Genomic DNA, 115,343 nt, shown 5'->3' on the forward strand with positions numbered 1-115,343 from the left:
CACAAGATGTATTGGGATATTGTCTACCGATTTCTGGCGTGGCTGGAGACCAACAAGCGGCGCTTATTGGTCAATCTTGCTTTTGCGCAGGCGACCTAAAAAGTACTTATGGGACAGGATGTTTTGCTTTGCTTAATACAGGCTCACAAGCAGTAGATTCTCAGCATAAATTGTTAACAACCGTCGCATACCGCTTGAATGGGCAAACAACATATGCTTTGGAGGGAGCTATTTTTACTGCTGGTGCAAATATTCAATGGCTTCGAGATGGTATTGGCGTGCTTGAGCACGCTAAACAAAGTCAAGTCCTAGCGCAGTCTCTTGATTATGATCACGGCGTATTTTTAGTACCAGGATTTGCAGGCTTAGGCGCGCCTCACTGGAACCCCAACGCCCGAGCCAGTTTATTTGGTATGACACGTGGTACAGGCCCTGCTCATTTTGCACGTGCAGCGCTAGAGGCCGTTTGCTATCAAACACATGAACTATTAAATGCGATGAAAAATGATGGTATGCCATCAACTAATGTATGGGTAGATGGCGGAATGGTCGCTAACGATTGGTTGTGCCAATTTTTAGCTGATATTTTACAAGTGGATGTACAACGCCCAAAAATGATGGAATCAACCGCTCAAGGAGCCGCTTTTTTAGCAGGGCTTCAACTAGGACTATACAGTTCTCTAGAGGATATTAAAGCTTTGAAGCAAAAAGACCGGGTGTTTACGCCCGAATTATCAAATAAGACAAGGCAACGATTGCTAGATAAGTGGGCAATGGCAGTGCAAGCTACCTTAGCATTTGCTAAACCTTAAGGCTTTTTGGAAAACAAAACATAAATAAAAAATGGTGCCCCTAAGCTTGCAGTGAGCATAGAAAGGGGCACTTGCGTAGTAAAAAACCATTCGTTAATAATTGCGCATGCCAATATTATACAGGCGCCTAGTAAAGCGGATAAGGCGATAACTTGCTTGTTATCGTATCCGTGTAATTTACGTACTGCGTGAGGCACTAATAGACCAAGAAAGGCAATTGACCCTGCAATCGATACACTCGCCCCGACGACCAAGGCAACTAGCCAAAATATGTGTTTTTGTACTAGTTTGGCATCGACACCTGCTGCAAATGCGGCTTTTTCACCCAAATATAATTTATTCAAAGTGTCTGATTGGCGGTATAAATAATATAGTCCGATAATTATTATTAGCCCGCTAACACTCAAGCTAGCATAGTCTGTATAGCGTAAACTCCCCATCAACCAAAAGGTAAGGCTTTGCAGTGCTTGCGCTGGAGCAAGCAGATATAGCCAGCCAATCATTGCGCTAAATACCGTAGAGATAGCAATGCCTGCAAGAATAAAACTTGAAACACTAGGGCCAATTCGTTTAGCAACGATATAGATAAGAAAGCCACTCAAACTTGCGCCAACAAAACACATCAATGGCAAAAAATAAATACTATAGCGATATAACTGTTCAGTTGGGAAAAACCCCAAACTGCTAAAAACGATTAAAAAAATAGCGGCACATAAACTTGCGCCACTTGATACCCCAATAATCCCAGGGTCTGCGAGCGGATTTCGAAGACAAACTTGTAAAGCAGCCGATGCGCTGGCAATGCCACTGCCCACTATAATCGCAGTTAGCGCAATAGGTAGCTTTATTGTCACTAAAATATGCCATTCTTGAGCAAAGTTACCCGTATATAAATTCGGTAACAAGTACAATATCAATAGCGTAATTAACAGCCCAAAATAACTAGACATAACGCGCTTTTAGGCCTTGATAAAAGGATGGCTGGTTTCGATTTTTTTATTAAGCCGTCACTTGCTTGTTCTATTAAATTTAATACTAATTCAAAGCCTTTATTTCCACCGTAATAGGGGTCAGGAACTTCAGTGTATTTAGTATTAGCATATGACATAAACAAGGATATTTTATGTTGATACTGACTTGGGCATTCAGCAATTAAATCTTCTAGATTGCTTTTATCCATGGCTATGATGTAGTCAAAATCGCTAAAATCACGCACTGATACTTTTCGGCACTTTAGTTTAGACATATCATAACCATGTGCATCAGCGACTTTTGAAGAGCGCTTGTCGGGAGCTGATCCAATATGAAAACCCGCGGTTCCTGCTGAATCAATTGTTAGTGTGAGCCCTTTGCTAATCGATTTAGTTTTAAATACCGCTTCGGCGGTAGGTGAGCGACATATATTGCCTAAACAAACAAATAAAACAGATAACGAAGACTGCATGATGGTGCGTCCCTTGCAAATACAGCGATAATGAGGTCGTTAGTATAAGAGAATCTTACATGTAATGCATTATTTGCTACCTTTTAAGTGCATGTTTTTGCGCTTAAGATCATCTTCTCGCTTTACCAATACAAAGGTTAAAAACATCTTAGTGGGCAAAGACATTATCATACCAATGGCAACACAGCAGGCACTTATTATCATACCTTTTACACCCATCTGTCCGATTGTTTGACTATATAAATGAAAATATATCCCCAACAATATTAGGCAAAAACCTGCTATCATTACTATCTTTAGTAACAAAATAAGTGCTTTATCAGACATAAGTAACCCCAAACTTCAACATTGAAAACGAAAACGATAATGTCGGTTTATTCTATATTCATGGCTGAGCAATGAGCTTGATTTACATCATTATTTAAAAGGAAACTTATGAAAGTATTAATGTTAAGTAGTTCTAAATACACGAACCACGGATACTTAGAATACGCATTGAGCTGGATTGATGACATCCTCGCGCAAACAAAAGATATCTTATTTATACCTTATGCAGGGGTTACCATTAGTTGGGATGCGTACACCCAAAATGTTCAAAACGCCTTACCCCATTTATCGATTACAGGTATTCACCAACATCACAGCCCAATTGAAGCGATAAACAATGCCAAAGCTATTATGGTCGGGGGAGGAAATACGTTTCATTTGCTTCACCATATCTATCAATACAATTTAGTCGATGTCATTGTAAATCGAGTCAATCAAGAAGTGCCTTATATAGGATGGAGCGCTGGCTCAAACATATGCGGCGCCAGCATTAAAACCACTAATGATATGCCCATCATTGATGTGCCTTCATTTACTGCTTTTGGGTTTATTAGCGCGCAAATCAACCCTCATTATACCGATGAAAAAATTGAAGGTTTTCATGGTGAAACAAGAGACCAACGTATCGCAGAGTTTTGCATGATTAACCCGATAACCCCCGTTATTGGTATACGGGAGGGGACCGGGTTATTATTACAAGATAACAAACTTAAGTTAATGGGCGAACTTGATGGCGTTATTTTTGAAAGTGATAAAAAGCTGTTAATTACTCAACAACATGATTTAACTGAATATATCTAAAAATTCTGCACTAATCTTAAGCTCGGCATTGGCTGGTGATATTCTATTTGGAAAGTATGGTACATCAGCTAACAACGGTGCATTTATTAATGACTGCAATGCTATTTTGTTTTCTGTGTAATTCATCATATGTTCATCAACATGATTGGCAATCCATCCCACACATTCAAGTCCATCATTTGTAATTGCTTCATAACTTAGTAAGGCATGATTTAAACAACCTAACCTCATCCCTACTACTAAAATAACCTTCATCTTATGTTGCTTTACATAATCCGAGAAAAACAAACCGTCATTATTGAGCGGTAACCGCCACCCACCTGCTCCCTCAACTAACATGCAACTAGGAGAAAATTGCTGGGCTTTTTGTAAATCTTGGGCCAAGGCTTCAAGGGTGATTTGTTGACCGGTTGATTGCGCTGCAATATGAGGCGCAATGGGCGGTTCAAAAGCTATCGGGTTAGTAATTTCATATGGAACACTGATAGAACTTGCAGCTTGCAAGACCAATGCATCATCATTTCTTAATCCATGCTGTGTATTCTGGCATCCTGCCGAGATGGGTTTAAGCCCTAAATTATCGATACCCAGTTGTCCTAATTTTTGCAAAATTAATTCACTCACCAAGGTTTTACCGACATCGGTATCAGTTCCAGTAATAAAAAATGTCTTCATAAAATACTTAACTCGCCATTCATTGAGGGTTTTGATATTGATAGGAAAAGAACGTGGTAATCAAGTTCAAATATTTCACCTTGATTCTTAATATCGCTTCTGTCTTGAGTCAAGGCTAGTTCGATAGTCTTTAGCTCTTGCTTTGAAATTGATGGCTTGTATTTATTGTCCAGCTTAACGTTAGCACCGACATTTTTGACTGAGCGTAAAAGACTCAACAAATTTTTGTGCTGCGTACAAAATACCTTTTGTTGATAAGACACTTCAGCAGGCAACTGCGCGGCACAACTAATCCACTGTTGTGAGGAAATAAAATAGTTTAAGCGGCTTTTGTAGCCTGAAGATGCATATGCGTTGTGCACCTTAGAAAATGAATCACCAGACAAGAGCGCGAGCATTGCATAACCATTAGGTTTAAGTACTCGATATACTTCATTAATCACCGCTTCAGGTGACTCACACCATTGCAGGGCCATTGAAGAATAAATCGCATCAATACTACTAGTTGCAAATGGTAAATGCTCTGCATCACCTTGGCAAAAATACGATTTTTGCATTCTTTTTTCGGCTGTGTTTTGGGCGTTTAATTTAGCTTGGTCAAGCATCGCTTTTGATAAATCAAGTCCAACAAGCGTAGAAAACTCTTGTCCTAATTGATGAAAACTATGTCCTGTACCGCATCCAATATCAAGAAAGCTATGCTTGTTTGAAGCATTAGCACTTTGCAGTTCAGTAAATATGATTTGCCCAAAATCAGCAATTTGCTTTTGAACAAATGAATGCTCATCGTATTGCTGTGCTGCCTTGCCAAAGCTATCTCCAAGAATTTGTTTATAGTTTTTTTGCAAACTTTGCGATGCAATATCATCATCTTTGTTAGTGCTTGCATCCATCTATGATTTACCCATTGAGCTAAGCTTGAGCCCAAACTGTTTCTCAATGCTAGGCAAAGTAATACTGATCCCTTCAACTAAGGCATGTATGTCTTGTTCTGCATGTAAAGATGATAAGGTAACTCGCAATCTATCGGTATTAGCAGGTACAGTAGGTGTGCGAATAGCAGGCACCCAAAGTCCTAATTGTGCTAATGCTTGGCTAAATGCAACGCATGCTTGCGGGTGTCCAATAATGACGGGCTGTATAGCCGAAAGTGACGGCATTATGGGTAAACCATTTTGCTTAGCTAAGCGGGTAAATAACGCAATGTTATTAAGCAGTTTATGCCGTTTGTCGGATTGCCCAACAAGTGCTAAAGAAACTCTTGTTGCCCGAGCTTGAGCAGCACTAAATGCGGTGCTATAAACATAGTGGCGACTAAAATTAATCATATATTCTATCAACATCTCAGAACCAGCAACGAACGCGCCACCAGTGCCTAAAGCCTTGCCAAATGTACCCATTAAAATATCAACATTTGGTTTTTTTGCTTCGCCAGTATCAAGGGTGCCATAGCCATCTTTTCCAATAACGCCGATAGCATGTGCATCATCAACAAGCAACAAAGGCTTTGAAGAAGTACTTGGGTATTGCTGGTCAAGCATATCGCTTATGGCGCTTATATTGCCCTTGTCACCATCCATGCTAAATATGCCTTCTGTCGCAACAAGCGTATGGTGAGATTTGGGGTCCAATTTTTGCTGCGCGTGTGCAATATCATTATGTTTATATCGTACAAAATTTGCCTGAGTGCCAAGCGCGCCTTCAACAAAAGAAGCATGCATAAACTTATCTGCTACGATTTGCATACGTTCATCACTATCAGCTTTCTTTGACAAGCCAGAACCGGCAAACAAAGCATGACAAATAGCCTGATTAGCAGCAAAACCGCTAGTAAACAAAATAGTCCTAGGCATGTTATACAGCTCACACAAATCATCTTCTAATAAACGGTGTTCACGACTATAACCGGTTACCACAGACGATGCCGTGCTACCACTACCATACAGACTCAAGCCTTCAGTAAATGCTTGTAAAACTTGTTCATCTTGACTTAGGCCCAAATAATCATTACTGGCAAAATTTAAATAATGCTTACCTGATAGCTCAATGAGGCCCTGATAGTTCCTATCAATAGGCACTTGCTTGCGATATAAACCCTGCGAACGTCTGTTTTTAAGCGCCTGCGCTAAATACTCAAACGCCATCTGTGACTAACTTTTTGCCATTTGTTTATTAAGCGATGTTTGAGTCGCGTCAATAAACAATGAGCCATTGGCCTTTTCAGCATTTGCTTGTTCAATTTCATCGTGCAATACAGCCGAATACGCCTCGTCAGAATATGTGCGTGTTTTTTGTGAGTTAATACCTAATTTATTAAACAATTGTACATCTTCGTGTGTTTCAGGATTAGAAGTGGTGAGTAGCTTGCATCCATAGAATATTGAGTTTGCACCTGCCAAGAAACAAAGAGCTTGTATCTGCTCATTCATTGATTCTCTTCCTGCAGAGAGCCTAACATATGATGCAGGCATCATAATTCTGGCAATCGCGATGGTGCGGATGAACTCAAATGGCTCCAAGTCATCTACACTGTCTAGTGGTGTACCCTTCACTTTCACTAGCATGTTAATTGGTACACTTTCTGGGTGGCGGGGCAAATTTGCCAACTGAATCAATAAACCAGAACGGTCATCTGCATTTTCGCCCATGCCTACGATTCCGCCCGAGCATACATGCATGCCAGCTTTGCGAACATTATCTAAGGTGTCGAGTCTATCTTGGTATGTACGCGTAGTAATAATGTCGCCATAGTACTCTGGTGAGGTATCGAGGTTATGATTATAATAATCAAGCCCCGCTTGTTTTAACGAAAGCGCTTGCTCAGTACTTAACATACCTAGGGTCATACATGTCTCAAGGCCAAGCTTTTTAACCTCTTTAACCATGTCCTTTACATAAGGCATATCGCGGTCTTTTGGGTTACGCCATGCAGCTCCCATACAAAACCTAGTCGAGCCTGCTGCTTTGGCTTCTTTTGCACGCTCGATAACTTTTTTAATCTCTAGAAGGCGCTCTTTTTCAAGCCCTGTGTCATAACGTGCGCTTTGTGGACAATATTTACAGTCCTCAGGACAAGCCCCAGTTTTAATTGACAGTAGCGTGCTTACTTGAACATGATTTGGGTCAAAATGTGCACGATGCACCGTTTGGGCCATAAACATTAAATCATTGAAAGGCATTGCATACATTGCATTAACTTCTTCTAGCGTCCAATCATGGCGAATATTTGTTTTTTGATGACCCAGTGGGTCAGACTCAAGATTGCGCTTAGGGGTAGCTGTGTTCATATATAAACTCACAAAACTGTTTACTCTTAGAGGGTTACGCTCTAGTCTATGTGGCATCCCCTTTTTGTCAATCTAATTTAATTAGTAAACTTTACTTTAGGTTAAATTTTGAACAGTAGAAGCACGACTTTATCCAACGTAGAATTCGATAAACGCCATATCTGGCACCCTTATACTTCATCTGTAGACCCTTTACCTTGCTACGAAGTGGTAGGAGCACATGATGTCTATTTTTCACTCTCAAGTGGTGAACAAATAGTCGATGGGATGTCGTCTTGGTGGGCAGCAATACATGGCTATAATCACCCTGAGTTAAACCAAGCCGCACATTCTCAGATTGATAGTTTTTCACATGTCATGTTTGGTGGTATTACCCATCAACCAGCAATCGATTTATGTAGAAAACTCATTGATATCAGTCCCGATGGATTAGAAAGAGTCTTCTTGGCAGATTCTGGCTCAGTGTCGGTGGAAGTCGCGATAAAAATGGCAATGCAATATTGGGCTTGCCAAGGTCGAACCGATAAAAACAAGCTGCTTGCCCCACGTAGCGGATACCATGGCGATACTTTTGCTGCTATGGCAGTATGTGATCCAATTAACGGAATGCACTCTTTATTCAAAAAATCACTAATAGAACATTTTTTTGCTCCGGCCCCACAAACACGCTTTGATCAAACATGGAATCCGGATGATATTGCACCAATGAAAGACATATTGGAAAAAGAGCATCAACATATCGCTGCGCTTATTCTAGAGCCTGTTGTCCAAGGTGCTGGTGGGATGAGAATATATCATCCCGAATACCTTCGTGAATGCAGGCAACTGTGCGACCAATACGATGTGTTGTTAATTTGTGATGAAATCGCAACAGGATTTGGACGCACGGGCGAGCTGTTTGCTTGCGACCATGTAAATGTGAGCCCAGATATTATGTGCTTGGGCAAGGCATTAACTGGGGGATATATGACGATGGCTGCCACTTTATGCACTCAACAAGTTGCGCAAGGCGTATGTGAGGGCTCGCCTTAGTGTATTTATGCACGGTCCAACATTTATGGGCAACCCTCTAGCGTGTGCAGTAGCCAATGCTAGTATCGACTTATTGCTAAGCTATGACTGGCAAAATAAAGTAAAGCAGATTGAGCAACAGCTAATACAAGAGCTAACATGTTTATCTGGCCACGACGCAGTGGCAGATGTAAGGGTGCTAGGCGCCATCGGTGTAGTTGAGATGAAGCAGGCGGTTAACGTTGCCAACATACAAAAAGTATTTATCCAAAATGGGGCCTGGATCAGGCCCTTTGGTAAACTTGTGTATGTCATGCCACCTTTCATCTGCACACCACAGCACATTAAAACCTTGTGTGATGCAATCAAAGCCGGTGTTCAATCAGTGGCCTAATCAAAGGCCATGCTAAGCCGTAAATGGTGACAAACCTTTATTTATGTGGGTTTTCACCATTTCTAAATTCTGCCGCCATCAGCCCATGTTTTTTCATTAATTTATGCATGTCGGTACGATTACGACCTGCTAAATCTGAGGCTCTTGTCACATTGCCTTGTGTCATTTGAAGCAACTTACACAAATATTCATACTCAAAAGTGTCTCTAGCTTCAGTCAAGGTTGGCCAATGTTGACTCTCTTGCGAGAGCGCTTGTTCTACCAACGACGCGGGGATAGTAGCGCTTTGGGTAAGTGCAACACAACGTTCTACCACGTTGACTAGTTGACGAACATTACCAGGCCAATCAAACTTACTCATTAGACTAATTGCATCATCCGTAAACTTTGTCACCGAAATACCATGTTTTTCTGCACTTTGTCTCAACAGATGCTGCGCCAATATTGGGATATCTTCAAAACGTTCTTTTAGCGTAGGTATTTCTAAATTGACCACATTTAATCTGTAAAATAAATCTTCTCTAAACTCGCTTTCCTTCATCGCTTGTTCGAGGTCTCGATGTGTTGCTGAAATAATACGAACATCGACATTAATAGATTGAGTCGCACCTACTGGACGCACACTTCTTTCTTGCAAAACACGTAGGAGTTTGACTTGCAAAGCAACAGGCATATCGCCAATTTCGTCCAAAAACAGCGTACCACCATCAGCGTCCCTAAAGAGTCCTTGGGTATTTTGATGCGCGCCAGTATATGCGCCTTTCACATGGCCAAATAATTCAGACTCAAGTAGATTTTCAGGCAAGGCGCCGCAGTTAATCGCTACAAAAGGCTTTTCACTGCGATTACTCGCCTTATGAATGGCTTGTGCGAGTAATTCTTTACCTGTACCACTTGCCCCCGATAACAATACACTGACGTTTTTGTCAGCCACCTGCTCTGCTTGTTTGAGCAATCTAATCATCATAGGAGACTGCGTGACAATTTCTTCGCTCCACTCCCCCATTTCATGATTTTTGTTTTGACTGACCGCTCTGGTTAAGACCTTTTTAAGCTCAGTATGGTCAACAGGCTTGGTTAAAAAGCTATATACGCCTCGTTGTGTCGCTTCTACAGCTTCCTTAACACTGCCATGTGCCGTCATAATAATCACAGGTAAGTTTGGATGTTTTTGTAAAATTTCATCAAACAAACTCATGCCATCCATGCCTGGCATACGCAAATCACTAAGCACTACGTCATATACATTGTTATAAGTTAAACGTAATGCATGAGTGGCATTATTTACACTGGTTACTTCAAAGCCTTCGTTTTCTAGCCTAATTGACATTAACCTAAGTAAGGTCTCATCATCATCAACTAACAGTAATTTTGATTTTGCTTGCACAACGTCGTCGGTATTCAATGCCTGTTCCTATTCTTATTTTTTTCTAATAAATCCGTTTCGATTTTTAGTAACTGGTCTACTTGAGCTCTTTGTTTTTCTAAGGCTTCTTCGCTACCTTTTAACTCTTCTTGTATTGCTTTTAACTCGCCTTCTTGGCGCGCATTAACACTGCTTAATATCGTGATTGCTGACTCCAGCTCTAACATTTGCTTACTATTAGGGTAAATAAGATTTGTAAGTATGTTGGCAATGTCAGGCGCAAGACTATCACTTATCTGTGTAATTTGATTTTGCGCTCTCAAACGATAGCGATATGGTGTATCAGCAGGCTGACTTAACAGTATTTTTTGAATCACATGATAAGGCAGTACGTCATCAAGTTCAGCCATTGCTTCTTGACGAACAAGCCAATCAGTCTGGTTAGCTTGATAAGTAAAATCTAGCCAACTTTCAAGATCGCAAAACATCCCCATTTTGATTTTATCAATTTCAGTTTCACATAAATTTTTATCGACTTTTGGCGTCGTTACTACTGGCACATTTTCGGGCTTTGGTGACAAATCACACGCCCCTAAAAATAGCAGACTACTTATTACTGCTAAACACTTTTTCATTCTATTTGCCTCTTGCCATCATGGCATGATTCGATGCATATCTAGGCAATGTCACCCTAAAACATACATCAGCTTCCAGTACGTCGACAATTGCCACCTCACCTTTCAATAAGCGAGCGCAGTCATTTACTATAGATAGGCCTAAACCTGCGCCTACTACTTTATCATTTCTTGCATCTTGACCTCGTTTAAAAGGTTCAAAAATCTCTTTTCTTTGCTCAATCGTTATCTTCTTACCTTTATTAGTGACGTCAATAATAACGATGTCTTTATCTACTTCAACACGCACACCAATTGCAGAATGAACACTACCATGAGCAATCGCATTTGAAATTAAATTATCCATTGCTCGGCGTAATAACTCATGATCGGTTTCAAAATGAGTATCACTGGCCACTTCTAAGCGTAATTGTTGATCGTTCTGTGATAGAAGTAATGCATAATCTTGTTGGCACTCTTGCAGCATCTCATTCACGTTAACGCGTTCAAAGCTTGGTTCGGCTTGTTGCAATAAGGCGTTATAATCAAGCAATTTGACGATCAATAAATTTAGCCTATCGGTGGAAGAAATAAGTAAATTCACAATTTCTTGCTGTGTCGCACTTAATGAGCCCACCATACCTTTGTCTAGGATATCACATCCCTCTTTTATACTTGCCATCGGGGTTTTAAGTTCGTGAGAAGCATGTCGTAATAATGCTGTCCTGACTTTTTCAAGTTGCATCAATCGGTCGTTTAACCAATATAAATCTCGTTCAACTTCAATAAGTTCTTTAGGACCGGTATTAGCTTGGACAATAGGCAATTCAAGCTCATTGTTTGCAATGGCTTTAATGATGTGTTTTAGTTTATCAACGGGTTTTGTGATAAGTCGCGTTGCAAATAAAATGAGTATTAGCGACACAATCACAAGCGCAAAGGTAGAGTACCCTTGCCTGCTTCTCACCTCGCTTAATAACATTTCTTGATTATTAATGACTTTCGTAATGGCTGTTTGCACTTCAGTTCGAAGGGCTATTTCAGCTTGAGCCAGGCTTGCTAAATGAGCATCAAGTAACAATTCATCGTTAAAATTTCGATAATTACTTACTTGGGAGATTGCTTTTTGTAAACTTTCGCACGCTCGATTGCTGCCTAATCGGTCACATAAAATAGTGCGATATTCAGCATATGTCGCCAAGGCGTTCTCAGCCAAAACCTGAACTTGTGCTTCAGGCAAAATTTGATACGAGCGAATAAGCCTCTCTACATCACTACTTTGTCCTTCTAGTTTTCTAAGTTCACTTGTCATGAACATAAAAAACTCAGTGTTAGTTTCGGTGGTTTGTTCTAGCGATTCGAAGTCTTGCTGTGATTGCCATAACAAAACAATCAATGGAACCAGAGCAACAAAGAAGCTACCCAAAATCAACTGCTTTAACGAACGGATTTGCACACGAATATCCAACCTTCCTTTGAAAGGCTGTAGCATTGCAAATAAATGAAGAGGGTTCAAGCGCTTAATTAAAGCGCTTGGATACCGAGTTTGTATAGTTTTTATGATATCCAAGCTAAGGGGTCTTTAGTTAACCTTTTGTTAATTCACTTGCACTTAGCTCATCAAGACTAATAAAGCCGTCTTCGTTAAGGTCAATCTGATTAAACATTTCTAATAATTTACTATGCCCCGCTGCTTCTTTAAGAGAAATCAAACCATCTTGATCCTTATCTAAAGTCGCCATTAAACTTTCTTGAGCACTTGCTTGATTAAGCGCTGAGATTGCCTGAATAGCAACAACACTTGCGCCTATGATAATCAATTTTTTAGTGATGCTTGAGTTTGAGTCATTCATTGTTTTATTCCTTTTTAAGTCCCAGTAATAAAGTAATAACATGGGTTGCCTATTTATGTTGTGTAAGCAACGATAAGGATAATTACAAGTAACGTGCCAATAAGTTTTTATTATTATTTTTCAATACTTTACATATGATTACTGTTAATGAAAAATCTCAAAGTGTCGCGTATTAAAGACAGTAAATTAATAGGATATACGCTGTTTTCATAGAAAGAGTGCCAAGGCCTTTAAAAATGGGGATTTAAGAATGTAGCTTATCTGCAACCGTATTAACGACGCAATTGGTAGTATTTACATATTTACATATATAACAAGTAAACTAATTATTGAAATAGCGAATAAAATCATGAGATTAACTCCAAATCTGTCAGACTTCCTTCGATTTCTTGTTCGTCGTAAAAGCATAGTAAGGCCAGATAAAACTAAGCTGGCTTGTAAGAGCAACAACAAGTCATCTAAGTGTTCATTTGACCAAAAGTCGCGCCCCTCAATACCCCAATAATTTTGCACGCCAGTAATAAAATCAGGTCGAGCATAATGAAATGTCACCAGCGCCATCACTATAATAAACCAAGGCGACAATATTTAGGATGACAACACATTGATACAATACATCTTGTTTTCTAGACTGCTTACGTCGTTCAACATGACGTTTTGGAGGTTTTAACTGACTCTCATCAAAGCGAACATCGTCACTATTGGTTGATTTTTGATGCATTGGAGCATCTTTTTTGTCAACATTCGCTTTTATCGGAGTTTTATTGGACATATTGCTGTCTGAGTAGTGCCTTCGTTTAATGACTACAGTATACTACTATGATGCTTGTTGATAAGAAGTTTCTTTTTTACGTTAAAGCCTAATCGCTTAAATGACAAAACATTAATAGAAGCTGAGTCAAGGCATAAAGAAAATCACTTACACACTATAATTATTCAAAATTCATGGAGATTAACTATGACGATTGCCCCAGTCGCCGAGATCTTGGCTGGTAAACACTCCCAAGGAACTGTGGTAACGGTTCAAGGTTGGGTGCGCACAAAACGTGATTCAAAAGCAGGACTTTCTTTTATTGCATTACATGATGGAAGCTGTTTCGACCCTTTACAAGTCGTAGCCTTGAACTCATTGAATAATTACGAAGAGATAACGAAACTAACAACAGGTTGTTCTGTTGAGGTTACTGGTGCGTTAAAGAAGTCAGAAGGCAAAGGTCAAGCCTTAGAAATTGAAGCTGACACTGTAAGTATTGTTGGATGGGTGGAAAACCCTGACACCTACCCGATGGCCGCAAAACGTCATAGCATAGAGTATCTGCGTGAACATGCTCATTTACGCCCCAGAACAAATATTATCGGAGCAGTTACGCGGGTTAGAAACTGCTTATCTCAAGCCGTTCACCGCTTTTTTCATGAACGTGGATATTGCTGGATCAGCACGCCAATTTTAACCGCATCTGACACTGAAGGCGCAGGAGAAATGTTTAGAGTATCCACCTTGGATATGAACAACCTGCCACGCACCGATAAAGGCGATGTAGATTACAATCAAGACTTTTTTGGGAAGGAAACATTTTTAACTGTTTCTGGACAATTAAATGTAGAAACGTATTGCTCAGCAATGTCCAAGGTCTATACCTTTGGTCCAACATTTAGAGCTGAAAACTCAAATACTAGCCGACATTTGGCAGAGTTTTGGATGATTGAGCCAGAAGTTGCATTTGCAGATTTGGCGACTATTGCACAACTTTCTGAAGACTTACTTAAATACGTATTTGATGCGGTACTAAACGAACGCCCTGACGATATGGCGTTTTTTGAACAACGCGTAAACAAAGACGTTATAACGCGTATGCAATCGGTAATTGATTCTGAGTTTGTTAGAATGGATTACACAGATGCTATTGATATATTGCAAAAAAGTGGAAAGAGCTTTGAATTCCCTGTTCAATGGGGTGTTGATTTATCATCAGAACACGAACGTTATCTTGCTGAAGAACATGTTGGTGCACCAATCATTATGCAAAATTATCCAAAAGACATTAAAGCATTTTATATGCGCATCAATGATGATGGTAAAACTGTAGCTGCTATGGATGTCCTTGCACCTGGCATCGGTGAAATCATTGGGGGTTCCCAACGCGAAGAACGCTTGGATGTATTTGACGCAAGACTGAAAGAAATGAACTTGGACCCTCAGGACTATGCTTGGTATCGTGATTTGCGTCGCTATGGCACTGTGCCACACTCCGGTTTTGGACTTGGTTTTGAGCGCTTAGTTGCTTATGTGACTGGTGTACAAAATGTAAGAGACGTTATCCCTTTCCCTCGTACTCCCGGTAACGCACAATACTAGTGGTCTATGCAGTGGTGAGATCAGCCACTATGTAGTCAGATACACTAATAAAAACGCAGGTAAAATTACCTGCGTTTTTTATTTTTGATTAATATCATCTATCGATTTTTTATTAGTGACCTCCTAAGTCCCTATAAACAAGGGGTTTAGGATATTGCTAATAGTCACAAATATATTTAGTTACATTTGGCACATTCTTTGTAAACACTTAGTCATTACACTTAGCGTTAAATAATTTGCACTCCACTTTGCGATGGCTCATTAAAGGAATGAAAAAATGAAATCGATATTACTTAAGCTAGCTTCAATACTTGGCATAATTGCCGTAACTATTTTGCTAATGACTGGTATCAATGCTACAGCCGATGATAATAATGAAGAGCAAGCAGAAGATACAAGGCCATCGGTTTCAATCGAAACCCTTGTTCCAATTAATCATCAAGTCACTATTACCGGTTTTGGTGAAGTACAGCCTCTTGAAAGTACAAGCTTAGCAGCGCAAGTAAATGGTGAAGTGTTAAGTTGGAATCCGTCTTTTGTTGAAGGAGGCATCGTCAAACGAGGTGAAACCTTATTTACTATCGAAGCCGATGCTTATGAAGCAGCAGTGTTATTAGCACAAGCAGATATCTCGATGGCACAAGCGACTCTCACCGAAGAGCTCGCGCGGCAAAAAGTAGCCAAACGCGAGGCAAAATCGTTACCCACGGCACAAGTTAGTGACCTTTATTTAAGAAAGCCGCAAGTATTAAGCGCTCAAGCCCGTCTAAAATCTTCACAAGCAGCCTTGCGAATAGCACAACGAAATTTAGAAAAAACAATTGTAAAAGCCCCTTATGATGCCCTTGTTGTCTCTCGTGACATTGGAACTGGTCAATTTGTTAGCGCAGGAATGCGAGTCGCACAACTTAACAATATCGAAACTGCAGAAATAAAAGTACCAATTGCTGGGTTTGATAGCCCTTTCTTAGATTATCAAACTCAAAATGCTGAAGCCTTTGTTAGAGCGCAAGGTAATAGCAGTAATGAGCGTATTGCTTATGTAAATAGAAATCTTGGTTTAATTGACCAAGGCACGAGAATGCAACATTTAGTCATTAGAATAGATGACCCGTACGGTGTAAAAACGGCAAATACCGCCATTAAATTTGGTAGTTATGTAGAAGTTTCATTTGCAGGTATTGAGCTTCAAAATGTATATAAAGTGCCTCAGTCTTTGGTAAATAACAGACGCTTATGGGTAGTGGATGATGAAAATAGACTTCAAGCTCATGACGTAGAAGTTATTAGGGAAGAAGGAACGTATTTTTACATTAGCAGTGGTATTCAAGCGCAAGAAAAATTAGCGACTAACTTACCAGAATATCCGCAAAATGGTATGGAAGTAAAAGTACTTGAAGTACCAAGCTCTTCAAATACAGCAACAACTGTATTCTCAGCAAACGTCGGTAATTAGGGAATAGAACCATGACAGACTCAACTCAGGTGACATCCTCACAAAGTGAAACCGGTTTGATTGCATATTTTGCAAAGAACCCTGTTGCAGCTAATCTACTGATGATATTTATTATCATTATTGGGATAGCTAGTTACTTTTCTATCCAAAAGCAAATGTTTCCTAATGTAGAACGTAATTATATAAATGCTTACATTAATTACTCTGAGCGCATCTCCTAAAGAAATAGAAGAAAACATTACTAAAAAAATCGAAGAAGCCATTAAAGATCTGCCTGAAGTCAAAAAGAATATTGGCCGCTCATGGCGTGGAGGCGGTCGAGTCACCATGGAAATTCATCTTGATGAACACTTACCCGATGTACTTGATAAAGTAAAAGCGAGAATAGACGGCGTTGCTACTTTTCCAGCGGGTATGGAACCTATTACCGTTGCACAACAAGAGTGGAATCAAGAAGTAATGGAGCTATCTTTGGTAGGCGATTTAAGCCTGAATGAGCTCAAACCAATTGGTAAACAAATTGAAAACGAATTACTGGCTCTTGAAAATGTACAATTAGCGAACGCAAATGCGCCAGAAGACGAAATTTCAATTGAAATACAACCAGAAATGCTGCGTAAATATGATCTAACCATCAGCGATATCTCTCAAGCAATTTCTCGTTATTCTGCAAACTATTCAGCAGGTCAAATACGCACTGATGCCGGTACAATTGCAGTAAGGGTAGAAAATCAATTATATAATGGAGAAGAGTTTGCAGCGATTCCTATTAAGCTTGGGACAGCTGGCGCCAAAGTACTATTGCGTGATGTAGCGTACATAAGAGATGGATTTACACAAGGCGAGCGTTATTTTAAATATAACGGTGAAAACGCCTTGTTTTTAAGCGTGTCAGCCACCAAAACGCAGGATATTGTGCCAGTTGCAAATTCGGTCAAAGCATATATTGAACAAAAGAACAAAAACCTACCTGATGGCCTAGAACTTAAAGTCCTTGTTGATATGACCTACTATCTCAATGGCCGTTTAGATATGATGCTGAGCAATCTCGCGCAAGGTGCTGTTTTAGTATTTTTAATGCTAGCTCTGTTTTTACGATTCAAACTCGCGTTTTGGGTAATGATAGGTTTACCGGTTTGTTTTTTGGGCGCCTTAATGATGATGCCGGTTTTTGGCATAACTATTAATATTCTCTCATTGTTTGCCTTTATTATGGTACTTGGTATCGTCGTTGATGACGCCATAGTGATTGGAGAATCAGCCTATAGCGAGATTGAAAAACACGGTAATTCAGTAAATAATGTGGTCAAGGGCGCAAAGCGCGTCGCAACGCCTGCAACCTTTGGCGTGTTGACCACAATGGCAGTATTTGCGCCTGTACTGTTTAGTTCAGGCCCTGATGCCGATCAATTTATCAACATATCTGCTGTTGTTATTTTGTGCTTAGCGTTTTCACTTATCGAATCAAAGCTTATTTTACCTTCACACATTGCCGCGTCTAGCTTTAAACCTTTGCCTCAAAATAGCTGGCGCAACAAATTTAATGAAAAATTCTTTGGCTTTGTTTACGGTCCATATAAGCGTTTTGTAACGTTTTGTACTACCTATCGCTGGCAGACCTTGACTTTTTTCATTGGGATGTTGATGGTTAGCATCGCACTTATACAAGCAAATCATGTTCGCATGGTACCCAATCCAAAGGTGCCACATGATTTCCCGAGTATTAATATAGAAATGAGTGAAACCGTTTCAGACGAAACGACGGTAAATGCACTTAAAACAATCGAAGCTTTAGTTATTGAGATTGAAAAAGAAACCGAAGCTGAGTTCGGGCAAGGCATGATTAGAGATTTACTTGTCTTTAATCAAGGACGTAATCGAGGTGAGATATTAACCCCCCTTGTAGATGAGGAATTACGTCCATTTAGTACCTTTGAATTATCTAGAAGATGGCGCGAAAGAATGCCCGATATCCCATGACCTAAAGTCAATCACTATACGTGATGATGTAAATGGCGGAGGTGGTAATGGTGAATTCGGCTATATGATATTTGGCTCTGATATCGCCACCCTAAATCAAGCTGGTCGATATTTAATTGAGCTTCTTCAAGGCCAAGAAGGCGCATTTGATATAAGTTCAACAATTGACCCTGATAGTAAAGAAGTGCAAATGTCCTTAAAACCCGTTGCCTTTGATTTAGGTTTAGATTTAAGCACTATTGCCTCACAAGTTGGCGCAAGTTTTTATGGTGGAGAGGCGCAGCGTATATTAAGAAATGGTGAAGAAGTACGTGTTATGGTGCGTTACCCAGAACTTACGCGTGAGCGCTTTGCAGACCTTAAACATACTGTTATATCCACGCCTAGTGGCTCTGAAGTTATGCTTGGCGATGTGGTAGAACTAATTGAATCGCCAGGGATCAGTTATATCCGTCGTGAAGGTGGATACAGAAGCGTCTATGTGTGGGGCTCTATTGATGAAGAACGCATCGAACCTAATGAGCTCACAAACAACATTACAGAAAACCTTATCCCGCAAATGAAAGAGCGTTTCCCCAGTGTTAAAACGCAGTTAGGCGGCGATATACAAGAGCAACAAAGCCAACAAGCTGAACAGCTTCGCTTCCTTGCGATTGCCTTGATTGTTATTTATGTTTTATTAGCGATTCCATTGAAAAGCTATGCGCAACCTTTAATCATCATGTCAATTATTCCCTTTAGTTTCACAGGGGCCGTATGGGGACACTTTGCGTTTGGCTTAGATATTAGTCTGTTTTCATTCTTTGGATTAATTGCTGCAGCCGGCGTTGTAGTCAATGACTCACTGGTGATGACTGATTTTGTCAACACTCGTCGCAAAGAAGGGTATTCAATAAAAGACGCTGTACTAGAGGCAGGTTGCGCACGCTTTAGGGCAATAACATTGACTTCAATCACGACCTTTATGGGCGTTTTACCTATAATGTTCGAAAGCAGTCTACAAGCTAGTTTTGTTATTCCCATGGCCGTTGCACTTGGGTTTGCGGTACTTTATGCAACCTTAGTAACCCTGTTATTGGTGCCATGTCTTTACTTAATTTTGGAAGACTTAGGCGCGGCCTTCCGCTGGATATTCAACGCCTTTTCGAAGCTGTCTAGCCGATTATTTGGGAAAACAAAAACGGCTTAATGATTGATGTAAAATATAACATCCGCTTATCACTAAAACCGAAGCTTTTGCTTCGGTTTTTTTGTGAATGAAGGCTTCAAGTTTGTATCGACAAAGTCGATATATTACTACTAGATAGTCATATATAGGTTTATAGGTCGATACAACATGCAAGCTTCCATACAGGTTCCTAATGCATGAGTAAAATACTCATCGTAGATGACTCTGCGCTAACAAGGCGTTTATTAAAAAACTTACTTGAAAGTGCAGGCTTTGAAACAGAAACGGCACAAGATGGTGCGCAGTGTCTGCTTGCCATCAAACGTTTTAATCCAGACCTAATCACGCTAGACATTGAAATGCCGGTCATGGACGGGATTACCTGTTTAAAAGAAATTATGAGTACTTGCCCAAGACCCGTAATTATGGTCTCGTCATTAACGGAAAAAGGCGCAAGCGCGACGTTTGATGCTTTAGAAAACGGTGCTGTTGATTATATTGATAAACCAAGCGTTATGGCACATTCAAAGGAAACTAGTAATAAAAACCCGCTCATTTTTAAAATAAAATCAGTATTATATTCAAAACGACGGCATGTAAATTCAAACGATACTGCTAACAAAAAAGTAACACCGGGTCTTACTCGGCCAATGTTTATTCCCTCAAAGCAGCAAAGAAGTAATATTGAATTGATTGTCATTGGTGTGTCCACGGGAGGCCCTAATTGTCTACAAACTATTTTAAAACAATTGCCGGCCTCGTTTACCACACCTATTGTCGTTGCTCAGCATATGCCTGCGCGGTTTACAAAGGTCTTTTCACAAAGACTCAATTCATTATGTCAACTAGAAGTGGTAGAGCTTGATAAGAATTACCCTTTAAAAAGCGGGCATATTTATATAGCGCAGGGTGATGGTGATGTCATTATCAAACGACAGGGAAACATACTTAACGCTGGCCCTAGCAAAATAAACACGCAGTACATATGGCACCCAAGTGTTGATTATCTGGTTACAACAGCGCTTGAAGCTGTCCCGGCAAAGCGCTTAATGTGCATTCAGTTAACCGGGATGGGAGATGATGGAGCAAATAGTATGAAAAAAGCCCACGAAAAAGGCGCCTTTACCATCGCTGAATCAGAAGCAACCGCTGTTGTTTATGGCATGCCTCGCGCGCTAGTTAAGCTTGGAGGCGCAAGCTAGGAACTTCCCAATAATGCCATTGCTAAAGAGATAATAAAATTAAACAAATAATATTGAATGATAATGATTGTTATTTGCAATAAATTGTTTATACTAGCCTTACATTGATTTATTGGTCTTTATCAATGTATGTAAAACTATGTGTGTAAACAAAGGGTAAGCAGTGTTGCTTACCCTTTTTAATTTGCTAATTACTTTTTATCGCCACGCCCTTTTGAGGCTTCAATTACTTTATGCGCCACCTCTACTAATGATAGACCTTGATTCATTGCCGCTTTTTGCAATCGTTGATGCGCTTTTGCTTCACTTAATGAAAACTCTTGCATAATGTAGAGCTTCGCCCTGTTTATTTTCTTTTGTTCATGCAAACTTTGCTTTGCGCTGGATAACTCATCACTCATCTGCTGAATGCGCGATGACTGGCTTTTTAAAAGCTCATATACAGAACGATTTATCCTAAATGGATAAGGCTCAAGCGATATATCGTCTAAAGAATGAAAACTTGACTGAGCTGTGCATGTATCTGCAACAAATGATGCGATATCAATACTGTCAGCATCTAGTAATTCTTGTGAGCTTGGTTGTCGAATATTATGTTCTTTTAGCGCGCTTAGTGCTTTGTTAGCATCACAAACCCGTTGTTTAGATGTGTCGAGTAATTCCTTGGTTAAGACTTGCTCTATTTCATACATTTTATCGATACGTTGGGTATAGACTTCATACCAAGTTGTGCTCAAGTGAGGGTACACATTATCAGTATCACATAGCATTTGGATTAGCTTTTGTAGCTTTTTAACCTCATGTGTAATTTCATGCTCTTCTAAGGCCGCCCACAATTTTAATGAGGATGGTATTGAATACTCACAAAAAATATCAAAACACATAGTTTGTTGTTCTTGTAACTGTAATAAACGCTCACAAATTTCGTCGTTAAATTGTGAATTAGCGAATCCAACAGCTCCCCATGCACGCTCTTGTCCGGCATATTCTTTACCTTGAATAAAATTAAACAGCGCAACTAACGCTGATGTGACGGCTGAATCATTAGCAATGTCAGCAGCCTCAAAGATAATACTCAACAAATTTGAGATAAGAAATGTATATGCGCGCGTTGATGCTATTGGAGGAATTTGGTGGCACTCTACCGACAACCTTAACTCGTCAACAACATCGATACTTTGAAGTGCAATCGCTATGCTTGATAACAGACGATAACTATCTGATTTTTGATATTTCTCCAAATATGTTCGATCAAATAGTCCAACAACAGCATCTTGTACTATTTGAGTCTTTTCTATTTGTCGTTTTCTTCGCTGTATGTAGTGCTCTCCCTTACTTGCCAAGTAAACATTTGAAATGCCTCGTTCTTGCTGAAAATAATGGATCAACTCACAAACAAGCGTTACTAAATGGCAATTATCTGATAATCGTTCGAGAGTTTTTAGTTCGGCTTGCTTTGCCGCATACAGAAAACGCAGAGTATTGTTCGAACCCACAAATACCTCCACTTCCTTTGATAGTATTGTTGTAAGAGGTTTTACACAATAGACAGAAGCAAAGGTTATTCCAAATTGCTAGAATTAAGATGTTTTGAATTTTATTTGCATCTGGGTTTCTTTAAGGCTTTGTTTTCAATGTTTTATTTTTTAGTATTTTAACATTCCAGAAAACCAAGCTTATGACCAAATACACTACATTATCGATAAAGATGTCTTATTTAAGTGCATCTTATACAAATGATTGCACCAAAATTTACGCGGTTTGTGAGTAGTCTCGCCATTGCTTTGGCGTATTTATATTTAGTTCTATACCCGGCATTAAAGTAGGCTTGTAGTCTAACTTTTGCGCGTCAAATTGACTCAGTAGAAAACGCAGCGACATATTTTCGCCCTGCGCCAATTTAGCATACATTTGCTGGTTAACACCTTGGTTAACACAAATGACACAGGGTAAATAATGCGCCGCGATATATGTAGTGCGTTGAGCTATTTTTGCATTGTGTAACAATAGCGGTAGCACTTGCTTGCCTATAGCTGGCATGTCTACTGGCATGACAACTAGCATATCACCATCACGCAATGCTAGTTGATTGATGCTAGATACAATAGCGGCAGCTGGCCCTGCTTTTGTAAATTGGTCTTTTAAGCCACCATGGTGCGCCCCACTTATGTAACAAGCACCCAATGACAAAGCTTGTAACTTGCTATAGGCGGTATTGAGCATATTTTCATTACCTAGTCTTAGCAATGCCTTGTCAGTGCCCATTCGGGACGATTGTCCACCAGCAAGCAGTAATCCAATTGTTTGCATGCTTAAAACTTCGTATTTATCCAAACCCAAAAGCGATCTGTGTCGGGTCTACCACTATCACCTGAATAACTGGCATACTTTATACCAAGGCCATAATGCTTAGCTAACTTAGTCGTATATTGAAGATTAATTTCTGACCCTAAATCATCAACAAGCTCGGTTGCATGATCTGCTTCATACGAATGATATGCTAGCAACCACTTGCCTCCCAATTTAGCTGTAGCCACGCTAATTTGCATATCAACCAAACCTTGTGCAGGTGTATTTATAAACAAATCGGCCCAACCATTGAATTTATGTAAGGTTGCCAAAGGCGTAGCAAAACCTACCTGACCATCATCTGAACCTAATACTTCGTATGCTGCATTCACAGTATAACCCTTAGTTGCAAATCCTCCTTTGGCCAATAAATAACTAGTATCAAAATCTCCGCCTGCTGTTTCATTGGTTTGTGTCGCATATTCCGCATGGTAAAGCCATGTAAAATCTTTATCTCCTTGTTTTCCTTGAAAACTAACACCAAAGGTATCTAAACCATTGGTTACATCATTATCAACTTCAAGCACATAAGAATATGCGACTAGCTTTCCAACGCTTGTGTTGTATACAACATTTAGTAGGTGGTCTTTTGAATCCAGATCGGCTTCCTCGGCAAAAATTCTATTACGTTTATTAACGTAGCTATATTGAGCCTTAAAGTCCTTGTTTGCTTGATATGTAAAAGTAGCAGCATCAAAGGTTTGTCTGTCTTGACGCCACCCTACGTGCCCTACAAAGCGTTGGCCATCTAAGGCAATGACTTGTCGACCCAATTTGAATGTGAATTTATCATTTTTGTATTGCACGAAACCTTGATCAATTTCGGTCACTTCCGGGTCAGCAATAACAGAGTAAATGCCCGGATTATAGCCTGTTGGTCCTACGGTAAAGTCACCTTGACCCAAAACGATTCGACTATCTTCGGCTTCAACCTTAAACGACCATCCATTGAAGCTTTTTGAAGTATATCCAAAACGAGTACGTAATGTTAAAGCACTAGCATCTCGAGCGGCGTTATCTTGAGAAACATCTTCATACCTTAAGTTAATATCTACATTAGCTTTCCCTGTGCTCATCGCTTCATAGAAGCCATCTGTCGCAAAGGCAAAGCTGCTTAAACAAAAGTAAGCGGACATAAGTATCGATAAACTTAAACTTTTTGGGTAACAATAGTTAGGCATATTAATCATTCCTGCGTGTGTTTAGTGTTCAAAAATTAAAAAAGTGCTAGCAGTACAAATTTAAGCAGCATCATGACTACTGGCTGATGTGTCGCTGATATCTGCTGCACAACCGTTCTTGTTAACAGTTTCGACCTTCTTTTGCTTCTCGTATAAGAAGCGCAAAACATCATGTCTATAGTTGTTGTATAAGGGGTTATCGGCCAGTTTGATTCTATTTCGAGGCCTATCTAATTCGATTGATAAAATTTCTCCAATTGTTGCTTTAGGGCCGTTTGTCATCATGACTATACGGTCAGATAACAACACGGCTTCATCTACATCATGGGTAATCATAATGACCGTATTTTTTAGCTTGGCGTGGATCTCCATTACCGAATCTTGCAGATGCGCTCGGGTAAGTGCATCAAGTGCACCAAAGGGCTCATCCATTAATAATACTTTAGGCTGCATCGATAACGCTCGGGCAATGCCAACTCGCTGCTTCATACCACCTGATATTTCAGATGGTAGTTTATGCGCTGCATGGGTCATTTGGACTAAATCCAAATTGTGTTCAACCCATTGTTTAATCTCTTTTTTTGACCGATTGTTATGAGTTTGTTTTACCGCTAGTTCAACATTTTTATATACTGACAACCACGGTAGCAACGAGTGATTTTGAAATACCACGGCTCTTTCGGGCCCGGGTTCATTTACTTCTGCATTATTAAGTAACACGCCACCCATCGTTGCTTGATATAATCCAGCGACAATATTGAGTACCGTAGATTTGCCACAACCTGAGTGCCCAATAAGCGAAATAAACTCGCCTTCAGCAATTTTTAAATTGACGTTTTCTAATGCGACAAATGCACCTTTGGGTGTTGGAAATTCCATACCGACCTGCGTTAACTCTAAATGCGTTAAATGTGTCATTTTAGGCTCCTAGTTATATACCTAATTTGCGTTTAATTAGCGTAAGGTCGCTGATTTATCCCAGCTCACTGATTTTTGTAGCACTAACATTAATCGGTCCAAAATAAAGCCAATAATGCCAATAGTGAGTACAGCTACCATGATTCTTGATAATGATTCTGAACTGCCGTTTTGAAATTCATCCCAAACAAATTTTCCTAAACCAGGATTTTGTGCAAGCATTTCAGCGGCAATAAGCACCATCCAGCCAATGCCCAAACTCAAACGTAAACCTGTGAAAATCATAGGAATTGAAGATGGCAATACAATTTTTATGACATGTTGAATTGGGTTTAAACGCAGCACTTTGCTCACATTTATAAGGTCGCTATCAATATTGGACACGCCAACAGATGTGTTGATTAACGTAGGCCAAATGCAGCACAACGATACTGTCACAGCAGAGGTGATAAATGATTTGGAAAACATTGGGTCTGAACTAACATATACCGCGCTTACTACCATCGTCACAAGCGGTAGCCATGCCAAAGGTGAAACTGGTTTAAATAATTGAATAATGGGATTAAGCGCAGCGTAGGTCGATTTGCTTAAACCGCTTATAATTCCAACTGGTACCGCGATGATTGAAGCAATAAAAAAACCAAACATGACAGTATAAAGACTGGTCCATATTTGATTAAAAAAAGAAGGAGCTCCGGTATATGGTCTAATTTTTGGCACATAATCAGGATCTTTTTCTAGGCGTTTTGCGTTTCGTTCTTCTTGACGCTCAAAAAATGCATCTGCCTTTTCCTGCCTGTCTTTGTGCTCTTGAAATAAAACAGACGCCTGAGTAAATACATCTTTAGGATCAGGGAATGAGCCTAAAGATGTATCAATACTGCTTGCCGCCATTGACCAAAATCCAAGAAATACCAAAATACCGATACATGGCAATAAAAGTTTATTAATTTGCGCACTGAATAATTCAAATACATTGGTTGACGTTATGTTGTTAAACGCTGCTGGCGTAATGACTTTATTTAACATGGTAGATCCCTACTATTTAAATTTATTGGATTTTGGTCAATGGCGGCAAGTAGCATCAAGCTCTACTCGTTCCCTACCTCAGTAGGCGTTGACTCAAGATCAACAATACCACTGGAATTACCTTGAAGGCCTATTGTGAACTGACTCAAATATTCATTTGGCTTTGTACCGTCATAAGGCACCTATAGTCAATAAACTCATCATGCTTTGGCTTAAATCCAGTTTCGTTAGCAAAATCCGGAAAATCAGTCGCATTCGCTTTACCTTCCGCAATCAATAATTTTGCTGCTTGAGCATATACCTCAGGCTTGTATACATCTTTGGCGGTATTCACATACCATTGATCGGACTTTGGTTCTGAAATTTGTCCCCAACGACGCATTTGGGTTAAATACCAAATTGCATCACTGTAATACGGGTAAGTAGCATTATGTCGAAAGAAAACATTGAAATCAGGAATGTCTCTTTTGTCTCCTTTTTCAAATTCAAAGGTGCCCGTCATACTATTTGCGATGACCTCTGCATCTGCTCCTACATAGTTAGCCTGTGCAAGTATCTTTACTGCTTCTGGTCGGTTAGCGTTATTATTTTCATCTAGCCACATTGCAGCGCGTAACATTGCTTTTACAACCAGAATATGAGTGTTTGGGTTTTCTTGTGCCCATTGATTACTAACGCCATATACTTTTTCAGGGTTATTTTTCCAAATTTGGTAGTCGGTAATGACTGGGACACCTATGTTTTTAAATACCGCTTGCTGATTCCACGGTTCTCCAACACAATACCCATGAATCGTCCCCGCTTCCATCGTTGCAGGCATCTGTGGAGGAGGTGTAACTGATAACAAGGCTTGAGCTTTTATTTGTCCACTATTATCACCTTTGTCAGGCGCATAGTATCCAGGATGAATACCGCCGGCTGCTAGCCAATATCGTAGCTCATAATTATGGGTCGATACCGGAAACACCATGCCCATTTTGAATGCTTTACCCTGTGAGGCTAGCTCTTCGACCACTGGTACTAATGTGTCTGCTTTGATGGGATGAACGGGCAAGCCATTTTCATGCGGGATATTAGGTTTCATCATTGCCCATACATCGTTAGAAACGGTTATGCCGTTACCATTTAAATCCATACTAAATGCGGTCACGATATGAGCTTTTGTTCCATATCCAATGGTAGCACCTAAAGGCTGTCCCGCTAGCATATGAGCGCCATCTAATTGACCATCAATTACTCTGTCTAATAATACCTTCCAGTTGGCTTGTGCCTCTAAAGTGACATATAAACCTTCATCTTCAAAGAACCCTTTTTCGTAGGCAACCGCAAGTGGTGCCATGTCGGTTAGTTTTATAAAACCAATTTTTAGTTCTTCTTTTTCAGGATAAATTTCTTCGGCATATATCGACGTGGTAAACAAACTTAACAAGCAAACGACTGAGGCAAGCTTACCAAGCGATTTTTTCAATATTAGTGTTTCCATGTGTATTCCCTCTTACAGTTTTTTAAACGCTTTCTTAAATGCAAAAAGCCCGTACTAAAAATTGAAAAATCAACTTCTAGTGCGGGCTTCTTTGCCAAAACACAAGATATAAACCTTGTATTAACTAAATTGTGTCTTACTGAACGAATTTTTCGCTTACTTTACTGGGCTATATATCTATCATTCGCTATATGATTTTATTATTTCCTCGGCAATGCCTATTGCATCTATAGCATCAATAATGTCTTTGCATCAATAGTGCCAATTATTTAATTCTTAGTAATCATAGACTTAACATAAAATATACAAACTAAAAATGCTTAACTTGTCTCACTTTTGTGCATACCTGCACAATCACTGTGCCTTTCATATCTATCTTTACCTGTAGTTTTATTGGTAACTGACAAGCAAATAGTCTCGAAGTGTCTCGCTTATTCCACCAACTCATTGCCATCTCAATGGCTTCGCTTTTTGATACTTTGCATTTTCCTATGATCATTGCGCTAGTGGTCAAGATAATCGTATTGTAAGCATATTGATTAGTCGACAAGCCTTGCCATACGCGAAGAATTTCACCGTAGTCAAACAATTTCGGTTTAATTTGCCAGGCTTGTTGTGCTTCAAATGTCCATGTCTGTATGGCTGTATCATTGTCTGCTTTGGAACTATCAAACTTCAAAATATTAGTATCTTTTGCAGGATTAATTTCTGGCTCTCCCGATTCCCCTCTAAAACAAATTACATTTTGATTATTCAGATGAGCAGCAATATTAATATGCTTAACGTCAATATGTTCATGATGCACACCCTGTACCGATAGGCTTGCATTGAGTGGATTGAGCAGTCTAGCTAAGGTATTGGCACATGAACGAAGGCCAAACTTTTCGCGCAACTGTATTAATTCATAAAGTGCCGGATGGATACTACATAAATCCATATAGGCAAAACCTGACTTTTCGATCTTTGATTTCGCGTTTATTAATGTACTTGCCGATACTTTTTCTAATAAATCTAAATTAGCCAGTACATCTTTTATATACATGCGCGTAGTATGAGGCTCGCTTGTACCATGCATTATTAAGCTATAGGACTGCTGATGCATCAATGCACACGATAACAGGTACCAAGGAAGTTGACGTCTTTTTCCAGCATAGCAAGCAATATCAAGGTCTACCTCAAGATCTACTTTCGGTATAGGTACAATCAAGGTTTCTCTGCACGCTTCAACAAAACCACACAACTCTTCTATCGATTCTTCTTTAACACGAAGAAGCATCAAAAAAGCGCCTTTTTGCTCTAAGCTGATTTTATTTTGTAGTAGTAAGGTAAATGCCCGGTATGCTTGCGCTCTAGTTAAGTCTCGGCCTGCTCTTTTGCCAGCGCCAATGATTTTGATATATGTGGCGAATTCTTGCATTGGCATATTACCCATTAGCTTTTAACGCTGTTCGTAGATACGCATTAATTCGAGTAGTTTGGATATCTATCGCATCACATGGGTCACTAGTATCTTTTAAGTAATAAACGTTTTGCTGATAATTAACCACCTCACCACAAACAATAATCGCCGGACCTCTCAAGCGTAAATCCTTGGCTATTTTTGTAATGTTAATTAAGGTACTTTTTATGGTTGTTTGTTCATCAGAACATGCCTTATCAATTATCGCGATCGGAAAATCAGGGGCAAGACCATGTTCTATTAATCGTTTAGCGATAGTACCCAAGCGGCCCAAGCCCATATAAAAGACTAAGGTTTGTTGATGGCTTTTATCAACCAAAGAAGCCCAGTCAGGCTCATTTTCGGGATGTTTTAAGCTTGCGGTGGTAAGCGTTACAGACTGCGCACAATCGCGCTGAGTAAGGGGGATACCTGAATATGCCGATGCACCCGATGCAGCGGTAATCCCCGGAATGATATTATAGTCAATATTGTTTTTACTCAGCGCATGCGTCTCTTCATATGTTCGAGCAAAGATAGCTGGATCTCCCCCTTTTAAACGCAATACTTTTTTACCTCGCATAGCATGATAGACAATACGCTGACATATATCGCCTTGTTGCATACTATGCTGACCACACCGTTTTCCTACATACTCGGTCAAAGTGTTAGTAGGGATAAGATCTATGATAGTTTGATCGACCAAATTGTCATAAAGTACTACATCGGCAACAAATATAGCTTTGTAGGCTTTTATGGTCAGTAAATCAACATTCCCAGTACCCGCGCCGGCAAGCCATACAAAGCCTTTTCGAGATTTAGTTTGTGAAACCTCTTTGCTGGATAAACTGATTAATTTACTCATACATTAATTACCTCAATACGATTTGATTCTTCACTTATGGCCTGCGTAGGTGACTTTTCATTTATGTTGATACTCGCCAATACTTGTCCATTCGTATCTGATTGTGTATCGCTGTCCATCACACTTATAATATGGGCCAATTCGCTTTTACATGAGCCACAATTAGTGCCGCACTGTAGCGCATTACCTAGGCCAACTACCGTTTTTGTGCCATCAAGAACAGCCTGCTCAATGGTTTTTTGCCTAACCTGATGACAGGTACATATCACAGGCCCTTCTAGAAACTCTGATGTGGGCGAGAGTCGCAACAAATGAGCAAAATCCTCATTTGAACAAGACTCATCATTGAAAAGCGAATCAAGCCATTGATTTATTTGTGCCTGTGACGATTCAAACACATCATTTGTTGTGATGACCATCGCCTTAGGTATATCGCCCTGAGAACCGAGCCATACTGATTTACTATTAGATGAATAGGTCCTTGAGCTCGTAATATCATTATTGTGGCTTGTGGCTGTAGAGTGGTTTTGTTGTATAGTTTTGATGATTTCAATACTTATGCTATGACACCACGTGGTATTTTCAGCATGCATGGAAATATCAACGTTTGAGTGAGATTCAGTAAACAAGGCCATGTAATATAAGGTTGTGTTTGCTTGTTTAACCGCATACCAATAGTCACACAAACGGTTTACATGACTCATGTTCAAAGGTCGTTTAGTTAAAACATAGGCTTGCTTGCTTACATTGAGCTTTGAGGTTGCAATTGCGGCGTGCTTTAGCTCTGGCTGTCCGGATATAGGATCGTTTGCATCACTGAACATATAGGCAACACTTGCATGTGATGCCCAAGTATTTGACCAATGTATAGGAGCAAAAAGATTTCCATTTGCTAAGCCATTATCGATTTTTAATGGCAAAATTACAGCTTTCCCAAGGGTCTTGCTTGCTTTGGACGACAAGTTTAACAAATCACCTGATTCATATTTCAAGGCCCTTGCATCATGTTCATTCATGGCGATGAATCCATGCTGGGTATGCTGGTGTAGTGTTGGTGAATTTCCGGTACGCGTCATAGTATGCCAATGGTCACGTAAACGGCCGGTATTAAGCACAAATGGGTATTTAGAGCAAGTCAACTGTTTGGGAAGCCTTGGGGTAATAGGGATAAAGTGAGCTTTGCCTGACGCTCTGGCAAAGATCTTGTCGCTAAATAGTCGTTTCGTCCCAACTAACCTTTTATTTATAATTGAAACCGGCCATTGTATTGGTAACAAGTTATCATAATCATTTTGGCTTATTTGGCTAAACGGTCCAATATTAAATGCACGAAACTCACCGGTTTGTTGACAGTTCTTATAGGCACTAAGCGCGGCGTGCTCTGCAAATATTTGAAAAGGAGACTCAAAATTGAATGCATGCTTGAAACCAAGTTTCGATGCTACTTCACATAAAATCTGCCAATCATGACGAGCATTACCCATCGGAGGAACAATGGCTTTTTGCCTTGATATACACCGTTCTGAATTAGTCACGGTGCCATCTTTCTCAGCCCATGGCGTTGCGGGAAGTTTGACGTGTGCATATGCCAAGGTATCGTTACTTGTCACCACATCCGATACTACGATCGTTTCGCACTTTGCCATGGCTTGTTCAATTTTGCTTCGGTTTGGCATGCTGACAAGTGGATTGGTGCCCATTATCCACAAAAACTTTACTTTCCCTTTGTCTATTGCATCAAACAAATCAACTGCCTTTAAACCAGGCTTAGTTGCAACCCTATCAGACTGCCAAAACTCACTGACAATCTGTTGATGTGATGGGTTATCAATATCCATGTGCGCCGCCAGCATATTGGATAAGCCGCCAACCTCTCGACCTCCCATAGCATTAGGCTGACCGGTAATAGAAAACGGACCACATCCACGCTGGCCGATTTTACCGCTTGCTAAATGACAATTTATTATTGCATTAGCTTTATCTACTCCCGAACTAGATTGATTAATTCCCATAGAGTAAAAACTAATTGCTGTTGGCGAGCAAACAAATAAGTCATAAAACCGCACTAGCTCTTTTTCACTGATGCCGCAGTCTTGTGCAACCTTCTCAATAGAGTATAAAGAAGCTTGGGTGATAGCATCATCATATCCTTGAGTATGCAATTCGATAAAAAGTGTATCGAGTCCTTGTTCACTTATATATTTGAGTAATCCATTGAACAAAACTGCGTCGCTACCCGCTTTAATAGCCAAATGTATATCAGCTAGTTGATTAGTAGCTGATTGGCGTGGGTCTATTAATACTACTTTCATTGAAGGATTGAGCTCTTTTGCTCGTTGCATACGTTGGAACAACACAGGATGAGTCCATGCAGCATTAGAGCCTATCAAGACCAATAAGTCAGTGTGTTCAAGGTCTTGATAACACGTGGGTACAAGATCTTCGCCAAATGCGCGTTTATAGGCCGCAACGGCTGAAGACATGCATAGTCGTGAATTAGTATCAATATTGGCTGAACCAATGAAGCCTTTCATCAGTTTATTGGCAATGTAATAGTCTTCAGTCAAAAGTTGCCCAGATACATAAAATGCAAGCGAATCTTTGCCATACTGGTCAATACATGACTGCATTTTTTGTGCGATAACGTCAGTTGCACGATCCCAACTTACCTTGCTGCCATTGATTTGCGGCTCAAGCAATCTTCCTTGATGATTAAAGGTGTCGAGTAAGTTACTTCCTTTTATACATAGCTGACCAAAATTAGCCGGATGCTGTGGATTACCTGCAATTTCGGCATTTTCAAGTGCTTGCTGAGCTTCAAGACTGTTATCAAGCTTAAGCTCTACACCACAACCTACTCCGCAATATGGGCAAGTAGTTGTGCAGCGTTTGGCTATATTGGGCTTATTGTTCATCAGACTTCATGCGCTATGCTATTTGCTCATCAAATTTTTGCTCATCAAATCTGTCAAATCCATTCAAATTCAACACAACTTGCTCTTTTTCAATGCGCGCGTCATAAACGGACAAGCTAAACTCATCATCTTCTATGCATTTGCCTGTCACCAAGGAATAATGCTGCTTGTATAATGGGCTACTGATAACAGGCTCTTCACATATAGAGCCTATAATGCCTCTGTACATAACGTTAGCGCGACCAATGGGATCCCAATTTGAAACAGCATAGACTTTATTGAGTCGAGCTATATAAAATATTGCTAGTTGTCGTCGCTTTGTATCATCCTGTTTCGTCAAATTGGGCAATAAAGCACACACACCCGAGTTGTCTTGCAAATCGCTCTTTGGGCAAATAACAAACCATTTTGATATGTGTTCACTGTGAGTCACTGTTGATTCATTTGATATAACTTGAGACATACGCCGTTCCTTATACAAGTTCGATAATATCGATATCATTGGATGTATCCCAAGCAGGCTTGAGTGCTTTTTCTGTATCAGTAGCCGGTCTTATTTGTCCTCTTTGTTCAACAAACTGGATATTTTCATCGCGTCCCTCACTATTAACAAACTGCCTAAATCGCTTCAGTGAGTCTTGATTTGAGATGGTTGTTTTCCACTCGCATTGATAGCTATCAATCACCCTTAGCATCTGTTTTTCAAGCTCATCACACAGTTGCAGCGAATCATCAATGATGACCTCTTGTAAAAACGAAAGACCACCGTCCAAATTATCCATCCAAGTCGCAGTTCTTTGCAGTCTATCTGCTGTCTTGACGTAAAAAGACAAAATTCTATCAATGTATTTAATGAGTAACTCACTTGATAAATCGGTCGCAAATAAATCGCCATGTCGAGGTTTCATGCCACCATTACCACATACATAAAGATTCCAACCCTTCTCAGTGGCGATAACACCAATATCTTTGCTTTGTGCTTCAGCACACTCTCGAGTACAGCCAGACACAGCAAACTTGATTTTGTGGGGCGCCCTTAGACCCTTGTATCTATTTTCTAACTCAATGGCTAAGCTGACAGAGTCTTGCACACCATAACGACACCAAGTATCTCCTACGCAAGATTTCACGGTGCGCAAGGCTTTTGCATAGGCATGACCAGTCTCAAAGCCTCCTTCAACTAGCGCCTGCCAAATATCGGGGAGTTGCTCGACACGCGCTCCGAACAAATCAATTCTTTGGCCACCAGTGATTTTGGTATACAAAGAATATTGCTTGGCTACTTGTCCTAACAAAATGAGTTTATCGGGGCTTATTTCGCCACCTGCTACACGAGGGACAACGGAATATGTACCATCTTTTTGCATATTGCCAAGATACACATCATTTGTATCCTGCAAGCCAATATGTTTAGGATCTAAAATGAACTCGTTGTGAACAGAGGCTAAAATAGAGGCAACAGCCGGTTTACATATTTCGCAACCTAAGCCATTGCCATGTGAAGCTAGCAAGGTTTCAAAGTCTTTTATCTGAGTAACCTGTACAATGTTAAATAAGGCTTGTCGAGAATAAGCGAAATGTTCGCAAATATCTTTTTTAACCTCTACTCCTCGTTTTTCAAGCTCACTATCCACTACATTTTTTAATAATGCGGCGCATCCTCCACACCCGCTACTTGCTTTTGTACACGATTTTATCGCGCCTAATGAACTCTCTCCTGCATCAATTGCTTCAATAATATCGCTTTTAGATACGTTGTGACATGAGCATACCGTCGCACTCATTGGCAATGCATCAGCCCCCAAAGCGGGTGCTGAGTCATTATTAGTGGGAAGTATTAGAGTTTCAGGAAATTCAGGAAGCTCGATAACATTGAGTGAATATTGAAGCAAAGTGTCATAGTCAGATGTGTCGCCCACCAACACTGCACCTAGCAGTCTTTGATTATCTTTATCAACCACAATTTTTTTATAAACACCATCAGGTTGATTTTCATAGGTATAGCTTTGAGCAAACTTAGTGCGCCCATGAGCATCACCGATGGACCCGACCTCAACACCCATCAGTTTTAATTTAGTGCTCATATCTGCCCCTGTAAATTCAGGAGTGCTATCCGAACCACCAAACACGATATGGCTGGCCGCTGTTCTTGCCATGCTGTAGCCTGTGTGCAACTAAACCAAATATTTTTTGTTCCCATAATGCACATTCGCCGATAGCATAAATATTAGAATCCGATGTAATACAGAAGTCATCAACTACAATGCCTCCGCGTTCTCCTACCATCAAACCAAAGCTGCGAGCCAATTGGTCACTAGGACGAATTCCCGCCGAGAACAAAATGAGATCTGTTTCAAGAAATGTGCCGTCTGCAAAGCACATCTTATAGCGACTAGTGTCACCTAGCTCAATGACTTGAGTTGCTTTTTGAGTGTGGACTTCTACTCCTAAGTCGGTGATTTTATCTTTAAGTAAATCGCCGCCTCTTTCATCCACTTGGACCGCCATTAGTTGTGGTGCAAACTCTACAACATGCGTTTTCAAGCCTGATTCTTTCAACGCATTGGCTGCTTCTAATCCAAGTAAGCCTCCGCCTACTACAACCCCTACTTTGCTTACCTTAGCTGATGCCTCAATGGCTTCTAAATCATCAATAGTGCGATAGACCAAGCAATGTTCTTGCTCATTACCCGGAATCGGAGGCACAAAAGGATATGAACCAGTGGCTAATACGAGTTTGTCATAGGTAAACTGCCGCCCATCTTGAGTAGTCACTACTTTTTGTGTTGTATCAATGTCGGTCACCCAAGCATTCACGTGACACTGGACGTTTAATTCATCATAGTGAGATTGTGTGGTCAATGCCAAGTCATCTGCTGTTTTACCCGAAAAGTACTCTGAAAGATGAACACGGTCATACGCAAGACGAGATTCACCCGACAACACAGTAATGCTGCAATTTGTATCCAGCGCTCTTAATTGCTCAACAAAATGATGACCAACCATTCCATTTCCAATAATTAGTATTTGACTTGCTTGCAATAAATTAATCTCACCATGTCTCATATCAAGCACCTTTTCATGCATAAAAAAAACCCACAGTAAGCAAGTTACTGTGGGCGTCTTTGCCACCGCCTTCATGCACACAATGCTGACGGTAATTAAATTGTGAGGGCCGTGCTTTACACGTCCACTATGCTTATACACTATACAATTTCGATGCCAATAAAATTACTTGTTAATAAACAACAACTTAACAATTATCAAGCCTTTAAAGTGAAGCAAGATTGCACTAATACAAAGCACCTTTGCACTAATTTAGTTATATCTATCAATAATCCTGATAGTGTTAGACTATTCAGACAAAGATATACGCAGTAGACTAAAAATAATAACAAAAGGAGACAGCACCATGATGAAGCCACTCTTCATTTCATTGTTACTTAGCGTAACGATTGCATGCAATGCAACGACAACTTATGAGCAAACTAAATTAGCTGCGCAAGTCAATATCACACAAGGGCTTGATACTGAGCGCCTAACGCGTATAAATTCGGTTATGGATGAGTACGTTACCCAAGGTAAACTGGCAGGCACTATTAGTTTAGTTGCACGAAATGGCGAAATTGTGCATACATATGTCAACGGGATGCAAGACCGTGAACAAAATATTCCTATGCAAAAAGATAGTATTTTTCGTATTTATTCGATGACTAAACCCATTACGGCTGTGGCGGCACTAACGCTTTGGGAACAAGGAAAGTTTCACATGAACGATCCGATCGATAAATATTTACCCGAGCTGAGCAACCTCAAGGTGTACGTTAGTGGTAAAGGCGAAAATATGGTACTTGAAGACGCAAAATATCCTATTCGTATTATCGATTTGTTTATGCATACTGCTGGATTTTCATATGGCTTCACCGGCAGCGAAGTTGACAATCTATACCGGGCATCACCAATTGGCCTAGGTAAAGTAAAAGCAGACGAAGTATTAAACGAGCTGGCTAAATTACCGCTAAACCATCAACCCGGCATTAAATGGCATTATGGGGTTAACACCGATGTTATTGGCTTTTTGGTAGAGCGTATTACAGGCCAAAAACTAGGAGAGTATATGCAAGAGGTCATATTTGACCCACTTAACATGGCAGATACTGGGTTTTATGTAAAACCTGAAAACATCTCTAGATTTACGCAAGTTTATGGTGCTGGTGAGCAAGGTCAAACGATTCCACTTGATCAAGAGCCATTAGGCGACTTCTTAAGTGATCCTGACGTTCACAATGGTGGTGGTGGTCTTACTTCAACTATTCATGATTATTTCAAGTTTACCCAAATGTTGCTTAACAAAGGAGAGTTAAACGGTCAGCGTATATTAGGACGCAAAACGGTTGAATATATGACGTCAAATCATTTAGCTGACTCGCTTATTCCTTTTAGTCCAAATGCCCCAGGGGAAGGACATGGACTTGCAATGTCTGTAACTGTAGATGAAAACTTGGTGCCATTTATGGACTCTACAGGTAGTTACGGTTGGGGTGGCGCAGCTTCAACCTACTTCAGAATCGACCCATCAGAAAACTTAATTCTGATTAGCTATACTCAATTTATCCCGTCAGGTTTTCATGGCTATGTAGATGACTTTAGAAATACGGCCTATCAAGCTATTGTTGATTAAATAAAGCGCGCAACCTATATTCTTATGGGTTGCGTGAATTTTTAAAACGTAAACACACCAAGCATGTTTACGCTTTTATCTCGCTCACCATTTCGCTCATCTTATCAACGTTTTGGCCTACCGTTAGTGCAACATTGTGCGTATCTTGTGCAATATCTTTTGCCGTTTTCGCGTTACTTGCCAAGTCAGCAACATTACTGTTTATATCTCCAAGTACTTGCGTTTGCTCATCTGCAGCGACTGCTACTTGATTAGCATGGTCGTTAATATTGCCAGAAAGCGATGCAATGGCACTAAGGGATTTTCCAGCTTCATTTGCGTTAACAATGGTTTCTTTTGTTTGCACTTGGCTTTTTTCCATCGCCAGTACAGCCTCATCCGAGCCCGTTTTAAATTCAGCAATGATACTGCTAATTTCTTGCGTCGATTGTTGAGTGCGAGTTGCAAGAGTGCGTACTTCATCAGACACCACTGCAAACCCTCTACCATGTTCCCCTGCTCTGGCTGCTTCAATTGCTGCGTTAAGTGCTAGTAAATTGGTTTGATCAGCAATTTGCGTGATAACCCCTAATACGTTACTGACTTGTTCCCCGCTACTAGCGAGTCTGTTGACGACTTGAGTTGCAGCGGCGATTTCTTGCTCAAGCGAACCTAATGATGAGATCGTAGAAGTGATTTCTGCTTGACCGTTAATAGCAGCGTTATCCACCTCACCAACATCGCTTGCAACTTTAGTAATTGTACTTGCGACATCTTGAATCGCTTCTGTCATATGCGAAATGGCAGTAGAAATTTGTTCTGACATTGTGAATTGTGCAGTAACAGTTTGATTCGATTTATCTGCCAAAGATTTTAAATGTTCGCTTTCTTGTTCAAGGCTTTCATTTGAGCTATGAATATTACGTACAATGTTACCAAACTTATGCAACAAGCTTTGAAAGGACTTACTAACGCTACCAATTTCACAATCAGTATTTGCGTTTACAACATAAGACAAATTGTTTTGTGATTCAACAGTATGAATATCAGCTGCCAATGTACTAAGCAGTGCTTGAATAGAACGCAATACGTACCAAAATGCACCCGCTAAGGCTAGGGAAAAAATAATCGTGAACGTCACAATCAACGCTGTCATGAAACCGCGTATGTCGGGGATTAAAGCAGAGAAGCGATGAGAATGATCATCAAGCTTATTTAGATTACTTTCAATAGTTGAGAGGAATACTTCTGATGATGTAGGGTTTCGTTGAAATCTCTCAATTTGCGCAAGTAAGTCTTCGTTAACGCTAATATCATTTTCACATATATCAATCGCCTCTCCAAACCCTAGGACTCGAAACATCGCGACTTCAATCATATTGACAGCATCTAGACATAAGTGAGCTTGTTCTTTAGCAAACAGTACGCCTTGTTTTATACCTTGCTTTCGAATATCGCCACTATTATTGTCAATAAATAGCTTGATATCTTGATCACCACTGGCGTTAATTTTTTCTATATTGCGTTTTACTGTTTCAACTCCGATTAAATGCTGTCTTTCCAAAAAAGTAAAATAGCCCGTTTTTGAGATAGTAATCATACCGATGATGTTAATTACCAAAATAAAAATTAAGCTAGACAATAAGTATGTAAATCTTTTTTGGACTGACCAATTAGTCATTTGAGAACTCCGAGCGAGGGTTATCGTATTAGATCGTTAAACTTGGGTTTGCGTTAACGACTCTTTACAGTTTGTGTCGTATTCATTGAGTTATCGACTAAAGTTAAATTTTTCTCATGCTAATTTAGATAAAAACAGCACATGCTTGAAATAAAAGAAGTTTTATTTTTTAAAAAAGAGGACGCACAGGGGCGCGTCCCTAGGGTAGGAAATTAAACTGCGTGGACTTTATTTGGATCTAAATCATCTTCAATTGCTTGATCAAGTATAGCAAAATCCCCTTTTCTGGAACGAAGCTTTGTGTTTCTAAAAGCCGTCATGTCAAGTTGTGAAAATAATTTACCCGCCATATTACCAGCAACGGACATCTGCTCTTGTGGTACAAGTCGATCGAAGAAACCAGCCTCTATTGCCGCTTCTGGCGCGAAGATTTCGGCATTTATCACGCATCGATTAAAATAATTTTTTGCCAAGGCGCAAGCGCGCTAATTCAATACCAAAATTATGCATGGTCATGCCAATTAGGGTTTCATTTAGTCCAACTTTATAATCGCCTTGAGCAATCATTCTATAATCACATGCCAACATCAAAAAGGCTCCCATTGCGATTGTGTGACCAGTTGACAAGGCGATTACCGGCGTAGGAAATGCTAGTATTCTTCGCGCTAATTTTGACCCTTTGGAAGTAAGTACTAAAGCATCTTGAGGGCTGTTTTGCATTTCTTTTAGATTGAATCCACCAGAAAACACGCCGTCTCTGCCAGTTAAAATAACAATTGCGTTATCTGCTTGTGCTTGATCAAAGGCTTTGTTTAACTCAGCTATCATGTTTGTTGATAGCACATTAGCTTTGCCGTCGTCCATTGCAATAGTCGCAATGTTATCTTCTAAGGTGTATGTGACCAAATCTGTCATAGTATTTCCTGTCTTATTTATGCTTTTTATTAATGCTTAGTATAGTCAGTTTCAGCGACAATAATCAATTCATAGCATCAAGCTACAAACCCATCCCAGCGCGACATATACTCGATGAAGGTATCACTTAAACCTTCTTGCGCTAAATGCGCTTTTGATGCAGGTAAAGCTATTGGTTCAAATGTGGGATTTTCGATAACTCGACGAGGAAAGTCATGATGTAGGATACCCGCTCTGCCAATTGTGACAAAATCTACCCCTGCACCCAGCACCGTTTTTACATCGGCCGCACTGTTAATCTTGCCTGCCACTGTCAGTTTCACGTCTTTTAAATTTAATTGAGTGCAATGCTCTAATAGAGTCATATTCTGATGTTCTGGTTCATTAGCTTGTTTAAATACATCCCACAATGACAAATCCAAAAAGTCTATATCATGTTCATCTATCAGTATTTGACTTAGTGTTTTAATTTCACTTAATAGCATACCAAAGCGTTCAGGGGATAAGCGCACCCCTAATAAAAATTGCGGGCCGCAGGCTGTTCTAATTCCTTTTAAAATTTCAAATAGCAAACGCGCTCTATTTTCCAAAGAGCCGCCGTATTTATCCGTTCGTTGGTTGATCTCACTGCTTAAAAACTGTGCAACAATATAGCCATGAGCGCCATGTACCTCTGCCCCATCATAGCCGCTTTGTTTCGCCCGAATAGCCGCGTTAATAAAGTCATCACGCAATTGCTCTACTTCCTGCAAACTTAATCCACGCGCATTATGTTTTTCTATATCAGATGGGCACAAAGCTTGTCCGTCTATTTGATCTGCAGGTGAACGCATACCTGCATGATGAAGTTGAATAATCGCAAGGCTTCCATACGACTTTATAGCCGATGCTAGGCGTATGAGACCCTCTTTGTGTATGTCATCAAAAATACCAAGTTGGCCAGCAAAGCCCTTTCCAATAGCTTGAACATGTGATGCGCATGTCATTGTCATACCAAATCCACCTTTAGCCCTCATAGTTAACCAATTGAACTCATCTTGTGATAAACGACCATCATCATAACTTTGCGAGTTTGTCAAAGGCGCTAACATAAATCGGTTTGGCATGGTTACACCATTTTTAAAGCTCACGGGTTCATTTAAATACAGCATGTAAGGTGTTCCTGATTAATTAAAGATGTTTAAGTAGATTGGTTTTAGAGCGACAGTTGGTAAAGGCATATATTAACTGCACTTGCGACATTTAAAGAGTCAATCTTACCGCTGCCGTTTATTGTGTATGCATGTGCGTCAAACATATCTAAAGCTGCTTTAGGTACACCTTGAGCTTCATTGCCAAACAAATAACACTGATAGGATGAAAAATCATCACGATTAATACTAGCACCTTGCATATCAAGATACGCAAAGGTCGAAAATCGTTGGTGTAAATCGGTTAATGTTACTGCGTGTTCGATTGCGACATGAAAAATTGCTCCCATGCTCGACCGCACCACTTTGGGGTTATATGGGTCCACACAATTTGGGCTTAAAAGTAGCGAAAAGTCGCCAAACCACGCCAATGTCCGTAAAATTGTACCTAAATTACCTGGATCTTGTATTTCATGTAGGTAAACATATTTATGCGTTTTGCCTTCACTTTTGATGTGTGTATTATGCTCATCAGTGCGCTGATTAGTTAAAAATGGAACAACAGCCACAATACCTTGAGGACTTTTTGTGTCACTTATTTCACTCATTTGTTTTGAAGTTATCACATTGACTGTGAATACAGGATGCAGACCTCTAGCCCATGTTTCGTGTTCACTAGTAACATAAATATCGATACGGTTTATAGTAGCGGAGCTGGCGATAAACTTTTGTAATTCAAGCACCAAATGCTCACCTTCCACCAAAAAACAGTCAAATTGATTTCGATACTTTTTTTGCTTTAGTTTTTTTACATCATCGAACTTCATGTTTATATTTCACCGCCAAATTAAATCCCGACAAAGTGTACTCTCAAAAGTAGTTTAAGTCAGTTTATATGGACTTAAATCTTGGATTAGAAGCTTATCGAATATACAATATCACTACTTTGTATATACAAGACTTAATTGCTTATGGCGCGCTCAAAAACAAGTAAAAAATGGCTCGACGAACACGTCAATGACCCCTACGTCAAAAAAGCAAAAGCGGATGGCTATCGTTCTCGTGCTAGCTATAAGCTAATTGAAATCAACGAAAAAGATAAGCTTTATGCACCTTCACAAGTAGTGATGGACCTTGGATCTGCACCGGGTGGTTGGTCACAAATCGTTGCGCCTGTTGTTGGCGACAAAGGCACCTTAATTTCCTCTGACATTTTAGATATGGACGGTATCGCTGGTGCAACCTTTATTAAAGGCGACTTTACCGAAGAATCGGTTTATCACCAAATATTAGAAGCGTTAGATGGGAAACAGGTTGATACTGTTTTGTCTGATATGGCACCTAACATGAGCGGAGTCAACACAACTGACCAATACTCTTCTATGTATTTAGTTGAATTAGCCTTAGATATGGCTAGAAATGTACTTAAAACGAATGGCAAAATGTGTGTAAAAGTATTCCAAGGTGTTGGCTATGAAGATTATATAAAAGACGTAAGGCAGTCTTTTAATAAAGTGATTATTCGAAAACCTGCAGCTTCTAGACCTCGCTCTAGAGAGGTCTATATTGTTGCAAGCGGCTTTAAAGGATAATTTTCGTATTAGCGTACTGATTAACATCATTTGACCATCTGTTTTTTTATGTCATACTTATTCCACTAAATTCCACGGAGCGTTGATGTCATGAATAACTAAACCTGTTACCTAATTTAACTTATAAATTTGGCTATGCAGTTTAGTAAAACATGTCATGAATGCGACATTTCTAATATCGTTTAATATTATCAATATCTATCGCTGATAGTATTTTGTATATCCGTTCTTTGATTGTTTTATTTTCCTGCATCACAGGACAAAAATCATGTCCATTATTCATGCTCAACGACTGAGTTATCAATTTGAAACTGGCGAGTATTTATTCAAAAATATCTCGTTTACCATACATAAAAAACGCATTGGACTAGTGGGTAGCAATGGCTGTGGTAAATCCACGCTTGCCGCAATCATAGCAGAAACGATAAACGCCAGTGAGGGGGTTATTTGCGTTAACGATGAAGTGTGTCTTGTGACGCAACACCATAATAACGATGAGGTTTGTTCACTAACTATCGCCCAATTTTTGGGCATAGATAAAATTATTGCTGCGATTAGTGATATTGAGCAGGGTGATTGCTCAAGCGACAAATTTGATGTAGTCAATGAACAGTGGGACATTCCCCAAAAATACAGCGCAATAATGAAAGATTTAGATTTACCTTTTAACCTGCATTACCCTTGCTCAAACTTAAGTGGCGGACAACTTAACATATTGAGGCTATGGCATGCATTTGATCAAAACCCACCAATATTGATTTTGGATGAACCATCTAACCATTTAGACGCTAATGCTAGAGCTTGGTTGCAAACTCAAATTGATGCATTTGAAGGCCATATTGTGCTGGTGAGTCATGACCGAGCACTGCTAAATAGAATGCAAGAAATATGGGAGTTAAGTAAGTCTGCAGTAGCTGTCTTTGGTGGTAACTATCAACACTACATTAGACAAAAACGTACCGAACAAGAAGCAATTGAGCGGCGCATTAATTCAGTCAAAAAACAACAATCACAGCTAAAGCAGCAAGAACAAAAACAACATGAAAAAGCTGAAAAAAAGCAGGGCAAGGTAAACGCTTAGCTAAATCAGGAAGCCAAGCGAAGGTCATACTCGGCGCGATGAAAAATAGAGCAAGTGCGACTTTACAAGGTAAAAAACGTCATCAAACTACTAAAGAAGCATTACTTACTGAAAAAGTTGAGCATTTGAATAAACAAAAGACCCAAGAAGTTTGCCATCAATTTAGTATTGATGATACTCAGCACAAACAAACAAGCATATTTAATATGAGTGATGCGGTGCTTAAGTACGGGCCATCAGCTTCTTTTTCTTTGCAAGTGTTTACAAACGACTATATTCATGTGACAGGAAAAAATGGTAGTGGAAAATCGACTTTATTAAAAACTATGCATGGTCAATTCCCCTTAATATCAGGCAGTATGAGCAAAAATCTCAAAACCGTGTATTTAGACCAACACTTTAGTAATATCGATAATTCTAAATCTACACTCGACAACTTACTTGATTGTTGCAAAAGCCTAACAAGTAGCAATGCAAGAACCTTGTTAGCAAAAATAGGCTTCGCAAAAGAGCGCGTATTTTTGTGTGCTAAACACTTAAGTGGGGGTGAAAAAATGAAGCTTGCAATTCTGATGATTAACCATCAAAAAACCGGGGCTTTGCTCTTGTTAGACGAACCGGATAATCATCTAGACATCGAATCAAAAAATCTTTTGGCGCAAACTTTACGCTCATATCAAGGTGCATTTTTACTAGTCAGTCATGATGAATTTTTTATCAGCGATGTCGGAATTAACAAAGAATTCAAAATGCAAATATAATATTCAAGTTATTGTTTTTATTTATTTTTAAATCTAAAGAGTTCAATAAAATATAGCTTATTTACACATATAATTTGCGCACATAATCACTTATATTTTTAGGGGCTATCATGTCGTTTTCCCCTAAAAATATTTATCAAATAAAACCATTAACATTTTTTGTAAACGTGTTATTTTAAAAAAAGATGCTAAAAACGACATACTTATTTTTTCAAATTACCCTCAACGATTAATCAATTATCGGCAGTATTTTTAAGTCAAATTGACACTTCCAATCGTTTCTTCATTCGGGCAAGTTTTATGTTTTTTACAATCAACTTTTCACAACACCAGTAAACACACTACAAAAATAAGAGAGAAAGATATGTTGCTACATAAAATAGATATAGGCGTGTTTATCGTCTATGTAATTGCGCTAATTTCGATTGCACTTTGGGTATCAAGGGTTGAAAAAACACATGAACGAGATACCAAAGACTATTTTTTAGCAGGTAAATCTTTACCTTGGTGGGCGCTTGGCGCATCACTCATTGCATCTAATATCTCTGCTGAACAAATTATTGGTATGTCAGGGTCAGGATATGCCTTGGGTCTAGCAATTGCTTCATATGAGTGGATGGCAGCGTTAAGCTTGTTAATTGTTGGTAAATACCTCTTACCAATATTTTTAAAAAATAACATTTACACAATGCCGCAGTATCTTCAACAACGCTATGATACTCGAGTCAAAATTACCTTAGCCACTTTTTGGTTGGGCGTCTATATATTCGTAAATCTTACCGCCGTGTTGTGGCTTGGGGGTTTAGCGATTGAAACGGTCACTGGTATTGATTGGTTAACTGGCATGATATTCCTTGCGCTCTTTTCACTCGCCTACTCTTTGTATGGTGGACTAAAGGCTGTGGCATACACCGATATTTTGCAAGTTGTCTTGTTGGTATTTGGCGGTTTATTTTTAAGTTATCTCGCCTTAAACCAAGTGTCTGGTGGCGAAGGATTTGTAAAAGGCTTTGTCATACTAACACAAGAGGTCCCTACTCATTTCGATATGATCCTTAGTCGTGAAAACGAACATTATTCAAGCTTGCCTGTAATATCAGTATTAATTGGCGGCTTGTGGATCATGAACCTAAGTTACTGGGGTTTTAATCAATACATTATTCAAAGAGCCTTAGCAGCACAAAGCCTGCAAGAAGCCCAAAAAGGGATCGCGTTTGCTGCATATTTGAAATTATTAATGCCTATCATTGTGGTACTTCCTAGCATTGCAGCGGTTTATCTGTACCCCACGCTTTCAGCGCCTGATCAAGCTTATCCAACCATGATGAGTCTTATGCCCGTTGGCATTAAAGGTCTAGTATTCGCTGCATTAGTCGCAGCGATAGTATCGTCATTAGCCTCTATGACTAACAGTATTGCAACCATTTTTACAATGGATATCTATAAGCATTTTAGTCCGGCAAAAAGCGAACGCCATTATTTGATCACAGGCAGAATAACAACGGTTACTGCATTATTATTAGCGCTTTTCACAGCCCAGCCTTTGTTAGGTAAGTTTGACCAAGCCTTTCAATACATTCAAGAATTTACGGCTTTCTTTACGCCAGGAATCGTGGTGATTTTTCTAACTGGGATGTTCTACAAAAAAACCACTTCAAATGGTGCGCTCGCCGCAGCGATTGGTTCGGCAGTGTTTTCGTTTGGTTTTTATCAGCTTTGGCCTAGCTTGCCATTTATGGACAGAGTGAGTTTTGTCTTTTTGATGTGCCTTGCCTTAAGTTTGATCGTGTCGCATTTAAAAGCTAGTCCTGAAAGCACCGATACTACCACTAAGCAACCAGTGAGTTTTAAGACTAATTCGGGGTTTAATATCGCTTCATGCTGTTGTGTTATTATACTAGCGGCACTTTACACCGTATGGTGGTAATAGTAATTAAAGATCTTTTTGTTTGGGGGCATATTGCTCCCTTAATGCTGAAGGCATTAAACCAAACTGCGATTTAAACTGCTTACTGAAGTAACTGTGCTCGGTATAACCGCACTCATAGGCCACTTCTAATATTGGCAAATTTGTCTCAATGAGTAAACGTCTAGCGTTTTCTAGGCGTATCTTATTGATGAATTGATTAGGGGTTTTACCCAAATGCCGCTTGAATCTCCGCTCAAGCGCACTAATTGATAAACATGCCAATTCAGCCAACTGCTCAATGGTAATTGCTTGAGCATAATTTTTTCGAATATAGTCAACGGGCACACGCACAGGTTCTATTCTTGAAAGGCTTTGGGCTGATTGGTCAAGGTAATAACTAAAGCCATAGCTTCCGACCAACTCGTTTTGACGATTCTTAATGGGACGCTTAGACGTTGAAAACCAACCAAATTCACCATTTCCCAAGTGGTTAATTTCAAGTCTGTCGGACACCAATTCTCCCTTCATGACTTTTTGATCATCCATGATAAATTGGCGGGCAATGTGTGGAGGTGAAATGGTAAAGTCATCAGATCCAATTAAACGTTGCCGCGACAAGCCCGTATGGTCAATAAACTTTTGGTTCACATGTAAAAACTTTGATTCTAAGTCTTTAATCCAAAATAAGGTATTGGGTAAAAGATCAAACATTTTGATGATTTCATGCGCCCCTATTTCCGACAACAAGACATCTACATCAGCATGGTTTTCAACACTTTGCATTGACTATCCTCATTGCTTACTAAATATCACAAGCCACCTTGGCGCTGATTTTATCATAGCAAAAACCGAATTTACACTAACAAAAGGAAGCAATTTACCCAATAATAGTTACAATAAATTAACATAATGCATTTTCAAATTTGTGGTTGTAGCAATATGACAAGTCATAAAAAAATAAGAATGGGAATGGTTGGTGGCGGCGAAGGATCATTTATCGGTAAGGTCCATCGTCATGCAGCAGCCCTCGATGGCGACATAGAGCTAGTATGTGGTGCGTTTAGCAGCGATGCTCAAAGAAGCGAAAGCTCTGGCATGAGTTTATACCTTCCTAAAACACGTTGCTATGCAAACTTAAATGAAATGTTAAAAGCTGAAGCGCAGTTACCTGAACATGAAAGAATGCAGTTCTTATCTATTGTAACGCCGAATCATTTACATTTTGGTGCTACTATGGACGCCTTGAGTGCTGGTTTTCATGTTCTTAGCGATAAACCCGCCACTTTGAGCCTTGAAGAAGCCCTCACTCTGAAAGAAAAAATACACGAAACTGGATTACTTTATGGTCTCACACATACGTATTTAGGCTACCCAATGGTGCAAAGAGCTAGGGAACTGGTGGCACAAAATCATCTTGGTAAGGTTCGTAAAGTCATCGCTGAATATTCACAAGGTTGGCTCGCCAACACTGAGGATGAAACAAGCAAGCAAGCAAGTTGGCGTTTAGATCCGGCGCAGGCTGGAATTAGTTGCTGCATGGCTGATATTGGTGTGCACGCTGCTAACTTGGTTGAATTTATTAGTGGACAAGCCATGGTATCTTTGTGTGCTGATTTAGGTTCGGTGGTCAACAATCGCGTGTTGGATGACGATGGCACTGTATTTTTTAAATTAAGTAACCAAGCACGTGGGACACTCCTTGCTAGCCAAATCGCGATAGGAGAGGAAAACAACTTATCGATAAGAATTTACGGTGAAAAAGCAAGCCTTCACTGGCGACAAGAAGAACCCAATACATTGGCGATTAAGTATCACGACAAAAGTACTCGACTAGAGCGCACTGGCGTCGGTCAATTTTCAGATAGCATAATGAGTTCAATTCGCATTCCAGCTGGACATCCAGAGGGTTACATTGAGGCATTTGCTAATTTATACACCACCTTTGCACAACACATAAAGTTCGCTAATGCTAAGGGTCAACCTGATAAATTAGGGTATATGCCTTGTGCATCGACGATGCTGTTAGGGGGATGGCGTTTATCGAAAACGTAGTAGCGTCCCATCGCTCACAAAACAAATGGCATACCTTTATTACTACACACTCGCCGCTTAAGAGTGATAGTTCACTCCATTCTTAGTTAAGGAATACTGCATAATGAAGCAAATCAAAGGGCCTTAGTATTTTTCTTGCCCAATTTATTGAAGACAAAGCGCCTTTTAATACCTTGCCTAACTTGTGTAAATGGGTCAGTAGCCTTGGTTATAAAGCGATACAAATTCCCACTTGGGATTCACGCTTAATAGATTTATCGCTGGCAGCACAAAGTAAAACATATTGTGATGAACTTGCCGGTATTGCGGCAGAAAATGGACTGGTCATCTCTGAATTATCAACACATTTACAAGGTCAGTTAATGGCCGTTCATCCAGCATATAACGAGTCGTTTGATAGCTTTGCTCCGCCAGAAGTTAAAAATAATAGTCAAGGTAGAACGCAATGGGCAAAGCAGCAAATGTTAGATGCTGCAAAAGCGAGTCAACATTTGGGTTTACAATCCCATGCTACCTTTTCAGGAGCCTTAATGTGGCACACTGTTTATCCTTGGCCACAGCGACCAAAAGGATTAGTTGAAGAAGGGTTTGCTGAGCTTGCGAAGCGTTGGCTACCCATATTAAATGCCTTTGATGATGCTGGAGCGGATGTTTGCTTTGAATTGCATCCAGGAGAGGATCTTCATGATGGTATTACATTTGAGCGCTTTTTAGCATCTTGTGATAATCATCCTCGCGCAAATATACTTTATGACCCAAGCCACTTCCTACTGCAACAACTCGACTACCTTGCCTTCATTGATATCTATCATGAGCGCATAAAAGCATTTCACGTAAAAGATGCAGAGTTTAGGCCTAATGGTAGAGCGGGCGTATATGGCGGTTATAGTGATTGGATTGATCGTCCAGGTCGTTTCCGCTCATTAGGCGATGGACAAGTAGACTTCACACAGGTCTTTTCAAAGTTAACACAATATGGTTTTGATGGATGGGCAATATTGGAATGGGAGTGTTGCTTAAAGCACCCTGAAGTAGGCGCTACAGAGGGCGCTCCATTTATTCAAAAACACTTGATACAACCTGCTGAGCGGGCCTTTGATGACTTTGCAGGCGCAGAGCAAGACGAAAACCTAAATCGTCGAATCCTTGGACTAGATGGAGATTCACAATAATGAATAATGAAAATTTAGCAAAACGGGTGTTTATCCTAAGTTGTATTGCTTTAACAGTGACATCAATGACATTTGCCATCAGAGCGGGGATTTTAGGTGATTTGAGTGAGCAATATGGGCTATCGGCCACAAAGTTGGGTTGGATTAACTCAATGGCATTTTTAGGCTTTCCACTAGCAACAATGTTTGGTGGCATCTTATATAACGCGTTTGGTGCCAAAAAATTGTTAGTTGCTGCATTTATTTGCCACATGCTTGGGCTGATTTTAACCATTTATGCAGACGGCTTTTGGTTATTGATTATTTCAACTTTTTTGGTCGGCTTTGCCAATGGTTCAGTAGAAGCAGGCTGTAATCCGCTTATTGCAGAAACATATAAAGACAACAAAACTACCATGCTAAATAAATTTCACGTGTGGTTTCCCGGCGGTTTAGTTATCGGTGCGCTTGTGTCTTCGGGCTTATCTTCATTGTCTATTGGATGGGAAGTACAAGTTGGCGTTATTCTACTACCGACTTTGCTGTATGGTTATATGCTCTTTACAACAGACTTCCCGCAAATGGAGTCACATACTCACTCTACGATACTTAACTTTAAACACTTATTTACGCCTTTGTATATATTTTTAGTGCTTTGCATGACATTAACTGCGACCACAGAACTAGGTACACAACAGTGGATTGAAGGTATTTTAGGTGCATCTGGAGCAACGCCGATGTTGGTGCTTGCGCTTATTACAGGCATCATGGCGGTTGGGCGCTATTTTGCAGGCCCTATTGTGCATTCCCTAAATCCAGCTGGTGTATTAGTGTTTTCAGCGTGTTTTTCTACCTTAGGTATTTACCTAATGAGCACTGTTAGCGGACCAATGGTATATCTAGCAGCAATTTGCTTTGCTTTAGGAGTAACGTATTTTTGGCCCACCATGCTTGGTTGCGTCAGCGAGTATTTACCTAAAACGGGAGCCTTGGGGCTATCGATGATGGGTGGAGCTGGTATGTTAGCGGTTAGCATGTGGAATCCCGCTATAGGCTCTTGGATTGATAATGCTGCTAATGAAGCAAAAGCGTTAAACATGTCGGCAAATGAAGCACAAATTGCTGCAGGCCAAGCCGTATTAGAGAACTTAATTGTATTTCCTATAGTCCTAATAGTAGCTTTTACTGGCCTTTATTGGTATCTCAATAAACGTCATAACCTATCGACGCAGGAAAATCCCTCATGAGCAAAAAGAGTGAATTAACAAGAAGAGATTTTTTATACAAAGCGCGAGATGCTGCAATTGCAACAACCGCAATTACTTGGCTAACGACATCTCATATAGCTAGTGCAGCTTCCTTTGTGACTAGCAAAAATGTTGATGGAAAGCTGTTTAATCGCAAAGAGCTTTTGACCCTAAAAGCTATTGCTCAAACCATTATTCCAAAGACAGATAGTCCAGGTGCAGGTGATGCAGATTGCCATCTTTTTATCGATCATCAATTAAGTGTTTGCCATTCTAAAGATGAACAGCAGGCTATAAAAGACATCGTGCAAACCATTATGAAACGCAGTCAAACTGATTACGATGGTGAATATATTAATTTAAGTCCATCACAAAAAGAGACCCTTTTGGTCTTATTAGAAAAACAAGACGGATATAGTGAAACCCAAAGGCAACAATTTGGCTTTCTTAAGCAATTAATTGTGTTTGGCTATTTTACTAGTCAAGAAGGAGCAACTCTTGCGCTTAATTATGTGGCAGTACTAGGCCCATATAAGGGCTCTATCCCTGCGGACGAGAATACAAAAGCCTATGGCGCGCTTGCGTACTATTGAGATACGGACAAAATATTATGCAAATTGAAGATTTATTTATTGAAAAAAGTGATGAAGTGTTCGATGTCATTGTTGTTGGCAGCGGTATTACCGGTGGTTGGGCAGCTAAAGAGTTCACTGAACGCGGCTTTAAGACGCTAATGGTTGAACGCGGCCGCAAAGTCATTCATCGCCAAGATTACCCAACAGAAGGAAAAGGGCCTTGGACGTTTGCAAACCGCACCAAAGTAGACGCAAAAGAGGTCGAAGAAAACTATCAAGTTCAGCGTAAATGCTATGCGTTTAGCGAACAAACCAAGCACTTTTTTGGCAACGATAAAGACTTGCCCTATACCACCGAACAAGGCACAGGCTTTGATTGGATACGAGGCAATCAACTAGGGGGTAAATCCCTTACATGGCATAGACAATCATACCGCATGAGCGAATATGATTTTAATGCAAATAAAGCTGATGGTCAGGGTACTGATTGGCCGATTCGATATAAAGATCTTGATAAATGGTATAGCCATGTCGAGAAATTTGCAGGCATCTCTGGTGGAAAAGAAAACCTTCCTCAGTTACCTGACGGTGAGCACCTTCCCCCTTTTGAAATGAATAGCCCAGAAAAAGCGATACAAGCGAAAATGGCTGATTTGTTTCCTGAAAGACCCCTAATTATTGGCCGATGTGCACATTTATCAAAGCCTGAACCTCATCACATGGCACAAGGCAGAATTCAATGTCAAACGCGCAATGAATGTCAAAAAGGATGTTCTTTCGGCGCTTTTTTTCAACACAAAGCTCAACGCTGCCTGCTGCAGCTAAAACAAATAAGCTCTCTATTGCCACCGACAGTGTGGTGCATAGCGTAATATACGACCATACTAAAAATAGAGTCACCGGCATTCGCGTGATTGATGCTAACACTAAAGAGCAACATGAATACAAAGCAAACATGGTATTTATGTGCGCATCTACGCTAGGCTCAACGCAAGTTTTATTGAATTCAACCAGTAAACATTTTCCAAATGGATTAGCTAATTCTTCTGGCGTATTAGGTCATTATTTAATGGACCACTGCTTCAATGCCAGAGGCGGCGGAATGATAGAAGGCTTTGAGGATGAAATAGACTATGGCCGCAGGCCAACGGGTGTTTATATCCCTAATTTTCAATTTGAACCTAAGCGATATAAAAAGAACTATTTACGCGGTTACTCGCTTGGTGGCGGCGCATCCAGAGGAGGCTGGCAAGGTCGAGCAAATGAACAAGGTATTGGTGTTAATTATAAAGAAGCCATTACCAAACTAGGACCATGGCATGTGCATTTTTATGCCCAAGGCGAAATGCTGCCTAAATTTGAAAACATGGTTTCGTTAAACAACGATAAAAAGGACGCCTGTGGAATTCCTCAGTTACATTTTAACTGTCAATGGTCTGACAATGAGCGTCTGATGATGGCGGATGCTGAGATGGAAATCCGGAATATGCTTGAAAAACTAGGCACTAAGCATATTTACACATCTAATACGATAGAGCATGCTTCACTATAGGTATTGCCATACATGAAGTTGGTACTGCGCGTATGGGTAAAGATCCTAAAACATCAGTATTAAATGGTTTTAACCAAAGCCATGATATTCCCAATTTATTTGTCACCGATGGCGCTTCATATTGTTCAATTGCAACAGTGAATCCATCACTCACCTTTATGGCGCTTACCGCAAGAGCGGTCGATTTTGCGGCTAATGAAGTCAAAAATAAACGAATATAAAACAATAGAATCAAACTAAAAGGATATTGCAATGCAACTGGATATTAAAAAAGCGCTATGCTGCTTTGCTTTAGGTATCGCCATAAGTGCAAACAGCTTGGCTCACGAATATGGTTTACAGCTACATAGCATGCGTTACCAAATGGAAGAGGACTTGCCAAATGCATTTTCTCAAGTCAATTCTTGGGGTATCCAAAGTGTTGAAGGAGGCGGTAAGCTCTATGGGCGTTCAGTCAATGAGTTTAAGGCTTTGTTGGACAAACATCAGCTAGATATCGTTAGCGTTGATTCAAGCTTTGAGGAAGTGCGAGATAATCCAATGGCTGCTGTTTATAAGGCTCAAGTATACGGCGCGCGTTATGCAACGGTGTATTGGATCCCGCACGAATTTGGCCAACCCTTCACTCTTGAACATGCAAAACAAGCTGTTGAGGTATTCAATCAGGCAGGCAAGATACTCAAACAAAATGGTATTACACTGCAGTATCATCCACATGGTTATGAATTTCAGCCCTTAGGTGAAGGTACAATCTTAGATTATATGCTTGAAAATATTACTGAAGCTAGCTTTCAAATGGATGTATTTTGGATCAAACAAGGTGGTGGCAATCCGCTTGAAATATTGAAAAAATATGAAGGCAAGTTTACGTCTTTGCACCTTAAAGATAGGCGCAAAGGTAGCCCAAATAGCACAAACGGAGCAGCTGATGTTGAAACAAATGTTGTTTTAGGTACAGGTGATGTAGGAATTGAAACCTTAGTCGCCGAAGCCAAAGCGCAAGGAATAAAATATTTCTTTTTAGAAGATGAATCTTCGCGTGTATTGCAACAAATTCCAAAAAGTTTAGCTTTTCTCAAATCCCTAGACTAGCGTGAGAAGCGCTTGTAAGTAATTCTTGCAAGCGCATTTTTTTATGTATATTCAATAAATACATTTGCTGTTAACCGCCCTTTCCTAGGATCATCATTAATATCGGTCTGTTCATTCACCAAAATAGAATGAAGCAAATTTCCCGGATATATCACCATTCGGTTTGCTTTGTATTCAACTTCATCAAATATTTCATAATGGTCATTTGATTGCGTAAAATACTGACTTTTAGGCTCACCATTTTTCTTCATGTACTGCTCGACACCATCAAAATATTCATGTTGTCTTTGGGCCGTGATGCGCTCAAATCCGGTAGGTTTATGCCTAAAAAACGCAGTGCTACCGTGTGTACTATCATTAAGGTAGTGCAAGGCAGCAAAATAAAATGGTCTGGGCGTGTCAAAATGGGGACCACGTTGACCCACCTTGAGATCTTGTGGTGATTTAGATATTAGTGAGAATGCATAGATGCAAGGCTTTAAGCTTAAGTTCGGTGGCACTGAGAATACTTTGCACATTAATTGGTTAATGGGTGAAATCGCATCAACTACATAGCGAGTAGGCAAACTTGCTCTGACGCCTTGGATACATTGTTTTTTGCGCGTTGACCATACTAAATCGTGCATTTTCGTATGCAAATGTTTTTATATCATCGATTGAAATAGCAAAGTCATCGATAACAATGATAGGCGTTTTTTCCTTACCAATATATCTCACATTTATATTGGCTTGCGGATTTATTTTAAGGCCCGGTCCACTTGGTTGCATACTCACATCACACTCACTTACACAACCTTGCTTTTACAAAAGTGATCAATGAAATCTTTATGCTGCGGAAGGCTTGAAACTCGTTGCCTCACCGTGTTTTTAATCCCGCTTAAAAACTCACTTAGCTCTGCATCATCCATCATATCTACGATTGGATGATATTGCTCAGCTTGTAAGCCTTGTCCAATCATCACCTGTAACCAAGAACTTTCACCAAAAAGTTCATCCAATAGCTTATATACCTTGCCTGTTTGTTTAAATAGCTCAATTCGATGACTCAGGGTTTCAGGCACCGGCATATTACGACAATAGTTCCAAAATGGCGTGTCTTTACGCTGCGTGACATGATAGTGCAAAACAATAAAGTCTCGAATATTTTCAGTTTCAAACATGGTCAAATTATTAAATTGGTCGATGTCTGGTTGACGAATTCCTTGTGAAGGAAAATTTTGGATCAGTCTGATGATACCGCGCTGGATTAAATGAATACTGGTGGATTCTAAGGGTTCAATAAAACCACTCGATAAACCAATAGCAACGCAATTTTTATTCCAGTGTTTACGGCGTGTTCCCGTTCTAAACCGAATTACGCGCGGGTCGGTTGTTGTTTTGCCTTCTACATTATTTAACAAAATCGAACTTGCTTCATCTTCCGACATGTATTTACTACAAAAGACATGTCCGTTACCCGTTCGTGATTGCAAAGGAATGCGCCATTGCCAGCCTGCACCATGAGCAATTGAGCGAGTATATGGCACAGGAGCGCCAACATTTTCTGTTTGTACTGCGATGGCTCTGTCACACGGTAACCAATGAGACCAATCATCGTATCCAGTATTAAGCGCTTGTTCGATTAATAGGCCCTTAAAACCTGAGCAATCTATAAACAGGTCACCTTCAACAACTTGCCCATTTTCCATAGTGAGTGAATCGATATGACCTGATTCATTATTGACATTTACCTTGTCTATTTTCCCTTCTAAACGCTTTACACCGTGGCGCTGTGCAAACTTTCTTAAATATTGAGCATAGCGTGTGGCGTCTAAATGGAATGCGTAGTTGTATTCTTGTTTTGGCATCACAGCAAATTTGTTTTCTCTTGCAGCAAGATGCTCGGCGCAATAATCCCCGATCTCAGGAGTAGCGATGCCCTTTTGTAGACCTTTTAGCCAAAAATGTTGAAAACCTGCAGCCCAACAATCTTTGCCTAAGTAACCAAAAGAGTGCATGTAGTCTTTACCATTATCACGCCAGTTTTCAAAATTAATACCTAATTTGAAGGTTGCATTGGTTTCCATCATAAACTCATCAGTCTTTATCCCTAACAAGCGATGAAAAATATGTAAAGTAGGAATTGTCGCTTCCCCTACACCCACAGTACCGATTGCATCAGACTCAATTAAGGTCACATCTATCGTTTTACCTAATAATTTACCCAGTGCTGCTGCACTCATCCAGCCTGCAGTGCCACCACCTGCAATTACGACTCTTTTTACTTGTTGATTGGGCATTATTTTATCCTCACCTTAACGCTTAAGCTTATTGACCAGCTGTGCTTTCAACTGCACTGCGTTGTTTACATCTAATGGTTTGTTTAACATTCCTCGAGCTTGTTGAGGAATATGATCATTGTCATTGTGCTCATGCTCAAAAACATAATAATCAAATATATTTCGCCACGCATCTCGCTGCGTTTTAGGCAAATTGCGAACACTGAGAATGGCGTGTTTAAGCGCCTCAATTGGAGGTCCCATGTAGTTTGGCGTATCACGCCACCAATGTGTCATTAACACATTAAATGGACTAAAAGCCTCAACATGATGCCACCACATACTGGGTAACACTAATGCATCACCTGGCGATAAGTCTGCTATAACAGCATGCTTAAGTGCCTCTTTAAACTTTGGGTGCTTGCTAAAATCTGGTTTAACCATATCTACTAAACTGATTTCTTGGCCACCTGTAGGCTCGCTCTAATGGACCAATATATAAATTTTCCAGTTGCTCTGGTGGAAATAGTGTAAAGCGCCTTTCACCTAACAAACAACATGCTAAATTAGTTGGAAAATCGTAATGCGCTGCAATTCTTGATTGATTGCCTAACCACACATTGACAAACGCCTCTCGGGCTTGAAGATCGACAAAGTGCTCATCCCTAAACCCCGGAAATAGGCTATCTACAGGTGTTGAACCTACATAAAGAGTTGGAGGTGACGATTCAGTGAAACTTTGCAGCAAACGCTTAAAAAACTGCTCTAAACGTATATTACCTGCAGAAAAATTAAATCCATCAAGCGCGTCATTATAAAAAATACGTCCATGCTGATCGGGGCTTGCAAAACCGGCACTTACTTCATAGCCAGTATAAAAGCCCATAAGATAGTCTAAGGCAGCATTAACATCATTGTTGCAATAATTCACCAAGGGCCAATCTGAGCAGAAGCCTTTTAATACCAGAGGCTGCGAGGACTCTAGCACCTCATACATATGTGGGGAATTTTTCTCCACATGTATATGCTTGACCTTTGGTAACTCACTCAACATGATAATGGCTAGCTTGTTAGTTGCTTGTTTTTAATATCGACTAATTTACGCACGTTCGATTGTGACGCTATTGTCATGTAAATTGCCTGTAAAATTCCTTTCGCATGAAGATCAGCTGCCACTTCGTGGTCCAAGGAGCGTAATTTTTCTTCATTGATGGTATAAAAGCCTACCATACTGTTTTTAGAGCCATCATTAAGTTCAATATCTAAAGTAAAAGACTCTAATAATTGCTGTTCTAAAATAGCACTAACAAACTCTTTATTTTGCGTCATCCCTTCATCAATAATATCTAACATTTCAGCAACTTGGTTTAAGTAAGGGCTTTGAGCACCAAACTCCATGAATAAGGCCTGACCTTGAGTTTTATTTACCCTAGGATTATCCATATCAATGTGGATAACGCGCTGAACTTTTTCTACTCCTTCTTGCATTGTTTTTTGTTTGCCAATCATAAACGGCTGGCGTTTGATCATCATTGGTACGTTCCCAGCATCCCATTTACCATTATTTAGGTATAAGTTCTCATTTTGTTGGAACCCTAAAAGAACAATTGGATAAAATTCACCTGTTTCGGCAGATTTTTGAAAAAAGATGGGATAATCTGCTTGAATCGTTCTAAATTCTGATGGGAACGTGGGGCAATACCATAAATTATCACCATATTGCTCGCCAAAGTCTGTTAGTACTTTCAGTTCTTGATGTTCAACGCTATTGAGCATTACTGGGTTTGCCATTCTTTTTCCTATACTTCCATTTTTATAATTAAATTAATCGCTTTACTACAAAGCGGGAAAACCGTATTGGTCTACCTTTTTTAGCAATTCTTTGGTACTAGACAGCATGCCACTTAACTGCTGTGTTTTTTGTTGATTTTCGGTAAATAGCGCTTGGGCTCTTTGACGTTTCGACTGCCATGCACCATCACTAAAATCGGTTTCAAAGCCCATTCCATAAAGCACGTATTGGTAACTTGCAGAAGGAAACATTTCATCTTTTAGCATTTGATCATGTACGTAAGGACTTTGATGTTTCCACAAGGTTAATAAATCCAATAGACCTTGAGGTGTAGACGCTTCGTTTCGCATATCAATCCAATACTGAGAATCATCTCTTTCACTAAGCACGTAGTGTAGCTTTAAAAACTCAATGATTTTTTCCCAGCGATGGGTAAACACCTTATTGAAGCGATTAGCAATAATTGGCATGCAATCTCTATTTGCCGGCAACTGTTGTGCAACATATTGCGCTGATAACTCTATTAATACTAAAGCAGAAGCTTCTAAAGGTTCAACAAAACCAGCTGATAAGCCTATCGCTACTGCATTTTTGTGCCAAAATTCTTGCCTATACCCTGACTTAAAGGCTATTTTTCTAATATCAAGTGTATCAGCGTCAACGCCACCTGTTTGCTTAACATAGTTTCTTAAGGTCTGTTCGACGTGGGCTTCGCTCGTATAGTCACTGGCATATACATGCCCTACACCGCGACGCGTTGGTAATCCAATATCCCAAATCCAACCATTTTTTTGTGCACTGCCAATGGTACACGACGCAACATGATGATTATCGCTAGGATAAGGCACTTGCATCGCCAAGGCCGTATCATTAAACAAAAAATCGGTAGTTGGAGTAAGTCCCACCTTGTAATGTTGCTCAATCAACACACCTGCAAAACCAGTACAATCAATGAACAAATCACCGGGAACTTTTTGCTCATTGGCAAGCATTAAGTAATCTATATAACCTTGTTTATCGTTTTGTACATGCTTAACTTGTTCACATATAAAGTGAACGCCTAAGTTATCAATACAATGTTGCTTTAAAAATTCACCAAACTTGCCCGCATTTAAGTGATAGCCATAGTTAAGTGCAAAGCTATATTCTGGTGTAGATATTAATTTAGGGGATAAATGATTGTCGCTTACGCGACTTTGAGGACAAACTGCATCAGCGAAACTTACTTGATCTCGATGGGCATGCCAAAATGGCGCTAAATTAAGTTCAGAGTATCCTATAGGAAGCGTAAAAGGGTGATAATAGTGTTCACCTGAAGCGCGGCGCCAATTTTCAAATTTAGAACCTTGTTTGAAACTCACATCGCAACACTTGATGAAGTCCGATTCTTTTACGCCAATTGAACGCAAAGTATTGCGCATGGACGGCCAAGTACCCTCGCCCACACCTATAGGCGGAATACCAGGTGCTTCTACGAGCGTGATGTGAACATTGTCATTGGTCTTACATTTGTGTTGTGCAGCTATTATTGCTGCCGTAAGCCAACCTGCACTGCCACCACCCACTACAACAATCTTCTTTGCATGGCTATGCATTAACACTAACCTACTTTTTCATCTCTTCGACTACATCTATAGTCTGTTTTTTTATTGTTAGGATAAAAGAGCCACATACGTGGCTCTTTATCGTTTTCTAGCTAACTTTTCAGCTTAGAAAATATAGCGTACGCCTATATTGTATCGGGCGCCAGTCTGAGTCAAGTTTAGAACTTGTTCAGTGGCTCGGCCGACAACACGGGTGTATTCATCAGTGATATTGATTGCTTCAACAAACACTGACAGGCCTTCGTATTGCTCGAACTCATAGCTCGCATTTAAGTCAAATTGCTGGTACTGCTCGGTATACTGAGGATTAGCACCAGTGCCTTGACCACGTGAATTTAAGAACTCGTCACGCCAGTTATAAGCTAATCGAATAGACAAGCCATCTTTTTCATATATACCCACTAAGTTTGCTGTATCACTTAGCCCAATTACCGCAGGTTGATCTTCCAACAAGAAGTTATTGTACTCAAGGTCAGCATCAGTATAGGTATAGTTAGCTTGTAAGCCGAAACCTGTGTCACTAAAGAAATGCTGAGCAGAGAACTCTAAACCACTGACTCGTCGGCTATCTTCACCATTAACAGGGGTGCTAATTTCAAAGCTAAATGGGTTATCGGTAGCTGGGTCGCCTGTAATGACGCCATTTGCAACATCAACAAAAGGTGAATCAGCAAAATTGGCAAATATATAGTCACGAATTTGCAAACCACTCGCACCCGCCGGCAATGCCGCGACTGCTGCATCATATTTAGCACCATCAGCCGGATTAGCAATATCAAATGGCGCTGCATCAACCACTTCGTTAGCAATAAAATTAACAACGTCTTTGGTATAGTAACCCACGGCTACGTAACTTGAATCGCCATAGTAATATTCAATGCCAATATCATAATTAGTTGATTCTAATGGTAACAAGTTTGGATTACCCGCAGAACCTGTCGCACCGGCTCTGTTAGCTAGGTTGCCTACACTGGTACCACCTAGAAGTGCTGAGTAATCGGCACGTGCAATGGTTTTACTTGCCGCTGCACGTAATATGATGTCGTCAGTTAATTCATAAGACAGATTTAAGCTTGGTAGCCAATAATCGTAGTCACCTTGCTGCGACAGGAATTGACGCCCATCTTCAGTCAACGCTATTTCTGTTTCGGCTATCCATCTTGCTCCATTAAAGGCAACAACCGCTGATTCTGAATCAACATCCGTTTTTTCATAGCGCATACCAACATTCATAGACAGTGGTCTCTGTGCAACCTCTGTTTCCCAATTAAACTTAACATATGCCGAAGTCGTTTCTTCATCTGTTGTTCGGTCTTCTTGCGAAGCCCAGTCAGTTGATGGACAGAAGCCATGACCACAATCGCCCACAACTGACGAAGGATAAAGCGTAGCCGCCGCGGCAACAAGTGCCTCAAAGTCCCAGAAGAAAACGGTATCTAGTGCTTCGAAATTAGCAATAGAAGGGTTGTTTAACTGATTAGCAACACTGAAATCACCGCCGCTGGCATCAAATCTATCTCGGAAAGTTGAACGCTCAAACCATGAAGGATCTAAATCGCCCGCTTCGCCAACGCCGCCCCAGTCATTTCTTTGAACATTAACGTTTTGCACTCGGTTTGATACATCATTATGCGCAATACCAAAATCGATGCTCATCGAATCGTTAAGATAGTAATCAAAATCAATTTGGGTTTGACTAATTTCTTGGCGGTTCTTACCGTTGCCAAATACACTGCCCGTTACGCGCATATCAGTCGGTTGCACCGTATTACCACCACCAACAGAAAGTACTGGTAAATCACCTGAGAAATCAGTTGCCGCATGAGTTCTAACAAAAGCAGCAGTTGATACGTTAGGCGCGGTTCCATAAGGGCCGTTTGGCCCCCATTTACCAGTTGAAGAGTGATGATCAACTGTCATTTTCAAATCTTCATTGATTTGCCAATCAATATTCAAACCAACAGAAGAGGTTTGTGCCTTTGTTGCTCCTTGACCAGCCGCCATACTCAAATCTGCAGGTGCATCATAAACTTCAGAGTACAATAACGGCGATGAAATTGGTCCATCTGTCCATACGTTTTCAGATGGGACAAAGTTAAACCAAGCAGATACGTCTTGATGCTGTGTATCTATTTCATTTTCAAAATAAGTAAAATCAAGTGTTGCAGTTAATGAGTCCATAGGGCGATATTGCAACACCAATTGACCATTTGTACGCGTGCGTTGTTGTTCTTCAAATCGATAAACCGTAGTTTGAGGTACCGAATAGATATCCCCTTCACCCGGACGGTTTATTTGTGAATCTCCATTTGGAACACCACCCCAATCAGTCGGGTTAGCAGAGCCCCAATCGTTATCCGTAGGACCATCAAACGAGCGCCAACCTGTGCCTACTTGCGCACTATTGTTGCCACTTTCACGTTCTTGAATGCTCCCGGTAAGTGATATACCAAACACACCGCTATCATCAACATAAGAGTAGATACCAGCGATTTCAGGTGTCACATCACCTTCATCAGTTGAAGTATCATTAACTAGTTTAAGAGAAACCGCGCCTTTGGTTGCACCAGATTGCAAAGGTTTATTCGTCAAGATATCAATGACTGAACCTATACCCCCTGTCGCAACACCAGCATCACCAGTCTTGTATATATTAACGCCGGTAATACCCTCAGCAGCAATATTGGCAAAGTCAAATGAACGAGAGCCAGTTGTATTAGGCAATTGTCGACCATTTAACATTACTAGGTTTTGCTCAGGCCCCCAACCACGAACAGTCACTCTTGAACCTTCACCGTTGCTTCTATCAATAGCAACACCGGCAATCCTTTGTAATGACTCGGCTAGGTTAGTATCAGGGAATTTACCAATGTCTTCAGCCGAGATAGCATCTACCACCCCAACGCTTGTTCTTTTGGTATCCATTGCTCGCATTAAACTGCCACGAACGCCCGTTACTTCAATGATCTCAGTGTCAGCGCTTGATTCTTGAGCTAAAACGCCAGCAGACGCAGTCCCTAAAACCATTGCTATTGTCACCGCCAAAGGCTTTTTCATTAAGTTTGCCTTATTCACGATATGTTTCTCCTAAGTAGTGTGTGCTTAACTTCTGTTTCTTATTTCACTAATTGCCACTGATGGTTACCAAAAATCGCATAACCACCAGTAGTTGCAATTTGGACATCGCTTTAACTAGTTTGAGTCGATAGTCAATCAACTCATGCTTAAAACCTAATTTGGAAAAATGTAACTTAATCGTCATTACTTAACGTCGCCACACCATACTTAATGTGACAAACATGTTAAGCAATTTCTTCATTCTTCCGTTTAAAGGTATGAAAACGCTTTATCTATCTCGCTTTATACCGTTAAAATTAAAAAATTTTCTATTACGTTACAATTATGTTAACCAACTTAACAAATTATCAGTAGGATATTATCGTCTGATGATGCAACAAAATCGGCACTGACCAAATTTAGATAAACAACAATTTGCAACGAAACGCCTATTTAATGGCGACTTAATCGATTAACAAAGCTTTGTGATTTTGGCGTTAATATTTATTGCAAGACTCTTCTATGAACATCTTGTTATGTTTGTAAAATAAACGTTAACGTTAAATAAATTAAAATACGAAAGAAATGGGATGAGATGGTCGCATCTAAAGGTAGATGCGAAGTGGTCTGATCATTGGTGTTAATATTTAGGTAGAAAAGTGGATTTAAGTCCTGAATCTATCAACCGCTGATTGCAATCGATGGGCAACATCAGACAATGCTGACGCAGCTGCTTGTGTTTCATTCGATGCAATAGTCAGCTCGTCTGATGATTCAGATACTCGTGTCATGCTCGCTTTAATTGCAACACTTGTATTAGCTTGCTCGCTAGTAGCACTGGCAACATCTTGATTGATGCAAACAAGGTCTTCAATACCTTGATTCATTTCATCTAGACTCGCGTTGACTTCTCTAACCAAGGTGATCCCTTCAGTTGCAGAACCGGTCGCTTTGTCCATTCTGATAACTGCATTCTCTGCTACGTCAGTCAAGCTCCTGATTTTATTTTGAATTTCAATAGTACTGTCTTGAGTACGAGACGCTAAGGTGCGAACTTCATCGGCGACGACCGAAAAGCCGCGCCCATGTTCACCCGCTCTTGCGGCTTCAATTGCCGCATTTAACGCCAAAAGATTGGTTTGATCAGCAATAGCGTCAATGACAACGAGTACTTCTTTGATATTGATTACTTGCTCTTTAAGTTCAGTGATAGCCTTTGATGTTGTTGCCATTTCATCAACAAGCTGCTCAATATTTTTAGCCGCAATTTTACTACGCTCGTTATCTTGACTTGTGCGATTTTGAGCATCTAACATGCCTTGTGAAGCTCTTTGTGAAAAGTCCGTTACTTTTACAATGTTTTGATTAAATTCATGGATTGCGTTAGATACTTCTTGGGTTTGCGCGTTTTGTTCACTTGCTGCTGCATTTGACTGGGCGGTAGTTGCATTTAACTGCTCACTTGCCGATGCGATGGATTCAGCATTATTTTGGACTTCTAAAATAATGCCTCGAAGTTGTGATATAAACGCATTGAATCCTTTGCTGATTGCGTTTATCTCAAGCACTGATGATTTTGGTAGAGCAATCGTAAGATCTGCATCACCTGAGTTGAGCTCTTGAAATTTATTGGTGATTTCACTTAAAGGGTTAATAAGCCTTTTTGCCATATAAAATGCAATAATTGAAAATAACAAAGTAAGCCCAAGGACGCATGTGACAACTGTACCAATTAATTCAACAGATAGAGCTTCACTTGCTTGAAATGCCTCAGCTTCATCCATTTCAGCTAATATAGCCCAGCGTAAGTTCCCAAACTCAATCGGGGAATACGACGAAAGTACGTTTTCTCCACGATAGTCCACCACGCTGGTAAATCCGTCGTTACCTAACAGTGCTTGCATAACCGAAGTACCATCTGCGCTTAGCGTGGCAATTGTTGTTCCAGCTTGGGCAATCTTATTTGCAGTATTGGGATCACTAGCACGTAAACTGTCAACAAAGCCTTCTTTGTCTTCTAGATAAAACCGACTTTCACTTCTAAGGGTTTTGTCTTCGCCGACTAAATATGTTTCAACTGTCTTACCAAAGCCTCGCTCCGACCAAAGCTGATCATGAGTCATGATATTATTTAGCGTATCAATCGGCATTTGAAAAATTAGTACCGCAAGCAATGTGTCACCATCATAAATAGGGCTTGAAATAAATCCTGCGGGCGCTTCATATGATGGTTTATAAGGTGAGAAACTAGTGACATAAAACTCATTGGCTTTTAGTCTTCGTCCTTTTTCGTAGGCTTGAGCAATGCCAGAGTTTCGATAAGGCCCTGTTTTTAAGTTGGTGGCAAAATCAAGCTCTTTAAATACACTGTAAATAATATCGCCTTTTTGACCATCAACAATAAATAGGTCGTAATAGGCAAAATCTGCTACAAAGCGTGAAAAGTCTTCATGATAACGCTTATGAACGCTATCGTATTGAGTATTAGTGCCGGCGCTTTGCAGAGAATCTTTGCTGCCTAATTCAAACTTGTTTAATGCAATGTAATCCACTTGCATTTTTGAAGCCTGTGGGGACAAACCGTCTAAAATTTTATTTATATCGGCAGATTGATTATTCAGTGTTTGGTATTTACTGCCAAATTCTTGAGTATAAAAACGGCGCAATGCATCTTGGTCTGATGGCGAGGCAATTGCGTTATCGTTTGCATAAAAGCTTTGTATAAAGCTTTTGCTTGCTTCAATAGTATTTTGATGGGACGCCATGCCAGTTAATTGTGTGGCAATTGTCTCAAAGTACGCTTCAATTTGCTTTTTAACGAGCGTTTTTTGTGCAATCAATTTTTGAGAGCTTTCTTGATAGGTCGAAGATTTTATGCGATCAACGCTTAGAATAACGACAAACATGCCCAAAAATATTAATGATATAGCCACCGATGTAGCAATACTTATTGTCCAACGAAGCTTTAACGAAGTGCGCATGTTGCCCTTAAATTAACTGATTTTCTATAAGTGTTTAACGGCAACATCCTTGTGTTACTTTAGTGAGATTTCTTATAAAACGCAGACCTTATGCAACAATAGATTCATTACTTTTAATTTGCTTGTCTAGTAAATCGCGTCTTGATAGCTGGGTGAGATCAACCATTGCTTTGCGCAAGTCATAATCATCACAAATGGGCTGTAAAAACTCAACAAAATCAATTGTACTTTTTTCATCTACGCAATGACCTGATGGCAAAATAGTGTAATGAAACCCGTGTTGGAAACAAGTAAGCATCTTCACACTTCCTTGTTCTATAAATTTTTCAGCAAATCTAGTACTTTGATGATTAACAATCAGTGCCAATGCATCAGCATGATCCTCATGCATATGATCTATAGCGGATTGGGTGTTACTTGATATAGCTTGCATAAGTGTTTGCCATTCATCTTGGGAAAACCAGTAAATTTCACCAAATCCGCCGATATATCTTACTTTGTAAGTTCGAATCAAATAAAACCTAAAATCATGTGCTTGCACATATGCTTTAGCTTGCGGAAATAGTGTCATGTATTGTGCCTGCAAATCACTTGATACTTCATCGGCACTGGCGCTTCCCATAATAGTAACCCGTGCATTTGCTTGACTGTCGTCTCCAGACGCATCATAAACACAAAGACTGACCTTTTCGTTGGCTTTCATATTGCGAGAATGCTGAGCAATATCCGAAGCATATATCACAAGGTCGCCATTTTGCGTCATTAAAAATGGAGTGACTGAACCAAATGGGAAGCCTTTCAAAGAAAGGCTAACCGTAGATAATACACCTGAATGTTGTTTTCTTAGTAGTCTAGCTGCGTTATGCATATGTGTTTGTTTGTTGTCCATGCTTCTTCCTTTATGATAAAACGTTTGATGCTTGTAAATGATAAAATCGGGATGCATTGATTTGATGAGTAATCAATTCACCGTAAGTGTTAAAACACTGATTTAAAATGGGCTCAGAAAATACGTCTTGTGTATTACCTGACGCTAATATTTCACCTTGTTTGAGCACAACAAGGTTGTGCGCAAGCGCGCTCACTTGGTTAATATCATGATCAATAATAATTACCGTGCCTTGTTGTTGTTGAAATGCTAATAAATACCGATACAAGAGCATTGTTTGCTTGATATCTAATGCACTGGCAGGCTCATCTAAAAGCAAACATTTACCAGCCATATTGTCATTTTCGTACAATTGCAAATACGCCCTGACAAATTCGATAATTTGCTTTTCACCACCTGATAAGCTAGTAAGATCGCGCAACAAAAAATCGGTAATAAGAAAGCGCTTGGCGATTGCCATTACCAAAGTTTGGGTCTGTTGCCTTGTTTGGCTATATTGCACACGTGCCAATACTAAATAGTCCAATACCGTCATGCTAAATACATTGGGTTGTGCTTGCGCGATATATGCACGCTTCATGCTAAGTTCACGCAAGCAGTAGTTTGCAATTGGAGTATTACAAAAGCGCACAGCTTGATTCGCTTGTGGAAACTCACCTAACAAACATTTGAGCAAGCTCGATTTACCAGCACCATTAGCACCAATAATTGCAGTGATTTTTTCACTTTCAAAGCGATATGTAAGCTTATTTAGTAGTGTTTTTGTGCCAACTGTTACACTAGCATTGTCTAAATCAAACATGACTAAACTTCCTTTTTTCTTTTATGATTAAATACAAGAAAAACGGTACGCCTACCAAGGATGTAATTAGGCCTATTGGCAGCTCTGCAGGTATGACTAAAGTGCGAGCAAATATATCTGCCATGGCAACTAGTAAAGCACCACATAGCAGACTGCTTGGCAAAAGAATGTGTAGATGGCTACTAATAAACATTCGACAAACATGAGGCACAACCAAACCAACAAAACCAACTATTCCCGTAAAACTGACACAAACTGCCACAACTGCCGCTACCATCCACAGGCTAATAAGCTTCAATTGTTGTGTATCGATGCCTTGATATTTTGCATGTTGCTGCGAAATACTCATGAGCATTAGCGCTTGTTTATTTCGCCAAAAATAAGCTATGGCAATAACAATAGGAATGATAGTAATTGCAACAACTTCATATGAAACGCCAGCATAACTGCCCATGCTCCAAAATGTAATTTGGCGTAATGTGGCATCGTCAACTACATATTGAATTAATCCTAGCAACGACATGGCGCCTGCATTGATTGCAACACCGGCTAGTATCAATAATAAGGTGTTCATACCACTAGCAGCACTTGCAATGCGTAGCACTATCAATAATGCCAAACCTGCACCAGCAAAGGCGCTTATTGGGACCAAATAGGCGTGTAAATAAACAGGCAAAGTGTCAGACGTAAAGGCATGCAAAGCAGCTGAACTACTCGACATGCTTAATATCGCAATTGCGATACCTGCAAATAAAGCAGCACCAGATGATACACCTATTAAACCGGGGTCTGCTAAAGGGTTTCGGCAAATCGCTTGAAGCGCTACACCGCACAAAGCTAAACCTGCGCCCGTCACTAAAGTCATTGATAAACGCGGTAAACGAATATCCCACAAGATAGTATGCGTAAGCACAAGATCGCTTGCTATTTCCTCATTGCCAAACGAAGTTAAACTCAGATGTGAACCAAGCCAATACAGCAATTTCACATCAGCAGCGCCTGCATTAAGTGCAGTCACTATGGTTACGCCCAGCAATAGTAACAAAGCAACAAATTTACGCTGGTACGATAAAGAAAGCTGCGTTAGCTCATTTTGCATCGATTTTGAACCAAGCACTTCAATTCTGTGTTGCATGTTACAACAATCCGACTTGCTGATTATCAAGCACGGTTTCTAATGTGTCTTGAACGGCTAAAGGCAGCCTAGGGGTCATACCTAAGAATAATAAAGAATCAACAATATGAACTTGACAGCCACGACGCGCAGCCCACAGTTTTAAAGGGGCTTGTCACACATTTGCTGTGCAGAAAGTCCTCCACTTGTATGCTGTGCAATAAAAATATGCTCAGGGTTGTTAACTAATAATGACTCTGTTGAAATTATATCGAAACCGTTTAATTGAACATACGGGTTGTTGATACCCGCTAAAGTCATAATCAAATTAGGTACTGTATCATTGCCCGCAGCCATCATGCCTCTCTCATTTGCAGACATTAAAAACACCGCACTTTGGGCACTATTTTTACTAAGGGGCTGGATTGAGGCTAATTGTTTTGTAATTTTTTGAACTAAGTCATTTGATTCATTCACTAAGCCGGTCTGATTGCCAATGTCTCTCACAAGCTGTAATAAGCCTTCAACCGTTTTTTCTTGTTCAAATAAATGAAGGCTTATACCAGTTTGTTCTATTTGCTCGAGTCCAGCTTGAGGCCCTGCTCCGCGCATCGCAAATAAATGTGTTGGCTGCATTGATAACACGCCTTCAACACTAAGCTGACGATAGTAACCCACTTTAGGTAAGGCGTTAACGTATGAAGGATAAGAGCTGCTGGTATCTGTTGCGACAAGTGTAATGTTATTGGCACTATTAGCCTTTAATGCATATAAAATTTCAGTCACACTGCCACCGGCGCTGATAATTCTTTTTTCATTCATTGTCTTAGCAACTTGGCTTGCAGCCATACTCACCTTCAGTATTAATAGCGCAACAAGCATAAAACGCGCAAGACTAAAAAGCGCTTTTGAGACTTTCATAACAGGTCCTTAAAATAATAATTTTTACTTGTTGCAAATAATAATAATTCGCATTAGCATTTGCGTCAACAAAAACTTAAAGGACTTTTTATGCGAGCCAACTCCCCTATTTTTTCGCTCTCTTTTTTCGTAGCAATGGCTGTCTCGGGTAGCTATTTAATTAACCATAATAGTGTAATGGCTGAATACGCCGACAATGCAAATAGTGTTGCAGCCGACACAGCAATAGAAAGTATTACCATTAGCGGCACAAGAACAGCACGAGAAATAAATGAAATTGCAGCCAGTGTAACGTCTATCAGTAGTCAACAAATCGACGCAATCGCTGCAAACAATATTCGTGATTTACTGCGCTATGAGCCAGGCGTGTCTGTTGAAGGCAGCGGACGCTATGGTTTATCTAGTTTTAATATTAGAGGTATCAGTGGCGATCGCGTTCTTATTCTTGTTGATGGTATTCCAATTGCTGATGAATTTAGTTTTGGTCCAAACCTGTCTTCTGGTCGCGACGCAGTAGATATAGATTTAGTGAAATCAGTGGATATTGTGCGCGGTCCAGCATCAACCTTATATGGTAGTGATGCAATAGGCGGCGTTGTTGCTTTTAACACAAAAGACCCTATCGATTTAGTCGGTGATGCTACTGGGTATGCTGGTCGATTGAAATTAGCCTATGCTAGTCAGTCAAATGAAAAAAGCGCTAATGCTTTATTGGCCGGTGTTCACGACAGCTGGCAATGGATGTTGCATGCTGGGATGCGCAACGGGGATGAAACAAAGTCATTTTATAACGACAATGCTCTTGGAGATTTGAGAAACAGTGCAGATCCACAGTCAAATGAATCAAATAGCGTGTTAGGTAAATTAATTTATCAAGCAAATCAAACCCACAGACTTGAGCTAAGTGCCGAGCACTTTATGCAATCTAGCGATACGAATTTGTTATCAGAAGTAAACACCGTTGTCAGAGGGACTACCACCCTTCAAAGCTTAGGTTTTGACGAGCAAGAACGCAATCGAGTATCAATACAATACTTATACCAAGCACCAACACACGAACATTTAAAGCGAATCAAATTACTAAGCTTTTACCAAGACTCACTCACCAATCAGCACACCGAATTGACGCGTGTATCGCTTGTACCAAATTCGTCTGCATTTTTTAGAACACGAGATAGTCAGTTCGAGCAAGTAACAAAAGGCCTTAATGCTCAATTTGATCATGAATTTACCTTCGGTGCACAGCACTACTTAATTTATGGTGTTGTATACGAACAGACCGATTCAGAAGCTTTGCGTGAAGGACAAACACTCGATAGTGTTAGCGGACAAAATATACCAGAGTTTAGTGTATTCCCAGCTCGCGATTTCCCGATATCAAGCCTGCAAGAGCGTTCTGCATTTATACAAAATGAAATACAACTACTTGAAGGTAAATTACGCTTGAGTCCATGGCATACGCTATGACAGCTTTAAACTAAGCCCTACATTGGATGATTTATTTACTTCGGCAAACCCTGGTGTTGAAGTATCACCATTTAGCGACAGCCAATTGTCTAAGAAACTAGGCGCATTGTATCAATTATCATCAGATTACAGTGTGTGGTTACAATATGCAGAAGGATTTAGAATACCACCAATGGATGATGTCAATGTTGGCTTTACCAACTTTTTAGGGCGATACACCTCTTTAGCCAACCCCAACTTATTACCCGAAAGTGTTGATAGTATTGAGATTGGTTTGCGTGGCAACAGTGATGCTTTGTCATGGTCCTTAAGTGCTTATCAAAATGATTATGATAATTTTATCGAGTCTTTGGCCTATGCGGGGATTGCCGATAATGGCTTTACCTTATTCCAAGCCACTAATTTAGATAGTGTTGAGATTTCAGGTATTGAAGGACAATTTGTTTGGTACATGGGAGAAACGTTTATTGATGCAGATGCATGGCAAATCCGTGCAAGTTTTAGTATCCAAGACTCTGAAGATAAAACTACCGGATTAGCACTTGAATCAATACTGCCTAATCAAACCGTGTTGGGCTTGCAGTATAATGACTATGATGATCCATGGCGCGCTGAATTAATCGCTACACACACTAGCAAAGCTAAGGCAATTGACATAGACGATGCTGCGACATTTTTCGAAGCCCCAAGTCATGTCACCTTAGATTTATTAGGTCATTATCGCATCAACGACGACATCACTATTAACCTCGGCATTTTCAATATCACTGATAAGGAGTATTGGCTTGCATCAGAGGTTAGAGGACAGCCCACTGATAGCAACCTTCGCCCTTTTACTTCGGTAGGACGAAACGCTTCTATCAATATAGTAATGACCTTTTAAACAAAAGTGCTAGGTGACATGTTGGCGTTGTGAGCCTAGTGTACTGGCTCGGCGAAGCTGGAGATTGCGAATATGGCCATATGCAATCAACACTGAACCAATAATGGTTAAAATGACTTCGCCAGCATGCCCTACTATATCATGGGCCAATACAGCGCTAGATAATAATAACATGCCACTTAGGCTGACAATTAAGACATGTTTGAAACGGTGTTGCAGATAGCCCGACACAATGGCAAAAAGGCTAATTGGTATCACCGCAAACACAAGCCAAGCGTGAATCGCTTCATTGTTTAATACTAATAAAATAGACATGGTAGGAAGTGCCAGTAACGCGAGCGGCAATGCGATACAGTGCATAACGCAAAGTACAGACAATATAATCGCTGATTTATCAGTGGAATTTATTAACTTGTTCATTATTAACTCTTTTACCAACGGTGATTGTTAGGTCGACTTGCAGTGCCATATTTTTCTATCAATATTGTTTAATATGATAAGAGCAAGGACTATACGCGTCCTGCATAGCGGTGTTACACTATAACATATCAGGATAATACACAAATTTCGACTTTTCTATTACTGAGAACAACATGAACAAATTAATACCGCTCACTGCCCTTTTAAGCATGGCCATCGCCTCGACATTATCAACTACTGCCTTAGCAAGCTTATCTGCACCAACAGCAATGGTATTGCCATCAATTAGTACAACAATGGCAAAGGATATACACTATTCAGTGAATAATTTGCGCGTTGCAACGTGGAACGTTGAGCATTTAGCTTATCCTATTGACCAAGGTTGCAAACCCCGTACGCAAAACGAGCTAGCGCTTATGCGTGAATATGTTGCAAATGTAAATGCAGACATTTTTGCCTTGCAAGAAGTAGGCTCATTGCAAGCAGTACGTTTACTCTTTCCTGAAAGTGACTGGCAAGTCTTTATGTCACCGCGTAAAGACAGTGAATCATTCACCTGCCGAGACAATGAAAATGCATCAACACAGCAAAAAGTCGCATATGCAGTACGTAAAGGTATTGATGTAAGCAATGTTGAAGGCTTGTCTACTTTGGCACTTGAACGTCCGGGACTTCGTTATGGGTTGGAGCTAGATATCGAGACGCCATTTGGCCCAATAAGCTTATTAAATGTGCATATGAAATCTGGTTGTTTTGTTGATAACTATAGTCGCTCTGACTCTGATGCTTGCCAGACGTTTGCTAAGCAAGCACCACTGCTAGATGCTTGGTTTGAAAGTAAAGAAAAAGAAGGCGCACAATATATTGTGCTAGGTGATTTTAATCACCGCTTAAGTGCGCCATATAATCATCTAAGCCAAGCTTTGTTTTCAAATACCGATGGCAGTGAATCAAGTTTAGTCAATACCACTGCTAACTTAATTGGTTGCCACCCATGGTATCCGGCACCAATTGATTTGGTGTTTGCTGGTGGCTTGCAAAACAAAGGCTTGCAGTTTACTAGTCAAGCACACGATTTTAAGGACATGGAGCCCAAGAACATGCTCAGTGATCATTGCGCGGTGTCACTTGAAATCGCGACACAAGATCTCAAGCTTAGTAGCGCTGTGAAATGGCAAACTCAAAGTAAAGAATATGCTTTTATTGTTCAAGAGACCTATCAAAATGCAACAAGTGCTCTTGAAGCATTAGCTAACGAGTACGAGGGTGATAACTGGATAGTGGTTATGGATGTTGACGAAACCATACTAGATAACAGCATGTATCAATTGTTGCTAGACAAACAAGGTTTATATTATACACCGAAAAGCTGGACTAAATGGGTACAAAGAGAAGAAGCGGCGCTAGTACCTTGGCGCAAAATCCTTTATGCAAGCAGTATTAGCCAAAGGTGGGAAACTAGCACTTGTAACAAATAGAGAAAAAGCACTCGATAAGCACACATGGACAAACATGATCAATCATGGCTTAGCACTTGATAACCAAAATACTTGCCTAATTGGTCGTTCACAAGCAGATATTGACACAGTTGATGGCGATACAATCATCAATGACAAAGACCTGCGTCGCAAGCAGCTTATACAGGGCACTGCAGATTGTTATGTTCCTGAGACCGCTAATATAAACGCATGGACAAGCAAGAAAAAGATCGTTATGGAGATAGGCGATAATATTGAAGATTTTACCAATGTTACCCAAGAAGATGCGAAGGTTGACGCTCTAATCGAGCAATCGCCGGCACGCTTAATTCTTTTACCTAATCCTATGTATGGGTCATGGTAAGGTATCAGCTAATCAATTAGTTAATTAGCACTGTTTGAAGATTGTTGCGCCATAGCGTTTAAGGCGCAACAATTAGCTCTTGCACCCTTAATTCTTTGTCTAATAGCACCCACTGAGCATCAAAGCCTTTGGCAATGCGGCCTTTGCTTTGCTCTAATTGTAAAAAATTAGCGGGCGTTTTTGATGCCATTATTAACGCATCTTCAACACTGCAAGCTAATAGCCTCACAGCATTTTGTACTGCTGTTTGCATATCCAAAGCAGAGCCTGCTAGGGTGCCATCAGCAACAGTAAGTTTATTTCCATTGCGGGTAATTTCCATACCAGCAAAAGGCAGTACGTTTTGGTCACTACCAACATGGCTCATCGCATCTGTTACCAACATGATTCGACGACTTCCCTTGCATTTGACGGCTAATTGACAGCTGGTAATACTGACATGTTCATTGTCAACAATTAAGCCGCAATAACTCTCATTGCTTAACAAGGCAGCGCCCACCATGCCGCTATTTCTTCCTTGCAAAGGTGACATCGCGTTAAAAAGATGAGTAAAACCTGTCGCGCCTGCGTTTAAAGCATCAAACACTTGTTGATCGCTTGCATTTGAATGGCCTAGGCAGACGATGACACCATGGTTGACAAGGTGCTCTATTGTTTGCGGACTAACATTTTCTGGCGCAAGGGTGACGCAAACTCGCCCGATGTCTTTTCGAGTAAATAAGCGCATTTCTTGCTCAGATATTGCTCTAATATGCTCAACGGGATGAATACCCTTTCGCGGGATACTTAAATGGGGGCCTTCAAAATGTATCCCGATAATACCAAGGCATCTTATTGTCAATCGCTTTAGCTACCGCATCAGCTGCATTTGTCATGACAGATAAGTCGTCGGTAATTACTGTAGGTAACAATGAGCCTGTCCCATAAGTTGCATGTGCTTGAGACATACATGTTAAGGTCTCGTAAGTCGGCTCGTTATTAAACAGCAAACCACCACCACCATTGACTTGAACGTCGATATACGCTGGCGCAAGTAAGCCTGATAAAATGATATCAGCTTGCTCGGGTTTGCCGCTGGTTACGCTAAGAACTTTTGCGTTTTCAGTTACAATGACTTGGTTGGTTTGAATAACGTTTCCATCAAACACCTGTGGAGCAAAATATTTCATAGTCAAAACGATTCTTTATCAGATTTTTGGTAGTGATTTAAAGCCAAGATAACAGATTAAGCTTAAGATGATAATGACAGTTAGCGTAACTGATTTAACCAATGGCAAATCTTAAATAGTAACCATGTTAGGCAAATTCATTTTTTATGCCTCAATAATGTTTCTGCATTTAGGAAATCCACTACACCCCCAAAATTCAATCCCTGCATTTTTACCTTTAGTTGCTTTACGTAACACCATTTGAGCACCACAATTAGAGCATACTTTCGAATCTAGTTTAGTCTCTACTATTTCTCGTACATGCTTAATATGTTGTCGATTAGTTTTAAAACTTCGCTCTAGCCTACCGCTTTCAATCTGCTCAATAACATTTACAACTTCTTCTGCATTGAAAACAATGTCTGTTTTGCTTTTGATATATTCAATACCACCACGAGCAAACCTGACATTCTCTGGCATTTTAGTTTTAAAGGTACTATCACCAATAAATATGATGACTGAGAATAGACTATCATTCTTTGCGTTTAAACAAGTTTCTAAGGTTTTGACATGCTTATAATTTTGGTGAAGCGGGTTTTGAAATTTTGTTTTGTGTTTAAAGATTTGTTGAGTCCATTGCTTTTGATTAGCACTGCCAAAGATCCAGCCCTTCATGTTCTTCGTTTCAACAACAAAGATTCCAAATTTAGAAACGATGATGTGGTCAATCTGAGTTGTTCCGTCATCTGTTGGAAGCGTTACATTTTTTATAAGGTGATACTCATTTTTGTTTAAAAAAACTTAATGAGCATGTTTACTTGCCACTCACCCATTATGCCTTTAAACCATGCAGATTTAATGACGATTGTAAATATGAAGATCGGTATTAAATACCAGGCGGTACTCATCACCATGTTAAAGTAAATTGATAAATCCATTTAAAATATAATCCTTAATTTAAATTACCAAGAAGCATATCGGTATAGCCACATTATAGTCATATGTGAACACATGATATTTTTTATTCAAGACTTCGGTTTTCGCTTATCTTGCACATACGTACCATTGCCACTCTTTAGTTTTACCTCGAAAAGGTCGATTGCCATAAATAAGTCTTTGATCTTGTTAAATCCATAGTTACGTTGAATCGCATGACGCATCCCCTTATAATATCTATAACAAACAATGAAAGATGCAAAATCTGTTGATTAGTTTTTTACCTTATAAAAACTTGGCTTTAAACTCGTTTTTTCGACTCGTCGGTTCATTGTTAGATAAACCTTTGCATTTATGTGCTGCATGCGCGTCCCAGCCCCAAGGCCAGCGTTTAAAGGTATAATTCCTACAAGCAGGGCATAACTTTGAATGATCGCTACTGGAATTACCAAGGCTTTTACTTGCCGCAGACCTTCTTTTATTGTTTTTCATTGAAGGGGCGCCTTGTGCCAACTGCTTAAAACGCAGGTTATCTAGCTTAGGTAAATAGATGGCATCAGCTTCTTCAACATTGCCGATAGCGACTCTTTCCGTCTCGGGCAAACTAGCGATCCAAGCAGCACCGTACGCATCTACTTTATCATGCATTGGTCCTTTGCAAATACTTGACACTTTATCCCAATCGGCTTGGGAAGATGGCCAACCAGTGTATTGACTTATGGCACGCAATTGAACAATAGCTTGGTCGTCTTTCATCTTATGCTTACCTGCTACTCCAAGAACTTTTGCCGTTGCATGAGGATACACTTCAATACATTTAGCAACGCTTTTAAGCGCATCAGCAATCGCAAATCCTGCCAACATAAAAAGTTGCATAGAGTGGGGTAAGGCATTTTGTTTACCATCATTTTCAAGATGCTGTTTTACTTTAAGTTTAATTGTTGCAAAGTCAGATTCTGATGGGGTTGCGTAACAGTTAATTCTTAGTCTATCTAACTCTTGCTCTGCAAGACGGCGCTTAAGCCGAGTGTCTCGTGCCCTTAGAGGTGAATCAATTGCAATACATATTGGCTTAAGTTCGTATTTTTTGCAGATGGCTACAAGATAGTCTTTGATACGTTTGGCATATAACTCATTATTAGCATCAGCTAGAGTGCTAATATTTCCTAATCCCTTTGGAGGCTGCATAGCTTCATCAGCCAAGCTGAGGGGTACAAGCTTTTCATCCTGCAGATAACAAATAGTGATTGGGCAACGCTTTTTTTTGCACATGCTACATCGATACCTATATATGCTTCCACTTCAATCTCCTAATTTAATTTACGCCTTCAAACATTCTTGCACCGCTGTATCAAATACAAATAAACAATCCTAGGGTCCAACACACTAATCAATTTTGCAATACATATTGACACTATATAGTTTTAAACACTTTTGCGTTGGTTTGTTACGACAAACATATAATAACTTTTCAAGTTTCTAATCAGGTCTGAAATAAATTATCAATTTAATCTTTGTACTTGTAGAGGTAGGTTGATTTTGATAGAAAGAAACCCCGTAAATACGGGGCTTCAGTGTTCTTGCTACAAGAATCTGGCGAAGAGAGGGATTTGCTCCTTTCTTTTCTGTACACTACAGGCCACGTGGGTTATAAGCGTATTAAGCATTGTGGCAGAGTGTTGTGGCAGATGTAAATCTGAGTGATAGTGACATAGATCACGCGCGTCATGTTCCCTATTCTTCGGATGTAAAAATTCTTCCTATTTACTAAACTTGCCCTTGCATAAACGAAACGTAGTTCCAAATAATCGAATCAAGTAATTTGGCATTAGTTATATTGTCTATGGCGCTTATGTCGATATCTAGACTAAATTTCTTTATTATCAAGTCGGCTGTGATGTTTGCTTTCAATTTTTCCCTAGCAATCTCAAAGAAGCCGTCGCTTTGCAATAATTCGAGGTCTGATGTAAATAAAGCTGTTAACCTGCTATAGATAGCTACAGCACTATTTACTCGTTTTTCGTAAGTTTTTCCCGAGACTGAGGGTAGAAAATAGTACGTGGAAACTAAGCTATCATAGATAGGCATCTCGGCATTAATCGTGTGAAATACTTTTGATGAGTAGCTAAAGTTAACTTGTTTATTGTTTAATTCAATAATATCGCGAAGACTAGCACCTGAATCGTTACCTACGTTCACTGATTTGCGTATAAACTCGAAAGTCACGTGCTTTTGGTTACTTTGCATTCTCGCCATAGCGTAAAGTTTCGTGAAATTCTGTGTAAATTTATTGAAAACCGTATCTATTTCGTTGCTAATCTGATTATTACTTTGCTTGTTTGAAAGGGATTTCAACTGTTCGAAATCAGACATTACCTGACAGTATAAAAGAATATTTTCTTCCAGTTTATTGAAAAACTTATTCTTTTGAGGCGATAGTAGAACCTCAATATTTTGGATGTTGATATTTCTCATCAATTTCTCATTAAGTCATAGTTTTTGTTAATTGTTTACTAATGCAATTAGTCGATTTAAAGCCTGCATATCATTCGTATTTGGCGCGATTCCTTTTAAAACGTTAGGGCTAAGCAGTACGATGGCCAAAACTTGTGATCTAGATATAGCAACATTCAACCTCTGTTTATCTAACAAGAATGAAAGCCCTCGCCCAGCTTCACTAGCGTCACTTGCACATAAGCTTAAAAACACTATCGGCGCCTCTTGGCCTTGAAATTTATCAACTGTACCCACTTTCGCATTATCTCCAAGCTCAGATTGTAAAACCTTTACTTGGTGGTTGTATGGTGTGATAAACAACATGTCTTCCCATTGTAAAGCTCTAGAGGTAACCATTGAGTCATCACTGAACGTAGACTCTTTCAATAAATGTAGAGCTACTTCTTTGATTTCCATAGCTTCCTCAATCGAAGCTTGCTTGTTACCGACATGCTCTACTGGAATATAAGCGATACCGGCATCACAACCCAATTTTTGAAGCAAATCTTCGGATACTATATTCAATTTTCTAGTGTTTGTTATATCGTTAGTTTTCAACTGCCCATCATAAATATGCTCGCTCACAAACTTATTTATTTCTGGGGCCATTCTGTAAGTCTCTGGCAGAAATACGCCTAATTCAGGTGGAATGACAGCTTTACCTTGCAACAGATAATCTAACGTAGATAATCCACTCTCTTTTGGGTGGACCGCTTGAGAAGGCTGGCCTAACTGCATCTGGTCGCCCATCAAGATTATGTTCTTAGCTGATTGGCTCATTGCCACTAAGTTTGCAAGTGAAACTTGCCCCGCTTCATCAACAATCAAATAATCTAATGTGCTTCCCATTTCAGCTCTAGAGAAGCCCCATGCCGTTGCACCTAAAACACATGCATCACTGAGTTGCTCAGACAACTTAGAGTTAGTAGTATTTTCAATACCTACCTCTATCAATTGGTCGTTATAACCACCAGTACAAAATATTCTAGCTTGAACATTAGCAAGTTCACATTGTTTGGCAGAAGCTTGCAAGAGGTTATTAATAGCACTATGACTATTACTAGATACACCTACACGTAGCCCCTTCTTCGCCAATTCAGTAATAATCATCTTGCCTGTAAATGTTTTCCCTGCACTAGGAGGTCCTTGAATAGTAAGGCATGCATTATCCATAGCCAAAACCGTGCTGATTACTTCGTTAACTAACGAATCACCTTTCATCTGGCGAATACTTAATAGGGGGGACTCTAAATTGGTGTTATTGCCATGTTTAAAAGTCGGGGGCTTTCTCCTCAAATACTGAAGAATCGCGGAGTCTTGCTCCTTTTCTTTTTCAGTAGATGGATTTGAAAGATAGCGCGAAGCAATATTTTGGATAGCGTCAGGGATTTGTCCCGCAGGAACCACTACATTTGGTAGAAAAGTAGTTTCGTTGGGCGGTTCAAAGTTTGTTTGAACAACAATATAACCGGCACTTAGGTCACTTTCATTTGGTAAGTACTTTCCTTTTAAGGGCCACCCCATTTCATTTTCGGTACCTAAAAAATAAAGCTCAGCATTAGCTGATAAGGCTTTAAAGTCTTGAGTATCGTCAAATTTATATTCGAAGCTGTAATTTCTTGTTCTCGGTGTTAGCAAATAAGGCTCTTTGGTTGTTCTAATGCATTGTGCAATGCAATTTAAATCATCCGTAAGCTCTTCTGGGTTCAGTGCCATACGCTCAAATAATTGCCAATAGCTGACTTTGTTCTCTCTTTTGTGAAAATCGAGCAAAAAAGCAAGCAATTCAGCTGTTTCGTCTTTTTGTTTACCTCCATCTTGGTTTGTAAAAGTGCGAGATAAAAGCTCATCCTTTAACCTTGATGATTCAATAATTTTGTCGCTATCTGGCGCATGTATAGTGTCTTTGCTTCCCAAATATTGGATATTGTTTTTCTGCTGAAGAACACGCAGCCAATCAACCAACCCTTGCGTAGAGTCACAATCATCAATGTTGTAATCCCTAATGCTTGAAAGCTCTTTTGAGTCTTGCCAGTTACCGGTTGTCTTTTTATCAAGGTACTCTTCACGAAATTGCTCATAAACAACTACCGAATCGGCACCAGCACCAACTTCGGTCTCGCGTTTAGACCGATATAAATGCTCAACATTTTTAATAGAGTATTTAGGCTCACCTAGTATAATCGACTCCTTCACGACTCTGTATAAATCAATAAAAACATTGTTGCGGAGCAATTGGTCTACTTCATTCTCGCAAACAGCATAACGATTCATCAGTTTTTTACAGGCAGTAATTTCGTAACTAGCATAATGGTATATGTGCATTCTGGGATCGGTGAGCCACCTGTTATGTGCCCACATAATAAAGTCTATAAACGCTTGTCTCTCTTGCTTTTCATTATGTGCCCAAAACTCCTTAAATAATCGCTCACCTTGCTCATTAAAGTATGACGCTCCCCATAGGTACTCTAAACCACCATCTACCAGAGGATAGCCTTCGACGTCAAAATACAGATCTTTTGAATTGGTCGGCGGGAGTAACGATAATCCTTTTTTGGTCTTATTATCATGCGGCAGTAATTCGAAGCAAGGTAACGCATTTGTATCTTTCATTTGCACTTCAGTCGATGCTTTTTGTAACCTAGCTTGACTAACCAATCGATGAAAAATATCCGGCTTTAGTCCAAAAGAATCTTTTTCAACATCAACTAGGCTCGCCAATTGTGTCATTGTAGTAACACCTGCTTTTTGAAGCTTACCTATCTGGTGGCTTGTGATGTTAGCAACCTGCCCAAGATAGTCTCTTTCTAGCAAAAGTTGTTCAGCATATGTTGACCAATTTAAATGGTCTTTATCTTCGGCGGGATCAACTTCCATATCCGACGTCCAATTGTTATGGAAATCAAAAAATGCGGTTTTTATTTGATGATAATAATATATGTAATCCCGAGTAAGCATGCGCTCTAATTGGCCGTTACCCATTGCTACACATATGTGCATTGGCAAACACCCTTGGATGTTCTTTAGCATTTCAGCGTATGCACATAATTGAATGACAAAACTAGGTTTAACCCTAGACGATAACTTGGCGTCCCAAACTTCATAGTAATAATCACCTAACTTACTTTCACCGGAAACTTTAACTAAGAAATCACTTAAGCCCGCAATATTTTCGCCCTCCAAATAGGCTTGTGATATTACGTCAACACCGTCGTACATAGCTTCTTTTGTAAGTTTTGCTTTTTCGTTGTCATCACCTCCCTTGATTATTGCAACGTTTAAGCCTTGTTCTAAGAAACGTTTTTCGATGACCTCTTCATGCTCATAACCTTTGTCAGCAAGCAGTTGCAACATCGGGTCATCTTTGTCCTTCAAACCTCTTAGCTCAGGATTCGATATAGCGGCTCTATCCATGTGGGAAGCAAACTTACTCTGCATAAATCGATGAATATCTGATGGGGAGTAAAGCATCTTTTCATTTTTTAAAAACATGAAATAAAACCTAATTTAATTAAGAAACAAAAGTTCATTGAGCAATCTATATACTTAGCGGGTTATCGGCGGCTAAGTCAAAACCACCCTGTATTATTAAACGCTTGTACATATTAACTAATCAGAAGTCGAAATAAGTGACAGCTTTAGGCTTAGTATAAATAAAATCTCTTTGAAGCAAATAAATTAAGACTGATTGATAGTGCCAAACACTAAAATAAAGTGTTATGTATCTGGGTCGTTAATAAAAAGGAAACAAAATTCAACGACAAACCACTTATTAGATACATCGCCGTTTTAGATGAAGTCAAGTTAATGATGACCTTAAGAGATCGCTCAAATAACGACAAAGATTAGAAAGGTATATTCAATGAATTGGAAAAAAATAGAGGAAACAAAAACTAATAAAGGCTCTTCGCTCGCCGCGTTAGAGCGAGCCCTATTTGTACTAAGTATTTTACCTTCTGCAAGCAGTGATAGTGGAATTTCAATAAAGGAAATAATGACAAAATGGGAAAATCATATTGGCTCTGATACGGACAAAGCGGTCAAACGAAACACCATGAATGACTCGGTATCAATGCTTGCGGAACTTTTCAAGCTTGATGTCAAAGTAGGACCACACAATACGAAACGGTACAAATATAGCAAAGACAGTTCTGCATATTTTATCAATTTCGAGTTACAAGAAGCGCTGAACTTTCTCGCTTTAGCTGACTTTGCAAAAAGCAACGGTCCTATTGAGCATATCGATAAACTGTCATTGTTTTCAACAGCCGCCTCGCAAAAAGCCAATAAATACGATAGGCCCCCATCCGTATTATTTGAAGAAAGTGGGCTGCTAAGAAGAAGTGTTGAAGAGCTAGAAATATCTGCAATAGACGCTTCAACACGCAATGAATTATTAAGTTTATTTGACAAAGATTCGGTCACTTTGGCTGCAAAACGTGAAAAATTAATATCAGCAGTCAACAATGACCACTTGATTAGTTTTAAATACAGATCATCTAATCGCAAACACGAAGAAAAAACTGTCCTGCCAATAGCACTCGTCTATAAGAATAAAAATCAATATTTGCTCGGTGTTGTATCTCAAGACAGAATGCCAACGCAAAATTCATTCAAGGATGAAACAAAATTATTGGCTTTTGTCTTGCCACGAATAGATGGTGATATCACCGTACAACGAGGAAAGTACAATAAACATGAGTTTTCAAAGAAAGATATAGAAAGTGCGCTTCAATTCACTAGCCGCAATGCGGTTTGTTCAGCGGAAGTATTTACATGTAGTTTTAAGCTCTACCAGCCAATTGCATTTACTTATTTAGAAGCACCATTTATTGATTCTGAATATCCGAATACACAAAGGTTCATTTTAGGAGAAGACGACTATCTAGAAGTCGAGTTACAAACTAAGGACACTCACGAACTGCGGCAGTTTTTACTCGGCAATATAAACTTCATATCTGACATCCAACCTCAAGAGCTTCACACAGCTTTGAAAGAAGACTTTTTAAAAGGATTAAAAAAGAACTTCAGTTAACACTTATATCGATAACTGACATGTCATTATTCAACCTGTACTGACGAAACAACAAATTTGTGTCGTCCCCTTTTTGATTTTGATAGGTAAATAAATATGACAAATTCAACACTTAAATTCTCTTCAGACGCTGCACTAAAAGGCATATTAAGCTCTGAATATCTAACAGATTTCACTGGTGATAAGGTAACTGTCTGCACAGCTACTGGTAAACAACAAAATGAGGCTAATTGCACATTAAATACAGGTAGTACAGAGATATATTGTGACCTATTTACAGATAGCAGCGGTCAGTTTTACGGCAGTTTTGAATATGCTGACGGCGATATTGTTTTTTTAGTCAATATCGATAACAAAGGAAACGACAAATTCGAAGATCAAAGCTCTAACAACTTTACGTGTGAAGCTTCGTTTGAACAAGGTCAAATCAAATCAGTGTCTGTTTTTAACAAAGCCTCGCCTGATAGTCTAATCAAAAAATATATTCGCTCTACAGAAATACCTTTACTTTTTAAAGTTTAAATAACAGTCGAAGGGAGGGAGGTGATTTCTCCCTGCGATTTTAACTAACATTCTGCATGACTATGGGCTTTTATATGATTTGACCTTTTTATCTTGCAGAGTTTCAACTAAAGATAAAGGTGCTGCTAATCATGGAAAAAAATGAAATGACCCTCAATATTGAAATCTCAAAACAAAATCAAAAAAGGACGGCTAACGTTAGACAACACACCCAACAACGGAACAAGAAAAATACGAATAATGTTAGCGAGAGTGTCGACAGTGTAGCCGACTCACATGTCATTATTGGTCATCAAATTGCCCAAGCAAAGTTTAATTCTCTCTTACCTTTTATGCATACCGGTAATAGACACCCGGTAAACGCAAGCACTTTGGTTCTAACTGGCCCGCGAAACAATGGAAAACACTATTTAGTAAAGACGATGTGCAAAGCACATGATGTTGATTGCGTTAAGATTGAGTTAGTAGATTTGGTCAAAGACGAGTTTGACCAAAAAGCAGGCAAGATAATCGAAATGGCTAAAAAGAAAGTCCCAACAGTTATACTAATTGAAGATTTTGAGGCTATTTATAAAACCACCAAAGTTGTAATGTCTACTGCAATAAACAACTTACGTATCATTTTCAATAAGACTGAGCGCTCAAAAGAAGCATTCGTCAACACTCTATTTGTAGTGTGCACATCAAAAGTTAAAGGCCCGGTGTTTAAAGTAATAAACGAATTAACCGTATACACATCATTACAACTAAATCTACCAAATAGGAATGAACGTGCGGCTCTTATCACAGAACATTTTCGAAAAAACGGCATTGAAGTGAATGATTGCGACAGCATTGCTTTATCTCAAATTCTTGCCGGAAAAGGTTACAGTTCAATATGTGAACTTATCGATGTTGTCATCAATAAATTACCATCAGGTGAAAATAGAATAAAGTTACCGACAATTACTAAAGAGATTTTTTACCCACTAGAATCCGAAATTAATAAGTCTATAGCTCAGCAATTTGAAGAGGAATTAGATGCTTACTATATGGCAGCGAAATTAGTTATTATTAACAAGTTTCAGACAGGTACACGGATTTTGTATGCAAACTTTTATCACCGAAAATACTATATAGACATGTTAGACAATAACAAACATAGTAAACTTGCAGTACTTGCTGACATTCACATTCTTTTATCCAGAAGAGCCCTACAAGCAATATATTTTGAAAATGAGAATAGCTATGACGTTTTTAAATACAAGGATCTAACAAGGGTATTTAAACTAACTAAAAAGTTTCTTGTATCAATCGACATATGTCAGTCGCCCAATGCAAACCGATATAGTGTCAACCCAGTTGAGAAACAACAAAAGTTAATACAACAGTCTTTTGATACGGCAAAAAAGCTAATTTCAAACAACTGGTCATTAATTGAACATCTGGCATATACGTTAAGGACAAATGGAGAAGTGTTTGAGAGTGATTTTGATTACTCGCCTGCAGCATTGGTATCGCAAGACTGTTATATAGCGAAATATATTAATCAGAATTAGTGGGCTGCATATAACGTTATGTCTTAGTCATAATGATGATTTAAACGTAGCATGGTTTGGCGGAGAGAGGGATTCAAACCCTCCGAGAATTAGTTAAATAATTGATTTTAAATATAAAACCATGTTCTATATGAAGTTTTTTTACGCTTTTTAGTGCCTTTTGATCCCAATTTGATCCCAAGAATTTTTATGCGTTTTTAGTACCTAAAATTAAAGCATCTGTATTAACATAAAAAAATAAGTCGAGTTAGAGCACTAAGATAAAACATACTTTCGGCGTCTACTCTTCTTCACCACACTTTTTTGTCTAAGACCTTACGTTTCATGAATCTAAGCAGTTTGCCATCATGTGGCAGCAATAGCGTTAATTCGCACCCACTCATTTCTCTGTAAAGATGTTGGTATGTTTGGAGCCAATGGACCTAGAGTATCGGGTTTTAATACCCCACTTGGTCTTGCTAGCAGGTTTATACTAGGAACTTCTACAATAGAAAAAGCGCCTGCCTTAAACTCAGTAGAATCTAGCAAAGATTCATGTGATTGCTTGAAAGTGGGATTTTTAAAACTCGGCTACAATATGTGGTTCGTTAATACACATAACCTCTGTTTTCTTACTTACATTTTCTTCAAGGGCTATTAAATACTAAAGATTCCAACGCCCCCCGAGCAATCGAATAACTTTCAACTAATTCTTGGCTTTTTGACTTGTAAGGTTTATTTGCACTAAACATTAGCGCAGGATTCAACGAGTCTTTTCGTAGTAAAGCTCTGGGTTTTCTAATTTTATCAGTATTTTTGGGAACGCCGCTAAGCGCAACTTCGAAATATTGACTGGTAGAAGTATTCATATGTTTAAGAACATCAGGGTCGACTTTAAATATTTCTCTACCACCATAAAACTCAATAGTAGTTTTGTGGCTGGCATGTGTAAACTGCTTAGAGTAATCTTTTACATCTATGCCAGCCTCATTGAACATTCTTGCCGCAGTATGTCTGAGTTGCTTAGGTGGTACAGGGTTTTCAATACCGGCTAGTTTCTGAAGTTTGTAAATATCGCGTCGGTATTCATATTCTGTGTATGCTAAACCTGTGTTTGGATTTACGACAAGAAAATCAAGGCTCTCACTGGATAAATCATTATTTGATTCTTTAAGCGTTATTTTCTGAGTTGGATAATTTTTTGCATCATCCACTAACCTCTCAAGATAAACCGCTGAGCTTTCAAACACATTAATTGTGGACAATTGCTTGTTTTCATTTTTCGGCCGTTTATAACTCTCAAGCGCACAAGACCTATTTATATCAATGGTATACTCACCATCATCAACTACTTTTATATCTTGCAACTCTAATGCGCGGGTCTCACCTGACCGAGTTGCCACTGATGTTGCAGTTAATAATGCCGCATTCCTAACTGCTTCCAACCCGTGAGTCTTTAAATTTTCAGTATCTAGACTTTCTAACGCAGCTAGATCATCTATACCCAAGGTTTTAGTATCACAAACACTCGGATTAACATTTTTAAAACGATTGATGATTGTATGAATGGTATCAAAATCGACTATAATACCACTTATTACTTCAAGCTAGACAGCCCTTTTCATAACTGTTTTTAGCATAGTCATCATTTTACTGACAGACTTAGCACTGAGTTCTTTTGATGCTAGCGTGTTTTTGACCCATACCTCTACATCCTTGTGCTTGAGCATATCAATATTAATATGTTCAAAGTGTTTTTAATTCTATTTAATTGCGTCTTGTAGTCTTTTTCTGTTGCTTTTTCTAACCCAACTAGCATATTACACTCGTAGTCATCACATACATGTGAAAATAAGCGATTTTTAGGGTGCCTCTTCGCACGTTTCTCTTTTTCTTGCTCTAGATCTTCTGGAGAAGATTTAATAAGCATTTTTGCTTGTACCAAGGAATTGCTAATCCCTGAATAAGTACGTGAACCTAGATTTATTCTAAGTGGCTTACCATTAATTCGTCGAGAAAACCTTATTGTCTTGTTACGAATCTCTAGATACAGCTTACCTACTTGTGCCTCTTGCCGTTCAATTAGGCCTTTCGCTACTTCTATACACAATAGCTCATCGCTATTGTCATTCAACCACTTAAAATCGAACTTGCCATTGGCAAGAAGTCCGCTTTTGTTTGGTTGAGTAGGTAATGTCATAGGTTAAGTTCTGTTGAGCCTATGAATAATGGTTTACGCTTTGCGTTTGCGTTTGCGTTTGCGTTTGCGTTTGCGTTTGCGTTTGCGTTTGCGTTTGCGTTTGCGTAAAACTATACCTGTAACTAATGAGTGAATACATATTTTGACCGCTCTCTTTCATTCTTGATTGAGAACAGTGTATGAAATAATCTCTTATTTACCTAAACTTAGGTTTTTTTGGAAACTCTTTATAAGTCATAATCTTATAAAATAAACTTAATTTTATTATTTTATGATATTAATTTTTAATTAATAAATTTAATCCCTGCATTAAATAAGAGCAATATTCCAGTTTAAGGTACATGAACGATGACGAAGATAAATACATGAAGCTTTCAGTTGTGTAGAATAAATGACATTGTGCAACAAAACTTTTTATAAAAGGGGTTATTTTGAGCGTCTATGAATTAGTAGCTATCTTCATTTCATCCGGCTCATTACTTATTGCCGGTCTTGCATTGTATAACTCTTGGGGTAACAATAAAAAACAACAAGAATTAGTCAGTCTACAAAAGCGTGTTACCGAAATAGAGCTATTAAAGTTAGACCAACACGCAGAGAATGAAAACAGAGCGCTTATCGACGTTGATATTTTTGATGAAAAACTAGTAATTACTAATATTGGTTATTGTTCCGCTCATAACATTAGAGTAGATTTTCCTCTTGGAAATGATTTTGTCATAGATTCAGAGTTAGTAGACAAACTACCTGTAATCGAATTAGCTCCTAATAAATTCGTTAGATTTATCACGAGCATTACTTGCGATAACATGCCCAAACAAGAATTATTAGTCAAATGGGATGATGATTATGGACCTGACAATTTTAAATTACATAAGATAAATGTTTTCAATTACACAAACCCTATTTAGAGCAACGTAATCACAAGAACATATGCAAAAAATCGCACCATTTAACTCACAAAAACTTGAAGCCGCTTGTCGGGTGCTGGCTGATACAGAGCTAGGACTAACTGGCTCAGAAATTGGCAGTTTAATTCAAGACTGTAATATTCAAGACGTATCCCCTTCCATGACGAAATGGAAACGCCTTTTTAATGCTCTAGGTGAGGCACAAAATAAACACCAAGTAGGAAATCATTTGATTATGTTCATTAATCGTGCGCTTGATCCGGTTAGCTATGCTAGAGATAGAGAAAAATTTGAATGGCGTCGTTCTGAACTTAACGTTGTATTATCGTTTGCAGGATTCATGGTGAGAGAAGATGGTAAAGTAATTAAGACTTCAAAAACGACAACGTTAAAGGGAGCAAGAGAGCGTGCTGGTGCTCTGCGGGCGAAACTTGAAGACCGCAAAGCCCATAAAGAAGTATTTCATTATTGTCGAACCGAGCTTGTTGATGAAAATTACTTTCATGCCGTGCTTGAGGCTGTCAAGGGTATTACAGAGCGGATTCGTAATATGTCGTCCTTGACATCGGATGGAGCTGAGCTTTTTAATAAAGCATTTTCTGTTAAACAACCGATATTGAAGATTAATAATTTGATTACGGATACCGAAATTAGCGAGCAAAAGGGCTTTAATAATGTTCTCATTGGTTTATTCGGCTCCGTTCGAAACCCTGTAGCTCACGCGCCAAAGACATCTTGGCCCATGAGTGAACTAGATGCATTAGATATCTTGTCAATGGTATCGTTTATACATCGGAAACTAGACAATACAATCACTAATAATACCTAAAGCTTGGTTTGGTCGATAACTTGGCTGAGCAACGATTGAAATACTGTTAGCTAAACTGGCAAGCAAGAAGTATCGCATATACAAGCCAGATAAATCTCTTTAGTTGATATTGAAAATTTTTCATCACCCACAGGAATAGTTTGACGCTCACTAGTAGAAATTAAGTTTAAGTTGCTATGGTCCTTAACATCTATTGTTGATGCATGTCTCAATAAAATCTTGGTTACTACCAATAGCATCTTCTAATACAACTTCCCAATGATTAAAACCTAAAACAGCTTTCATCTCTGCGCACCTATCAGTAATTACCTGACCGACATCATCAATCTTTGATGTGCTAATATCAGCTACTAAGCGTTCAATAACTCTTGAACTATTAAGTCTAAACCTCGCTAATAATTTCAACGAAGTATAATGGTTTTCAATGAGCGTGAATAACTCAGGTTCAATATCACCGTCATTACGAATACTAAATTCTGGTGTCCAATTTATATCAAAATTAACAAATAAAAACTGAGTTTCAGGAACGTTATGAAGGTACAAATTTAGAAATAGATAATTTCCTTCATTGTCTCTCCAACTGTCATTCTTTAAACGATTGCATGCGCTACAGCACGGGAATAGGTTTTTGGGGTGCACAGAAAACTCAGCAAACTCTTCTTGAGGAACTAAATGGTCCATCGTGTCGACTTCATTTATTGTGCAATTCTGACACGTATTTAACATTCTGTCGGTAACAGGGTGTTTTGTCAGAATCGCTTTAAGCTCTTGTATTTTTTTATTTCGGTAACTATACAAATTTTTTAAATCACGCTTTATTGAAAGCGTATGGTTTTGAGAATTCAAATCTGTAAGTGTCTTGGTCTGAAACAAACGATCATACTGCGTAAACAATATTTCCTGTGCAGCTTTCAATTCTTCTATTTCCTCCTTAAAATTGGGACGATTGGGTCTACTCCTAAGTTTTGAAGTAATATCACTGTAAAAACCAAATGACTCTCCTGTGTATGCGTTTAAATTAATCATCTGTTTCAACCAAACTACGCAGGTACAACCGAACATTGAGACTGGAGGGTAGATTATCTTGCTGTAGTGCACTTAGAACAGCATCATATGTATTATATTTTTCGAAAAGCCTGTCTATCACCTCTTTGTAGTGTCTTGGAATCGTTCTGTTACCAAAAACCTCTTCTGTTAATGTTGATAAGTTTTCACCGAATGACTCGATACCAATTTGACTGATAGAAGGAACGTTTTCTTCCTTCGACAAAATGTAAACGTTCTTAGAAAATATTTCTTGAATAATTAGAGGAGAATGTGTTGCAATTACACAAAATGATTGAAACTCATAAACTAATTCTGCTATTGCATTCATCAACTGAGAAATTGCGTTGGGATGTAGATGAGTTTCTGGTTCATCAAAGAGCATCAAACTGTCATACCTAATGTTGGCGACTATCTCAGATACTACAAACAAAATAATACTTTGCCCCGAACTTAATGAGTTTTCAGCTTTTTTAAAGCCTTCTTGGTCAAAATAAAGTTTTTCGCTATTATTTGGTTCAGGCCGTATAAAAAGCTCTATTATATTATCGTCAAGAAAGTTAGAAATAACGCTTCTCCATTTTTCAAGCCTACCAATCGCCTGAATTCTCTTCCATGTATAATGAAACTTGAGAAGAAGCCCCCTTTTACTTCTAAGTTCCCCGTTATCATCTCTGATTCCGCAATATGTATAATTAAAATCAGATGTCTTCTTTGGGATTTCAAAATTATCAAATGAACTGTAAGACACCGCGATAACTTTGCTAAAAATAGGGCTATGCGGTGAAAACTTTTTACTATTGCCTTTAGAAAAGTCTAACGGTAGGGATGTAATCAGTTGGGTCTTTCCCGCTCCATTTTTCCCGATTATTGCAACGATTCTGTTTTGTATCTCTCCTTGACTATTAAAGTCAAAATTAATGGATAACTCTTTGTTAGAATAGTTCGGGCTGAATTGATATGTAAATGTATAAAGACTCTCAACATTCATGTCAAGCAACATTGGTCTAACTTGTCTGTGAAGTCTTTCTGCGTCATCATCTCGAATAAGAGAATCTCTGAATACTTCTAGCCTTTCAAACTCGTCTGAAATGTCTGAAAAAAATGCTACATCTCGCAGTGCGTACAAAACACTTTTGAATCCTGGGCCAAAAAGTTGTTGAAACTCCGAGTAGTATTCAATATTTTGACCTAAGGAACAGAAGCTATGTTCGAGCGAATCAAACTCAATTGGCAATTTTGCAATAGCGTTTTTATCATTTTTGCTACCAACCTTTACCCAACGAAGATCAAACCTTTCCGCGCCATCAAAAAAGCAAAGATAAAATTGAGTTAAATAACCGAAATCATTCCAAAGGTCAGCGACTAAAACAAAGTGTTTTACAGGCCTGCCGGCAGTAACAACTAAATTGCCTACATGTATACTAGCCCAAACGCCCGGTTTATCAACATAAAAAGGTATTTTATTCCTAACTATTTCTGGCGGATGACCATCATTAATGAGGCTATCAATTTGAAAAATTGGAAACTCATCATTAAAACCAACAGTCACCAATGACAAATCATCCTGTCGTAAGAATTCGTTTATTAGGTTAAAATATCTAAATGACTCTTCTGGACTGGCTTGAAACTCCGGCTTAACAAACGTTTCGATGAACTTCGTAAATGTTTCACTACTTTCTAAGAGCTTTAATCGCTCTAAAAAAAGATATTCGTTGTCCCAATCGTCATTATTTATGGTGTGCTGAAATATGTCTTGTTCTGCATTGCTAAAACGGGAATCTTCCGATGGCATACTTTTTAAATCATAAATTTGACCTAAAAAAGGAATTAGTCCTTTTTCATAGTTCCTCGCAAATGAAAATGATTGTTTATCTTGCACTATTGCACTATAAACTTGCTTTCGAACTGTCTCACTAATATTCACAAATGCGTCCTTTCTTTCATCTCATTTGGGATTTAAATATAATTTTTAGTAATTCACGATCCGCTTGCCAATAATTAACCCTGCGCTCCTGATAATATTCACAAATTGTTAGCAACGAAAGTATTAGCAAGCCGCAATTCTGTTTGGCTAGCTTGATTTAAATTAGCTTTTAGTGAATCACAAATATCCATCAATTCTTCTACTTTAGCGACAATCCGTTTTTGTTCAGTTAGTGGGGGTATTGGAAATTCGAACAATTCCAAAACTTTTTTGCTAAGACCCTCAATAGCCATTCCTACTTGGCGTCCCCAAACTAACCTCTGTACCAATGGAGATAGAATCCCCAAATGCAAAAAAGGACCCATCGTTTCTTCTATAAGTCGAATAATCGTTACATGTTGGCTTACGTTGGCTATTTTTAAGTGACTAGGAAATATAGTCGAACGCCCTAATGATGCACCCGTTATGTTTAATAAAACATCGCTAGGAAAAACTTTAGTGTTGTTCATTTTTTCATTTGTTTCATCGGTTATAAAAGCAGTATCGTTAAGTTTTAATCCGTCATTCCAAATGTTCTGAGACCTCAGGAATATGACTCCTTTATCAACGTAAGCGTTTTGCCCCCCTCTTGGGGTTCTACCAGACCCTAATCTTGAAGTTAAGTTACCCATGCGCTCAAATTCCCATCCATGAGGCAACTCAAATTGTTTTTCATGATCTTCAATTGGGGGCAGTGGCTTTTGCTTTTTGATTTTACCGTCTTTGATGAGTTGTTCTTTTTTAGCAGCAATGCGCTCTAACAGTTTAGATGCTGGTTCATCGTTAGGGTCTCGTTTGACGAGTTTGCCCATTACTGCGAGTTGCAGGATGGTTTGTTTTAGTTGGTCGATGCTGTCTTCGGTGGTGAATAATACGTCGAAGTGTTGGCTGATGCGTTGCTAAGGTTTGTTGGAAGGCGTCGGCGTCTTTTGTGTTAGTTAAGGTGCCAAGTAGGGTTTCTACTAAGGTTTTATGGGCTTGGATGCTGTTTTCGGTTTGGGATTCGAGTTGGTCGCAAAGCGCCATTAGTTCATTGATTTTTACAACAATCCTATTTTGTTCTTTTAAAGGAGGAACAGCTACGACTAGAATGTTTACTTCGTTTCTATTTAGTCCAGGCTTAATACCCTTTCCTAGCGCATCTAGTCTCAAAGTGTGAAACTGATTAAATACAAAATTAATATTCAAAAATTCTGAGGGCACAACACTATAAGCTACATCAGTAACCCAACAACTATGTTCCACACTAAGGTTTAAAGCTCCAGCCGAACCTTTTCTACCTACAATAATACAAGGGTCAAATATACACGCCTCATCATGCGTTCCAACAACACCGTTGGAACCATAGACAAAATACTCTCCTGTGAAGCTTCTCTTTGCGCGTGGCAGATTGTTTCCATATTCAAGCGAATAGATATTACCAAATCTAGTAAACTCCCATCCGAGGGGCAATTCAAACGGTTTCTCGTCGTCATTCACAGGGGGAAAGACTTTCTCTTTACTGCTTTAACTTTCTCAAATGTTACATTTTGCGCATTGATTCTCTTTATTAATTCACTAGCTGGCTCATCGTTCGGATCCTGTGGCACCAAATTACCACGAACTGCCAACTCCAAAATCAACTCACGCAGCTTCTTAATTCCATATAAATCAATTTTTTTGAACTACCTCGACCTGATGCTGATTTTGCTTTTACTGCCGAAGTCCAAATATCTAAATGCTCTGTAATCAAATTATTTACATCAGTCATGAGTACCTCCAACCGAATCGCCAATGCCTTTGCCAAGACGTTGACGACTCTTTTCAATAGCTTGATGAAGCTTCTGTTGAAGCACTTCTTTGGAGGGTAGCGCGGTTAAATAGTCGGCAACGTGAATGCCTGATTTGTCCATATCTAATAACTCGACTTGCTCATTATTTTTTCCGGCACATAAGATAATACCCAGTGGAGCTTGTTCATCGGGTTCTTGTTCATATTTTACTAAGTAACCAAGGTAAAGCTCCATTTGACCTTTATAGGCTGCTTTAAATTCGCCTATTTTTAAATCAAGTGCTACCAAGCGTTTTAGTTTTCTGTTGTAGAAAAGCAAGTCAATATAGAAATCTTCACCACCAATTTGAACGCGATGTTGCCGCCCGATAAAGCTAAAGCCTGAGCCTAGCTCTAATAAAAATTGCTCAAGCTCGCGCAAAATAGCGTCTTCTAAGTCTTTTTCAATGTACGTGTCGTTGAGTTCTAAAAAGTCGAGTACGTATGGGTCTTTTAGTAACATGCTTGGACTTAATTCAGAGCCTCCCTTGTTATCGGTTTTTAGCTGCTTTAGCTCTAGTTCTATTAATTCATCTGGCTTTTTGGAAATGGCCGTGCGCTCAAACAGCATTGAATCTATTCGCTTGCGTAAAGTGCGTACACTCCAGTTATCGATAGAGGCCATCTGCGTATAGAAGTCTCTTTTTGTTGCATCATCAATAGATAGCAGTCTTATAAAATGCGACCAACTTAATTGTCGTGACAGTGTCACGACAATCTCTGAATCGGGGTATGCTTGATAAAATTGAATCATTTTTCGCAGGTTTGTGTGGCTAAAACCTACACCAAACAAACGAGTGAGTTCTGTTGCAACGTTATTGATAACTTGTTTGCCGTAGTCAGCCCGTTCTTGTTTTAGTATATGCGTTTGAATCCTCTCGCCTACTTGCCAATACAGAAGAGTGATATGCGAATTAACACTGACTTGCACCTATGGTTTTTTGTTTGTGCAATAACGTGCTTTAGTTCGTCAATTAAAGTCTTGTTACCGCCCTGCTCGCTTGTGTTTTGCGTCAGCTCTTTGTTTAACTTCAGGTCTTTATTGGGCGTTAGACTTTTATTTGTCATTAGACAATGCCTCGTTCAAAATACCTTTCAGTTGATCTCGCAGTTTTTGGATTTCTTGCTGTTGGCTTTCGTATGTCGCAAGTAGCTCTTCTGGGTCATGCACTACTAGTTCGCCTACATGGGGGTTTTTAATATCTAAGTTGAAGTTTCTTGCAATGATATCGTCAATGCTAACTTTCCATGCCTGCTCAGTTTCTTTTCTGCTGGCAAACCCATCTTCTTCACTACCCCACCACGACTGCTCGGTTTTAAATTCTTCGAACTTCATCGGCTTGGTTTTATTGTAGTTTTTTACGCCTTCTGGATAAGGGTGTTCATAAAACCAAATGTTCTTTGTTGGTTGCCCTTTGGTAAAAAACAATATGTTTGTTTTAATACCGGTGTAAGGGTTAAATACACCATTGGGTAAGCGCACTATTGTATGTAGGTTACATTCTTCGGTGAGTAGCTTTTTGATTTTTGTTTTTACACCTTCCCCAAAAAGCGTGCCGTCGGGTAATACTACCGCAGCTCTGCCGCCATCTTTTAGCACTTCAACAATAAGCTGTAGGAATAAATCGGCTGTTTCGCGGGTTTGCATGTCAGATGGGAAGTTCTTTTCAATACCGTCTTCTTCTGTGCCACCAAAAGGCGGATTTGTCACAATCACATCAAAATCTGCATCCCAGTTCGATAGTGATTTGTTTAGTGTATTGCCATGTTTAATTTGTACGGGTACTTCAATACCGTGCAGCATCATATTGGTTGTTGCCAATAAGTGTGGAAGTTGCTTCTTTTCGACACCGTAAATTTGCTTTTGCAGGGTTTGGCGATCACTGCCCGTTTTAACATAGTTGTCGCGTACGTGGTCAATTGAGCATGTCAAAAATCCACCTGTTCCACACGCTGGGTCAAACACTTGTTCGCCTAGTTTTGGGTCGAGCCTATTGACCATAAATTTTGTAACCGCTCGTGGCGTATAAAACTCACCTGCATTACCTGCACTTTGTAAGTCACGAAGAATCTGCTCGTAAATATCACCAAACAAATGACGTTCTTTTGAATCGGTAAAGTCGACCTCATTGAGTTTATTGATCACTTGACGAAGCAGCGTGCCGTTTTTCATGTAGTTAAAAGCATCACTAAACGCTTCTTTAACCACAAACCCACGTGGATTTTTATCTATTGGGGTGGTGAGGTTTTTCAGAGTTGGAAACAGATCATCGTTAATAAACTCTAGCAGTGCATCACCTGTTATTCCCTCGTTATCTTGTGCCCAGGTTCGCCATAAGAATCGTTCATCAATAGGTGTGCGGTAATCATCAAGCTCCAATTCAAGTTCTTCTTCTTGCGCATCGAATATTTTCAAGAATAACAGCCATGACATTTGACCTAAGCGTTGCGCGTCGCCATCTACGCCCGCGTCTTTGCGCATAATGTCTTGAATGGATTTAATTACGGTGCTTACTGACATATTGTTATTTCTCTTATTATTTATGCTGTTTTGTTTGGCGCTTTATAAGGTGATGATGAATAGATAGCCTGTTCTAGTTCGGTAATGGCTTGGTCGTATTGTTTTCGACCACCAAAACCATCTTTTACTATCTCTTTGAAAGAGCCTATTTCGGTAAATGGTTGAACTTTTATGGTTTGTAAATTTTCGACTTCCAGTACACCTGCATCAGCGTATTTGTCTAGCAATTTTTCTAACACTATCTGAGCTTGTTCAGAGTATTTGGTAAAGTAGTTTTGCTTTTTAACGTTGTTGGCACGCTCGCTTCGCGTTAGCGCAGGTTGATCAAATACTACGTGGCATATCATGTCAAATGGGTCGATATCTTTGCCTACCTCTTGCTCAAGGGCAGTCCATAAAATGCCCTCTTCCGCTAATTCGTCGATAATGCTTTGTTTACGGTCGGCGTCGTTCCACTTTTTCACAAACTCATCTAATGAAGCATATTGGATTGCTAGGGTTTTCTTGGTGTAATCTTTAAATGATTCGGTAACAAGCTTGCCGTCTGTGTCGTAATATTGAACACGCTCAGCAATTTTCTTAACTGTGACGCCTTTTACATGATACTTATTCACCTTGTCGTCATCTGGCTCAATGATATTGCCTACGCCACCGCTTTCAGATGATGCGGGGTAATCGAAACCAGTATCGTCGCTACCTAAACAATGAGTGTCATCTTCATTGTGATTACTCGGATCATCAATCAAGTCCTCAAAACCAGATTCTGGATCGTTAATTTCTTCTGGTTTAGCCGCTATTATTTTTTCGGGTACACCGTCAAAACGTTCATCAGCAAAAAGCTCCGTCGCTTTTTTGAAATCAAGAATGGTGAACCACAGTTTATTAAACTTGTCATCGATTCGCGTGCCGCGCCCGATGATTTGTTTAAACTTGGTCATAGACTGAATGTTTTGGTCTAAGACAACTAGTTTACAAGTCTTGGCATCAACGCCTGTTGTCATTAGTTCAGAGGTAGTAGCAATAACTGGATACGCTTTTTTAGGGTTAATGAAGTTATCTAGTTGACCCTTGCCTATCTCGTCATCACCGGTGATTTTCATGACGTACTTTTCGTTTTTGGCGTATTGTTCATTATTGCAGTTAATCAGTGCTCTGCGCATACGATCGGCGTGATCGATATCGTTACAAAAAACAATTGTTTTTGCCATTGGGTCTGTGCGTTTTAAATAATTTGATATGGTTTCAGCTACTAACTGTGTTCTCTCATCAATCACTAAGGTTCTATCAAAATCTTTTACATTGTAAATACGATCGTCAATTACATTCCCATGCTTGTCGACTTGGCCTTTTGTGGGTCTCCAACCTTGTAAATCTAAATCTAAGTCGACTCGCACTACCTTATAAGGCGCTAAGAATCCATCTTCAATGCCCTCTTTGAGAGAGTACATATAGGTTGGCTCACCAAAGTAATCGATATTCGATACTTCATCGGTTTCTTTGGGTGTTGCAGTAAGCCCAATTTGAGTTGCCGTGCCAAAATATTCAAGGATTTCTCGCCAAGCACTATCATCAGCAGCGCTGCCTCGATGACACTCGTCAATTATAATTAGGTCGAAAAAGTCGGGATCAACCTGTTTGTATGCCTTTTGAGATTCTTCTGGCCCAGTCAATGCTTGATATAATGCCAAGTGTACTTCGTAAGCTGGATCTACCTTTCTACCTGTAATTTTGGTCATTGCCTGCCCAAATGGTTGAAAGTCATTTATGCGAGTTTGATCAACCAATACATTGCGGTCGGCTAAGAACAAAATACGCTTTTTGGCTTTAGCTTTCCACAAACGCCAGATTATTTGAAAAGCGGTGTAGGTTTTGCCGGTGCCAGTTGCCATTACAAGTAATATACGGTCTTTACCTGATGAGACCGCTTCTACTGTTTTGTTGATAGCTTGTAATTGATAATAGCGAGGAGACTTGCCAGAACCATCATCATAATAGTCTTGAGATATTACTGGTAGTTGGCTTTCAGTATAACCTTTAAACTCACAATACTTACGCCAAAGCGTCTCAGGAGACGGAAAGTCTGAAAGCGTAATCTCGGTTTCTATTTGTTGTGGGTTAGTTCTATCGTGGAAAATGAAACCGTCGCCATTGCTGGCAAATATGAACGGGACATCAAGCAACTTTGCGTAGTCTAAGCCCTGCTGCATACCTTTGCCAATTTCATGTTTGTTGGCTTTTGCTTCAACAACCGCAAGGGGTATGGATGGTTTATGATATAAGACAATATCTGCTGATTTTACTGACTTACGAGCCGCAGCCATACCGCGCACTATCACCTTACCGTCACGCAGTTTCACTTCTTGGCGAATTTGCGTCATATCATCCCACCCAACTGATTTAATAGCTGGCATGATGAACTTGGTGATAACGTCAGTCTCGCTTAATGTCTTTTTGTTAATTGGACTCATACTTGTCTTATTGCATCCTTGTCCTGCTTAATCTGCTGTTTCCGTTTTTACGTTGCAGACTAAGCTAACATTTTAATCAATCGCCAAATATTAACTACGATTAAATTAGCACCAATCACCTTATTTGTCACCTAACAATGGCGAAACCCTTTAATTAAATCAGACACTTGCTTGATAGTTTTATTGTGTTTTCACAATTAAAAAATAGGCAAACTAGCATAATCAGCTTTTATTAAATTTATTTCTTCGTGCGAAACTTATCTTAACTTGATGAGTTATGAACTAACGCAAATTCTAGAAGTGTGATGTTCATTATGAGTCTTCTGAGTCGGTTAGCTGCATCTGCACTGCGTTAACAAACATCAAACTGACCGACATACGACGCCGTTTTAACTAAAAGATAACGATTGGAGGTACAACGATATGATATTTTATTATCGAATGAAAATGACGTAAGGTCCGCAGTGCAGATGCGTTAAATTTACTATTGTTATACTCGGGTACTGGCATTTTTTAGGAAATGCTGGTGCTCACCCTATATTGTGTGTTGTTACCGCTCCAAATATATTGAAAACATTGTGGTATTTTTTTAGATACCCAACGTATTAAATAACAACGTTGAAACAATTTCATAAAACTCTTTCGTATCACTGGCAATAGTTGGTTTAGAAAAAACTTAGGCATAAATGCTATGCTGTGATTTTAAGTTACCTCAAGAAAAGATTACAGCACAACAGAAGGATTAATAGCTAGAATGGAAAACGCTAATAGCACCATTAGACAGCGAGCAAACGATATTAAAGATTACCAGTGCAAAAACTTAATTGCCGTTCTTGAAAATCCCATGGACGTTAAAAACATAGGTGCGGTAATAAGAAACGCTAACGCTCTTGGTGTTGAGAAGATATACGTTGTTGACGAAAGGAAGTCTTTACCGGACGACTGGGAAGAATTACGCGAAAGAAAATCCATCTCCAAAATTTCAGTTTCTGCGTCTAAATGGACGTTCGTCAAACGCTTTGATAGCAGTGAAGAGTGCCTTGCACATTTAGCTAACAACCGTTTCATCTCGGTTGTTACTTCGCCACATACCAAAGGAAAAGATAACTACATACTACATGAGGCAGATTACACACAAACAAGACTGGCAGTTTGGTTTGGTAACGAAGCTAGAGGAATCAGCGATAGGGTTGTCTCAAAAAGTGCATTTTGTGTTTCGATACCCATGTTCGGCATGATCGAAAGTTTAAATCTGGCGACAACTACCGGTATCGTTTTATACGAGGTCACAAAACAAAGACGTGAGTACCAGTCAAAGTATAAGCGAGCAAACCAAAAAAGACCGATAAAGCAAGATAAGCCAACTGGTTAAACGTAAAAATCACAAAAAAATGGCGGAGAGAGAGGGATTCTCTGACCGAAATCTATAGGCCACAGAACTCGTGTCTTTGAGTTCGTATATCAATAATGTGACAGAGTTTTGTGACAGAGTAAAGTGTTAAATTTTGATGGTGTTTGCTTGGCTATTTTTCGCTATCACAAAATGAAAACGAATCAACATGAGACCTCAATTTAAAGTGTTCTCTATTGTAAATATACACATTTTTATTCAGATAAATGGCTTTTCTTGGCTCATTGGCACTTCCTGTTCTACTTCAATTGTTATGGGCTCCGGTAAACGATAAAGCAGCGACCTTTTAATATCTCCTCGATAACCTGTCTTTTCCCGAATATCATTTTTTATAGTGGTAAATTCATGATAATTAATACGAGGGTCGATCATCACTTGTGTTATTAAATCATGAGGATCAATCTCGTACTTATAAATATCTTCCTGAGGTAACTCGTATCCCCAATCTAGATAAACCAACCTTATTTCCTTCTCGTGCTTAAAAGCTTTACGCTTAACTAACAATGAGCGAAACAAACTCCCAAAAGTCATTTGACCTGAGTTTGTAAATGCTTTTTTGGCAGAGTGGGCAATTTCTTTTTCGGAAAGGTAACTTACTTTACCTATACAAGACTTGGTCATCGAGGTATTAGCATTTGCAATTCCTAGACTCATTAGTAACTTATTGATAGTTGTTCTAATTCTTACGCTTTTCTTATCGTGAGAGTAGATTCTCCACATTGCATCTGATGCTTTCGATGTTGTCCAGCATTGACCATATAACCTCTGATGAGTATCCAACTTCAATTCTGCACCATCGGGAAACTTTAACGTTGATTTTAAAGCATAGTTTTCAAAAGTGTCTTCCCACTTATTCGGACTGACCAATATATTTTGCTTTGAATCGAAAAGTTCGAGAAACCTTTCATATGACATAATTCGGTAAATATGATCGTCACGTTCGTTTTCATCAATATTTAGAAACATTCGACCTCCAGAAGAAACAGGGTATTTGCCATAACTACCTTTGCAGCCTAACTCTAAGACGTCTAGCCCTTTCTCGAAAAGCTTTTTCACCACCTTCCAAGATTTCGCAAACCGTAGTCCGTATATAGTTATTTTCTAATCCTCCTGCAACGTAGCTAATCGGAGGAAGTATGCCGGATTGATGTTGTCCAACTTCGGCAATTATTATTTGATCGGCGTCGGTATTAATAACAAGGTTTGCATTGTGCGTAACCATGATTACTTGCCGCTTACTTTTAGAGTCTATGAATAATGGTACCAACTCATCATTGACCGACTTTGGATCTAAGTTCTCTTCGGGTTGGTCGATAATCAGTGGTCTGTCATCCGCCTCGTCCAAAGCGAGGTATAGCAAAAGTAATACTATTCCCCTTGTCCTAGGCGATAGCTTTCTTATATCAATGCCGTCATATAAAATCTCGTAGCAAATTGAGATATGGTCTGTACTAAACAACCAGTGAGCAAACTTTTTTAACCACGATCTATATTCTAATTGCTGCTGTTTCGTAACCGGAGCATGAGCAAGTAACTCTCCCATGTGATCATTAATGAAACTAGCCATAGCATCTTTAATGTTTTCTGCTGTTCCAGTTTCCCACGCCGGCATAAGTGATTTAGATACCAAGTTTGTTAGTGCACCTCGGCCATTAAATACGCCAGCCTTTCTAAGATCTAGTAAATTCTTTTCAGCAAAGTCACCCCACTCATTAACATCGACGATCCGTTTTACTGAAAAGCTCAATTTACCAAGGGTACCGCTTGAAGATGCTAAGCGCTTCATTAGGGGTTTATAAAGCTCTGACAGAGCGTTTTGCTCATTTATGATCGCCTCAAAAACCCGACTATATGTATCATCACGTTCTGATTGTAAAATTTTTCGTCTCTGAAAGGCTCCTTTAGCGTCAGTTAGCTTCTCTTCTAGCGACTTTAAAGTTGCTTTCTCTTGAGATATACGTTTTGTGATAGCAGTATATTGATCTCTAACTAGCTTATCTGCACTCAGTATGGCCTCTAGCCTCGTCATCTCTGCCACAAGAGTTGAGAGCGTTAACTTTGATAAATCACTATTGTCTGCAATTATTGGGGAGTTAGGATTTGTCACTTGAACCGGCTTACCATTTAACTCCGCAATTTGCGCATCTACCCAGGTAATATAATCAGTGAGGCTAGCATCAACGTTGCCTTTGTAGGTTAGGAGAAATTCATCCCATTGTTGGTCATCAAGACCACTTAGATTATGTCTTTCTTGTGTTTGTCGAAGCAATTCAGGCGCTTTAGTTGCTCGCGTACTAGTAACTTCATCTTGCATCGAGAGAAAAGTACGTTTTTGATTGCTGAAATCCTGAATTTTATTTCGAATGGTCTGCGCTAGCTCACTAAGTTCAGCATGTTTCTTAGCTTGTTGTTCAGTTCCACTGACCACAAGTTTTTTCAAATCTGCATCGTAACTCTTGATCAACGTCTTTTTTTGAGCGACCTGAGATAAAAGGTTGTCAATTGCAGTTTCTTTCTCTAGTTCTGTTGAGATCCGTTCGGATATATTAGTGATAGCTTCGCTTTCTCGCTTTCTTGCTTGTTGAAACCTAATCGTTTTGTATTCCCGAAATCCTGCAAAATTAATAGCTCCTTCTCGCTCATCTATAGAGTGAGCTTCGAAAATTACTCTCTCAATTTCTTCAATTAAACCATCAGAAACTCCATTTGAAGAGCATAATTCCTCGACAAACTGTTGACTTAGATATCGCGCTCGCGGGTACGACAAATGACTATTCGCATCATTCCCATTCAGCTCTCTAGTAGTTTCATTCCCCCCGCCCCAATGCAGCGTCACTGTTTCATCACAGATTAGGGATTTAGCTCGAGCTAGAAACGATGGACTAGTGTACTCATTTGCATTCCAAGCTTGATCTGAAATGGCATCACACCCAGCAGCAATCATATCGGCTAAAGCTGTTTTACCAGAGCCACGGGCCCCAACGATAGCGATAAGGCCGGGATTCAATGGAATATTGGGTGTAGTTGCCCAAGTAGCATTGTTGATTGACAGTTTAGATATTACCTGTGAAGGCATAGCACTTTTTGGAGGCTCAGATCCTACAAAAGCTCGGTTTTCAGGATCGATACAAGCCTGCCGTAAAGAATCAAAATCTAATCCTCCTTTAATCCAAGAATATCGATTATTTTTGGGCTTACCGATAGATTCCAAATCATGTGAGTCACTGCCGTGTAAACATGGTTTGCAACCATGGTATCGATCTCTCAGTTCGTCAGCAGTTACGGACTTTTGTCCTAACCAAAACTCTCGCTGAGCGGAGCTACTAGCAAAAATGATATGAGCAAATTTTTCAATTTCCTGACGAACTGTTGCATCGGCAGCTTGACGCACTCCAGAAGTTCCATCGCCGGATGCGCCCGCAACCGCAATTAATATATTATGTTTAGCCCAATCGCTCTCTTGAAAAACTTCCCTAAGTTGAGCGAAGTTTACTTTGAATTGAGTAGCCCCCTGTTTAAGAGCTGCAATATCATCCTGAATAGTTGGTTCTGATAGTCGCCCTAGTCTAATTAAGTCGTTTTTTTTACAATCAAACCTGTCGCCAAATGCATTAAATTGTAAACGACCTAATATTCTATGAAGCTGCTCGAGATGGTCGGGCTCTTCTGGGCTAACGAGAAGATGTATATTTACAAACCCTGATTTAGCTGCAACATCAAGGCGCAATTCAATGTTTGGAAAAATCAACTGAACGTTTGGTAACCTTCCACCATCCTTTTGCTTTAAAACTTGTTCATATGTTTCGGTGAGATAGTAATCAGTTACTGCCAGTGCTTCTATTAACGGAAAGTTTTCTTCAATAGCCTTAATGTAATCATCCCAAGAGTTATTATTCCCAAATTGATTGTTAAGTACTGTTCCTGGAGCATGAATATGTGGCTCCCAACGATGCCATTCCGAACCTTTGCTAATCATATTATTGACCTCCTTTTCACTATGTTAGATTGATTGTGACAACAGCTAACTGCCATCACTCCAATGTTGACTTAGCGCCTCTGCCTGCTTCAAACACAAGTCAATTGCTTCATCTGCTTTATCTGGGGGATACTTCCACTTTCTTAACGCTCGGCGCACTAGGTTGCGTAGCTTTGCTCTAACGCTGTCTCTTACTTGCCAGTCTACGGTCGTACTTTTGCGCAACTGGTTTGTTACGTGTTTTGCTAGTTCACGAAGGTTGTTGTCGCCAAGTTCACGAACGGCAGACTCGTTTTGGATTAATGCACGGTAAAACGCAATCTCGTCGGTATCTAAACCAGAATTCGCGGCAAGCTCTTCGTCTTCGGCCATTTCTTTGGCCATTTTAATGAGTTCTTCGATAACCTGAGCTGTTTCAATAGCGCGGTTGTGATATTTGCGCAATGTTTCTTGTATTCGGTCTGAGTATTTCTTTTCAGATACGACATCGGTTTTCATACGCGCTTTAACTTCATCACGGAGCAGGCGCTCAAGCAAATCGACAGCTAAATTCTTTTCTTTTAGGTTGGCGACATCTTCCATAAATTCGGGAGACAACAAACCAATATTGGGTTTGTCTATACCAACTAAATTAAAAATGTCATCTACACCATCTGCAATAATTGCATTGTCTATTATTTGCTTAAGCGCTGAGTTTTTTTCTTCGTCGGTTCGACGTTTATCGACGGTGGTAAATTTACTAATGGCATTCTTTACTGCGCCCAGAAAGGCTATTTCCTTCTTGTATGGCTCTACTTCATCCATTGTGCCACAAAGTGTGTATGCTTTGCTGATGGCCGCCATGACGTCGAGAAAACGTTTCTTGCCATCCAGTTCACCGTTTTGGCCTTTTAAGCCCAAAATATGATTCATTGCGCCGGGTAAAAGCTGCAATGCATTGTGTTCGTAGTCGCTGTAGTCGAAACCGGTACCATTAGCAGCCGGTGAAGAAAACATGCTTCTAACCACATCCATTTTTTCCATCAAAATAGCGTAGGCTTCATGCATATCGTGCGTTGGTTTACCTTTGCCGTTTGACCCCGTGTAGGTTTTTAAGGCGTGTTTCAATTCATTTGCAATACCGATGTAATCAACCACAAGGCCACCGGGTTTGTCTTTAAATACTCTGTTTACCCTTGCAATCGCTTGCATTAAGTTATGGCCTTTCATTGGCTTATCGATATACATGGTATGACAGTTAGGCGCATCAAAGCCTGTTAGCCACATGTCGCGTACAATAACCACTTGCAGTGGGTCGTTTACATCTTTAAAGCGCTTTTCAAAAAGCTTCTTCGTTTCTTTGTTATAAATGTGTGGTTGCAACTTTGCTTTGTCTGAAGCTGCGCCTGTCATCACCACCTTGATAGCCCCTTTCATAGGATCTGAGTCATGCCAGTCAGGCCTAATGGCCACTATTGCATTGTATAAATCAATACAAATTTCACGGCTCATACATACGGCCATAGCTTTACCTGGCATCGTTTCGATACGGCTTTCAAAATGCTCAACTAGGTCATTCCCAACCTGGGTAACGCGGGGTTCACTACCCACCAGCTTTTCTAAGGCAGCCCATTTAGATTTAGTGCTTTCTCTGGTTGCGGTGTCTTCCTCATCTTCAATGACTTCATCTATTTCATCATTGAGCGCTTCCATTTCGGCTTCGTTGATATTTAACTTAGCTAAGCGCGACTCATAATAAATAGGCACGGTTGCACCATCATCAACGGCATCCTGAATATCGTAAATAGAAACGTAATCACCAAACACAGCTCGGGTATCTTTGTCCGCCGAATCTATTGGTGTGCCCGTAAAGCCTATGAAAGAAGCAGCGGGTAATGCATCGCGCATGTGTTTCGAATAGCCAAAGGTATATTTACCCGTTTTGGCATTAAACTTGGCTTTATCACCATACTGACTGCGGTGCGCTTCATCGCTCACTACTACAATGTTTTTACGCTCACTTAGAACAGGATGAGCTGTTTCATCTCCCCCATCTTCATTTTTTCTGAGGGCAAACTTCTGAACCGTAGTAAAAACAATGCCACCCGATTGACGTGAGGATAAAATTTCACGCAAATCGTCTCTATCTTCCGCTTGAACCGGAGTTTGTTTGAGTGTTTCTGCCGCCATACCAAAGGTATCAAAAAGTTGCCCATCCAAATCATTGCGGTCGGTTACCACCACAATAGTCGGGTTATTCATTTCGGGTTGCGCCAGTAATTTACCCGCGTAACACACCATGGAGATGGACTTACCCGAGCCCTGTGTATGCCAAACAACTCCCGCTTTACCTGAGCCTGGCACCACTTTGTTGGCATAGTTTGCTCGCGGTTCAGTGACACTACCTTCGCCTTGTGACGCAATCACAGTGGCTTTAACTGCTTCTCGTACTGCATGGAACTGGTGGTAACCGGCAATTTTTTTGAATGTAACGTCACCTGCTTGCTCAAATAATATAAAGTGGCGAATATAATCTAAAAACAGTTCTGGTTTAAAAAATCCTTTAACTAGGGTTTCTAAAGCATATTCAAATAAAGGTCTGTCATGTTCATTGCTAACAGTTCGCCAAGCCATGAAGCGTTCTTTGTTTGCTGTCAATGAACCAACACGAGCATTTAAGCCATCACTTACCACCAATGCTTCGTTAAAAGTAAAAAGGTCAGGAATTTGTTCTTTGTAAGTTTGTATTTGTTGATAGGCCGACCATATGTCGGCTTTGCTAACAGCAGGATTTTTAAGCTCTAGTAACGAAACTGGCAAGCCATTGATAAATACAAGTACATCGGGACGGCGATTACCCTTACTGCCAATAAGCGTGAATTGGTTTACCACCAAAAACTGGTTGTTATTTACATTATCGAAATCGATTAAACGAGCATAGTCATGCTTCTCTTCGCCTTTTTCATCTTTGAAATCAACCTTTACCCCTTCCAATAACATTAGATGAAAGGCTTTGTTGTTTTTTATCAGTATGGGCGTTTCAGGAACAGCAATTTGCAGAGCTACTTGCTCTAGCGTTGCTACCGGAATATGTGGATTAATTTTTACGAGACAATCTAACAGGCGAGCACCTAGAACTATCTGGTGATAATCGCTTCGTTCTGGGCTTACTCCATCTGGCGCTATATCGTAACCACAAATATAGTCGTAGCCGATAGTTTGAAACCAGTCGAGGCACAGTTGCTCTAGTTGGTCTTCCGTAATCATTTTTCGTTCCCTTCCTCTTCACTAATGAGGTAACTCAAAACACCATCGATAGCTTCATCTCTTTGATTGACGGGATAACCAAGTTTGCGCAGAGTAATACGCATATTTGCCCGCATTTGCGATTGAATGTTGTCTCTTTTTTGCCAATTCACAGCTTTTAGTGTGTTCAAATCTTTAGCAAGCTTCTCGGCTATAAACTGAATACGCCCTGGTTCAACTTGCTCTGAAGCACCTGAATGCAGAATTGAAGCTATAACGGGGGAATCTTTATCATCAGCAACAAAAATATGGCTTGGCGTGTTGTCCACTTCATCATCTAGTGAACTAACCTGTTTTATTAGTCGCTGCGCTGCTTGATCTAATTCATACTCGCGATGCTCTTCTGCCACCAATAAATTGCAATACTCAGAGGCACCTAACACATCAGGAAACAAACTAGCATGATGCACATTCATGCGCCGCAATTGGCGCATGCAACCCTCTCTATCCTCGTTTTTGATATATATTTTACAAATATAACGAGCGATAATACCTGCCTCTTCGTCTTCAGACGCTGCTTTCAAGTCATCATCGGGAAAATCTTCGTTTGCCAGCGTATCGGTTAACGCATTTTCGATCGTTGAATCGTAAGGCGAGAAAGTAAATAACCCCGCTTGATTAACCAATCTGCCGTGGTCATCTTTGCGCGGTTCTACAATACGTACTTCGGGGCACAATTCATCGTCCGCAATAAAAGTCTTGTTTAGTACATAAATTGCCCGGTAAGGATTGTCTTTTTCTTCTTCAGAATCCACCTCTGAAAAGGCAAAAAACAGTGCTACATAAGGAGAATAGCTCCAATCTAATAGCGGCGTCATTAAGCCATGATGTTGACCCACAGCCCATAATTCGTCTTCCGCATCATCCATTACTAAGCCGCTATCTAACAACCTGCCTCTTACCGCTCGACGAAAATGCTGCAACTGATTATCAGCAAGGGGTCTATCAATAATACCTGACTCGGGAATACGAGCCAGAGATGGTGATAAATTCCAGTCAAAACGACGATGGCCACGAAAAACAAACTGAGTCTTTACGCGATTAAAAAAATTGCTTTCTAATAACTCCGAAAAATCACGCCAATGTTCTAAGCGCGTAGTTGGAATTCGGCCGTTTATCTCATCTGCCAAAATTTCAAACGCTGGTTTATCGTTAGACCATAAAGGTATTTTTTCAAAGTAGTCTTTTTCCATAATTTATTTACAAGTCCATTTTCACGTCAATTTTGCCAGAGAGAAGTTTTGGAAGAAGCGTGTCCCGCAGTTGTTCTAGCGTTCTGATTTCTGAAAGTGCATTTTTAATCTGGCCGAAAAATGGCTTAACAATATTGCTAAATGCTATCAACGTTTGTTCTTCAGGCACTATTATCTGTATATTTTTGATCAACTTAGAGTTCACAGCTGATGCGATTGATGACGTGCTACCCAATGATTCAAAATCAAAATTTCGAAGATATAAATATAAGTATTCAGTGGTTATATTATTAGTTCCGTTGAGCTTAAAATGAGCTATAGCTTCATTTGATAACATCTCACCATCAGTTATAGCTACCCTGCCCACGGTTAGCTTAAAGCTTAGCAAAACCGTATTATCCGGTACTCTTCGAATGTTGAATCTAGAAATAGCGCTTTCAGTTAAATATTCTCTTGTATCTTGTATATACAAACCCGATTCACCCATATCTCTAATTGAAACCCATCGAACATCGGTTGGAGCTTCTGAAAACCATTGGGACTCTTTTCTAGGTGGCGTCTTTCCAATCGCGATATCTATCAGGTCATTTGCAATTCCAACTTCCCACCCTTCGGGTATTTCACCGAGTTCAGACTCCACTAATTTATCGGAAAATAGCGCGGCAGTATTTTTGAGATTTTTTAACTGCTCATCGCTGAGAGTGTCCAGTTCATCAATTGATTTACCTGCGATGGCGGCCATAGCGGCAAGCTCAGGATCTTGCCCATTTTTCTTGGCTTCTATTTTTGCACGAGTGGGATCAAAATCCACAAACCAGCTTTTAAATATAGCTTGCGCTAAGTTTTCGAGTGTTTGGTTTGTTTGTTGGTTGAGTTCAACTTTGTTATCAAGATCTCGTAATACTTTTGCAATTCTTTTCTGCTCATCAAGTGGGGGTAAATTTAACTCAAACTTGGAGCAATCAGGAACGCGAATATGACTAACTACTGAACCACTTCCTTCGTGCATATGAAACTGGTGCTGTAAATCTGGCGATAAGAATACATATAATAAATATTCTGGATCTAGTAGCTCAGAATTTGCTCTATATTGCATAATCCTCTGCCCGAGAAAGACAGTATCATCAAAATCCACATATCCAACCTGCCCCATTGGAGCTTCGCGGGTCAATAATACATCTCCTCTTAGAACTTTTGCCCTACGTGTCCATTTTTCATATGTTGCTTCTTCCACAAATCGACAACCGACTCTATCTACACGCCCATTTTTAATATTGGGTGTTCGAATCATTTTGTAAGGCGTTTCATACTCAACACGAGGTGCGGTCTTGTTTACACAATCTACAATAAGCTCACAAACCTCTGAAATTTTTACTCGAGGCCAATCAGCACTCATAACCCAACCCCGCCAAGTTCTGTTTAATTTCTGCTTCGAGCGATCGGATTCCTTGAACTGTGCCTTTAGCTGAACTGTTAACCTAGCCATCTTCTCGGCGAATAATTCACTATCTTCTTCAGCATCAGCAGCTCCCACATAGCGACCTGGGGTTAAAACATGGTCGTGTTTTTGTATCTCTTCAAGCATTACAGATTTAACAAAGCCAGCCACATCTTCATAGCCTTCACCCATCTGCCAATTGTGAAAAGTACTTGTCACTAAATTCAAATCATCTTCCGTAAAGTCACGCAAAACTCGGTCTTTCATATACCCTAAATTTCGTGCATCAATAAACAGGACTTCACCTTTTCTATCACGCAACTGTCTACCACTTGCCGCTGTACGAGCACCTTTGTTTTTGGTTAAAAACCAAATACACGCTGGAATTTGAGTGTTGGTAAAAAGCTGCCCTGGTAATGCCACCATGCATTCGATTAAATCTTCTTCAATTAACTTTTTACGGATGGCTCCTTCGTTGTTGGTGTTAGAGCTCATTGAACCATTTGACAGTAATAAGCCTAATGCGCCATTAGGTGCAAGGTGGTAAAGCATATGCTGAAGCCACGCAAAGTTTGCGTTACCCGATGGTGGTGTGCCATATTTCCAGCGAGGGTCATTCTCACTTACGCCAGTGTCCCACTCCTTCATATTGAAAGGCGGGTTAGCCATTACGTAGTCTGCGCGTAAGTCTGGATGTTGGTCGTTGGTGTAGGTATTGGCGGGCTCTTTACCGAAATTAAAATCGATACCACGTATCGCCATGTTCATGGCCGCCAACTGCCATGTAGTGTGGTTGTATTCTTGGCCGTATATAGACACATCGCCTATTTTACCTTTGTGGGCGTTGATGAAATGCTCAGATTGCACAAAGAACCCACCCGAGCCCATGGCTGGGTCGTAAACGCGACCTTTGAAAGGCTCAAGCATTTGCACAATTAAGCTAACAATGGATTTGGGCGTATAATATTGGCCGCCTTTTTTACCTTCAGCCAATGCGAATTGCCCAAGCATATATTCGTAAACATGGCCTAGTATATCTTTGGAATTTAAGCTTGCGTGATTAAACGGGACTGTTGCTATTAAGTCTATGAGTTCCCCTAGCTTGGTTTGGTCGATTTGCAGGCGGGTATAGAGTTTATTAAGTACGCCTTTAAGCTTTGGATTGTCTGCTTCTATCTGCTCAAGGGCATTGTCGATAAGATGCCCCACTGAGCTGAATTTTTTGGTGGTTCCATCAGGTAATTTAAGCTCCGCGCCGCCAACAACGGTTTTGTTATTGTCTTGCAAAAATTTCCAACGAGCGGCAGCTGGCACCCAGAATACGTTTACCTCGGCATAGTAGTCGCGTTGTTCTAGCTCTACTTTTAGCTCTTCTGCGTACTCATCTGAATCTGCACCACCAAAATCTTCTGGATCGAGGTAATAGTCGTGTTCAGGATCTTTAAATTGCGTTGTAAGCTCATCTTGTCGAATTTTAAAAGCATCAGATACATATTTTAGGAAAACAAGCCCAAGGACAGTGTGTTTATATTGTGATGCATCAAGGGTTGAACGCAGCTTGTCTGCGGCATTCCAGAGCTTTTTATCAAGGTCTGCTAAAAATTGTTGTTCTACGTCTTTCATGTGAATACTTCTTATTATTGATTGTTACTAAAATGAATATCCAAACTTAGTTTCCGACTAGGTTTCAAAGTACTCTTCATCTATTTTCTGCAAGTAAAGCACTTGCTCGTCTCGGCTACCGATATTGTATTTGAGCATGAGCTTAGCAAGCTCTTTTCCGTTTATTAGAACAATTCGTGTGCCTAAACCTTTAGCTGTTTCAATTGCTGAGGCAGTAAATTCCGATGTAGTAATGAATATGCCTTTATTGGCTCTTTTCAGGCTTAACGCGCCAAAGAAGTCTCTTATGTCACCTGAGCCCACGGTATTGTTGTTTGCATAACGTTTGGCTTGAATGTAGATTTGATCAACACCTAGTGGATCTTGGTCTATTACGCCGTCAACACCATTGTCGCCGGTTTTACCTAGTGCATGTGCAGCTCCGCCACCGGCGCCTCCATATCCCATCGCCACTAGTAACTCAATGAGTAGGTCTTCAAAAAAGGCAGGGGTGACTTTGCGAGTTCTTTCTAAGATGTCATCGGCCAATGCATCATTAATAGTCTGATATGCGTTTCTTAGTGCTTCGTCTGGCGTTACTTCTTGGTCTGTGTCTTTAGTTGACGAAGAAGAAACATCATCGTTATCGCCCTTATTAGGACTAACAAACTCGTCGTATTCTTCAAATTGCTTTAGGTAATTGACATCAATAGTAGTATTGGGATCAGTAAGAGCGTCTATGCCTCTTTGAGTAATTAAAAAGTGACCACGGCGAGGGGCTTCTAACAATTTTGTTTTGGTCAGATATGTGCGCGACCAACCTACCCTGTTGTGCAGCACTCTTTGTTTACCGCTCGGTAGTGTTTGTTCTCGTTCTTCTTCTGACAGTAAGAATCTATTGGCTATTTCTTCATATACATGAGAAAGGGCAACCTCGTTGCCACCACCTTCTTTCACGATCTCTAAGAAAGGTCGCATGCATTGTTGATAATTAGGGATCATTCCTTATCCTTTTTGTTTTTCTATCCAAGCTTCCAAATCAACTTTCTTAAAACGCCAGCTGCCACCAACTTTGAAGCCCGGCAAGGTCTTCGCTGCTGCTAGACGATAGGCCGTTTTCTCGGTTAGTTGCAGGTAAACTGCGACCTCTTTCAAGGTCATTATTTCCATAGTTCATAATGCCTTTCTCTTAATTGCAACTTAGAGAATATGGGAAAATTCGGGAATAAACAAGAATTCAAATGTTATGAAGCAAAAATAGCAGTAACTTGATCAATAGCTTGCGAAATTGATATTGGTAAGCCTTGCTTTATAGCGTATAGCGCAAAGTACTTGAACCAATAGCAAAGCAACCCTCGTCGAACACTCAAGACTCATTATGATAATTAAATAGTAAGACCACTCTAAATTGTACAATTTTTGTACGATTTCAATTCATGCTTCACAAAAAATTCCACAACCATTTTTCCCTCTACAGGGACAAATTTTAAGAAACGGAGGGTTACAGTCACTTATAGTTTTATTCATAGCTAAATGAACTGATTTTCCATATTTTAAGACTTTTTGTTGATTGATGAATCAACATATTCGCGATGTGTGATGTTCAAATACGCAATCCTGAAGCTGATAATGTGCATATGTCAGATTGTTATTTGTTTAAACTATTGTTGGTTTTAAATATTTGTGGGTGCAGGTTTAAGCATAACTATAGCGTCCGATGTCCATGTGCAAAATAGTAAAAACCTAGTCCTCCCATCAAGGTGCTCTTTGCACCTTGATGGGAGGACTAGGTTTTAATGCACCGTGACTAAAGATACTAGATAAGGTTTTATTTCTGAAGTTTATTGCCAGCAATATATTTATATCGCTTTTTGTTACCGTCTTTTTGTACTTCAACAAGACCTTGTTCGAACAATGATTGGCATGCCTTTGTTGCTCTATTGCTTATTGTACGATCTGCCAGCCCGTCTTCGTTCTTACAAAGCTCGCTCTTTAGTTGTTGCAGCGTAATGAAGTCTTCACTTTCTCGTAACACGCTTAGTATTATGTCTTTATCGTGTTCAATTGGCGTTCGTTGTAACCCATCGGCCTTCTCTTCGAAGCTAATGCTGTCACATGCAAGAATCATCATTGAATTGCCCGCATTGTCTTTGACACCAAGATCATGCTCACAGAAACTCATTGATGCTGTTGTGCCGACCATAGAATCTTTTGATTTTGTTACTTTGATCTCAGTCGCAACTTTTTTCGCGGTTTTTATTCTCGTTGCTTCAATTACCATATCTGAATTGCTAACAAATGCACTGCTACCCCTATAACCACCGGTCTTGTTGTTATGATGAACTGATAATACACAAGCATCAAGCTCAACCGCTAGCTCGTTACAGCCGCGTAAATAATTAGCAATTTCTTTAGCTGCATTTTCATCAATATCAATTGCGTTTGCAGAAAACGTGTCAAAAACAACTAATGCGACTTTTTTACGAAGTAATTTTTCTTGCTTTTGAATGAATTTTTTTAATTTAATAACGCTCGAGCTATCTGCCATACTGACGGGTTCGTTGATGATAATGACATTTTTCTCAATGAGATACTTTTCATTATTCTGTAATTCAAACGCTTTTAACCGCTTCGGGATAGAGTCCGGTGATTCTGCTGCTACTATTACGACAAGACCAGTATC

Annotated in this window: 91 protein-coding genes and 5 pseudogenes (2 of these 96 cut by a window edge); 30 read left to right on the top strand and 66 right to left on the bottom strand. The window is 39.7% G+C overall.

Annotated features, from left to right (window positions below; translation table 11 throughout):
- Positions 1 to 812: the 3' portion of a glycerol kinase GlpK gene (gene glpK, locus ACZ1G6_RS09310; protein WP_472616054.1), read on the top strand. The gene continues 676 nt to the left of window position 1, outside the view; only the last 812 of its 1,488 coding nucleotides appear in the window; the start codon falls outside the window, past its left edge; the stop codon is at positions 810 to 812.
- Here the strand turns inward: glpK and ACZ1G6_RS09315 are convergent.
- From ACZ1G6_RS09315 to ACZ1G6_RS09325, 3 genes are all read right to left on the bottom strand, one after another.
- Entirely contained in the window at positions 809 to 1,762 is a 954-nt protein-coding gene (locus ACZ1G6_RS09315; RefSeq protein WP_472616055.1) for a FecCD family ABC transporter permease, read from the bottom strand. The genes glpK and ACZ1G6_RS09315 overlap by 4 nt on opposite strands.
- Positions 1,738 to 2,256 (bottom strand): low molecular weight protein-tyrosine-phosphatase, encoded by a 519-nt coding sequence (locus ACZ1G6_RS09320; RefSeq protein WP_472616056.1) that lies wholly within the window; start codon positions 2,254 to 2,256, stop codon positions 1,738 to 1,740. Before ACZ1G6_RS09320 ends, ACZ1G6_RS09315 begins: the two co-directional genes overlap by 25 nt.
- A 69-nt stretch (positions 2,257 to 2,325) precedes the next feature.
- Positions 2,326 to 2,583: a hypothetical protein gene (locus ACZ1G6_RS09325; protein ID WP_472616057.1), complete on the bottom strand. Its 258-nt coding sequence runs from the start codon at positions 2,581 to 2,583 to the stop codon at positions 2,326 to 2,328.
- Positions 2,584 to 2,691: 108 nt separating this feature from the next.
- Between ACZ1G6_RS09325 and pepE the strand changes: the two genes are divergently transcribed.
- Complete coding sequence (pepE, locus tag ACZ1G6_RS09330) at positions 2,692 to 3,384, top strand: dipeptidase PepE (protein ID WP_472616058.1); 693 nt, start codon at positions 2,692 to 2,694, stop codon at positions 3,382 to 3,384.
- On the opposite strand, the gene bioD is transcribed toward pepE, so the two are convergent.
- From bioD to bioB, 4 genes are read right to left on the bottom strand one after another with little or no spacing between them, the layout of a single operon-like run.
- Positions 3,367 to 4,059 carry a dethiobiotin synthase gene (bioD, locus tag ACZ1G6_RS09335; protein ID WP_472616059.1) on the bottom strand — a complete coding sequence of 231 codons (693 nt, stop codon included), beginning with the start codon at positions 4,057 to 4,059 and terminating at the stop codon, positions 3,367 to 3,369. The genes pepE and bioD overlap by 18 nt on opposite strands.
- Positions 4,056 to 4,952 (bottom strand): methyltransferase domain-containing protein, encoded by an 897-nt coding sequence (locus ACZ1G6_RS09340; RefSeq protein WP_472616060.1) that lies wholly within the window; start codon positions 4,950 to 4,952, stop codon positions 4,056 to 4,058. Before ACZ1G6_RS09340 ends, bioD begins: the two co-directional genes overlap by 4 nt.
- Positions 4,953 to 6,203 carry an aminotransferase class I/II-fold pyridoxal phosphate-dependent enzyme gene (locus ACZ1G6_RS09345; protein WP_472616061.1) on the bottom strand — a complete coding sequence of 417 codons (1,251 nt, stop codon included), beginning with the start codon at positions 6,201 to 6,203 and terminating at the stop codon, positions 4,953 to 4,955.
- A gap of 6 nt (positions 6,204 to 6,209) precedes the next feature.
- Positions 6,210 to 7,346 carry a biotin synthase BioB gene (gene bioB, locus ACZ1G6_RS09350; protein WP_472616062.1) on the bottom strand — a complete coding sequence of 379 codons (1,137 nt, stop codon included), beginning with the start codon at positions 7,344 to 7,346 and terminating at the stop codon, positions 6,210 to 6,212.
- A 108-nt stretch (positions 7,347 to 7,454) separates the two neighbouring features.
- Between bioB and bioA the strand changes: the two are divergent.
- A pseudogene (gene bioA / locus ACZ1G6_RS09355) lies at positions 7,455 to 8,751 on the top strand (adenosylmethionine--8-amino-7-oxononanoate transaminase).
- A 37-nt stretch (positions 8,752 to 8,788) separates the two neighbouring features.
- Here the strand turns inward: bioA and ACZ1G6_RS09360 are convergent.
- The 5 genes from ACZ1G6_RS09360 to ACZ1G6_RS09380 form a co-directional block, all read right to left on the bottom strand.
- Entirely contained in the window at positions 8,789 to 10,156 is a 1,368-nt protein-coding gene (locus ACZ1G6_RS09360; RefSeq protein WP_472616063.1) for a sigma 54-interacting transcriptional regulator, read from the bottom strand.
- Positions 10,153 to 10,752, bottom strand: coding sequence for a hypothetical protein (locus ACZ1G6_RS09365; protein ID WP_472616064.1), 600 nt, complete (start codon positions 10,750 to 10,752; stop codon positions 10,153 to 10,155). The genes ACZ1G6_RS09360 and ACZ1G6_RS09365 overlap by 4 nt, the downstream gene beginning before the upstream one ends.
- 1 nt (position 10,753) lies before the next feature.
- Positions 10,754 to 12,301: a sensor histidine kinase gene (locus tag ACZ1G6_RS09370; protein ID WP_472616065.1), complete on the bottom strand. Its 1,548-nt coding sequence runs from the start codon at positions 12,299 to 12,301 to the stop codon at positions 10,754 to 10,756.
- Between the two features lie 16 nt (positions 12,302 to 12,317).
- Positions 12,318 to 12,584 (bottom strand): EF-hand domain-containing protein, encoded by a 267-nt coding sequence (locus ACZ1G6_RS09375; protein WP_472616066.1) that lies wholly within the window; start codon positions 12,582 to 12,584, stop codon positions 12,318 to 12,320.
- Positions 12,585 to 13,110: 526 nt separating this feature from the next.
- A complete protein-coding gene (locus ACZ1G6_RS09380; protein ID WP_472616067.1) occupies positions 13,111 to 13,356 on the bottom strand; it encodes a hypothetical protein in 246 nt (81 codons plus the stop codon).
- Between the two features lie 186 nt (positions 13,357 to 13,542).
- Here ACZ1G6_RS09380 and asnS point away from each other — a divergent pair, with 186 nt between their 5' ends.
- The 4 genes and pseudogenes from asnS (at position 13,543) to cheB (ending at position 20,746) form a co-directional block, all read left to right on the top strand.
- A complete protein-coding gene (asnS, locus tag ACZ1G6_RS09385; protein ID WP_472616068.1) occupies positions 13,543 to 14,940 on the top strand; it encodes an asparagine--tRNA ligase in 1,398 nt (465 codons plus the stop codon).
- Positions 14,941 to 15,217: 277 nt separating this feature from the next.
- Positions 15,218 to 16,396, top strand: a complete 1,179-nt coding sequence (locus ACZ1G6_RS09390; RefSeq protein ID WP_472616069.1) for an efflux RND transporter periplasmic adaptor subunit — start codon at positions 15,218 to 15,220, stop codon at positions 16,394 to 16,396.
- A gap of 11 nt (positions 16,397 to 16,407) precedes the next feature.
- A pseudogene (locus ACZ1G6_RS09395) lies at positions 16,408 to 19,565 on the top strand (efflux RND transporter permease subunit).
- A gap of 176 nt (positions 19,566 to 19,741) precedes the next feature.
- Positions 19,742 to 20,746 (top strand): chemotaxis-specific protein-glutamate methyltransferase CheB, encoded by a 1,005-nt coding sequence (cheB, locus tag ACZ1G6_RS09400; protein WP_472616070.1) that lies wholly within the window; start codon positions 19,742 to 19,744, stop codon positions 20,744 to 20,746.
- A 191-nt stretch (positions 20,747 to 20,937) separates the two neighbouring features.
- On the opposite strand, the gene ACZ1G6_RS09405 is transcribed toward cheB, so the two are convergent.
- The 11 genes and pseudogenes from ACZ1G6_RS09405 to nirB form a co-directional block, all read right to left on the bottom strand.
- Positions 20,938 to 22,242, bottom strand: coding sequence for a nitrate- and nitrite sensing domain-containing protein (locus ACZ1G6_RS09405; RefSeq protein ID WP_472616071.1), 1,305 nt, complete (start codon positions 22,240 to 22,242; stop codon positions 20,938 to 20,940).
- A gap of 256 nt (positions 22,243 to 22,498) precedes the next feature.
- Positions 22,499 to 23,056, bottom strand: a complete 558-nt coding sequence (gene mobA, locus ACZ1G6_RS09410) for a molybdenum cofactor guanylyltransferase (protein WP_472616072.1) — start codon at positions 23,054 to 23,056, stop codon at positions 22,499 to 22,501.
- Positions 23,057 to 23,058: 2 nt separating this feature from the next.
- Positions 23,059 to 24,231 (bottom strand): alginate export family protein, encoded by a 1,173-nt coding sequence (locus ACZ1G6_RS09415; RefSeq protein WP_472616073.1) that lies wholly within the window; start codon positions 24,229 to 24,231, stop codon positions 23,059 to 23,061.
- A 105-nt stretch (positions 24,232 to 24,336) separates the two neighbouring features.
- Positions 24,337 to 25,194 (bottom strand): ABC transporter ATP-binding protein, encoded by an 858-nt coding sequence (locus tag ACZ1G6_RS09420; RefSeq protein WP_472616074.1) that lies wholly within the window; start codon positions 25,192 to 25,194, stop codon positions 24,337 to 24,339.
- A gap of 36 nt (positions 25,195 to 25,230) precedes the next feature.
- Positions 25,231 to 26,223 carry an ABC transporter permease gene (locus ACZ1G6_RS09425; RefSeq protein WP_472616075.1) on the bottom strand — a complete coding sequence of 331 codons (993 nt, stop codon included), beginning with the start codon at positions 26,221 to 26,223 and terminating at the stop codon, positions 25,231 to 25,233.
- Positions 26,224 to 26,285: 62 nt separating this feature from the next.
- Positions 26,286 to 27,706 (bottom strand): annotated as a pseudogene (locus tag ACZ1G6_RS09430) (CmpA/NrtA family ABC transporter substrate-binding protein).
- A gap of 310 nt (positions 27,707 to 28,016) precedes the next feature.
- On the bottom strand, positions 28,017 to 29,123 hold the full coding sequence (locus ACZ1G6_RS09435) for a glycosyl transferase family protein (RefSeq protein ID WP_472616076.1): 1,107 nt from the start codon (positions 29,121 to 29,123) through the stop codon (positions 28,017 to 28,019).
- Positions 29,124 to 29,130: 7 nt separating this feature from the next.
- Positions 29,131 to 30,009: a uroporphyrinogen-III C-methyltransferase gene (gene cobA / locus ACZ1G6_RS09440; RefSeq protein WP_472616077.1), complete on the bottom strand. Its 879-nt coding sequence runs from the start codon at positions 30,007 to 30,009 to the stop codon at positions 29,131 to 29,133.
- Positions 30,006 to 32,924, bottom strand: a complete 2,919-nt coding sequence (locus tag ACZ1G6_RS09445) for a nitrate reductase (protein WP_472616078.1) — start codon at positions 32,922 to 32,924, stop codon at positions 30,006 to 30,008. The genes cobA and ACZ1G6_RS09445 overlap by 4 nt, the downstream gene beginning before the upstream one ends.
- Positions 32,925 to 32,937: 13 nt before the next feature.
- A complete protein-coding gene (gene nirD / locus ACZ1G6_RS09450; protein WP_472616079.1) occupies positions 32,938 to 33,387 on the bottom strand; it encodes a nitrite reductase small subunit NirD in 450 nt (149 codons plus the stop codon).
- Between the two features lie 10 nt (positions 33,388 to 33,397).
- A pseudogene (gene nirB / locus ACZ1G6_RS09455) lies at positions 33,398 to 35,990 on the bottom strand (nitrite reductase large subunit NirB).
- A gap of 349 nt (positions 35,991 to 36,339) precedes the next feature.
- Here nirB and ACZ1G6_RS09460 point away from each other — a divergent pair.
- Entirely contained in the window at positions 36,340 to 37,605 is a 1,266-nt protein-coding gene (locus ACZ1G6_RS09460; protein WP_472618965.1) for a serine hydrolase domain-containing protein, read from the top strand.
- A 67-nt stretch (positions 37,606 to 37,672) separates the two neighbouring features.
- On the opposite strand, the gene ACZ1G6_RS09465 is transcribed toward ACZ1G6_RS09460, so the two are convergent.
- From ACZ1G6_RS09465 to ACZ1G6_RS09485, 5 genes are all read right to left on the bottom strand, one after another.
- Positions 37,673 to 39,265, bottom strand: a complete 1,593-nt coding sequence (locus ACZ1G6_RS09465) for a methyl-accepting chemotaxis protein (RefSeq protein ID WP_472616080.1) — start codon at positions 39,263 to 39,265, stop codon at positions 37,673 to 37,675.
- 212 nt (positions 39,266 to 39,477) lie between these two features.
- On the bottom strand, positions 39,478 to 39,738 hold the full coding sequence (locus ACZ1G6_RS09470; protein WP_472616081.1) for a hypothetical protein: 261 nt from the start codon (positions 39,736 to 39,738) through the stop codon (positions 39,478 to 39,480).
- The gene (locus tag ACZ1G6_RS09475) at positions 39,719 to 40,180 is read right to left on the bottom strand and encodes a crotonase/enoyl-CoA hydratase family protein (protein ID WP_472616082.1); all 462 of its coding nucleotides are present in this window, start codon (positions 40,178 to 40,180) and stop codon (positions 39,719 to 39,721) included. The genes ACZ1G6_RS09470 and ACZ1G6_RS09475 overlap by 20 nt, the downstream gene beginning before the upstream one ends.
- Before the next feature lie 77 nt (positions 40,181 to 40,257).
- A complete protein-coding gene (locus ACZ1G6_RS09480) occupies positions 40,258 to 41,331 on the bottom strand; it encodes an NADH:flavin oxidoreductase (RefSeq protein WP_472616083.1) in 1,074 nt (357 codons plus the stop codon).
- A 44-nt stretch (positions 41,332 to 41,375) separates the two neighbouring features.
- Positions 41,376 to 42,137, bottom strand: coding sequence for a TrmH family RNA methyltransferase (locus ACZ1G6_RS09485; RefSeq protein ID WP_472616084.1), 762 nt, complete (start codon positions 42,135 to 42,137; stop codon positions 41,376 to 41,378).
- A gap of 144 nt (positions 42,138 to 42,281) precedes the next feature.
- On the opposite strand from ACZ1G6_RS09485, the gene rlmE reads away from it, so the two are divergent.
- The 4 genes from rlmE (at position 42,282) to ACZ1G6_RS09505 (ending at position 46,671) form a co-directional block, all read left to right on the top strand.
- Positions 42,282 to 42,902, top strand: coding sequence for a 23S rRNA (uridine(2552)-2'-O)-methyltransferase RlmE (rlmE, locus tag ACZ1G6_RS09490; RefSeq protein WP_472616085.1), 621 nt, complete (start codon positions 42,282 to 42,284; stop codon positions 42,900 to 42,902).
- Between the two features lie 268 nt (positions 42,903 to 43,170).
- Positions 43,171 to 43,983, top strand: coding sequence for an ATP-binding cassette domain-containing protein (locus tag ACZ1G6_RS09495; protein WP_472616086.1), 813 nt, complete (start codon positions 43,171 to 43,173; stop codon positions 43,981 to 43,983).
- A 38-nt stretch (positions 43,984 to 44,021) separates the two neighbouring features.
- Positions 44,022 to 44,744 carry an ATP-binding cassette domain-containing protein gene (locus tag ACZ1G6_RS09500; protein ID WP_472616087.1) on the top strand — a complete coding sequence of 241 codons (723 nt, stop codon included), beginning with the start codon at positions 44,022 to 44,024 and terminating at the stop codon, positions 44,742 to 44,744.
- A 364-nt stretch (positions 44,745 to 45,108) separates the two neighbouring features.
- Positions 45,109 to 46,671 (top strand): sodium/sugar symporter, encoded by a 1,563-nt coding sequence (locus ACZ1G6_RS09505; protein ID WP_472616088.1) that lies wholly within the window; start codon positions 45,109 to 45,111, stop codon positions 46,669 to 46,671.
- A 6-nt stretch (positions 46,672 to 46,677) separates the two neighbouring features.
- Here ACZ1G6_RS09505 and ACZ1G6_RS09510 read toward each other — a convergent pair whose 3' ends face one another.
- Positions 46,678 to 47,436 (bottom strand): AraC family transcriptional regulator, encoded by a 759-nt coding sequence (locus ACZ1G6_RS09510; protein WP_472616089.1) that lies wholly within the window; start codon positions 47,434 to 47,436, stop codon positions 46,678 to 46,680.
- Between the two features lie 156 nt (positions 47,437 to 47,592).
- Between ACZ1G6_RS09510 and ACZ1G6_RS09515 the strand changes: the two genes are divergently transcribed.
- From ACZ1G6_RS09515 to ACZ1G6_RS09550, 8 genes and pseudogenes are all read left to right on the top strand, one after another.
- Entirely contained in the window at positions 47,593 to 48,705 is a 1,113-nt protein-coding gene (locus tag ACZ1G6_RS09515; RefSeq protein ID WP_472616090.1) for a Gfo/Idh/MocA family protein, read from the top strand.
- 103 nt (positions 48,706 to 48,808) lie between these two features.
- Positions 48,809 to 49,877: pseudogene (locus tag ACZ1G6_RS09520) on the top strand (sugar phosphate isomerase/epimerase family protein).
- Positions 49,877 to 51,103 carry an MFS transporter gene (locus tag ACZ1G6_RS09525; protein WP_472616091.1) on the top strand — a complete coding sequence of 409 codons (1,227 nt, stop codon included), beginning with the start codon at positions 49,877 to 49,879 and terminating at the stop codon, positions 51,101 to 51,103. Before ACZ1G6_RS09520 ends, ACZ1G6_RS09525 begins: the two are co-directional and overlap by 1 nt.
- Positions 51,100 to 51,696: a gluconate 2-dehydrogenase subunit 3 family protein gene (locus ACZ1G6_RS09530; RefSeq protein ID WP_472616092.1), complete on the top strand. Its 597-nt coding sequence runs from the start codon at positions 51,100 to 51,102 to the stop codon at positions 51,694 to 51,696. The genes ACZ1G6_RS09525 and ACZ1G6_RS09530 overlap by 4 nt, the downstream gene beginning before the upstream one ends.
- Positions 51,697 to 51,713: 17 nt before the next feature.
- Positions 51,714 to 52,550 (top strand): hypothetical protein, encoded by an 837-nt coding sequence (locus ACZ1G6_RS09535; RefSeq protein ID WP_472616093.1) that lies wholly within the window; start codon positions 51,714 to 51,716, stop codon positions 52,548 to 52,550.
- The gene (locus ACZ1G6_RS09540; protein ID WP_472618966.1) at positions 52,448 to 53,230 is read left to right on the top strand and encodes a GMC family oxidoreductase N-terminal domain-containing protein; all 783 of its coding nucleotides are present in this window, start codon (positions 52,448 to 52,450) and stop codon (positions 53,228 to 53,230) included. The genes ACZ1G6_RS09535 and ACZ1G6_RS09540 overlap by 103 nt, the downstream gene beginning before the upstream one ends.
- A 32-nt stretch (positions 53,231 to 53,262) precedes the next feature.
- Positions 53,263 to 53,451, top strand: coding sequence for a GMC oxidoreductase (locus ACZ1G6_RS09545; RefSeq protein ID WP_472616094.1), 189 nt, complete (start codon positions 53,263 to 53,265; stop codon positions 53,449 to 53,451).
- Positions 53,452 to 53,482: 31 nt separating this feature from the next.
- Complete coding sequence (locus ACZ1G6_RS09550; RefSeq protein ID WP_472616095.1) at positions 53,483 to 54,322, top strand: sugar phosphate isomerase/epimerase family protein; 840 nt, start codon at positions 53,483 to 53,485, stop codon at positions 54,320 to 54,322.
- 41 nt (positions 54,323 to 54,363) lie between these two features.
- On the opposite strand, the gene ACZ1G6_RS09555 is transcribed toward ACZ1G6_RS09550, so the two are convergent.
- The 13 genes from ACZ1G6_RS09555 to ACZ1G6_RS09615 form a co-directional block, all read right to left on the bottom strand.
- Positions 54,364 to 54,948, bottom strand: coding sequence for a DUF6445 family protein (locus ACZ1G6_RS09555; protein ID WP_472616096.1), 585 nt, complete (start codon positions 54,946 to 54,948; stop codon positions 54,364 to 54,366).
- On the bottom strand, positions 54,866 to 55,090 hold the full coding sequence (locus ACZ1G6_RS09560; RefSeq protein WP_472618967.1) for a DUF6445 family protein: 225 nt from the start codon (positions 55,088 to 55,090) through the stop codon (positions 54,866 to 54,868). Before ACZ1G6_RS09560 ends, ACZ1G6_RS09555 begins: the two co-directional genes overlap by 83 nt.
- Positions 55,091 to 55,107: 17 nt before the next feature.
- Positions 55,108 to 56,601 carry a tryptophan halogenase family protein gene (locus tag ACZ1G6_RS09565; RefSeq protein WP_472616097.1) on the bottom strand — a complete coding sequence of 498 codons (1,494 nt, stop codon included), beginning with the start codon at positions 56,599 to 56,601 and terminating at the stop codon, positions 55,108 to 55,110.
- Positions 56,602 to 56,616: 15 nt separating this feature from the next.
- Positions 56,617 to 57,024 carry a cupin-like domain-containing protein gene (locus ACZ1G6_RS09570; protein WP_472616098.1) on the bottom strand — a complete coding sequence of 136 codons (408 nt, stop codon included), beginning with the start codon at positions 57,022 to 57,024 and terminating at the stop codon, positions 56,617 to 56,619.
- The gene (locus tag ACZ1G6_RS09575) at positions 57,017 to 57,598 is read right to left on the bottom strand and encodes a cupin-like domain-containing protein (protein WP_472616099.1); all 582 of its coding nucleotides are present in this window, start codon (positions 57,596 to 57,598) and stop codon (positions 57,017 to 57,019) included. Before ACZ1G6_RS09575 ends, ACZ1G6_RS09570 begins: the two co-directional genes overlap by 8 nt.
- A gap of 44 nt (positions 57,599 to 57,642) precedes the next feature.
- Positions 57,643 to 58,371 (bottom strand): SapC family protein, encoded by a 729-nt coding sequence (locus ACZ1G6_RS09580; protein ID WP_472616100.1) that lies wholly within the window; start codon positions 58,369 to 58,371, stop codon positions 57,643 to 57,645.
- A gap of 45 nt (positions 58,372 to 58,416) precedes the next feature.
- Entirely contained in the window at positions 58,417 to 59,967 is a 1,551-nt protein-coding gene (locus ACZ1G6_RS09585; protein ID WP_472616101.1) for a tryptophan halogenase family protein, read from the bottom strand.
- 114 nt (positions 59,968 to 60,081) lie between these two features.
- On the bottom strand, positions 60,082 to 63,051 hold the full coding sequence (locus tag ACZ1G6_RS09590; RefSeq protein WP_472616102.1) for a TonB-dependent receptor: 2,970 nt from the start codon (positions 63,049 to 63,051) through the stop codon (positions 60,082 to 60,084).
- A 647-nt stretch (positions 63,052 to 63,698) separates the two neighbouring features.
- The gene (locus tag ACZ1G6_RS09595; RefSeq protein WP_472616103.1) at positions 63,699 to 66,014 is read right to left on the bottom strand and encodes a methyl-accepting chemotaxis protein; all 2,316 of its coding nucleotides are present in this window, start codon (positions 66,012 to 66,014) and stop codon (positions 63,699 to 63,701) included.
- An 88-nt stretch (positions 66,015 to 66,102) separates the two neighbouring features.
- Positions 66,103 to 66,903 carry a HugZ family pyridoxamine 5'-phosphate oxidase gene (locus ACZ1G6_RS09600; RefSeq protein WP_472616104.1) on the bottom strand — a complete coding sequence of 267 codons (801 nt, stop codon included), beginning with the start codon at positions 66,901 to 66,903 and terminating at the stop codon, positions 66,103 to 66,105.
- Positions 66,904 to 66,913: 10 nt separating this feature from the next.
- Positions 66,914 to 67,705 (bottom strand): ABC transporter ATP-binding protein, encoded by a 792-nt coding sequence (locus tag ACZ1G6_RS09605; protein WP_472616105.1) that lies wholly within the window; start codon positions 67,703 to 67,705, stop codon positions 66,914 to 66,916.
- Positions 67,698 to 68,840 carry a FecCD family ABC transporter permease gene (locus ACZ1G6_RS09610; RefSeq protein WP_472616106.1) on the bottom strand — a complete coding sequence of 381 codons (1,143 nt, stop codon included), beginning with the start codon at positions 68,838 to 68,840 and terminating at the stop codon, positions 67,698 to 67,700. The genes ACZ1G6_RS09605 and ACZ1G6_RS09610 overlap by 8 nt, the downstream gene beginning before the upstream one ends.
- Before the next feature lie 141 nt (positions 68,841 to 68,981).
- Positions 68,982 to 69,740 (bottom strand): heme/hemin ABC transporter substrate-binding protein, encoded by a 759-nt coding sequence (locus ACZ1G6_RS09615; RefSeq protein WP_472616107.1) that lies wholly within the window; start codon positions 69,738 to 69,740, stop codon positions 68,982 to 68,984.
- Positions 69,741 to 69,830: 90 nt separating this feature from the next.
- Between ACZ1G6_RS09615 and ACZ1G6_RS09620 the strand changes: the two genes are divergently transcribed.
- Positions 69,831 to 71,207 (top strand): TonB-dependent receptor plug domain-containing protein, encoded by a 1,377-nt coding sequence (locus ACZ1G6_RS09620; RefSeq protein WP_472616108.1) that lies wholly within the window; start codon positions 69,831 to 69,833, stop codon positions 71,205 to 71,207.
- 22 nt (positions 71,208 to 71,229) lie between these two features.
- The gene (locus ACZ1G6_RS09625) at positions 71,230 to 72,090 is read left to right on the top strand and encodes a TonB-dependent receptor domain-containing protein (RefSeq protein WP_472616109.1); all 861 of its coding nucleotides are present in this window, start codon (positions 71,230 to 71,232) and stop codon (positions 72,088 to 72,090) included.
- A 9-nt stretch (positions 72,091 to 72,099) separates the two neighbouring features.
- Here ACZ1G6_RS09625 and ACZ1G6_RS09630 read toward each other — a convergent pair whose 3' ends face one another.
- The gene (locus tag ACZ1G6_RS09630; protein WP_472616110.1) at positions 72,100 to 72,510 is read right to left on the bottom strand and encodes a MerC domain-containing protein; all 411 of its coding nucleotides are present in this window, start codon (positions 72,508 to 72,510) and stop codon (positions 72,100 to 72,102) included.
- 173 nt (positions 72,511 to 72,683) lie between these two features.
- On the opposite strand from ACZ1G6_RS09630, the gene ACZ1G6_RS09635 reads away from it, so the two are divergent.
- Positions 72,684 to 73,988 (top strand): HAD family acid phosphatase, encoded by a 1,305-nt coding sequence (locus tag ACZ1G6_RS09635; protein ID WP_472616111.1) that lies wholly within the window; start codon positions 72,684 to 72,686, stop codon positions 73,986 to 73,988.
- Positions 73,939 to 74,352, top strand: coding sequence for an HAD family acid phosphatase (locus tag ACZ1G6_RS09640; RefSeq protein WP_472616112.1), 414 nt, complete (start codon positions 73,939 to 73,941; stop codon positions 74,350 to 74,352). The genes ACZ1G6_RS09635 and ACZ1G6_RS09640 overlap by 50 nt, the downstream gene beginning before the upstream one ends.
- A 58-nt stretch (positions 74,353 to 74,410) precedes the next feature.
- Here ACZ1G6_RS09640 and ACZ1G6_RS09645 read toward each other — a convergent pair whose 3' ends face one another.
- From ACZ1G6_RS09645 to ACZ1G6_RS09670, 6 genes are all read right to left on the bottom strand, one after another.
- A complete protein-coding gene (locus ACZ1G6_RS09645; protein ID WP_472616113.1) occupies positions 74,411 to 75,193 on the bottom strand; it encodes an N-acetylglucosamine-6-phosphate deacetylase in 783 nt (260 codons plus the stop codon).
- Positions 75,153 to 75,521 (bottom strand): hypothetical protein, encoded by a 369-nt coding sequence (locus tag ACZ1G6_RS09650; RefSeq protein ID WP_472616114.1) that lies wholly within the window; start codon positions 75,519 to 75,521, stop codon positions 75,153 to 75,155. Before ACZ1G6_RS09650 ends, ACZ1G6_RS09645 begins: the two co-directional genes overlap by 41 nt.
- A gap of 144 nt (positions 75,522 to 75,665) precedes the next feature.
- On the bottom strand, positions 75,666 to 76,271 hold the full coding sequence (locus ACZ1G6_RS09655; protein WP_472618968.1) for a nuclease-related domain-containing protein: 606 nt from the start codon (positions 76,269 to 76,271) through the stop codon (positions 75,666 to 75,668).
- A gap of 450 nt (positions 76,272 to 76,721) precedes the next feature.
- Positions 76,722 to 77,708 (bottom strand): DUF429 domain-containing protein, encoded by a 987-nt coding sequence (locus tag ACZ1G6_RS09660; RefSeq protein WP_472616115.1) that lies wholly within the window; start codon positions 77,706 to 77,708, stop codon positions 76,722 to 76,724.
- Positions 77,709 to 78,203: 495 nt separating this feature from the next.
- Positions 78,204 to 78,911: a hypothetical protein gene (locus tag ACZ1G6_RS09665; RefSeq protein ID WP_472616116.1), complete on the bottom strand. Its 708-nt coding sequence runs from the start codon at positions 78,909 to 78,911 to the stop codon at positions 78,204 to 78,206.
- A 27-nt stretch (positions 78,912 to 78,938) separates the two neighbouring features.
- Positions 78,939 to 82,424: a TM0106 family RecB-like putative nuclease gene (locus tag ACZ1G6_RS09670; RefSeq protein WP_472616117.1), complete on the bottom strand. Its 3,486-nt coding sequence runs from the start codon at positions 82,422 to 82,424 to the stop codon at positions 78,939 to 78,941.
- A 370-nt stretch (positions 82,425 to 82,794) separates the two neighbouring features.
- On the opposite strand from ACZ1G6_RS09670, the gene ACZ1G6_RS09675 reads away from it, so the two are divergent.
- The 3 genes from ACZ1G6_RS09675 to ACZ1G6_RS09685 all read left to right on the top strand — a co-directional run bounded on the left by ACZ1G6_RS09675 (position 82,795) and on the right by ACZ1G6_RS09685 (position 86,027).
- A complete protein-coding gene (locus ACZ1G6_RS09675; protein WP_472616118.1) occupies positions 82,795 to 83,967 on the top strand; it encodes a WYL domain-containing protein in 1,173 nt (390 codons plus the stop codon).
- Positions 83,968 to 84,063: 96 nt separating this feature from the next.
- Positions 84,064 to 84,489, top strand: a complete 426-nt coding sequence (locus ACZ1G6_RS09680) for a hypothetical protein (protein ID WP_472616119.1) — start codon at positions 84,064 to 84,066, stop codon at positions 84,487 to 84,489.
- A gap of 131 nt (positions 84,490 to 84,620) precedes the next feature.
- Entirely contained in the window at positions 84,621 to 86,027 is a 1,407-nt protein-coding gene (locus ACZ1G6_RS09685) for an AAA family ATPase (RefSeq protein WP_472616120.1), read from the top strand.
- 626 nt (positions 86,028 to 86,653) lie between these two features.
- On the opposite strand, the gene ACZ1G6_RS09690 is transcribed toward ACZ1G6_RS09685, so the two are convergent.
- Both ACZ1G6_RS09690 and ACZ1G6_RS09695 read right to left on the bottom strand, forming a co-directional pair.
- Positions 86,654 to 87,451: a tyrosine-type recombinase/integrase gene (locus ACZ1G6_RS09690; RefSeq protein WP_472616121.1), complete on the bottom strand. Its 798-nt coding sequence runs from the start codon at positions 87,449 to 87,451 to the stop codon at positions 86,654 to 86,656.
- 263 nt (positions 87,452 to 87,714) lie between these two features.
- Positions 87,715 to 88,206, bottom strand: coding sequence for a hypothetical protein (locus tag ACZ1G6_RS09695; RefSeq protein WP_472616122.1), 492 nt, complete (start codon positions 88,204 to 88,206; stop codon positions 87,715 to 87,717).
- A gap of 431 nt (positions 88,207 to 88,637) precedes the next feature.
- On the opposite strand from ACZ1G6_RS09695, the gene ACZ1G6_RS09700 reads away from it, so the two are divergent.
- Both ACZ1G6_RS09700 and ACZ1G6_RS09705 read left to right on the top strand, forming a co-directional pair.
- On the top strand, positions 88,638 to 89,117 hold the full coding sequence (locus ACZ1G6_RS09700) for a hypothetical protein (RefSeq protein ID WP_472616123.1): 480 nt from the start codon (positions 88,638 to 88,640) through the stop codon (positions 89,115 to 89,117).
- A 22-nt stretch (positions 89,118 to 89,139) separates the two neighbouring features.
- Positions 89,140 to 89,946: a TIGR02391 family protein gene (locus ACZ1G6_RS09705; RefSeq protein WP_472616124.1), complete on the top strand. Its 807-nt coding sequence runs from the start codon at positions 89,140 to 89,142 to the stop codon at positions 89,944 to 89,946.
- A gap of 183 nt (positions 89,947 to 90,129) precedes the next feature.
- Here the strand turns inward: ACZ1G6_RS09705 and ACZ1G6_RS09710 are convergent, their stop codons facing one another.
- From ACZ1G6_RS09710 to hsdR, 7 genes are all read right to left on the bottom strand, one after another.
- Positions 90,130 to 90,861: a hypothetical protein gene (locus tag ACZ1G6_RS09710; protein ID WP_472616125.1), complete on the bottom strand. Its 732-nt coding sequence runs from the start codon at positions 90,859 to 90,861 to the stop codon at positions 90,130 to 90,132.
- 103 nt (positions 90,862 to 90,964) lie between these two features.
- Complete coding sequence (locus ACZ1G6_RS09715; protein WP_472616126.1) at positions 90,965 to 92,917, bottom strand: AbiJ-related protein; 1,953 nt, start codon at positions 92,915 to 92,917, stop codon at positions 90,965 to 90,967.
- A gap of 98 nt (positions 92,918 to 93,015) precedes the next feature.
- Positions 93,016 to 93,768 (bottom strand): restriction endonuclease subunit S, encoded by a 753-nt coding sequence (locus tag ACZ1G6_RS09720; RefSeq protein WP_472616127.1) that lies wholly within the window; start codon positions 93,766 to 93,768, stop codon positions 93,016 to 93,018.
- A complete protein-coding gene (locus tag ACZ1G6_RS09725) occupies positions 93,740 to 94,435 on the bottom strand; it encodes a restriction endonuclease subunit S (RefSeq protein WP_472616128.1) in 696 nt (231 codons plus the stop codon). Before ACZ1G6_RS09725 ends, ACZ1G6_RS09720 begins: the two co-directional genes overlap by 29 nt.
- Before the next feature lie 263 nt (positions 94,436 to 94,698).
- Positions 94,699 to 95,697, bottom strand: coding sequence for a PDDEXK nuclease domain-containing protein (locus ACZ1G6_RS09730; RefSeq protein WP_472616129.1), 999 nt, complete (start codon positions 95,695 to 95,697; stop codon positions 94,699 to 94,701).
- 126 nt (positions 95,698 to 95,823) lie between these two features.
- A complete protein-coding gene (locus ACZ1G6_RS09735; protein WP_472616130.1) occupies positions 95,824 to 97,287 on the bottom strand; it encodes an N-6 DNA methylase in 1,464 nt (487 codons plus the stop codon).
- A 20-nt stretch (positions 97,288 to 97,307) separates the two neighbouring features.
- Positions 97,308 to 99,755 carry an EcoAI/FtnUII family type I restriction enzme subunit R gene (gene hsdR / locus ACZ1G6_RS09740; protein ID WP_472616131.1) on the bottom strand — a complete coding sequence of 816 codons (2,448 nt, stop codon included), beginning with the start codon at positions 99,753 to 99,755 and terminating at the stop codon, positions 97,308 to 97,310.
- A 754-nt stretch (positions 99,756 to 100,509) separates the two neighbouring features.
- Here hsdR and ACZ1G6_RS09745 point away from each other — a divergent pair.
- A complete protein-coding gene (locus ACZ1G6_RS09745) occupies positions 100,510 to 101,127 on the top strand; it encodes a TrmH family RNA methyltransferase (RefSeq protein WP_472616132.1) in 618 nt (205 codons plus the stop codon).
- 237 nt (positions 101,128 to 101,364) lie between these two features.
- Here the strand turns inward: ACZ1G6_RS09745 and ACZ1G6_RS09750 are convergent, their stop codons facing one another.
- The 8 genes from ACZ1G6_RS09750 to ACZ1G6_RS09785 all read right to left on the bottom strand — a co-directional run.
- A complete protein-coding gene (locus ACZ1G6_RS09750) occupies positions 101,365 to 102,222 on the bottom strand; it encodes a DUF2971 domain-containing protein (RefSeq protein ID WP_472616133.1) in 858 nt (285 codons plus the stop codon).
- Positions 102,167 to 105,142, bottom strand: coding sequence for a TrlF family AAA-like ATPase (locus ACZ1G6_RS09755; protein WP_472616134.1), 2,976 nt, complete (start codon positions 105,140 to 105,142; stop codon positions 102,167 to 102,169). Before ACZ1G6_RS09755 ends, ACZ1G6_RS09750 begins: the two co-directional genes overlap by 56 nt.
- Before the next feature lie 45 nt (positions 105,143 to 105,187).
- Complete coding sequence (locus tag ACZ1G6_RS09760) at positions 105,188 to 108,388, bottom strand: type I restriction endonuclease subunit R (RefSeq protein ID WP_472616135.1); 3,201 nt, start codon at positions 108,386 to 108,388, stop codon at positions 105,188 to 105,190.
- Entirely contained in the window at positions 108,385 to 109,620 is a 1,236-nt protein-coding gene (locus ACZ1G6_RS09765) for an FRG domain-containing protein (RefSeq protein WP_472616136.1), read from the bottom strand. Before ACZ1G6_RS09765 ends, ACZ1G6_RS09760 begins: the two co-directional genes overlap by 4 nt.
- A gap of 7 nt (positions 109,621 to 109,627) precedes the next feature.
- Complete coding sequence (locus tag ACZ1G6_RS09770; protein WP_472616137.1) at positions 109,628 to 112,681, bottom strand: N-6 DNA methylase; 3,054 nt, start codon at positions 112,679 to 112,681, stop codon at positions 109,628 to 109,630.
- Positions 112,682 to 112,738: 57 nt separating this feature from the next.
- On the bottom strand, positions 112,739 to 113,662 hold the full coding sequence (locus ACZ1G6_RS09775; RefSeq protein ID WP_472616138.1) for a restriction endonuclease: 924 nt from the start codon (positions 113,660 to 113,662) through the stop codon (positions 112,739 to 112,741).
- Between the two features lie 3 nt (positions 113,663 to 113,665).
- On the bottom strand, positions 113,666 to 113,830 hold the full coding sequence (locus ACZ1G6_RS09780; RefSeq protein WP_472616139.1) for a helix-turn-helix domain-containing protein: 165 nt from the start codon (positions 113,828 to 113,830) through the stop codon (positions 113,666 to 113,668).
- A gap of 658 nt (positions 113,831 to 114,488) precedes the next feature.
- Positions 114,489 to 115,343: the 3' portion of an AAA family ATPase gene (locus tag ACZ1G6_RS09785; RefSeq protein ID WP_472616140.1), read on the bottom strand. Its footprint extends 411 nt past the window's final position; the window shows 855 of its 1,266 coding nt (coding positions 412-1,266); its start codon lies beyond the right edge, outside the window; its stop codon occupies positions 114,489 to 114,491.

The sequence above is a fragment of the Glaciecola sp. HA4-3 genome (assembly GCF_055693685.1).

Bases quoted from the DNA above. Each gene is read 5' to 3' on its own strand.
- ACZ1G6_RS09315 (WP_472616055.1), bottom strand. From the start codon at position 1,762: ATGTCTAGTTATTTTGGGCTGTTAATTACGCTATTGATATTGTACTTG.
- ACZ1G6_RS09320 (WP_472616056.1), bottom strand. From the start codon at position 2,256: ATGCAGTCTTCGTTATCTGTTTTATTTGTTTGTTTAGGCAATATATGT.
- ACZ1G6_RS09325 (WP_472616057.1), bottom strand. From the start codon at position 2,583: ATGTCTGATAAAGCACTTATTTTGTTACTAAAGATAGTAATGATAGCA.
- pepE (WP_472616058.1), top strand. From the start codon at position 2,692: ATGAAAGTATTAATGTTAAGTAGTTCTAAATACACGAACCACGGATAC.
- bioD (WP_472616059.1), bottom strand. From the start codon at position 4,059: ATGAAGACATTTTTTATTACTGGAACTGATACCGATGTCGGTAAAACC.
- ACZ1G6_RS09340 (WP_472616060.1), bottom strand. From the start codon at position 4,952: ATGGATGCAAGCACTAACAAAGATGATGATATTGCATCGCAAAGTTTG.
- ACZ1G6_RS09345 (WP_472616061.1), bottom strand. From the start codon at position 6,203: ATGGCGTTTGAGTATTTAGCGCAGGCGCTTAAAAACAGACGTTCGCAG.
- bioB (WP_472616062.1), bottom strand. From the start codon at position 7,346: ATGAACACAGCTACCCCTAAGCGCAATCTTGAGTCTGACCCACTGGGT.
- ACZ1G6_RS09365 (WP_472616064.1), bottom strand. From the start codon at position 10,752: ATGAAAAAGTGTTTAGCAGTAATAAGTAGTCTGCTATTTTTAGGGGCG.
- ACZ1G6_RS09375 (WP_472616066.1), bottom strand. From the start codon at position 12,584: ATGAATGACTCAAACTCAAGCATCACTAAAAAATTGATTATCATAGGC.
- ACZ1G6_RS09380 (WP_472616067.1), bottom strand. From the start codon at position 13,356: ATGTCCAATAAAACTCCGATAAAAGCGAATGTTGACAAAAAAGATGCT.
- asnS (WP_472616068.1), top strand. From the start codon at position 13,543: ATGACGATTGCCCCAGTCGCCGAGATCTTGGCTGGTAAACACTCCCAA.
- ACZ1G6_RS09390 (WP_472616069.1), top strand. From the start codon at position 15,218: ATGAAATCGATATTACTTAAGCTAGCTTCAATACTTGGCATAATTGCC.
- cheB (WP_472616070.1), top strand. From the start codon at position 19,742: ATGAGTAAAATACTCATCGTAGATGACTCTGCGCTAACAAGGCGTTTA.
- mobA (WP_472616072.1), bottom strand. From the start codon at position 23,056: ATGCAAACAATTGGATTACTGCTTGCTGGTGGACAATCGTCCCGAATG.
- ACZ1G6_RS09415 (WP_472616073.1), bottom strand. From the start codon at position 24,231: ATGTCCGCTTACTTTTGTTTAAGCAGCTTTGCCTTTGCGACAGATGGC.
- ACZ1G6_RS09420 (WP_472616074.1), bottom strand. From the start codon at position 25,194: ATGACACATTTAACGCATTTAGAGTTAACGCAGGTCGGTATGGAATTT.
- ACZ1G6_RS09425 (WP_472616075.1), bottom strand. From the start codon at position 26,223: ATGTTAAATAAAGTCATTACGCCAGCAGCGTTTAACAACATAACGTCA.
- ACZ1G6_RS09435 (WP_472616076.1), bottom strand. From the start codon at position 29,123: ATGCAAGAATTCGCCACATATATCAAAATCATTGGCGCTGGCAAAAGA.
- cobA (WP_472616077.1), bottom strand. From the start codon at position 30,009: ATGAGTAAATTAATCAGTTTATCCAGCAAAGAGGTTTCACAAACTAAA.
- ACZ1G6_RS09445 (WP_472616078.1), bottom strand. From the start codon at position 32,924: ATGAACAATAAGCCCAATATAGCCAAACGCTGCACAACTACTTGCCCA.
- nirD (WP_472616079.1), bottom strand. From the start codon at position 33,387: ATGTCTCAAGTTATATCAAATGAATCAACAGTGACTCACAGTGAACAC.
- ACZ1G6_RS09460 (WP_472618965.1), top strand. From the start codon at position 36,340: ATGAAGCCACTCTTCATTTCATTGTTACTTAGCGTAACGATTGCATGC.
- ACZ1G6_RS09465 (WP_472616080.1), bottom strand. From the start codon at position 39,265: ATGACTAATTGGTCAGTCCAAAAAAGATTTACATACTTATTGTCTAGC.
- ACZ1G6_RS09475 (WP_472616082.1), bottom strand. From the start codon at position 40,180: ATGACAGATTTGGTCACATACACCTTAGAAGATAACATTGCGACTATT.
- ACZ1G6_RS09480 (WP_472616083.1), bottom strand. From the start codon at position 41,331: ATGCTGTATTTAAATGAACCCGTGAGCTTTAAAAATGGTGTAACCATG.
- ACZ1G6_RS09485 (WP_472616084.1), bottom strand. From the start codon at position 42,137: ATGAAGTTCGATGATGTAAAAAAACTAAAGCAAAAAAAGTATCGAAAT.
- rlmE (WP_472616085.1), top strand. From the start codon at position 42,282: ATGGCGCGCTCAAAAACAAGTAAAAAATGGCTCGACGAACACGTCAAT.
- ACZ1G6_RS09495 (WP_472616086.1), top strand. From the start codon at position 43,171: ATGTCCATTATTCATGCTCAACGACTGAGTTATCAATTTGAAACTGGC.
- ACZ1G6_RS09500 (WP_472616087.1), top strand. From the start codon at position 44,022: ATGAAAAATAGAGCAAGTGCGACTTTACAAGGTAAAAAACGTCATCAA.
- ACZ1G6_RS09505 (WP_472616088.1), top strand. From the start codon at position 45,109: ATGTTGCTACATAAAATAGATATAGGCGTGTTTATCGTCTATGTAATT.
- ACZ1G6_RS09510 (WP_472616089.1), bottom strand. From the start codon at position 47,436: ATGCAAAGTGTTGAAAACCATGCTGATGTAGATGTCTTGTTGTCGGAA.
- ACZ1G6_RS09515 (WP_472616090.1), top strand. From the start codon at position 47,593: ATGACAAGTCATAAAAAAATAAGAATGGGAATGGTTGGTGGCGGCGAA.
- ACZ1G6_RS09525 (WP_472616091.1), top strand. From the start codon at position 49,877: ATGAATAATGAAAATTTAGCAAAACGGGTGTTTATCCTAAGTTGTATT.
- ACZ1G6_RS09530 (WP_472616092.1), top strand. From the start codon at position 51,100: ATGAGCAAAAAGAGTGAATTAACAAGAAGAGATTTTTTATACAAAGCG.
- ACZ1G6_RS09535 (WP_472616093.1), top strand. From the start codon at position 51,714: ATGCAAATTGAAGATTTATTTATTGAAAAAAGTGATGAAGTGTTCGAT.
- ACZ1G6_RS09540 (WP_472618966.1), top strand. From the start codon at position 52,448: ATGTTCTTTCGGCGCTTTTTTTCAACACAAAGCTCAACGCTGCCTGCT.
- ACZ1G6_RS09545 (WP_472616094.1), top strand. From the start codon at position 53,263: ATGGGTAAAGATCCTAAAACATCAGTATTAAATGGTTTTAACCAAAGC.
- ACZ1G6_RS09550 (WP_472616095.1), top strand. From the start codon at position 53,483: ATGCAACTGGATATTAAAAAAGCGCTATGCTGCTTTGCTTTAGGTATC.
- ACZ1G6_RS09555 (WP_472616096.1), bottom strand. From the start codon at position 54,948: ATGCACGATTTAGTATGGTCAACGCGCAAAAAACAATGTATCCAAGGC.
- ACZ1G6_RS09560 (WP_472618967.1), bottom strand. From the start codon at position 55,090: ATGCAACCAAGTGGACCGGGCCTTAAAATAAATCCGCAAGCCAATATA.
- ACZ1G6_RS09565 (WP_472616097.1), bottom strand. From the start codon at position 56,601: ATGCCCAATCAACAAGTAAAAAGAGTCGTAATTGCAGGTGGTGGCACT.
- ACZ1G6_RS09570 (WP_472616098.1), bottom strand. From the start codon at position 57,024: ATGGTTAAACCAGATTTTAGCAAGCACCCAAAGTTTAAAGAGGCACTT.
- ACZ1G6_RS09580 (WP_472616100.1), bottom strand. From the start codon at position 58,371: ATGGCAAACCCAGTAATGCTCAATAGCGTTGAACATCAAGAACTGAAA.
- ACZ1G6_RS09585 (WP_472616101.1), bottom strand. From the start codon at position 59,967: ATGCATAGCCATGCAAAGAAGATTGTTGTAGTGGGTGGTGGCAGTGCA.
- ACZ1G6_RS09595 (WP_472616103.1), bottom strand. From the start codon at position 66,014: ATGCGCACTTCGTTAAAGCTTCGTTGGACAATAAGTATTGCTACATCG.
- ACZ1G6_RS09600 (WP_472616104.1), bottom strand. From the start codon at position 66,903: ATGGACAACAAACAAACACATATGCATAACGCAGCTAGACTACTAAGA.
- ACZ1G6_RS09605 (WP_472616105.1), bottom strand. From the start codon at position 67,705: ATGTTTGATTTAGACAATGCTAGTGTAACAGTTGGCACAAAAACACTA.
- ACZ1G6_RS09610 (WP_472616106.1), bottom strand. From the start codon at position 68,840: ATGCAACACAGAATTGAAGTGCTTGGTTCAAAATCGATGCAAAATGAG.
- ACZ1G6_RS09615 (WP_472616107.1), bottom strand. From the start codon at position 69,740: ATGAAAGTCTCAAAAGCGCTTTTTAGTCTTGCGCGTTTTATGCTTGTT.
- ACZ1G6_RS09620 (WP_472616108.1), top strand. From the start codon at position 69,831: ATGCGAGCCAACTCCCCTATTTTTTCGCTCTCTTTTTTCGTAGCAATG.
- ACZ1G6_RS09630 (WP_472616110.1), bottom strand. From the start codon at position 72,510: ATGAACAAGTTAATAAATTCCACTGATAAATCAGCGATTATATTGTCT.
- ACZ1G6_RS09635 (WP_472616111.1), top strand. From the start codon at position 72,684: ATGAACAAATTAATACCGCTCACTGCCCTTTTAAGCATGGCCATCGCC.
- ACZ1G6_RS09640 (WP_472616112.1), top strand. From the start codon at position 73,939: ATGCAAGCAGTATTAGCCAAAGGTGGGAAACTAGCACTTGTAACAAAT.
- ACZ1G6_RS09650 (WP_472616114.1), bottom strand. From the start codon at position 75,521: ATGAAATATTTTGCTCCACAGGTGTTTGATGGAAACGTTATTCAAACC.
- ACZ1G6_RS09660 (WP_472616115.1), bottom strand. From the start codon at position 77,708: ATGTGCAAAAAAAAGCGTTGCCCAATCACTATTTGTTATCTGCAGGAT.
- ACZ1G6_RS09665 (WP_472616116.1), bottom strand. From the start codon at position 78,911: ATGAGAAATATCAACATCCAAAATATTGAGGTTCTACTATCGCCTCAA.
- ACZ1G6_RS09670 (WP_472616117.1), bottom strand. From the start codon at position 82,424: ATGTTTTTAAAAAATGAAAAGATGCTTTACTCCCCATCAGATATTCAT.
- ACZ1G6_RS09675 (WP_472616118.1), top strand. From the start codon at position 82,795: ATGAATTGGAAAAAAATAGAGGAAACAAAAACTAATAAAGGCTCTTCG.
- ACZ1G6_RS09680 (WP_472616119.1), top strand. From the start codon at position 84,064: ATGACAAATTCAACACTTAAATTCTCTTCAGACGCTGCACTAAAAGGC.
- ACZ1G6_RS09685 (WP_472616120.1), top strand. From the start codon at position 84,621: ATGGAAAAAAATGAAATGACCCTCAATATTGAAATCTCAAAACAAAAT.
- ACZ1G6_RS09695 (WP_472616122.1), bottom strand. From the start codon at position 88,206: ATGACATTACCTACTCAACCAAACAAAAGCGGACTTCTTGCCAATGGC.
- ACZ1G6_RS09705 (WP_472616124.1), top strand. From the start codon at position 89,140: ATGCAAAAAATCGCACCATTTAACTCACAAAAACTTGAAGCCGCTTGT.
- ACZ1G6_RS09720 (WP_472616127.1), bottom strand. From the start codon at position 93,768: ATGGGCAAACTCGTCAAACGAGACCCTAACGATGAACCAGCATCTAAA.
- ACZ1G6_RS09735 (WP_472616130.1), bottom strand. From the start codon at position 97,287: ATGTCAGTAAGCACCGTAATTAAATCCATTCAAGACATTATGCGCAAA.
- hsdR (WP_472616131.1), bottom strand. From the start codon at position 99,755: ATGAGTCCAATTAACAAAAAGACATTAAGCGAGACTGACGTTATCACC.
- ACZ1G6_RS09745 (WP_472616132.1), top strand. From the start codon at position 100,510: ATGGAAAACGCTAATAGCACCATTAGACAGCGAGCAAACGATATTAAA.
- ACZ1G6_RS09755 (WP_472616134.1), bottom strand. From the start codon at position 105,142: ATGATTAGCAAAGGTTCGGAATGGCATCGTTGGGAGCCACATATTCAT.
- ACZ1G6_RS09760 (WP_472616135.1), bottom strand. From the start codon at position 108,388: ATGATTACGGAAGACCAACTAGAGCAACTGTGCCTCGACTGGTTTCAA.
- ACZ1G6_RS09765 (WP_472616136.1), bottom strand. From the start codon at position 109,620: ATGGAAAAAGACTACTTTGAAAAAATACCTTTATGGTCTAACGATAAA.
- ACZ1G6_RS09770 (WP_472616137.1), bottom strand. From the start codon at position 112,681: ATGAAAGACGTAGAACAACAATTTTTAGCAGACCTTGATAAAAAGCTC.
- ACZ1G6_RS09775 (WP_472616138.1), bottom strand. From the start codon at position 113,662: ATGATCCCTAATTATCAACAATGCATGCGACCTTTCTTAGAGATCGTG.
- ACZ1G6_RS09780 (WP_472616139.1), bottom strand. From the start codon at position 113,830: ATGGAAATAATGACCTTGAAAGAGGTCGCAGTTTACCTGCAACTAACC.